Here is a 113,970-nt window from a genome sequence, read left to right on the forward strand (position 1 = left end):
ATAGTTTGCTTGACCGACATTCCCCTGTTTCCCAATTACGCTCGAAATAGAGATTATGCGTCCCTGATCAACGGTTTTGAGATCATCGTAGAACGCCTGCGTACAGTTGAACGTCCCGTGCAACGAGACATCGAGCACGCGATGCCAGTCCTCAGCCGTCATATTTTGGAACGTCCGATCGCAGGTAATTCCAGCGTTGTTGACGAGTACGTCGATCGGACCGAACGTATCGTGGACCGCCTCACGCATCGTCTCGATTTCGGCGCGATCGGTGACGTCCGCTTGGACCGGGTGGGCCGTCCCGTCGGTATCTGCTTCGGTAATTGAATCAGCAACTTCGTAGGCGGCTTCTTCCGATGATCGGTAGTTGACAACGACGGTTGCACCGTAACGCCCTAGTTCGCGGGCGATCCCGCGGCCGATCCCCTGGGAGGAACCGGTTACGAGACACGTTCGTCCTGCAAGCGGCTGACGAGAGGGAGGCTCTAGGGAAGTCGGTTGTTCGAGGAGTTGGGCTGTCATAGCTGGCCTCTCGGTACTGTTAGCTTCTTACAAGTGATCGACTTCTCTGCTGCTATCGTCGCTTTTTGTTTGCTCGTGGACATCATACCCATAGAAGGGGGCAACGATCCGAAATATAAAGATTGAGGGAGGAATGCAAACAAACATCGCGATAACTAATACCATTGAAGGAAGGTACGTTTCGTTCGGCTACTGAAGTAAGTATATTGTCATCAAGCCCACATCGTTCATAAGCGGGGCCTTCGCGCCGTACTTCCGTTCTACTTCGCTGCCAATTTCGACGGCATAACTGCCAAGCGGTGTACAGGGAACACGGACGTATACTGGTCTGAACTCCTGGAACGACTTGAGCGGCGACGATCACCAGCTACTCGCGGACGGAGGCCCGGTTACGAAGGACCACACACGATCGTCACAGTCAGTAAGAGCTGTACTGTCCGGCCAGCGGACTGTCAGAGCGTCGGCGATCGATCCACTGCTTCACGTCGTGAACGAACAGGTCAGGGCTATCCACCGGGAAGAGTCGCAGTGCCGAATTCGCTGGCGAACGGAACATGCTGATCAGTGTCCACATCATTCCCGTGGCGAGTGCGCCAACAGCGGAGAATGTCATCCCGAGCGTGAAGAACGTGAACGCGTACACGAACCCGATTACCATTGAGGGAAGACTGGTTCCCAGTGGGACGTTCGCCGTTGCATTGCGGAGCGTCGGCGCGAGAAACGCGATCGAGAGCCCACTCCCAATCGTAAAGACGAAATCTTGCCACATCATCAAAACTACTTACTCAGTCTCGAGTTAAAAGTATCTCGGTCTGCGTACTGGCCGTGATACGGTATTTCAAGGCTCGAAGCGTGAGTTTCACCGTTCTTCATTCTCGGTATAGACGTGCGACCACACCCAAACTGATTTGGAGACACATACATCCCTGCTACACCGTTACTGAGAAGTACGGCAGGGCGCCACGCCACATCATCAACTGCGCCATACACTGTCGTCCTGCCAACGTACCCCTACTCTACGGTCAGAGCTCTCCATCCGGGAGCGATAGCTCATCTGACCGACTACGTTCTCGTCCGATCAAAAACACCACCTCGGTTACTAAGAGAAACTACCTGATACCCTTGCCGTCCATGGAGGGCGTGAATCGTCCAGCTCGGTGACGCAAATACCAGTTACTGGTAGTCAGACGACGGGCCAGACCGCCGTCCTCGTCGTCACTATCACTGTCGTCCTCTTCTGGCTCTTGCCCAGGCTCCGGCCGTGGCTCTGGCGCCTCGGGTGCAGGTGCGGGTTCCTCGGATTCCCGAAGCGATTCCGCGTCCGGCGAACCGTCGCCTTCGTCGCCAGCAATCCCTGCGTTAGGTCAGGTACGACAGTCTCAACACTGCCGACTGTCACGGCTAACTGAACTTCGACCGGGATCGCCTCTTCGGAATCGACGTCGAACACGAACTGCTCAGTCTCACCCCCGAGGTCACGGTCGTCGTTCGGCACGATAGCGATCCGACACGCCTCGAGAACAGGAACCGAATCGCGGCCGTGCTCGCGGAACATCGCCTCAGGGATCACGGGCTCGTAGATATGCGTCCACTCATCGGTGAACGGGCTCTTCGCACCGTACTTCCGCTCAACATCACCGTCACGTTCGACGTTACCGTCCTCACAAACGAGTAGAGGCTCAGAATGCCGACCGCCACCCCATCTTCGACAACGGGCAGGTACGTGACGCGGTACTCCCGGAACGCGTGCAGTGTCTCGCCGAGTTGCGACTCCGACGCAAGCGACATCAGGCCCGTCGAGGCGGCCCAGCGACTATGATAGTATGGCCGGCTCCCGATCCGTCGAACGGGTCGGTCGGGAGCGAACGGACAGCGATCTATCTCAGTGTCGATGCGTGGACTCGTCTTCCAGCCTCCCACTAGTCTGATAGTGGTCGGCGGCCCACAGTTGTCGCTGGTCACGGGCCGCGGTCAACCGGGCCCGCCGACCCACGAGCGCCGAGAATCCCTCGGTACGACGCGGTGAGTCCACTGACAAGCCCCGCGCCACCGTGCGCGGGGCAGTTGACGCCGGTTTCGAATTATCTCGGTCGTAGCCGCCAGCACCCGAGGACTCATCGGATCGATCCGATCGTCCTCGAGGCCGTCGCCGAACTCGAAACCGACCGGTCAGTCGTCGTCTCTATTCAGCAGCGGACTACCCCGGAGGCACGGGATCAACACCGCCGCTACGAGCACGAGCCACCCGACAAGAAGCAGGTGGAATGGATCGATCATAGCGACCCACCTGTCCCGATCCGATCCGGCCCGTTGCCGTTCTGGAAGTCATTGACGAGTTGGGACACTGTATCGGTTCTTTCTCGACGTCCCAGTTCTTCAGTAAGCGCGGACTACCGTTCGATCTTGGAGCGGTTCGGTGTATTCGATCGAGGGCGTGAAACGCTACTAGCGTTCTCTCGTCGCCTCGTGACGGAACCGAACACGAGTTTCCGGGTAGCAACGCCTCTCGTTCGAGGGGTTTCCAAGCGATCGTTCGACACCGCCACGGTTCCACACTCCAATCGATTCGGTCGCATCAGCGAACAGGTCAATGACATACCGGGACATCCAGTACAGCGCTGTCACCGCCAGGGCGTCCCTATCGCCTCCGCCTGGATGTCGTGGCCCACCCGGAGCGTACAGTCGGTCTCGGGGGTGGCAACGCAGGCGAGGACGTACCCGTCCTCGAGGACGTCGTCTTTCAGCGCGCGAGGCGGCTCCAGGTGACGACACCTCCCTTCGAGAAGCCGGGCGGTGCAGGTCCCACAGGCGCCGTAGAGACAGCCGTAGGGGAGATCGATCCCGGCCGATTCGGCAGCGTCGACAATCGACTCTCCCGGCGGGATCTGGAGGCTGTCCACCGCCCCGTCAGCGTCGCGGAGTTCGACGACGTGGCCGGGGTCGTCACAAGCGGTCATCGCCAGACATCGCTCGTGCAGTCACCGCCGGGCCAGCGAATCTCGTGGGCACGGGCCGGACTGCCCGGCGCGTCGCCGAAGTCGACGAGGAACTCCTCGTCGAGTTCCATCCGCCCTTCATCGGGGTAGACGTCAGCCTTGAGCATTACTGACCCTTCCTCGGCGATCTCCGGGAAAAATTGGTTGTCCCACGACGAGAACAGCGACGTCGTCCAGTAGAGACGGCGGCCGTCGCGTGAAAGCTGGAGCATCTGTGGTGACCCTCGGATGTTGGTCCCCTGAACCTCCTGGCGGTCGCCGAACAGCCCGCCAGCCCAGATCGTATCGACGAGTCGGGGGTTGCCCATGTCGCTTACGTCGTACATCCGAAGGTTGCCGTGGAGCCAGTTCGAGTAGAACAGATACTGGTCATCAAGTGACAGCAGGGTATCGGTGACTAGCGACGGCACCGGCATATCCCAGTCGTCGTGTTCACGGGCTTTCTCCTCGATGACGACGTCCCAGTCCCACGTGCCGTCGTCGGTCTCGTAGAAGTGGATGATGTTCGAGGACAGGCCCGCTCCCACGTATCCCTGTGTCTCCTCGGGATTGTGGCTCATTCGGACCTCGAGGGGAATCCGTCCCTCCTCACCGAACTCGAGGGTCTGTTCGTGACGTTTCTCCGACCAGTCCCAGATGTGGATGCTGTCGCCGTAGTTGCCCGCCTCGACGTCCTCGAGGTCGAAGCCCGGATAGTAGGTGTTCGGGGCAGCCCACTCGGTGGAAACTAACACGTCGTGTCGGGGCTGATACCAGTAGTCGTAATGCATCCCCTCCCACTCGCCGGTATCGTTCTCCCACCGGCCGTCGATCGTGAAGTCCTCCTGATCGAGCTGGAGGAATCCGCCGGGGAGTTCACCGTCGGCGTTGCCGAGCATGCTGATGACGATCTTTCCGTCCGGGACGCAGTGGACGGTATGGGGCGCCGAGAGATCGTACTCGAAGACCTCCTCTGGTTCGATGACTGTCACGATCTCCGGGTCCCGGGGATCTTCGGCATCAATGATGTGAATGCGGGAGGATCGCTGCCCTGGTACCACGAGATACTGCCGGGCGAGCCCCTCCGCGTGACACGACGACGAACAGGCATTCCAGCCGAAGTGATGGAGTTCGTCGCCCTTGTTCGGCATCTCCACTGTATCGATCAACTCGCTGTACGTCTCCGACTCGGGATCGAGATCTACGACGCCGACGAAATCCTTTCCGTCGGTTTCCATGCCGACGCGAAGAGCCATCACGTAGGCCGTTTTCTCCCGTTCGGATTCGGTCCGCATCGCTGCAGGCGTCGGGTACCCGGGGCCGTCGGCGTCCTCGTGGTCGTGATCGTGGGTCGGCTGTTCGTCCTTAGAAGGTGATTGGTCTGTACTCATCCTAGACAAGTGTTATCTCTTTCCAAATACTTATAGTTCGAGGCGGCGGTGCGAAACCCCTACCACGTGGTCAGAACGCTTTGCGTTCTGGTGGGCCGTACGACAGCTCCGCTCTCCTGGACGTCGGCGGATCGCGTCCGCTGTCAACCTGCCGATGTACCCTAGCCAATTCACGCAAGTCACTTCTCAAACTGACTCAACTAGACAGTACTCCCCATCTGACTCCTAGATGAGATTCTTAGCTAAGATAGGTGTCTAAGATTGTTGTCTAAGTGAGATCTCGTTGGCTTGATCTGCCGCACTACAACAGACAACTCGCTTCCGTTAACACAGGCGGACGCGTCGTTCAACTGGAGTTCTCCGAGTACTCGCCCCGATCGAGCGGGCGACTTTCAGTCGGAGGTGGGGAATTCATTAGTCCGTTCTTTGCGAATCAGATCACGGACGAACAGCCGGATCTGACGCTCGAGTTCTTCCCGGCTTTCATCGGGTAAATGCGGGTCTCCCAGCGGTCTCGAATCGCAGCGATCGTCGCGCTGCGAACACCCGATTCGTGAGCGAAACTGACGAGCCACTGGTCTTCTGGAGGGATTTCGGTTTTCCGTGACCCCATCATCGGATTGTCATTCGGCGCAGCAATACTGATTTGGAGAGATACTTGTCCGGTATCTTTATTTTCTCGTCAACCACTGTAGCTAGCGTGGTTTACGAAACTGGCAATCGAACGATCGACGACGCAGTACGACGAGTGCTCGACGGCGAGCGCCTCGATCGGACCGACGGACTCGCGTTACTCGCCCAGCCCGTCGAGACCCTCGCTGCCGGCGCCGATCTCGTTCGTCGTAACTTCTCTGATGGGACAGTCGACGCCTGTAGTATCGTGAACGCGAAGGCGGGAAACTGCGCCGAGGATTGTGGGTTCTGCGCGCAGTCGGCCCACTTCGATACCGGTATCGACTCCTACGGCTTCCTCGAGCCGGAGGCGATACTGGAAGCCGCGAAACGAGCCGAAGCCGATGGTGCGCAACGGTTCGGTATCGTCGTCGCCGAAAAAGGCGTCTCGAAAAAGAAACGTCCCGATGAGTGGGACGACGTCATCCGGGCAGTTCGACTCGTCCGCGACGAGACCAGCGTCGAAATTGACGCCTCCCTGGGGCTGTTGACCCAGGAAGAGGCCGACGAACTCGCGGCCGAGGGCCTCAACCACTACAACCACAACATCGAGACCTCCAGGCGATACTTTCCCGAAATCATTGGGACGCACACGTTCGAGGACCGGCTGAAAACGCTTCGTCGTGCCAAGAACGCAGGTATGGACCTCTGTGCTGGCGTTATCCTTGGAATGGGTGAGTCTCCGACCGACCGAGTCGATGCAGCCGTCGAACTCCAGGAGATCGGCATTTCCTCGCTCCCGGTCAATATCCTCAATCCGATCGAAGGAACGCCACTGGGAGAACGCGATCGGGCAGCCATCTCGAAAACCGAAATCATCGAAACGATCGCTGTCTATCGGTTTCTCCACCCAGAATCGCGAGTGCGGCTGACCGGTGGCCGCGAGGTCAACCTCGCGGAGGACGAACAACACCTGCCGTTCGAGGCAGGTGCTGACGGCATCCTGACTGGTGATTATCTAACGACGGACGGGCAGACGCCCGATGATGATCTCGAGATCATCGAACGCGCCGGATTGGAGCCGAACCGGGCGGTCAACGACTTCGATCCAGCTGCAGTTGCGACCCAGCACAAAACCTCGGATCCGAAGACTGCAGCGGGAACGGCAACGAGCAATGCGACGACAAAAACCGACGATTGAGATGCACGAAATCAAATTCGCGGTTCTTGGCACCGGTGGGATCGGTCGACGGACACTCGAGTATGCGACGGCAAAAGACGGTCTGACGCCTGTGGCCGCGTGTGATCGACACGGCGTTGCAGTCGACCACGGGGGGCTCGACGTGAACGAACTGCTCGCAGCGACTGAAGGCAATATCGCGAGTGATGGGGGCGTCACGGCAGTCAAACAGTCGGGCGAGACGAGCGGCGTCGCAGCCTCGTCGCAGGCCGAGCCGACCGAAACACCGATCGCCGATATCATCGCCGAATCCGACGGTATCGACGCGGTACTCATCGCCTTACCGAACCTCGAGCACGATTTCATCCCGCGCGTCGCCGATCGGTTTGCAGAGGCCGAGTACGACGGCGTCCTCGTCGACGTTCTCAAGCGCTCTCGCGTCATCGATATGCTCGACGATCGCATCGATTCGTTCAACGACGCTGGTATTACGTTCGTCTGTGGCGCAGGCGCAACACCCGGTCTTCTGACCGGTGCAGCCGCACTCGCAGCCCAGTCGTTCGTCGATATCGAGTCGGTCGAGATCTGGTGGGGTGTCGGACTCAAATCCGGCTACGAGGACAACCGTGGCACCGTCCGCGAGGACATTGCCCACCTCGACGGCTACGATACCGAAACCGCTCGAAGCATGTCGGATGCGGAGATCGAACAGGTAATCGACGAGCACGACGGCCGTCTCGAGTTCACCGATATGGAACACGCTGACGACGTTTTGCTCGAGCGAGCAGGGATCTGCGATGCCGAGGACGTGACGGTTGGCGGAATTCTCGACGCGCGATCGGATGAGAAGCCGACGACGACGACGGTTCGCGTGACTGGGACGACCTTCGACGGTGAGCGGGGGACCAACACGTTCCAGCTCGACGATAACACAAGCATGGAGGCCAACGTCAACGGACCGGCACTCGGCTACCTACAGGCAGGCGTTCGTCGGAACCGAAACGGCGAGTACGGCGTCTTTGGGCCGGCGGAGTTGATGCCCGGATTCTGAGATGCAGCGTCACCACTCCCTCGGCTTCGATCTCGAAACGCGTCTCCGGGAGCGAGAACGGTCCGGTCTCCGGCGCGATCTCGTACCCATCGACAGCGTCGACGCTCGCGCTCGCACCGCTGCCGATCCGAAGGGGGAGCCAGCGAACTTCGGGGCGGAGCGGCTGATCTTCGCCTCGAACGATTATCTCGGACTGGCCGGTGATCCGCGGGTCGCCGAGACCGCGGTGCGTGCCGCTCGCGACGTCGGGACTGGTGCGGGGGCCTCGCGGCTCGTCGTCGGCGATACGTCAACACACCGATCGCTCGAGCGGCGTCTCGCCACAGAGAAGAACGCAGAGCGAGCGCTCACGTTCTCGTCGGGGTACGCAGCGAACGTTGGAACGATCACCGCGTTGGCGCCGGATGTGATCTTCTCCGACGCGCTCAACCACGCGAGTATTATCGACGGCGCGCGCCTCTCGGACGCGACCGTAGAGGTCTACGACCATTGTGATGCGGATGCGCTGGCACAGCGGATGGCTGAGCGCTTCTCAGACGGAGTGACAGACGAATCGTGGCTCGTCGTAACTGACTCCGTCTTCTCGATGGACGGTGACGTCGCTCCGATCGAAGCCCTCTGTGACGTAGCCGAAGAGTACGGCGCGTGGGTGATGGTAGACGAAGCCCACGCTACGGGCGTCTACGACGGCGGCATCGTCAACGAACGTGGGCTTGAAAACCGGGTGCAGGTGCAACTCGGAACGCTCTCGAAAGCGCTTGGTGCCCAAGGTGGGTTCGTGGCTGGCGATGAGACCCTCATCGAATACCTACTCAACGCTGCCCGGTCGTTCGTGTTTTCGACTGGTCTCGCGCCGCCGGCTGCAGCCGCTTCGGAACGTGCACTGGCGCTTGCACCCGATCGGCGTGACGCGCTGTGGACTAACGTCGAGCGACTGCGAACGGGGCTCGAAGCGCTCGGGTACGAGGTTCTGGGTGATACTCACATCCTTCCGGTGCTCGTCGGCAACCGCGATGAGGCAGTCGCACTGGCCGATCGAATTACCGAGGCTGGTATCGTCGCACCAGCAATACGGCCACCCACGGTACCGGAGGGGACGAGTCGTATTCGGCTCACGCCGAAAGCGACACACACCGACACCCACATCGAGCAGTGTTTGACCGCCTTCGAAACGGCCATGACGAAGGGGGGCTGCCCATGACGATCGCCATCGTCGGGACGGATACTGGTGTCGGCAAAACGGTCATCACGGCAGGGCTCGTCGCATACCTTCGGGATGAAGGGTACGACGCTCGAGCTATCAAGCCTGTACAGACCGGTTTCCCGGCGGACGACGATGCCGGATACGTCCGGCGGGTCTGTGGTAACGAATCGGCTGCCACGAGACTCCGAACCTTCGAAGAACCCCTTGCTCCGGCCGTCGCAGCACGACGGGCCGAGAGTAGACTCGAGTTCGATTCACTCGTCGATGACGTCCACAAGGCACTCAAAACGACTGGGATCGGAATTATCGAGGGAGCTGGTGGAGTTCGTGTTCCGCTTTCAAATGACCCACCACGCGAGATTATCGACCTCGTTGCTACACTCGAAACTCCGGCACTGATCGTTGCTCGCTCCGGACTTGGTACGTTGAATCACACGGCCTTGACCGTCCAAGCGCTTCGTGCACGTGACGTCCCGATTGCCGGAATCGCCTTGAATAGGTATCAGGGACACTCCGTCGCCGAACGAACAAACCCCGACGAGCTGGAGCGGATGTGTTCCTGTCAGGTTCAGCCGCTTCCGGAATTGTCGTCCGAAGACCCAGAAGCAGTCTGTCGTCTCGGCAGTCGAGTTGCCGAGCTCTGTACACAAACGAGATCGCTGGCACTGTCTCGTTGAGCCAGTTTGAGGGACGACCCCAGGAGCGAACCCGGACAACCTTGTCCCGAAATCCGCTGTCTTCACGCAACCTCGTGGCCGGTACCGTTCCGAAATCCGAATCGATGGTGGATAGCTCACGGTTCTGAGGACGGTACGCACGACCCACTGGTCGAGTTCCTCGATAACCCTCTCTCACCCTCGGCCGGCACTCGTGAGCGGATACTCAACCCGAACTGGCTTCGTCTCGAGAACGCGTCGCTCACCGATTCCCTGTTCCTCGAGATCGGTTAGCGACTCGGAAAGCACCTTTCCCGAGATGCCGTCGATCCGCTCTTTGAGGTTGCCAAACCTTGCGGTCCGGCGTTCAGCAATTGGTGGACGATTGTCGGACGCCACTTCCGTCCGAGGACGGCCGACGCTACGATCAACGGGTTGTCCGTCAGTGCTCACCAGTTCTCGAGACCGCTCTTCTGCTGTCGACATCGCTGGTAATTACCCCCGGATCCGTATGTCGTAACAGGGGTAGCGATACCGACCAAAATGAGATTCTAGAAGGATTTACTGGGCGGTATCATCGTCAGTCCGGGTTCGTCGGGTGTTTCGTCATCCTCACCGTTCACGCCAGAATCGTGCTCGGGGTCGTCGTCCTCGGCATCGTCGACCGGTTCTTCGAGGTCAATTTCATCGTCTTCAATCTCGTCATCCGGATCCTCCCCGACCGCTTCCTCCGGCGGTTCGACGTCGGCGCCGATGAAGAGTTGTTCGATACACTCGTTCTGGTCCGGGTTGAGCCGCTCGTCGAAACCGGCGATGAACGTCGTCCTCTCACTGACTTTTAAGTATAGCAAGAATATAACGGTAGTATACCAAATGAAGCCCTCCGGCTGGGTCGTTAATGCCGCTACACCTCCACATATTCATGTCTACGAGTAGGGATCGAAATCGTACGAAAGAACGTCCTGGGGAGCCCATAGTGGAAGATGACCACACGTCTCTTGGCTCGGTCGTCGACTCTCTACTGAAAGAGCGCGAAAACTGATGACGGATATCGGTAATCGGGTTATCGACAACAACGCCGGACTGTTAGCTGAACATAAAGAAGGGAGTGTCCGTGACGTATTTGAGCACTACCTTACCAAGGCGATCGAGGAAGATCGGGACAATAGCTTCCGACTGGACGTCGGGACTGGATTCCTTTTCTTTTCCGGATTCGAAGCGATCGCTGACAGGTTCGAGGAACTAATTGAGACCGGCTCCGTCAGTCGAATCGAAGATCCGGAGTGGGGAACGGAAGCACCCATTCGGGTAGTCATGGGTCCGGAAACCTCGAACCGAACCAAATCTATCCTGCTCTCTTTGGTCACTGATCAGGTTATCGAGTACGATGACGAAGCTATCGACATCCTTCGACGGTTCGTCGAGAAGGGGGTTGTCGATTTCCGGGTTATTACGGAACGTAACTTCCACCCGAAGTTCTACAGCTTTTATCTTCGCTCCGAGGTTCCGGACGACATCTGGGCTGGATCGGCTAACTTCAGCAAAGGCGGGCTTCAGAGTAATATCGAACTCTCGGTGCAGATGCAGGCGGGAAATCAGGATCGAGAGCTGTTCCGTGAGTGGTTCGACAAGCTTTGGGAACAGGGTGAAGAAGATCTTGACGTACTAGAGGTCATTGAGAACGTCCAACAGAGTGACTACGTCTACCAGCCTCCATCCGTCTTCTTTGCCAAACTCATCCGGTATCTCGACCGTGACTACTTACTGGACAGCAGCGTCTCGACCAGTGGGTCACCGCTACTGGAGTATCAGAATCTAACGTACAACATCGTGATGGAGCGGCTCCAGCGCTTTGGCGGATACATCCTCTCAAACAGTGTCGGTACAGGCAAAACGTATGTCGCCGCACAGACCGCTGCGACCTACCAACGACGGTTTCCCGATAACGAAATTCTGGTCGTTGCCCCCTCTAATGTGACCGAAGAGTGGGAAGACGTATTTGACGAATTCAACGTCGCCTCCGAAACAGAATTCCTGTCGATGGGGATGTTACAGAAACAGCCACTCGAAGAGGCGACTGCAGGCGACCGAGTCTTCGATTATCGGGAGTATACTGATCGATTTAGTTTACTAATAGTTGATGAGGCACACAACTACCGGAACGACAGTAACCGACGTAACAATCTGGAAGATATCATCCGGCAGAACGGCGATTCTGACGTTCTCCTCACAACTGCGACGCCGATCAACATCAGTCCTGAAGACCTGTTCTCTTTAATTGACCTGTTCTACCGAGCGGGGAGAGTCCACCAGTTCGAGACGGCCGGGTTGAAGTCACACTACGAGAACACCCGACAGCGATTGAAGAAATTGAACAAGTATGACGACCTTAGCAGTAGTCTTATTCGAGACATCAAAACGATCGAGAACGAGTTATCTATCAAGATCACATGGCGTATTATTCAGGAGGAGTTCCAAGAGGACCTCCGTGAGCTGGCGGGAGATGACGTCGAGTATGACGATCCCGAAATCACAGAGGAGGAGTACGATTATCCCACCCGGTATCAAAGCGAGGTCTTCGAAGAAATCGTTCCCTTCCTCGATCAGCTCAATTACGAACCCTCGAAGCTGTGGGATGGGCAGGGGTACCAGAATTTCGACAACCTGATCTTCAGGCAGAAGTGGCGGTTGTACAAGCGCCTGGAAAGTAGTCTCAAAGCCTTCCACGACAGCATCGACAATCTCCACAAGCGGTTCATCCTGTACTACGAGGCCATTACGAGAGACACAGCGATTGAGGAAGGCGATGTCTCCTCACACGTCACCAGTATTGACCCACAGGAAGCAGCTACTGCAACTGATTTCGAACGACTGGAAACCGTTGTCACCACCTACCGTTCCCTTGATTCGGACCTTCAGGAGACAGTCCTCACGAACCTTCGGTCTGACATCGACCTTATCGAGCAGATGGGGGACCGAATCGAGTCCTCGTTCGGTACCACCGAAACCGTCCCCTATCCCGGAGACAACAAGGTTGCAAAGCTACAGTCGATCGTTGCGGACAAACTGGGCGAGGAGAAACCGGTCGTCATCTTCTCCCAATACAGTGATACGGTAGAATACCTCTATCAGAGCCTTTCCGACGAGCACACCGGTGTCAGACGTATCCACGGTGGACTCTCTGAAGATAAAGAGGCGTTCGTATCGTCTTTCAACCGGGGCGAGTTTGACGTAATAATCACAACGGACATGTTGGCAGAAGGTGTGAACCTTCCTCGCGCGGACGCCATCGTGAACTTCGACTTGCCGTACAATCCGATCACTCTAATCCAGCGGACCGGTCGGGCGTTGCGCATCACGAATCCGAAACAAGTCGAGGTCCATAACTTTCGCCCAACAGATTCCATCGATCGAGAGCTCGAACTGTATGAAAAGTTAGACGCTCGACTGGACACGATTCTTGACATCGTCGGTCTTGACTTCATTGTCTGGCTAATGGATAAGAAAAAGATCGAACAGTTACACGAGGAAGAGCGGGAGGAGTACCTTGAAAGCCTCGATGAATACAATGAGACGATGGCCTCTTCGAACCCGAGTGACATTGCTCCGGAACAGGCGCCCCCAGAGGAGACACGAACGGATCGGATCCTTCGGCGGGCGATCGATACCTACAACCTCAGTTCCGATGATGTGCTTGCAGTCTCACCGTCGATACGACGCCCGATCTACACCGTTGTGGAATCCTCGGATTACCAAGATCAAGAAACCGAAGCTCACGACGCGACAGTTCGAGACACTCCCCTGTCGAACTTCGCTGTCCTTGGTGAGACGGGCGGTGATCCGTCGATCTGGACACCGTTACACCGCAGTGTAAAGGCCGGATCCGATGCTGCAGGCCTGACGGAAAGTGACAAACAAACGATTGAGAAGATTCGCGAGGAACGCCAGGAACAGTACAACCGGGAGCGGGTTACAGCAGGGCAGTTAGGGCGTGCTGCTTCACAGCTGGTTGATCAGGTAGAGGAGGTAATGGACCTGGTTTCTGACCCGGAGATGAGAGGGACGTTGGATGCCGTTCGTGAGCGACTGGAAGCGGACACATACACAGTACCTCAACGCAATGCTCTGGCGGACAGCCTGTCGTCAATTCAGGAAGAAGTCTACGGCTGGATGGCTAATCCGGATACGGAGATTCGTAACGCACCAGAATGGCAAACAGTTATCCACATGTCCGAGAAAGGGAGGGCCGAGTCCGGAGAAAGCGAACTGAAGGCAGTCATAAAATACCAGAACAATGATTAATGTGACGAACTCCCCGAGTCTACTGGACGCGACACCGGAACGCGGCGATACCGGTGATTACGGATACGATTTTTTAGTCGATGCTGGATATTTCGAAGCGCCGACGTCGGACACGGTAACCTACGATACCGACTGCGAGGTTACGTATCGCTTTAGCATCGAGGGATCCGTGCGGATTGCGTACTTCGAGTTCCCGATGGCGGCTGTGCCACAGGATACCCCGAAGAAGATCACACAGGAGCTGAAGCGGAGAACTCGGCTACAGTATTTTTGGTTTTTCGACCCGGAGACGAACCGGGTTCAGGTATTCCGAGCGTCACGAGGGAACTTCCAGTTTATCTACAACCCCGACCTCCATAAGGGAACCACAGCGGGAAGCAAGCTGGACAAGCTAGAGCAGGTTCCCGAAGACATCAACGTCCTTTTCGACTACAAGGACGTTGTTGACCGCTTCTACCGAGAGCTGTGGGACCACCGATCCGACCTCGCGGGCTCGCTCACGACTAACGGCGACTACACGCTGAGCAAACAGGAGGAACTCCTCTCTGCACAGCGGATTATTGACCGTCTGATTTTCCTCTACTTTCTCGTCGAACGGGGTGTCATCACCCCGGTGAACGATTCCAAGGAGATGGTTCCGGGGAAAACGGATCGTGTATTCAGTACGCTCGTCGATGAACACGATGACTTCTGGGTCTTCCTTCGAACTGTCTTCTTTGACCGACTAAACTCTCACAACACCGATGCTATCAAATTTACCGGATCGTACTGGCTCCATGTCCCGTATCTGAACGGAGGACTCTTCCAGCCCGAGGAGCTTGCTACCACGGACGGCACTACCATCTCAGAGGACGATGAGTTGATCGTCGAGGACTTCGACTGGGACGCTCTCATTAGTGAGCTCAACGAGTACAATTGGCTCTTGGATGGTCTCGAAGGCACGGACGACGACGCAGCTGAGACAGTCGGAAATCTCACTCCGGCCGTCCTCGGATACATCTACGAAAAGTTCGTCATTTCAGTGAGTAAGATCGGCGACGATGTCCGTCTGAGCGATTTGGGCGCGTCCGAGCGAAACGACCTCCTGTCCGAGGGTAACAGTGAGGTCGGCGCGTACTACACCGGTGAGGACATAACCGATTTCAAGGCTCGTCGTGCGTTGTGGGAGGGTGTACTGGAGAAGGTCGATCAGGACCTCGCCGAAGGAACAGCCCCTGTTGAGCTTCGTTCCGACGACCTCTACCGACCCGGAGAAGACCGATCTGCGGAAATCGAGTCGACTCAGAAAGGCGGGTTTGATATCCTCTATGAGAAGTACAGGAGCTCTCCAGAAGTACTGCAGTATTTGGATTCAAAACTAACGGAGTTGAGGGTGTGTGACCCTGCTGTCGGAAGTGGCTCGTTCGCTCTTGCGGTGGCGAACACACTGTTCGAGTGGCGGTCGATGTGCCGACCCGATACGGACGAGTACGTTCTCCGGCGGCAGATCATCGCACAGAACATCTTCGGCGTGGACGTCCTCGAAGGGGCGACAGAAATCTGTAAGCTGCGTCTGTGGCTGTGGCTTATCAGCGCAACTCCAGTAGACACGACCGAGGGGACGGCCGTCGACGAACGTGACGAGATTCCACCCCTGCCGGACATCACCTTCAACATCCGAACCGGAAACAGCCTCCTCGGATTTACCGAAACCGCTGCTGTAGCCGGTCAACAGCACACTCTTGGCTCCACGACGATGGAGGACCGATTACGGAAGTACGGACAAGACGTTCGTAACTACAGGGAATCCGCTGACCCCGAGAGAGAGACGAAGCGAACGCTCGAACGCCGACACGACGAGCTAAAGAAAGACCTGGACGAGTGGTACGCAGGGGCTCAGAGTGACTCAAACAATAACCGCCTCACGATCGCTGACCACGTTGATGATGTTGGAGCCGCGTGGAATAGCCTGAATGCGGCTCCCCAGTCCTCCACGACGCTCAGCATCACCGTTCCGGACGGGATACCCGAAGCGATCGATGAGTACCTGGGGGAGCGGGGATTTACGACGTACAAATACAAGGCACGGTTAGACAGTCCGACACTCGAGAAACGGGGTGTCGAGACGATCTTCCACCGGTTCCGACAGCACTTCTCCGATCCTGAGGAGTGGAGCGTCCTCGTCGAACGTGAGTACGCTGAACAGGACTTTCGACGGGACAAGTTGAACGCGTGTCACTGGCCGCTCGAATTTCCGCTCGTATTCATAGAGAACGGAGGATTCGACGTCGTCATCAGCAATCCTCCCTATGGAGCTTCACTCAGCCCCGAAGAAGAGCCGTTGCTGAAAAACGAGGCTAATTACGAGTGTCAGGGGACGAACGACTCTTGTGAGTGGTTCTACGAACGGGCACTCGACCTCGCTCACGATCACGGTGTCATCTCCTACATCGTCAACAAAAGTATCGCCTTCTACAGTTCGTGGTCCGACATCCGCGAGAAACTACTGGAGGAGACCGAGTTCAAGCATGTTTTCGACGTCGGACTCGGGTTCGTCGGAGTAAACCTCGAAACCATCGCGATAGTCAATACTATGGGGGGTGACGGTCAGTCACGTATTCCTACTGTACACCGGAGCAGGGATCTTCGGAGTACAACTGCGAACCAGCCGGTCCACCTTGGATGGGTTGAGCAGGAATTCATGATGGATTCGAAAACCATCATTTTCCGACCCATAACGGACGAGCAGAGCGATGTCCTGGAAAGCCTGCGTTCCCACGACCGGCGTCTTGGTGACGTAATGTCTACCGAAGACACGACGAGGCAGTTGTACATTCCAGACAGCAAAAAGAAGAGACTCGATGAGGGGGACGATCACTACATCAACAAGAACCCGTGGGTACAGGAGTTCTACGTGGAAGACATTTGGCACAAGGATCTCAGTGACTACCGCGACTCCGTCGACGAATACGCCGTTCCGCGTGTCATGTTAAAGGTGCTCCGTGGAACTCGGCTCCGGGCCTGGATCGACGAAGGTGGAGACGTTGTAGGCACGGAGAAGCTCGTAAACGTCCCACTTGAGGAGAGTACCCCGGAAGAGATCGCGTTCGTATACGCTGCGTTAAACCACCCGTGTGCATCCTACTACCTCCAGAAGGCGATCTTCTCGGAAACCACCGAGAGCGCACGGGTGATGGACGGTCAGTACTCGAAACCGATTCCGATCCCGGAAGCGTCCACAGAAACTGAAATCACCGTCGCCCAGCTCGCGTGGGCGCTGACGTTGGCGAGACAACTGGACCACGACTCTACCCGTGACCTTTCGGAACGAGTGACGACCCTTCAGTCGGGACTCAATGCAATCCTCACTGGTCTTTACCTGAATGCGCAGCCGGAAACGATCACGCACTGGTGTGGTGCTGCCAACAGCGCCGGAACGGAGAGTGAACGCGTCCACGAGGTTTTCAGAGAGTTTTACAGCAAGCGGTTCGCTACGCGGAACGGGAACCCAGAGCAGTGTTGGGACGAGATTGAGGCAGTAGTGGATTCGACCGTAGATATGGTTTCGGAGTGGGAGACGGACCAACTCTTGGGATCACACGAAATGGCGGTAGTCGAGGACGTCCTGTAGAGGGTGGAAAAGGCGGCTACCGAAGCGTCCGGGGATCGCTACTGCTTTCTCGGTTGATTCGCCGGAACCAGTCGCTAAACGCGTCCCAGCTCATACCGCCTTCGGATTCCGGGATCGGGCGGGTTTCGATCGGAGTAGCATCGGAGTCATCGAACGCGGCGTCGAGGTCGATGTCGGTGACCTGCAGTACGTGGGCGCCCTTGCCCTTTGCAATGTAGTAGTACACCTTCTCCTCCGCATCGGTTCCAGGAGGAATTCGAACGTAAGGCTGCGGGAGACAGTTGTCCGGAACACCGTCTTCTGTTTCGGCCTCTTTGACGGAGTAATTCACGAGAAAGAGCACGCCGCCAAGCTCTTGGGTCAACTGCCAGAGTGAGACGAATTTCCGCCCGTTTCGGTGCCAGTAGTTGTTCGGATGGCTCTCGTCGATGGCTAATATCTCGCGCCACTTGTACGGCGGATCAGTAAAGGGACCCCCCAGTTTCAGGAATTCGAACACGACCCATCCCATCTCCGGATGGTTCACCAGTCGTTCCACGTTCACGCCGAAGGTAGGATCATCACCCAGCGCCTCCTTCACGAACAGAACCTCCGTCGCGTCTTCCTTGGCGAGTTTCTTACTAGGCATTCTCTGAACGATGCGGGCAAGCCAACATAATACTAGGCGTTGATATGAGTAGATAGACAATAGGAATTTACTAATTACATTCTTCTTTGTTGATTGGAAGGGCTGATACTCTTGCCACAGCTGTTCACTCTCCCCGACACAGTATGGGAGGTGAGCTCGCCCACGAACTGCCACAAACGAACTCGATGTTCACGGGGATCGCTGGCTTCGCTGCGCTCCAAGACGTCCATTGGACGCTGGACAGAATTCCGGGTGGCTGCAGCCTGGCGAAATCGAGTTTACCCGGAGCAGTTCTCCACTACTAGCTCCGTGAAGTACCACGGGCGCGGTGGCCCGTAGCCTCGTCGTTTGGCCTCTCCCCGAAACGGGAGCGTAACGGCAGCAGACGAACGTAATTCCCGCTGTACTTGCGGAGCAATCGAAACGAGCCGCGACCTGCAAAACGTACTCCGTTCGAGCACTACCACGGACTGAGGGGAGTCAACTGCCTAGTACTGGTCCTGGAAGTGGTTGACCGCGTCGAAGAACTCCTCACGCTTGCGCTCGAGGAACATGAAGTGTGTTCCACCGGCGATCTCGGCGTACTGCTTCCGGTCGTCTTCGGCGCCGACGGCATCGTATAGATTCAGCGCACCCGCTCGGGAAATGGTTTCGTCGCTCGAGGGACGTACGACGAACGTCGGGTCGGTAATCTGTTCGGGGTGGTACTCCCTGTCCTGGACCACCAGCGGATTGATGATCGTCTCCGGCTCGTCCTCGATCGCCTGGTTGCTCTCGACGATCGCTTTCCAGACCGCGTCGAGTACCTCGTCGGCGGTGTACTCGTCGCCGCCGATCCACCGGTCAAGGTCGGCGTCGGTGGGAATTTCACCGGTCCACGCCTCGACGAACTCCTCGCGGGTGTGGGGCAGGTATGCCGGCCCGTCCGGGTCCGTGCCGACTTCGAGCGTGTCGAACGAACCCCCAGCAAGCGTAACCGTCGCGTAGTCCGGTTCGCCGAGCGCGTATACCGCGCGACCACGCCACGTGCCGCCCGAGAGGCCGACGTAGTGGATGCGATCGAAACCGCAGTCCTCACGAAGCCACCGGGTCACCTCGAGGAGATCCAGGGCTTCGCGTTCGAACGACAGCGGCGGCGCGTTCGCCTCCGGCTGGGACCGGAACTCGGCTGGGAGTTCCGTATCGCCGTACCCGCGCATGTCGGGCGCGAACGCTGCCAGTCCCTGGTCGGCCGCGTACCGCAGCCAGCCGAAGTCCTCGGCAACCGGTGGATCGAACATCGGGAGCGCACCGTAGGTCATTCCGTGGACGAAGATGACCGCCTCGTCGGGATCTGCAGCGGTCGTCCGCTCCCAGACTCGAAGCCGGTGGCAGTCGTCCATCGTCAGATCGTGGGCGGTTGGCTTCCACGAAGCTATCTCGCGGTCCTGCCTGCCGGCCCGTCGTTTGTCGTTCGTTCGCTCTGCCTCGTTTCGGTGGTCGTCCGCGCCCGTTGCCGCGCCAGCTGTCCCAAGAACCGCCGTCCCGGCCGTTCCGGCGAGGAACGCTCGTCTAGGGGTCGTTGTCCGGTCACTGTTGTCCGTCATGTCTCGGGAAAATGACTGTTTGAGAATACAATCATAGTACCTGTGTATTTCACGAACTGAGAAACTCCCGAACAGTGGTGAGCAACCCATCCGATCCCGATTCGGAGACCCCATTGGGGTCGACCGTGTCCTTCGTCTGTCGACCGCTTGCTGTACTGGCTGACGCGACGGGCGCTACCCGAATCTGGTTCTCGATTAGTGGGAGATACGCACCTGAAGAGGTGTACCTGTTGAACGATAACAGGGAGGCGTGATCCGTACGGACTGTTCGATTACCTTGTGATTTATCCTCATAGTAATCGCTTTCGAGGTTCTTGCCGCAACAAGACGGCAATACGATATCGAACAGTGCTGTCTGGAACCGTCTTCTCTGTGAAAAATTGCGTTCCCGGCGACGCCGTACATGCACGAAGTTGCTATCGAAAGTTGCGCAGATCCGGATTTCCCGTCCCGATGGCTCCAGTTCGTTGGTCGTAGAACGGTTATCGATCCCAAACCGGAAGCGGCGAAACGTGGCTTTGGGGGAGACACCCGTCGGCGGTTCCGTTCCAACACCTCTCCGAGACTATTTCACTCAAGTTTGCAATCATTATTTGTGTCTGCCCCACCAAGGGTGAGGCATGCCCCACGATCAGGATGTCGAGGGAGATACGTCCGACATTAGCTCCGAGTACGAGTGTCTCCAATGTGGGAAAATCGTTCGGGCCGAAACCAGTCCGGGAGAGTGCGCCGAGTGCGGGGGTGAGTTCCAAAACCGTGCGAAATCGCTCGAGTAGGAGTCCGACATCGAGCGCTCCCTGACGAGCATCCCGGTCCGCTGTTACTCGGAGAGTGTTACGTGAACGTCGCCAGTACCCGAGACGACGACGTCATATCCTGCATACTCGAAGGAGATCGATTGCAGACCGGACTCTCGATCGCAGTCGATCAGTTCGTTCAGCGCTTCCGGATTGATCGCCTCGTGGAGGGGCGGCAACTCGAGTGGATCCGTTCCAGCAGCGTCGGCAACTGCAACAACGACAGCAACAACTGGCGTCATCCCCTGATTCGGTACCGACGGAGCGTTCGTGGTCTGAACGGACGCGTTTGACATAGCACGGACTGCCACATACCTGTATAAACTACTTTCCAAACAGCTTTCCGGTTTCTAACCCTCGTTCGTTCGGCGTTCGTTGACCCGAAACCGTGGGCTTTCGCCTGTAACGCGACGGATGAACGCCACGGTCACCCGTTTCGATCACACCCCATCCGATTCGGTCATCCCCTTTGGCGGGGCGACGGTGAGTGTGTTTCTGACGAGGTTGTCCGTCGCACGACGCAGCCGCTGGGAGACGGAGTTCGTCGAAACCCCCAGCTCCGTCGCAAGCTCCTCGATCTGGGTCTCGCGGGGGACGTCGAAGTAACCCATCTCCTGGGCGACCGTGAGCACCTCCCGCTGGCTTGGAGTGAGGTCGTACCGCCGCTCTTTCGGCCCGATTCCTCGGTGTAGACGCTGGAGCTCGAACATGTAGTCTCGTTTCTGGAAGTGAGCCTGGAACTCCTCGAGGACGGTCTGGTCGACGAACTTCAACTTGAGATACCAGCGACCGTCCTTCGCTTCGGCCTCCTGCATGATCCCGCGCTGGTCGACGATTTCGTCGATCAGCTGCTGGATTTCCTCGCTCCAGTGGACGTTGAAGTACCCGGTTCCGTCGGCGAGGTTGAGCGTTCGGACCGTCTCGATATCGGGATCGTTCTCGAGGACGCTCCCGACGTCCTCGATGTCGTCGCTTGTCACCCACAGGAACGGCATCACCCACTCGCGGCTGTGGGTCGCGAGCCGTTCGATTTCGACGGTCGCGTCGGGCACGGCCTCGAGGGTGTGGTCCAGTGCGAAGGCGTCGGCGGGAATCGTGAACTCGGCAACGACGCTCATACGCGTGTTCTCCGCTCGAGGAACTGAAAACCGTCACCTGCCACTGCAACAGACACGCGACGGCCCGAGCGACACACGACTGTCGGTGCTGGCGGTGTGGTGGCTCAGTCCGCTCGTCTGTACGCTTGCATCTTCTGTAGCGCCGATTCGGCTTCGGATCGATTCTGCTCGAGCCGACTCACCACCGACTCGGGGTGATCGAGCGTCTCGGCCAGCAGGATCAGTCGATCGAGCAGCGTGATTTCGATCCGTTCGTTGATCGTGCCGATCCCGATCGCGTCGAGATCGCGTAGCTCGTCGCTTTCGACCTCACTGACGAACTCGTCTTTCTCCGCGAGCAATCCCTCCATGATCGGACTGCCTCGCTCCTCGAGGGGAAGGTCGGTCAGTTCGAAGATCTCCTCGATTCGTGTGATCTGTGCGACCGTATCCTCCCTGTGGCCGGCGAACAGCTCCTGGATCTCCTCGCTGGCGGCCGCCTCGGAGAGGTCGCCGTTCAGATCGAGGATCTCCAGCTCCGCGTGGTACAGCTTCTGTAGCTCCCGCTCGAACATGTCCGCTTCAGTTCTGATACTCATAGGTTCTCCGTGATCGGTCGTACCGCGCTGCCCTCCATCCCAATCGGTCACTCCGCATCGACGACCAGCTCCCTGAGACAGTCTCGTGCGGCGTCGGTGTCGACGGCCTCGCTTTCCAGCAGGAGACACAGCTCCGCGGGCGACACCTCGTTTCCCGCCTTCAACTCCGCCACGATCGACGCGATCGGCGCGCGGGTCGCGTCGATCGAAATCGCGACGTCCTCGATGAGGATCTCGTCGCGCTTCCCGGCCGCGTCCACGGCCTCCCGCAGGAGCCGTTCCGCAGTCGACTCGGTTCCGTGCGAGCACTCTTCGAGCATCGTCTCCGTGATCCCCGCGTTGTACAGGATGAAAGCGAGCCCGTCACGGAGTCCCGCTTCGAACTCATCGTCCGACTCATCGTCCTCGAGACACTCGAAGAGCTTCTCCCGTTCGGCGTCCTCGAGGTGCTCGAAGAGGATCGTGAAATCGAGAATCGTGTTGTGGACCCGCTTGCGGATATCGCGCCGGCGCTGGTAGCGTTGCTGTTTGGCGTGCTCACCTTCGTAGGACTTCTCTCCGGTGAGCCACCGACGATCCTCGGTCGTCAACATCGCGTTCTTTCGGTCCGTCATGGTTGCGTCGTGTTCGTTCGGCCACGGTCCTCCGGCATCGGTACTATATTCATCACATCCTATAAATAGGAATATATTTACCCAACCATCGTGACGTTATCCCATGCGTCGAGATGACGCCCCGATCGGTATGAAGATTGTGCTATTCACGAACGTGAGGCGACCGACCGCCGGCGATCGATCGACCGTCGGGAGCGATGGCTGACACGACGTCCGACGCGGCGAAAACGGAGTATCGCGGCCGTGCCACCCCCGCCAAACTCCTTGAGATCGCCAGGTACTTTCTCTTTATCGGCATCGTCGGCTTCGGCGGCCCGATGGTCCACATCGCAATGATGGAGGACGACCTCGTCGGCGAGGACGACACGGAGTGGACCGACCAGTCGGTGTTCATGGAGGGGCTCGCGATCTGTAATATGCTCCCGGGTCCGGCCTCGACCCAGCTGGGGATCTTCATGGGGTGGATCTACGCCGGAACCAAGGGGGCACTCGTCGCCGGCTTCTGTTTCATGCTGCCGACGTTCGTCCTCGTCGTCTTCTTGTCGTGGCTCTACTTCGCCTACCAGCAGGTGCCCGCGGTCGAGGCGGTGTTCTACAGAGATACAGCGAGAGTGCCTCGGGGCTTGTCCCCGAGGTACTTCACGGTGGCGGGCTCGTACTGATCCGTTCATCGAGACCGTGGTCAGCGAGTTCGGCTGGATGACCGGGCGTGAGTTCGTCGATGTCCACGAGAGCATCGCGATCGGCCAGCTCTCTCCGGCCCGGTCGTGATGACGACGGCCTTCGTCGGCTACAAGCTCCTGCTTGACGTCTCGGGCGGAATCGTCGTCGTCACCGTGATCGGCGCGCTCGTGGCAACGATCGGCGCCTTCGGCCCCTCGTTTGCGTTCATCATCGGCTTCTTTCCCTACTTCGCGAAGGTCCGGAAGAACGCCCTCGTCCAGACTGCCCTGGTCGCCGTCAACGCCGCCGTGATCGGGGCGATTCTCGGCGCGACGGTCATCCTCGCCGAGGAGTCGTTCCTCGTCGAGCAGCCGACCGTCCCGGTTCCGGTCGCCGGAGCGGTCCTCGATCTGTTCGTCGTGTTGCTGGCGCTTGTCACCTACTGGCTGTTCGTTCGCGGCGTCCACGCCGCGTACCTCATCGCTGCCGGCGCGCGGTCGGCGTCGGGGCGTTCTTCTTCCTGTAGCACCCACCGCCCCGAGTACGATCGAAGAATCACGAGTGAGGTATAGCAAAATGTATTTACCCGGCTATCAAATGCGACTGCTAGATGAGCACGGAACGTGAATCCGTCGATCTCTTCGGACCGTTTCGGCAGTTCTTCTCGCTCCAGCGGGACGTCCTGGTGCTCTCGCTGGCGATGTTCGCGTTCAGTCTCGGGTTCCAGATGACAAACCGGTTCCTTCCGGATTATCTGGTCTACCTGGGCGCGGGCGGGTTCGTCGTCGGGCTGTTCGCCACGCTGGGCAACGTGATCGGCGCGGTCTACCCCTACTACGGCGGGGTCGTCTCCGACCGCGTCGGGTCGCGGTACGCCCTAACTGTCTTTGGCTTTCTCTCGACCTTTGGCTTCGCGATCTGGCTGGGATCTGCATATATCCCGGCGATCGACCTCGGCGTCATCGTCCTCGAGCCGTGGGTGTGGGTGTTCGTCGGCCTCCTGCTGGCCCAGTGCTGGAAATCGTTCGGCATCGGTGGTCACTACGCGATCGTCAAACAGGCAACCGAGCCCAGCCGACTGGCGCAGGGCTTTGCCAGCACGGAGACGTTTCGGCGGACGGCGTTCCTGATCGCCCCGCTGATCGTCGCCGTCCTCGTCGCCGACGAGCTAATGCCCGGCTTTCTCTGGGTGCTCGTGATCGCGATCGTCTTCGCCGTCCTCGGAACGATCGCCCAACACCTGCTGTACGACCCCGACGCCGACTCGGTCGGCAAGGAGTTCGAGGGCGTCGGCCAGATCGTTGACGATCTGCGGGCGCTCCCGGATCCGTTGCGGCCGCTGCTGGTCGCCGACACGTTCGTCCGGTTTGCCAACGGGATGGTCTACGCCTTCTTTATCCTCGTCGTTACCCAGCTGCTCGAGATCGGACTGACCACGACCCTTCCCGTCGTCGGTACGATCGATCTCTCGCCTGCGGCCTTCTTCGGCGTCCTCCTGGGTGTCGAGATGCTGGTCGCGTTGCTGACGATGGCTCCGGCAGCGAAGATCGCCGAGTACGTCGGGCTCAAACCGGTCGTCGGGCTCGGATTCTTCGTCTATGCGATCTTCCCGGTACTGCTGATCTTCGGCCCCCAGTACGTCGGTGGACTTGACGAAACGTGGCTCCTGATCGCGCTCTTTGCCTTCTCCGGGCTGCGATTTGCCGGCCTGCCCGCTCACAAGGCGCTCGTGGTCGGCCCCGCTGAGAAGGGGGCTGGCGGCCGCGTGACGGGATCGTACTACCTGATCCGCGGCGCGATCGTGATCCCCAGCGGCGCGCTTGGCGGGTTCCTCTGGCAGTTCGTCGATCCCGAACTCTCCTTTACGATCGCGACGATCATCGGCATGATCGGCGTCGTCTACTTCGCGATCTTCGGCCAGGAGTTCGAGGCTTACCGGTAGCCCGCCGTCCGCATCGTCGCCGACCGCGGGTGGGCGCTCTCGCTTCTCACCCCTCTACATGCAGCTCCGACCACGGTCGCACCTCGCCGTCGTGCTCGTCCGCGAACGCCGACGCCTCCTCTCGATCCGAGAACGGCAGGAACTCCTCACCCATCGCTCCCTCGACTCCGCTGTCGACGACGTATGACAGCTCCGTCGCGTCGGCAAACGCCGACGCCTCGGCGTGGGTAGAGATATATCGCGTCCCCTCCCGCTCTTCGAGGCGGTAGTCGACGCTCGAGTAGTCGGTCGCGAAGGCCGCACGGAGCTCGTCACCCCGAGCGCGGCGTTCCTCGTGGACGGCGACGAGTTCGCGGAGACTGTCGAATTTTGCGGGACCGTCGTCCTCGCTCGCGTAGAAGAGCTGTCCGGCGGGACCGTGGTGGTCCGCGATCACCATCCCGCAGGCGTCACACGTCGCTCCGTCGTCGAGGGTGATCGGCTCGACCGACTCGTCGACGGCCGTCCCGTCGTCCCCGAGACAGCCGGACAGGCCGATCGTCGCTGCCGTCGCGAGCGTTCCGGCGCCGACGAGAACGCGGCGTCGCGGACACGTCATAGCCGTCGCCTCCGTATCGCGAGTGCCGCGAGGACAGTCGGAACGACGATCCAGGCGACGAGCGCTCCCATGAGCACCCCCGTCGAGAGGCCGGACTCGGCCAGCACCGTGGCGAAACCGGCGTCGCCGGCTGCGCCCAGCGTCCCGAGGACGAGCGCACGGAAGATTCCCGTCGGGTTCGCGAGCAACATCGCCGAGACGGCGGTCCCCGAGAGGTCGAAGGCGGCGACGATCCCGAGCCCGAGCAGGTCGTGGACGAGGACGAACCACGCCCAGATCAGCAGGGCAATCCCGAGCGCGTGGGTCTTCTCCCGGGCGAGCGTCGAGACGAGGACGGCGATCGCGAGGAAGACGAGCCCGAGCCCGACGGCCGCCAGCAGGAACTGGACGTAGGCGTCGAACCCGCCGAGGCCGAACTCGAGCAGCAGAAAGCTCCCGGCGATCCCGAACCCGAGGATCGTCGCGCTCGCGAGGACGACCGCCCGCCCGAGCAGGGTTCCGACGACGATCCAGGCCCGCTCGACGGGGAGCGCGAACAGGGTCCGGAGCCAGCCGCTCTCCTCGCGGCCGACGACGGCGTCGTAGCCGAACGCGAGCGCGACCAGCGGGACGAGGTAGACGGCGAGGACGGCCAGGCTCGCGACGGTCCGTTCGAACCCCTCGGGGCTGGCGTCCGAGCCGCTGAACGTCGTCAGCCCGAGCGCGAACGCGGCGAAGACGACGGTGAGCGCGATCGCCCACCGTCCGCGGACCGCGAGCCGATACTCGGTTTCGGCGACGACCAGCAGCTGTCGGTACCAGTCGCCCGACTCGCTCGTTCGACCGAGCCCGGCGTCGGCTATCGTCCCGTAGCCGCCGTCGGCTCTCGGTCGCGGCTCGTCCTCGTCGCCTTCCGTCCGTCGCCGGGCCGCCTGTGGGTCCGTCATCGCGCGTTCACCTCCGCCGTCTCGGTCGGTTCGTCGACCGCTCCGCCGTCGTTCGTCCCGGTCGTCACACTGTCGCCCTCGCTCTCGTCCTCGCCAGCCGCGAGCGCCTCGTGAAACGCCGCCTCGAGTCCCGGCTCGCGGACTTCGAAGCGATCGATCAGGTCGGACTCGAGGGCTCCCGAGAGCGCGAGGGCGTCCTCGCGCTCGCAGACGACCGCGATCTCTCCGCCGGAGTTGGTCACCTCGCCGTACTCTCCGGCGGTCTCGAGGACCCGCGTCCGATCCCGTTCGCTCGCGGGCCGGACGGTGACGGTGACGCCGTCGCCCGCCGCCCGCAGCTCGTCGACGGCGCCGACAGCGCGGAGCTCGCCGTCCTCGAGGACGGCGACCGCGTCGCAGAGCCGTTCGACCTCGCTCAGGACGTGCGATGAGAGCACGACGGTTGCGTCGGTCTCGCGGTCGAGTCGCTCGATGATCTCGTGGAAGGTGGCGACGCCGCGGGGATCGAGTCCCGCCGTCGGCTCGTCGAGGACGAGCACGGGCGGTTCGGCGAGCAGCGCCGACGCGAGCCCGAGGCGCCGTCCCATCCCGTTAGAGTAGCCCTCGACGGCCCGGTCGGCCGCGTCGGTCAGCCCGACGATTTCGAGAGTGTCGTCGATACGTTCCTTGCGAACGCCGAGCCCGCGGATGCGGGCGTGGACCGAGAGCACCTCGCGCCCGGTCATCGATGGTGGGAACCCGGCGTGCTCGGGCAGAAAGGCGACCCGCTCGCGGACGCGGTGGCCCGCCCGTTCGACGTCGATCCCGCCGACTTCGATCCGCCCGGCGTCCGGGCTGTCGTGCCCGACCAGCAGCTCGAAGAGGGTCGTCTTTCCCGCGCCGTTCGTCCCGAGGACGCCGAACGTCGATCCGGACGGGATCTCGAAGGATGGCCCGTCCAGGGCGACGACGTCGCCGTAGCGTTTGTGTAGGTCAGTGATCGTGATCTGCATAGTCGTCCCTCCGGTCGTCGTGTGGCGGTTCGGCGAGCGGTCGGTGGTCGACCACGCCGGGCGATTTGATGACGGGGAACGAGCTCTCGGCCATCCGGACCGCGTCGAACGCCGGGCTCTCGGCGAAGACGGCGGCCTGGGGCTGCTCGCGGACGAGCGTCTCGACGCTGCCCGCGGGCTGGTGGCGGGTTTCGCTGAGTCCGTCGCCGTCGAGGTCGACGGCCCGGGCGTCGGACCAGTAGTTGCCCCGGTCGGAGTCGTTCCAGGCGATCTGTGCGGTCGTCGGCGCGTACGCCGACTGGCCGTTCGCGACGAAGCTGTTGCCGACGACCAGTTCGTCGGAGCTGCCCGCGGTGAACTGGACGCCGACCTCGTTCTCGAGGACGAGGTTGTCGACGATCTCGTTGCCGTGGGCGTTGTAGACGTAGAACCCGTTGCGGTTGGCGACGACGGCGTTGTCCCGCAGCTCGGTACGGTCGACGTCCTTGACGAGGATGCCCTGGCCGCTCGGGCCGTCGTTGTTCGCCGCGACGTTGTCGACGATCGTCAGGTTCGCCGAGACCATGATCGCGAAGCCGACGTCGTTGTCGAAGGCGACGTTGCTCTCGAGGCGGTTGTCGTCGGAGTACATGTAGTGGACGCCGTAGCGCAGCTCCCACATCGTGTTCTGGGCGGCCTCGACGCCGTCGGACCACGAGAAGTAGATCCCGTCACGGACGGTCGTGATCTCGTTGGCCCGCAGCTCGGCGCCGTCGGCACGGTCGAGGTGGATCCCGTTACCCCGCTCGGACTCGGGGACGTCCTCGCGGCCGACGATCGTCGCCTCCTCGACGGTGACGTCCTCGGCTTCGCCGATCCAGACGCCGTAGGTCACATCGGTGAGTCGAACGTCAGTGAGCACCGACTCGGAGCCGTTGACGAGGACGCCGGCGTCCTCGTTTCCGCGGTCGTAGCCCGAGCCGCGGATCCACAGCTCCTCGAGGGTCACGTTCTCGGCCGCGACGTGTACGACGGTGTCCTCGTCGCCGCCGTCGATCAGCGCGCCCTCGCCCGCGGCCGCGAGCGTGATGTCGGGCGTCTCGATCGTCACGCGCTCCTCGAAGGCACCCTCGAGGACGACGGTGTCGCCGGGCTCAGCGGCGTCGACGGCGTCCCCGACGGAATCGAACTCCCGATCGTCGACGGTCGCGACGCCCGGCTCGTCGGGGGGTGTCTCCTCGCGGACGTCCGCGGCGTCGACGTCGGGCGTCCAGCGCTCGGCGACGTCCTCGCGATCGTCGGCGTCGTCGGTCGCGGCGACGGCGGCTGCTGCAAGCGAGACGACGAGCATCGCCGCGGCGGCGACGGCGAACCAGCGCTCGCGGTCAGTCATCGCGGCTCACCTCGGCATCGGGATCGGGATCGATGTCGCCCGCGGCGGTCGGCCGTGGCTCGTCGTTTCGGTCGCGTCGGTTCCGAATCCACGTTCGAGCCCGCTCGAGACGGGTCACGACGAGCGTCGGTGCGTCGCCGACGGTCGCCGCCGAGTCCCGGAACGCGTAGGCCGCGACCAGCAACGCGATCGCGACCAGCGCGAGGTAGCCGCCGGGACCGAACCAGGCGAGCCCGCTGATGTTGGCGATCTCGTAGGAGCCGAGCAGCGGCGGCGTGAATCCGTCGATGCCGCGCATCGGCGCGTTGGGATCGAGCGCGTGGCCAGCCTGGTAGAGTCGGTACTGGATCAGCGCGAACATCGTAACGAACACCGCTATCGTTCCGGCGAGCTGGGCGGTCAGGCCGAGCTTCAGCTTCCGGACCGTCGGCGCGAGCGCAACGAACACACCCGCTGCAGCGACGGCGACGAACGCGAGCGGCCCGATCGACCACTCGGGGACCGCGATCGCGTTCGGGTGGACGTCGTAGTTGGGGTCGAGATACACCGGATCGGGGTAGTAGAACCCGACGTAGTGGTTGAGCGCCTGCGTTTCCGCGACGTCGCCCTCGAGACGGGGGTACGCGTACAGCTCGACGAACAGCCCGTCAGGGTACTGGGGGGCCTCGAGCGTGATCCGCCACATCGGTACGGCGATCGCGACGAGTAACAGCGCCGCCGCTGCGAGCGGGAGCGCGCGACGGAGTTCGGATAGTTTGTTGATCTTTGACATGGCGGATAGATGGGGGTGTGGTCAGTCGGCCGGTTCGACCAGCAGCCGCGAGCGCATCTCGAGGTGGAGTGCGCTACAGAAGTACGCACAGTAGATCCAGTAGACGCCGGGCTCGTCGGCCGTGAACGTCACCTCGCGGGTCTCCTGTGGTGCCAGCTTCACGTTGACGTCGTGCTGTGGAATCGCGACCGAGTGGATGATGTCTTCCTCCTGCTCGATGTTGGTCGATCTGATGGTGACCTCGTCGCCCTCCTGGACGGTGATATCGTCGAAGCCGAAGTGGTTGCGCTGGTTGTACATCTCGATGTGGACCTGGTCCCCGTCGCGCTCGATGAAGTTCTCCTCGTCGTCGGGCGAGATGAAATCCAGCTCGAGGTCGTCGGGATCGTACACGCTGGCGGGATCGAGGCGGTCGGCCCGGACGATCGAGGCGTCGTGGGGCTCGGGGTAGGCTGGCGTGTCCTTGACGAGCTCCATCCCGGCGTCGTCGTCGCCGATGTAGAACAGCTGGTCGTTCTCGGGAAACACGGGCCCCACGGGGAGGAACCGATCCTTCGAGAGCTTGTTCAGCACGATCAGCCAGTCACCCTGCGGGTCGCCGGTGTAGGACTCGGCGGCGATCAGGTGACCCGGACTGTAGTGAACGTCGTGTTTCTCGATCACCGGGTCCTCCGACCCCATCTCGGCGTCGACGGCGGCCTCGATGTCCCACTTGACGACCTGGGAGTCGACGAACAGCGTCGTGTAGGCGTGGCCGCGGCCGTCGTAGGCCGTATGAAGCGGGCCGTTCCCGACGTTGACCCGGCCGACAACGGCGTCGTTGGGATCGTCGACTTCGTTCAGCCGATCGATCTCGATGACCGTACACGTGGGATCGAGCTTCCCGGAGGCGATCGCGTACCGTCCGTCCGGCGTGACGCTTACCCCGTGGGGGTTCGTCGGGACGTCGACGTACCGCACCAGGGGTTCGTCCCCGTCGTTGAGCGGGCTGTCCTCGGTCCCGTCGACCACCGGGACGCCGTTGATCTCCTCGTACTCGCCGGCGTCGACGGCGTCCTCGATGCGGGGGATGTTAAAGGCGACCACGTAGTCGGTGTCGGCCGCCGTCATCTCCTGTTCGGTGACGCCCTCCTCGCTGTTGTAGCTGGTCGTGAAGAACCACTCGCCCTCCTTGCCGGAGTCGCCGTTGTCGAGGTTGCAGTCGACCATCACGTCCCACTCGTGGTCGAACGGGTCCGCCGACATCGCCGAGAGCGTCGACCCGTACTCGCTCGGATCGTCGAGGTCCCGCCCGTCGTTCGGAATCGGGACGCGGAGTTCGCCGACGCCGAAGACGAGTCGCGTATCGGGCATCAGCGCGCAGGCGCCGTGGGTTCCCTGGTGGTTCGGCAGGTCGATGATCGCGTCCGTCTCGAAGTACTCGAGATCGATCCGGGCCATCCGGCCGTTGGCCTTGTCGTTGACGAACAGCCACTCGCCGTCGTAGGTGTTGTCGGTCTGACTGACTCGGGGGTGGTGGGTATCACCCCACGTGTAGCCACCCGAGTTCTGGAGCATCTCGTGGGTTTCGTCGTCGAACCCGTAGCCGCGCGCGCTCTCGACGTTGAACACCGGGATGCGCATGAGCTGGCGCATCGAGGGAACGCCGTAGACGCGAATGTCGCCGGAGTGGCCGCCCGAGAGGAACGCGTAGTAGTCGTCGTGTTCGCCGGGCGGGACCTCCGTGTCGACGTCGGCTGCCGAAGTCTGGTCGTCGCCGCTAAGCAGTCCCGTACAGCCCGCGAGCGACCCCATCATCCCGGTCGCGGCGCCCGCGACCATGAAGTCCCGCCGCGGAATCCGCGCGAAGAGGGGATCGCGTTCGTCCCCCGCTGTCGTGTCGGTCGATCGCTCGTCGCTGGTCGGTTCGGTCGCGTGTTGGTTCGTCATTGGCTTGGGTCGTGTCGCGTCGGCGTGTGGTTACTGCACCTGTACAGGTCACACTTGGATCGGGACGACGTTATGGCTGCTTCAGATTCCCGTTCAACGGTAATACGCGGGAACAGGTTCGGCCGAAACGACACGTATCGAGCCGGCGTAGCTCTCCGGAGCAAACAGACCGAGTGCGGAACTGTCGATCGACGGACTCCCCCGAAGGAGGCGAGCGCTCGCCGACCGTGTCGACCCACCGCTGCGACCGCTCGGACCGCTAGCGCATCCTCAACACCACTCCTCGTACTGGTGGACGCGCGCCGGGTTCAGCGGCTCCGGCTCCCGGTCCGTCCCGTCGTACGCCTCGCGGTGGCGCTCGTATGGGATCCCGACGTCGCCGTCGGGATCGAACTCTCGGGGCATGAGCGCCTTCGCTCGCCGTCGATTCCAGTCCGCCAGTCGCTCGAGCGTCTCTGGACGATCGATCGCGGTCGTCTCGAGCGCGTCGCTCGCCCGCTTCCAGGCGCGCCGTCCGTTTTCGGTGCGAACGATCGCCGTGGTCGTTCCGGGATCGGTGCCGACGTTACCGACGCTGAGGTCGGCCGCGGCGCCGACGAAATCCGCACATTCGTCACAGCCGCGCAGCCCCGCCGCGTCGAACGCGTCGACGTCGGCCTCGAGGACGCTCTCGCCGTCGGCGTCGAACGCGGAGAGGACGCCCTCGGAGATGTCCAGGCGCTCGATCTCGTTCGGGTCGAGGTCGTACCCCTCGAGACTCGAGCGCAGCCGATCGTACTCGAAGCTGCGGGTACACAGCAGGGCGACCGTCAGCGAGATCGGATCGGCGGGCGCGTGGTCGTACCGATCGAGTGCGGTGGCGCCCTGGATCATACACGGCGTCCCGACGAGCGCGAGCTCTGCCGTCTCTGGGTCGAGCTCGCTCGCCGCGAGCAGGTCATCGAGCTCGCCCAGTCCCATCGTCTGGTTGTAGCTGCTGCCCGCGGCCGCGAGCAGTTCCTCGCGGGAAGTCGCCAGGAACGGAACGCCCCGAAGGGGCTCGTCCTTGCTCTCGCGAGCGACCACCGCTCCGTCGAGCTCGTCCCGTTCGATCAGCTCGGCGAGCAGCGCCGTCACGACGCCCCCGTCCTGGCCGACGGCTGCCGCCTCGCCCGTCGCGCTGGCGGCGTACGTCTCCGGGGTCTCGAGCGCGCGTTCGTCCTCGAGCAGCCCGAGGACGCGCTCGTACCGGAGCCCGCTGCGGGGACAGAAGTCCCAACAGCGCGAGCAGCCGGTACACATCCGGACGAGCGTGGGACGGCGCTCCTCTTCGTCGATCCCGATCGAATCGGAGGGACAGGCCGCAACGCAGGAGGCACACTGCACGCAGCGGTCGGCCTCGATGACGGCCTCGTCGAGGTCTCGGAACCAGATCTTCCCCGGGGGTTCCGCGACGTCGTCGTTCAGTTCGCGGGGGTCGCCGCCGACGCCCTTGGGGTCGGGGACGGACGGGCGGTTGTCGGCCGCCATCTAGCTCACCTCCGTGCCGGCAGCAGGTGGTTTCGGCTCCGGCCGCTCGGCCAGTATCGTCCGCAGCTCGGCATCGGATTTGCGACGGCTCCACTCGGCGAACGACTCGTCCGCGCCGCTGTCGTCGTCGTAGGCCAGCACCGTCGCTCTGATCACGCTTGGGACGTCCTCGATCGGAACCTTTCCGACCAGCCAGTCGATGAACTCGTCGTCGGCGAGGTCGCCGCCGAGGCCGAGATCGGCCGCGCGGCCGGAGTCGAAGTCGTCGCGGTACACCTCGCCGCGCAGCCCCACGTCGCCGAGCTGGGGCTGGGCGCAGGAGGCCGAGCAGCCGGACATGTGGACGCGGATCCGCTCGTGCTCGTCCGCAATGCCGACCGCTTCGGCCCACTCGTCTAACTCGCGGGCCCACCTGATCGCCCGGTTTTTCGTCTCGATGATTCCGTAGGTACAGAACTCCCGGCCCGTGCAGGTGACGATTCCCCGGGTGAACGGGCCCGGATCTGGACCGTAGCGGTCGACGACCGCGCTGTCGAGGAAGGTCTCGAGGACGTCGTCCTCGAGGTGGGGAACGAGGACGTTCTGGTTCGGCGTGAGCCGGAGCTCGCCCTCGCTGAGCTCCGCCGCGAGTCCCGCGAGCTCGCGGAACTCGTTGCCGCCCATCCGTCCCGTGGGGACGTTCAGTCCGACGGAAGAACGGCCGTCGCTCTGGTCGTGGATCCCGACGTGGTCGTTGCGGTAGTCGGTCGTCAGCGACTCTCCCGCGGGTTCGAACTCGAAGTCGGCGTGGGACGCGAGCTCGTCGCGGAACCGCTCGACGCCCCACTCCTCGACGAGGAACCGCAGGCGGTTGACCGCGGTGTCGAGGTAGCTGCCGTGGTCCATGTAGAGGTCGGCCATCGCCTCGACGAGTTCGACGACCCGATCGGGCTCGACGAAGAGGTCGAGCTCCGAGGCGACCCGTGGCCCGTCGGAGAGTCCGCCACCGACCCGAACCGCGAACCCGTCGCGCCCGTCCTTGACCGCGGGTGTGAGCGCGAGGTCCTGGATCTGTGCGCGGGCGCAGTTCTCGTGACAGCCCGCGATACTGATCTTGAACTTCCGGGGGAGGTTGGCGTACTCGTGGTCGCCGAGGAACCGCTCGCAGATCCGCTCGACGATCGGTCGGACGTCGACGGTCTCGTTCGGGTCGATCCCCGCGGCTGGGCAGGCGACGACGTTGCGCACCGAGTTTCCGCAGGCCTGCATCGTCTCGAGACCGACGTCCTCGTACCGGGACCAGATCTCGTCGATGTCCTCGATCCGGATCCAGTGGAGCTGGATGTCCTGTCGGGTCGTGACGTCGAGGTAGCCGTCGCCGAAGACGGGGTTCTGGTCGACGCCGCCGTACGCCTCGGGCGCACGGGCGAACTCGTCGGCGACCTCGCCGATCGTCGCGGCCTGTTCGGCGGTGAGGACTCCGCCCGGGGCCCGCGTCCGGAGCATGAAGTAGCCCTCCTGTTTCTGGTGGTAGAGCCCGATCAGCTTCAGGCGATTGAGGACGTCCTCGCCCAGCTCCGCGACCATCGCGTCGAACCCGCCCGCGTCGGCGTAGGCCCGGACCTGGCGCTTGAGTTCGACGGGGTCCCACTCGGGGGCCTCGGCGCGCACCCAGTCGGTCAGGCTCCCCTCGTAGAACGCGACGTCCTCGTAGCCGAGGTCGCGGAGCACGACGTACGTGTGGCTCAGCCGCCGGGCCGTGTTACAGTAGAGGACGATCCGTTCATCGCGGCGGATCCCCTTCTTGGTGAGCAGCGCCTCGAGCTCATCGTTGGGTTTCAGCCGCCCGGTGTCGTCCTCGAGGAGGTCCTCCCACCCGAGCTGGACCGCACCCGGAACGTGAGACTGCGCGTACTCGGCGGCGCTTCGGGTGTCGACGACGACGGCGTCACCCTCGACGGCTGTCTCGACGTCCTCGCGGTCGACGAGCGGCGCGTCGGCCCGCAGCGTGGCGTCATACGCGGTCGGCTCGGGATCGGGGTCGGCCTCGCTCAGTTCGCCGTCCTCGTCGGTCCAGGCCTCGAGTCCGCCATCGAGCAGGTAGAGGCCGCCCTCGTGGCCGTAGACGGCGGCGGTAAGCAGGAACCGGGCCGCGTCGACGCCGTTCGCGTCGTCGACCGCGACGATCGGATCCTCGGAGGCGATCCCGGCCTCGCCCAGCGCCGTCCCGAAGGTCTCGGCGCCGGGCAGCTTTCCGACCGCGACGCTGCTCGGATCCCGAAACGTCTCGGTCGGTACGTTTACCGATCCCGGAACGTGGCCGAGGGTCGCGTAGTCACGCTGCGAGCGAACATCGACGACCGTTACCGACTCGCGGTGGGCCGCGAGCCAGGACGGGTCGACGACGGTCGGGGTGCTCACGGGCGACCACCCGTCTCGTGGTGGGGTGGCTGCCTCGGCGCGAGCGGTGGCGTCTCCGCGGACGCCGTCCGCCGTTCGGTTCGGTCTCCGCGCGGAACTGGATCGATCATGTCGTACCCAGGGATTGACGCGAGGGCCCCTTTCAGCTACGCGTACGGGTAACGGCTGCCGTCGCTCCGAAACGACGGCAGCCAGCCGTCGCAGACACTGACGACGACCCGTCCCGTCATACGAACCGATCTTATCTCTCGATTCGGATCCGATCTCCCGACAGCGACCTCGACGCGCCCGTTCTCTGCGGTAGGGGTTCGGTCGTCGGACCCGGCAGCGGTTTCCGGAACCTGGCTGACAGTTCGTTCGGCAGGGCTCTCCCGCTCGTGGCGCGTCGATCGACGCCTCACTGTTCCGTTTCTATACGTTGATCTCATGAACGAACGTCTACGTATACGTTCGCAAGTATGTCAGTTTCGAACTAGTAGCCGCTCAAGGGGAAACTATAGGTGGATTGTAGTCCCAGTTTCGATAGCAATCCATGGTTTCACCAGGGGAGTTCCGACTGATCGATGCGCTGCTCGAGGACGGCGCGTTCGAGCCCGACGTCGACGAGGACGGCTCGGTGAGCTACGACGCGGTCGCCCAGTTGCTCGACGACCCCGACGACGAGCCGTCGGCGGTCCTCGAGCAGTTTGCCACGCGTGGCGTCCTGAACGACGAGTTCGTCTCGAAGGTGTACGTCTGTCCCGACTGTGCGACCGAGGGACTGCAGTACACGACCGTCTGTCCGGCCTGTGGCGACCCACGGGCCGTCGAGACGGCGGTCATCGAACACGTCTGTGGCCACACCGGACCCGAGTCGGAGTTCGAATCCGAGGACGGCTATCGGTGTCCGGACTGTGAACAGGACCTCGAGTCGGTTGATATCGAGAAGAAACACCGGTACAGCTGCCGGGCGTGCCCGGAGTCGTTCGACGTACCCGACGACCGGCTCCGCTGCCGGGAGTGTGAATCGCTGTTCCCGCCCCTCGAGACGATCGAGCGAGTCCTGTACCGCTACAGCCTCACCGACGAGGGTGAGGCCTGGCTCGAGCACCAGCGGGCGGCCCGGGAGACCGCCGCAGCGGTCCTCGAAGAGCGTCGCTTCGAGACCGAGATCGACACCGTCGTCGACGAGGGGTCACGCCCAGTTCACGTCCTCGCCGAGGATCGGCTGATGGGTGATCGACGAATCGTCGCGATCTCCGAGACCCCGGAGGCCGAGACCGTCGACGCGTTCGCCGCGTTCGCGGAGTCGGTCGACGCTCACCCGGTCGTCGTTACGACCTCGGGGACCGTCCAGCGCGAGGTCGCCGAACGCGCGGAGCGATCGGAGCTGACGGTGCTCGCGTTCGACGAGAGCGGCGAGGGATCGCTCGTGCCGGAGTACGAGACGACCGACAGCGTCGGCGGCCACCGAACCGGACTGTTCCAGCGGCTCACCGCAGCCCTCGAGGTTCCGAGCCGGGGCAGCCGCCAGTAGCGCCGTCCTCGCGCGCTCTGGGATTCGAGAGCCGACGAACGCCAGATGTCGCGTCGGTGTCCGGGCACCGTCTCCGCGTTCGATCCGGAGCGACGGTGACGCGATCCTCTCCCGACCCAGTCCCGTCTCAACCCTGCCATAGCTCGTTGACATGATGGCTGTCGATCGACGGTCGGTCCCACACATCATCCTGCGGTTTCCTGTCAGATAGTGTCGTGAAAGAAACGGCACAGATTGATGATCGTGGCGCGCCTAGCGAGTAGTGACCCGGGGAGCGTCTGGAGGGGGCTGGTTCCCGCCGGCGGCGGGCCTCACGGTCCCTGGATTTCCAGCCGAATGACTACGAACACGAGAGACGGGGCTCACCCATCCATCGGCTCCGCACGCGAGGTCGCGCTGATCGACGAGCCGACGATCCGTCGGCTCGAGGACGGCGACCGGGAGCGCTCGGGCTGCCGGTTCGCGGCGGTCGCCCGCTCGCTCGAGGAGCGGTCGGTTCCGAACACGCGGTTCGATCTCCCGGTGACCCGCGTCGCCTACGTCGACGCGAGCGGCCGCTACGGAATCGAACGGGAGTACTTCGGCCACCGCGAAAACTGGCAGGGGGTTCCACGGACGGTCGTCGTCACGACGGATAGCGCACGTGTCGTCCGCGAACTCCCCGAGAAACACCGCGAGCGGTACCGACCGATTCTGGACAGTTACGAGCGCGTCCTCGAGGGTGAGGAATAACCGCGTCCCCCGGCACTGGATCGCACACCGGCTTCGGTCGCCGACGTTCACGACGATCTGACCGTCCCGATTTCCGGTAACAGGGTACTTTCCCCTCCCCGCTCCTGTATTCCGATATGCAAGGGCTGCGCTGGCTCCAGATGAGCGCTGACGAGATCGACGAGTTCCTCGGACAGGGTGGGATCGGCGTCGTCTCCTTTCCGTCAGGAGCGGAGAACCCACCGGTCTCGATACCGGTGTCGTACGGCTACAATCCGGACGAGCGGGCGTTTTACTACCGACTCTCCGTTCCGCAGGGGAGCCGAAAGGCGGATCTCATCGATCGATCCGTTTCGTTCGTCGTCCACCGGGAGACCGACGAGGGGTGGCGAAGCGTCGTCGCCGAGGGCCGGTTCGAGGAGATCGACGAAGCGCCGTTCGAGCCCGGTGACATTCACGGGATGTGGGCCGTCGAAATTCCGCTCGTCGAGATCTTCGAACGGCCCCCGAAGGAGGTGACGTTTCGCTTTTTCCGCCTCGAGCCCGAGACGCTGTCGGGACGCAAGGAGGTCCGAACGGAGTCCTGATACAGTCCGCTGGAAGTCAGTTCCGGAACGACCGGGCGTCGTCCCGCGGTCGCTCCGGGGACCTGTTCCAGCGAACCCTATGATTCGACTCGCTCACTCCAGCCGGGCGTCGACGATCCGCAGTCGCCCCCAGTCGCCGTTCCACTCCCGCTCGACCGTGAGCGCGATCGGACGTTCCATGTGGGGGCCGTCGGTGACGATCGTCTCGAACGCGCCGTCCTCGCCCAGGAGGTGGACGCCGTGCTCGCGGCCGAGCGCCTCCAGCTCGATCAGGGCGTTCCGATCGAGGCGTCGGCCGAGCCAGCGCTCGTCGAATCCGGGTGCGGATACCTCGACGATCACGATCTCGAGACCGCCGTCGATCATCTCCGTCGCGAGCGCCCGCGGCTCCGCCCGCCACAGCGGCGCGAGAAACGTACAGCCCAGTCCGTCACAGAGCGATCGCAGACGGTCGACCTGGAACTCGTTTCCGACGACGCCGGCGACGACACCGGCGAGCCCGCCGTCGAACTCGTCGTCGAGCCGTTCGAGCACCACTTCCAGCGACTCGAACTCCTCGGTACCGTCAGTTGCGGACGATCGCCCGGTCGCTCGCAGATCGGGCGGTTCGAGATCAGTTGCGGGAAGCCCTGCGTCGACTATCGGGATGCCGATGCTCCGCGCAGCCAGCCGTGTAACCGCCGTTGCGGGAGCGTGGTACGCGTGACTGCCCTCCGGGGGACGAACGATGACGAGCCGCCGAACGTCGCGACCTGCCTCTAGCGCCCGGTGTAGCGCCCACGAGGAGTCCTTGCCGCCGGAAAACAGCGCGATCCAGCCGCCCTCCGATGCGACCATGCGAGTTCCTTCGTCGCCGCCGAACAAATACGTGGTGAGCGCGACCGCTCGCGCCGGCAGGACTATCACGGAGTCGATCGTGGCGTCGCCCATGCAGATCGACGTTCGAACGAACGAGCGAGTCGATATCGTCGACGTCACCGCCGACGTCGCCGAGGCGGTCCCTGCCGATCTCGAGGACGGGCTCTGTACTGCGTCCGTTCCGCACACGACGGCCGGCGTGATCGTCAACGAACGCGAGGACCGACTTCTCTCGGATATCGAGGACGCGCTCGAACGACTCGTCCCCCGCGGGGAGACGTACGCTCACGACGCGATCGACGACAACGCGGACGCCCACCTGCGCGCGACGCTGCTTGGCGAGAGCGTTACGGTTCCCATCGTCGACGGCGAGCTCGCACTCGGGACCTGGCAGGCGATCCTGTTCGTCGACTGTGACGGGCCCAGACGGCGTCGGCTCCGAGTGACGACCGTCTCGGGGTGACGTTCCGAGACGAGCCGTCCGCAACGCCGGGTGGACGACCGATCACCGAACTCGTCGAATTCGCGGAGTTCATCGAGGAGCTGGTGGCGATCTACGAACAGGAGGGCCGGTTCCTCCAAGAAGGGGCGCGAGTCGACGAGCGTCCGCAGACGGCCGCTCACGCGACGGTCGGTCACGACGCGGCGTCGCCTGGTTCGCTGGCTGCCTCGAGACAGTATCGGTGACCGCGACGACAACCTGGCGCTTTCGGAGGCCACACAGAACGAGGAGCTCCGGCTCGAGAGCCCCGCGTTCGACGACGGCGAGCGGATTCCCGACCAGTACGGACGGATCGATGAACGGCCGCGTCGTCGCCCGGATACAGCTCACCGGTAGCGACGAACCCGAAGAGCCAGCGGCGTCTCGCTCAGTACGGCGGCCGCTGCGCTCGAACGACGCTCGCGAGCTCCTGGTGTTCGTCGGCGAGCAGTTCGTTCAGGTCGTCGACGGTGATGATGCCGTCCAGTTCGCCGTCCGCGTCCGTCACGGGAAGGCGGCGGACGCCCCGTTCGCTCATCAGTTCCGTCGCCCGGTAGAACCCAGCGTCGTGGTCGATCGTCTGGAGATCGTCCGACATCACGTCCTCGGCGCTGAGATCGCCGGGATCGGCTCGCTCGGCGAGGACGTGGACCGTCAGATCGCGGTCCGTGACGATTCCGACGGGTTCGTCACCGTCGACGACGACGACGCTCCCGACGTCCTCGTCGCGCATCGTCGTCGCGAGCTCGTGAATCGGTGCTCCGGTCGTGGCAGTGACGACGTCGCTTCGTGCGAGAGCTTCGACTGGCATCGTTGTCCCGCTTCCAGAGCGAGCGACATAGTTGCTGGTGGCTGTGTCCGTGACCGTGTGTTCTCCCTGACGGTCGCTTCCCGACGAGGACGGTGTCTGCGAGGGGCGATCGCCTACACGGGGACCGATGGGACCGCGTTGCCAGTATTACCACCCCGTGGGAACTCCGGATGGGTACTTTACTGCCGCCCTCCAAAAGGAGAACCGACTGACAATGGGTGAGTGTCCGATCCGCGGTGACTGCGGAATCGTGCACCGGACGTGTGAGACGGACGAGGTCCTTCGCGTGCTCGCCAACGCACGCCGTCGCGAGATCGTCTCCGTACTGGAGGCGCTCGACGACAACTGGATCACGGTCGACGAACTGGCTCGCGCCGTCTCCACGACGGGCGACGAGTGGCGGGGCGAACTCCATCACGTTCATCTTCCGATGCTCCGGGACCTCGGAATCGTCGACTACGACCGCCACGGGGAGACGGTTCGATACTACCGCTGCGATCTCGTCTCGAGCGTCCTCGAAGCCGTCGATGCGGAGGTCCCGACGACTCAATAACACCGTCGTCTGCCTCGACTACAAGTACTCCGCGGGCGATCCTCACCGACCGAGGACCGTGGATAGGTTTTTCCTTGCCAGTCGGTGACTACTAACGTATGTCAGTCGACGAACTGCGGGAGTACGGACTGGCCGAGATGACCGATACCGAGATCCGGGACTTCCTGTCCGCTCAGAAGGTGGGCGTCCTCGGACTCCCCGACGAGGACGTCCCCTACCTCCTCCCGCTCTCGTTCGGTTACGACGGCGACTCTCGGCTCTACTTCACCTATCTGCTCGGATCGAGCAGCCGAAAGGAGACGCTGACCGAGACCACCGAGGCAGCGAGCTTCCTGGTCTTCTCGGCGGACACAATGTACAACTGGGAGAGTGTTCTCCTGACGGGACGAATCTCCGCCGTCTCGGAGTCCTCGTGGGACGAACTCGAGGAGGTACTGGCCGACGCGTGGCGTCCGGAACTGTTCGAGTCGGCGTCACTTTCCGGAGCGGTCGCAATCTACGAGTTCCGGATCGACGAGCAGACGGGAATCAAACACCAGGGGCTCCCGCCGGCGTTCGAGGCGACCGACGAGTGACGGCCCAGTTACCGAACGACCGTCACCGGTACCGGCGCGCGCCGGACGACCAGTTCTGCCACACTTCCGAGTAGCACTCTCGACGAGCCTCGGCGTCCGTGGCTGCCGATCACTCCCTCGTCGACGCCGTTGTCCTCGACGGACGAGACGATCTCTCGAGCCGGACGTCCGACGACCGATTCAGTCATAGGGGTTCACGTCAGGGACGGCGTCCAGCTGCGCGCCGCGCCGAGCGCCGGGACGACGTACCCGCTCACCGCGTTTCTCGAGGTTACCTCCGGCGGAAATCCGGAGCTCGGGCCGGGACTGTACCGGTACAATCCGGGAACCACACGCTCGAAGCGAAGCCGGACGCGCCCGTCCACGGCGAGCTCACGGCAGCCGCGCTCCGGGGTGGGGCGCGCTTCCAGGACGATATCGACGCCGTCGTCTCCCGCGGCGGTCGCGTCGACATGGTCGCGGAAGTTCTTGACGAGGTCAGGGCCCCTATCCTGTTCATCGTCGGCGGGAACGACACACAAGTGCTCGAGCCCAACCGCGAGGGGCCCGATCGGCTCACCTGTGAGGCGGAACTGCACGTCGTCGAGGGGGTCGGCCACCGCTTCGAGAGAGCGGGCGAACTCGAGGTGGCGGCCGACTGGTTCGAACGGACGCTGAAGTAGTGGCCCCGCGGTGGTCGGTTCGGGCATTGACTCGGTCCCGGGAGAGCAGACGCGTTCGCCGCCAGTAGACTGACAGACGACTCCGACGGATCGTTACGACCGTTTCCGTCTTCAGCCTCCGGTTACGAATCGATATATACGTCACGCTAATATTTTACATAAGTACTCCAGTAAAGACTTCCGCTCGGAAAGCAGTCGTTACCGACCGCGGAACGTCGACCGTGGAGTCGGCAACAGCGAGTATACCACCGTCAGGTGGCAGTTACAGCGATCCGGAAGGGGCTAATATCGTTCGGTCGCGACCGATCTCGTGATCGGCAGCGTCGCGAAGGCGTTCGCCGAACGTCTCGACCATCGCCACGATCTTGTCGTAGCTCGCGTCGTCTATCAGGCTGGGCTCGTACACCTGGACGTCCCGATCCCCGCCGGTCTCCCACGTGAGCGAATCGAGGACGTCGGACTTCAACGCCCCCGCGGCCGCGCCGTACATTCCCCAGCCCGCGGTGATACCGACGGCCGCAGCAGGCGGGATAAGCGCCGCGGCGATCATCACGCCGACGATCGCTTCCGAGAACCCTCGCGTGAGACTCAGGACTCCGGCGATTCCGGCACCCAGCGCAACCGCCAGCGAGAGCAGGTTCGGCGAGACGCGCTCTTCCAGTTCGGCGACGGGGACGATGTCGACGCCCGCCGGTTCGAGTCCGCCCAGGCGAGCGAGTACCGCGATCCCGATCGACGCGGCGATGACGACGGCGACGCCGACGATCTGGTAGCGAAACCCCGTCCGCCGGAGCCCGTCGTCACCCGTGACGACACCGACACTGGCTGCCAGCGCGGGACCGAGCAGCGGTGCGATCACCATCGAGCCGACGACGACCGCGGACGAGTCGGAGAGCAACCCCGCAGTGGCGACGACGGCGCTCAACAGTACCATGACGACGGAGACCGAAAACGCGGGCGTAAGTCCGTCAGCTTTCGTCCGGAGCACCTGTCTCGAGGTCCGTTTACTCCTCGTTCCCCCCGGCTGTACCGGTCTAACAGCTCGTCGAACTCCGTGGAGATGACCGTCTCCACGTTGATGACGACGACCCGCGCGTCCTCGAGCCCGGCTTCGTTCAGGCTGTCGAGCACCGGCTCGACGGCGTACGACGGAAGCGGGAACCTGACGACGACGTCGTCCCCGCTCGCGCTCGCTTCGTTGCTAACGACGTACTCGACGTCTTCCGCGTCGAGGACGTCGAGGACGACCCGTCGTCGGTTCTCCGGTACCACGATCTCGAGATACCGCATGGACCGATCCGCCGACGAACGGAGGGATAACTCTACGGCGTCCCGTTCGACCGGGAAGGCGCCGGCGTCACTCGGAGAGCGCCACGCCCGACAGCTCCGCCGCCCGGAGCTCGTACCACTCGAGATCGACGTCGCCGGCCGAGACGTCGATATCTTTCGCCACGCGATAGTACCACGCCTCGAGGTCGTCGTCAACGTCGCTCTCGGAGAGCGGTTCGAACGATCCACTCAGAACCACGCTCGTCCAGTCGTGCGGTCCGTCCCACTCGTAGACGGTGAGACAGACCTCGTCGGTCGTCTCGAGGAACTCGCGTTTCTTGCTGTCGTCGGCGAACCCGAGGTCCATGATCGCTCGCTCTTCGTCCGCGTCGTACGCGAACGACATCGGGATGCCGTACGCCCGGCGGTCCTTCGAGAGACAGAGCACGCCCGTCGCCTGCTCGTTCAGGAACTCGGCGATCTCGTCCGCTGCCATCGTATGGCCGTACCACGTATCAGTCATTTCGGACACCAGCCGTCTAGATCATGGAATCGCTTATAGAAGCTACAGGAACGTATCCGCCAGTGTGAACGAACGATCGGACAAGTTCATCGGTTGCGGCGCGGTATCCCCGTCCTAATTCGGTAGGGACGTCGTACGACACCGCCCCGCCGCGCCGCTTTTTCTACTGTCATCTCGTACAGCAACCGATGGGATTGGAGACTGCGGGAACCCTCGAGGAACTGTGTCGTTCGCGCTAGCGGGATCGGAGCCTGCGGCTATGGCCGTCGCGACGGCGCTGCTCGGGTTCTACATCACCGAGGGAAGGCTGTCCTGATCGCGACGTTCGGCCGATACGCTACGCGGAGTCCCTGCCGTACCCGTTCGTCGTTCTGTTCGACAAGCTGACCCGCGTCGTCAACGGGTTCGTCGGCGCCGAGACGTCGATCGAGTCGGCCTCCCTCACTCGCAGCGAGCTCCAGGAGCTGATCGAGGCCGGAGAGCGCGCCGGAGCCATCGAGCCCGACGAACGAGACCGTCACCACGGAGGATCCGACCGAGGTGATCACCGGTGAGATCCTCGGTCCCCGCGAACCGGCCCCGATCCGCATCGTCGACGAGCGGACGGCCATCGTTCGCGGCGACGTCTCCGTCGCGTTGGTCAACGAAGCGCTCGATCTCTCCCTCCCCGTGGCCGCGACGTTCGACACCGTCGCCGGACTTGTTCCCGATCGAGCCAGATACCTCCCCGAGGACGTCGATCGGGTCGCCCGTGACGACGTCACGACCACCGTCGAGGACGTCGCCGACAGACGAATCGTCAACGTTCGGCTCACTCGACCGGCTGCCAGCGGACGGTAGCGGGGGTGGAGCGTACCGACTCGAGCCGTCGCTACTACGGTAACTTATTTGGCCGAATCGGTGGTGGGACCCCTACACCATGTACGAGACAGTTCTCGTTGCGACCGACGGCAGCGACCCGGCAAACCGTGCAGTCGACGCGGCGGTCGATATCGCGTCGACGTTCGACGCCGCGCTGTATGCCGTCTCGGTCGTCGACACCAGCCGATACGGCGACTCGATGTTGTCCGGAACGGAACGCCTCGTCGACGACCTGCGAGAGCGGGCCGACGACGTCCTCGAGGACGTCACGACGCGGGCCGACGTCGACGTGACGACCGAACTCCGGCAGGGCCGTCCGCACGAGGAGATCGGTGCGTACGCCGAGTCGATCGACGCGGATCTGGTCGTGTTCGGTAACCGCGGGCTCGGCGCCGGCGGGGAGATTGGCAGCACTGCGGAACGCGTCGTCAGGCACGTCGACCGACCGTCGCTCACGGTCTGACCGCTCCGTCGTCGACCTGTAAGCTCGCCTGGTATTAGCTATTTGGCAGCCTTCGACGTGAAGTTCCACGCCAATGTACGATACGATCCTCGTTCCGACCGACGGAAGCGATCCGGCGAACAGAGCGATCGAACACGCACTGACCCTTGCGGACAGGTACGGCGCCGATCTGCACGCGATGTACTGTGTCGAGACGCACCGGTACGGCGAACCCGCACTGAGCAGCACGGAACTCATCCTCGACAACCTCGAGGACCAGGGCGCCGCCATGCTCGAGGAGATCAGCGACCGAGCTGATAGCTCCGGAATCGACTGTCGCTGGAACGTCTGTCACGGCCGTCCGTGGGAAGCGGTTCGCAAGAAGGGGGCGGAGATCGACGCCGATCTGATCGTGATCGGTTACCAGGGACAGAGCCACACGCGAACGGATCGGATCGGCAGCGTCGCCGAGCGAATCGTTCGAACCGCGGATCGTCCGGTGTTGACCGCCTGACCGTTCCGATCGAGTGCCGACTCCTCGCCCGCGGTGGGGAGTCGAGACGCTACCCGAAGTAAACCGTCAGCGTCAGTACGAACAGGAACGCGTGCCAGACGATCGCCGCTGCCGCCCGCTCCGGCTGCGCGGTCGGCAGGGGCGGATTCCGAAACATCGCGTCGTAGACGAACGCCGTCGCGACGAGCGCGCCGAAAAACACCCCGGTGTGGAACTGGATGGTCGTCGCGAGACCGAGTACGACCCCTCCCAGAAGACTCGTTGTGATCCCGATGAGTATCGTATCGTAGTTGCTGACCATTTCGCCCCCCTCTGCCGGAGGCTAACGGCGCGACCGATGAAGAACCCCCGTCAGTTCTCGGGAACCGAGAACGTGACCGACGGGCCCTCCCACTCGTCCGAACACCCAGTGGCTACTCGTTCGAACGCGGGGTATGGGACGTCTGACTCGGACCGTCCTCGTCCCGACAGAAGGGTCGTCGCTCTCGATGAAAGCCCTCGAGACGGCGTTGACCGACTATCCGGACGCCGCCATCGTCGTCTCCCACGTCATGGACCCGATCGGATCGGGTCTTAGCCTCCTCGACGTGATGCGGCCAACGTTCGACGACGGCTCTCCGCCAGGATCGGTATCGCCGGAGTACTGGCGCGAGTGGCACGAGAAAGCGGAATCGAAGGCCCGAGCGGTCCTCGGCGACGCGCGCGCGATCGCGGCCGAACACGACCGGAGCGTCGAGACCGTCCTCGAGTTCGGCGAACCCGACGACGTCATCCTCGAGTACGCCGAGGATCACGACATCGACCGGATCGTCATGGGGAGTCACTGTCGAACCGGCGCGGAACGGTTCCTGCTGGGTAGCGTCGCGGAGACCGTCGTCAAACGGGCACCGGTCCCCGTCCTGATCGTCCGATGACGGCCGCGGCCGACGAAACGGGTGGGCCGCGGTTAGCGTCGATGCGATTCGATCTCGTCGTGGAACGATAGTTCACGCTCGGTGGGTTGCCGGCCGTTTCCGTTCCGGTCTATGAGTTTGACGGACTCACAGCGACCACACCGGAGCGGATAGACCGGTCCGTTATCCTGTGTGAGGACGACCTCGTGGTTCCACGGGTGGCGCCACCAATGACCGTACAGACGGCATTGCCATTCCATGTCATGACATACGCCGTCGCGGTACTTAACCTCCTCCCACGTTTGATAGCGTAAGATTCCGCGATGGGGATCGGCGGATTGCGCGTTTCTTCAGCGTTCGCGAGACGCGTTGCGTCTTGGTGTCAATCAGAATCTTCGACACGAATCTCAGCGTTGGACGCGGTGCAGGCGCTCCAGTTACACCGACACGTGGCATTAACCGTGGGGACGCCCCTAGAGGTTCTTCGGGACGAGCATGGTAGGGACCGTGCGATGTACGACACGATTCTCGTACCGACCGACGGAAGTCCGGTGGCAGAAGACGCTGGAACGTACGCGGTCCGACTTGCGGAGCGCTTCGACGCGATGCTCCACGTCGTCTCGGTTCTGGAGCGAGGACTCGTCGGCGGCGACGACGAAGACGAGGGCGAACAGGCCGTCGACGAACTGGCCGACCGAGCACAGGACCGTGGTCTCGAGGTGACACGCGAACGCCGCGAGGGGAACGCCGACGTTCACGAAGAGATTCTCTCATCCGCCGACGAGCGCGATGCGGACCTGATCGTGATGGGGACGACCGGTCGCAGCGGACTCGGCCGATTCTTACTGGGCAGCGTCGCCGAGCAGACGCTTCGGGAGTCGCCCGTCCCGGTTGCGACCGTCCACGAAGAGACGTCCCTCGAAGACGAGTTCGAACGCGTCCTGGTACCGACCGACGGGAGCCACAGCGCGGCGACCGCCCTTGAGCACGCCGTCGACCTCGCAGTCGAAACGGGGGCCCGGCTCCACGTCGTTCACGTCAGTGACGAGGGAGACGTCGACGGAACCGAGACGATCGACCTCTCGAGCGACGACGAACTCGGCCTCGAACCGGTCGACGACGCGCTCGAGCGACTGCGCGGGTCGCCGCTGGAGGCCGTCGACGTCTCGGTCCCCGCCGGCCGAGTCGACCAGCAGATTCTGGCGATAGCGGCCACGCACGACGCCGACTGCGTCGTGATGGGGACCCACGGCGAGACCGGCTTGCGGCGATACCTCCTCGGGAGTTCGACCGAGCGGGTCGTCCGCTTCGCCGGCGTCCCGGTGATCGGCATCAGCGCACCGCGAACCGAGGCAGTGACCGTCGAGTACCTCGACTACCGGGTCGTCGACGAACAGGGCTGGTCGATCGAGGACGACGACCTCCTCGAGCGCGCTGCGGACGCCGGTCTCGACGAGACGGCATACGGTACCTTCGAGGTGTCGCGCGACGAGTACGTCCTCGACGCGGCCGAGGCGGCCGGTCACGACTGGCCGTTTCACTGCCGGGCCGGCGGCTGCGTGAACTGTACCGCCGTGCTGCTCGAGGGGGGACTCGAGATGGACGTCCAGCGAAGTCTCTCCGAGGACGAAGTGGAGAACCACGACATGCGACTGACCTGCGTCGCGACGCCGACGAGTGACTCGATCGCGCTCGTCTACAACGCCAAGTACCTCGACCGGCTTCAGGACCGCGTCGTCTGACTGACTCGGCATAACCATGCCACCGTGGATCTCACGTCGCGCTGTCACCTACCTCGGGCTGGTAGTGGTAACGACCGCCGTCTTCACGGTCGCATACAATGTCGGGATGACAACCTGGGAGGACGAGCCCCAGCGGCTGGTCCAGTCGTTCGAGGTCGTCTTCCAGAGTTTCACGACGACCGGGTACGGGCAGGACGCACCGTGGGAAACGACGCGGATGAACCTGCTCGTCGTTGGGATGCAACTCGCCGGGATCGGACTGATCCTCGGGGCGATCGACGCCTTCGTCGTTCCCTGGTTCCAGACCGCGTTCCGAACTTCGCCGCCGAAACAGCCGGTCACGCTCGAAGATCACGTCGTGATCTGTGGTTACACGCCTCGAACCGAGTCGTTCGCGACCCAACTCGACTCCCTGGATCGGCCGTTCACCGTCGTTGAACCCGACGGAGAGACGGCGACGGAGTTACATGAGGACGGGACGACCGTCGTCCACGGTGATCCGGAATCGGTCGACGTCCTCGAGCTGGCGGCCGTCGAGACGGCAACGGCTGTCGTTATCGACGTCGCCGACGATGTCAACGCGAGTATCGTGCTGTCCGTCCAGGAACTGAACGCGAACGTCCCGATCGTGACTGTCGCCGAAGACGAAGATCGAGCGCCGTACCAGCGAATCGCGGGGGCGGACACGGTGCTGTCGCCCCGCCAGCTACTTGGCGAGAGTCTCGCGGGTCGAGTCCCGACCGCCGTGACGAGCGATGTCGACGCAAGCGTCCCGATTAGCGACGAGCTCGAACTGGTCGAGGTGTCGGTTACGGCTGGAAGCCAACTCTGCGGCCAGTCGATCGCAGAGTGTGAGCTATCGGACCAGTTTGGGGTGGTCGTCGTCGGCGCATGGTTCGACGGCGAATTCGAGAGCCCGGTCGAGATGGATCTCGAAGTGACGCCGGATACACGACTCTTGGTCGCCGGTGATCCGAAAAACGTCGACGAGCTCCGATCACAGGCACACTCGACCGTCCGCGATCTCGCACCCCAGCGCGTGTTGATCGCGGGCTACGACGAGTCGGGGGAAGCCGCTGCCAAGACCCTCGGGGGGACGACGACACAGGTAACCATCCTCGACATCGAGGACAAGCCGGGTGTCGACGTTGTCGGCGACGCCCGCGAGCCGGGAATGTTACGCGAGGCCGGCATCGAGGACGCGTCGGCGGTGATCGTCACCGTCGGAGACGACACAACCGCCATCTTCGTCACGCTCGTCGTCCAGGATCTGAACGCCGGCGTCGACGTTTTCGCCAGGGCAGATCGGGAGGAAGACGTCCAGAAACTCTACCGTGCAGGAGCTGACGATGTCCAGGCGCTGGCGACGGTCAGCGGTCGAATGATGGTCTCGACTGTTTTCGAAGACGAAGCTGCGCTCGCGTTCGACAAACGGATCAGGGTCGTGGCGACTCCGACCGGTGAACTCGGAGGGCAGACGCTCGAGACGGGCGACATCCGCGAACGGACCGGGACGACCGTCCTCGCCATCGTCAGGGACGACGACGTAATTACCGAGTTCGACCCACAGTCGTTCGAACTCGAAGACGACGACGAACTCGTGCTGGCCGGTACCGACGAGAACGTCCGCCGGTTCGAACGTGAGTTCGGATAGCAATCTGTCGCCCGTTGCTTGCTGCTGGCGTTCTCCGATTCATGACTTGAACGTCGTCGAATGTCGAGAGAGAACTTGGAATGTGTTTGCACGCGACTGTGAGGGTCGGGAACAGTTTTATATGAGTGATCGGTGTCCGTTCGGCAACGAATACGTGACACGGAGGAGTCATGACATCTGACACTAACAACGAGCTCACCCATCATCTGGGCGTAGCGATCGGCAGCATCGTCGTGGCTGTTCTGCTGTGGGGCATCGGATACCGCGGCCAGCGAGTCGTCGCTGCCGTTCCCTTCTTCATCCTGTTTGTCGTAATGGTTATCGGCCCGCTGGTCCGTATCAGGCCGTCGATCAGGCGTCGGTTTTCCGGGAACTTCCCCGTGAACTGGCGATCGGAACTGGGGATCTGGTTTGCGATCTGGTCGGTCGTCCACGTACTGTTCGTCTTCTGGGCACGCGACTGGGACGTCGTCGGCTATCTCGTCGACATGAGTCCGTGGGCGTTCGGTGCCATGGTCGCCGTCATCATCGCGATCGTGCTGGCGTTTACGTCCAACAACAGAGCCTACGACTCCCTCGGACCGAAAGCCTGGAAGTGGCACCAGAGTCACGGCACGTACGTCATCTTCTGGCTCGTTGCCGTCCACGGCTACGATCGAGCGTACCTCCGACCGTACGAAGAGATGGGGTTTCCCTCGGACGATCCGCTCCACCTGATTTACCTCGCGATGATCGTCATCGTCGTCGCCCTCCACGTGGTCGCGTTCATAGCGGTCGTCTCCGAGTACCGGAAGACCGGCGAGTATCCACCGGACCTGTAGCCCTCGCTCAGAACAACCGCCCCGAGTCGACTTCGACCCCGCGCTCGAGGAGCCCGATCATGTAGCTCGATCCGAAAGCCTCGCGAACGGGAATCGTCGACCGGTTAGTACCGGTCGAAGTACCGGTCCTGAACCTTCACGAAGACGGCCATCAGCAGGGCGAAGACGATCGCAGCGACACCGATCTGGGTCCAGTGGACGAACGCGAGCGGCTCGACGTCGAACAGGAGCTGTCCGGTCGACGTGTAGAGGACGAGCAGCTGCAGTGTTATCGCAACGCCGACGGCGAGCACGAGCCACCGATTCGAGAAGATTCCGAGACCGTACCGGAACCGAATCGCCTGAATGCGAACGATTTCGAAGACGACGAAACCGGTAAACACCATCGTCTGTGCGAGCTCGCGGCCGACGTCGTAGCCGGGACTCCAGCCCAGCAGCGCTCCGGTGACGTCGTACCCCGGGATCAGCTCGCCGTAGAAGTTCAGCGTGAACAGCGGGAGCAGACAGACCGTCATGAACAGCGCGATGCCGACGATCGAGGTCACGATCCGCTCCGTAATGACCCCTTCGTCCGGCGGTCGTGGCTCTCGCTCCATGATGTCATCGGCCGCGGGATCGACGCCCATCGTCAGCGCGGGGATACCGTCGGTGACGACGTTGATCCAGAGCACCTGGATCGGCGTAATCACGAGGCCCAGACCCGCGAGCGTCCCCGTGAAGATCATCGTTACCTCACCACCGTTGCCGGAAAGCAGGTAGTTGACGAACTTGCGGACGTTGTCGAAGATGCGTCGACCGCCCCGTACCGCGTCGCGGATCGTCGCGAAGTTGTCGTCGAGCAAGACGATGTCGGAGGCCTGCTCGGTGACGTCCGTTCCGCGGATCCCCATAGCGACGCCGACGTCGGCGTTTTTCACGGCGGGCGCGTCGTTGACGCCGTCGCCGGTCATCGCGACCGTGTGACCCTTCTCCTGAAGCGTCTGGAGAATGCGCGTCTTGTGTTCGGGCGAGGTGCGAGCGAAGATGTCGACGTCCTCGACGACTTCGGCGAGCTTCTCGTCGCTCATCTTCTCGAGCTCGGGTCCGGTGATCACGCGCGCCGATTGCAGTCCCACCTCCTTGCCGACCGCTCGTGCGGTAACGGCGTTGTCGCCAGTGATCATCACGACGTCGATGCCGGCGTCGAGACAGCCCGCGAGGGCGTCCGGTACTTCGGGCCGGGGCGGGTCAAGCATCCCCTGTAGCCCCACGAAGACCAGCTCTTCCTCGAGGTTCTCGTCCGGGTTCTCGGTCTGTGAGTCGGGGACCTCCGGCCGATAGGCAAAGCCCATAACACGCAACGCGTCCTCGCCGAACGACTCGGTCTGTGCCTCGAGCTCCCGACGGCGCTCGTCGGTCAGCTCGACGACCTCGCCGTCGACGAGCTCGCGGTTACAGCGCTCGAGGACGGTCTCGGGTGCGCCTTTCATGTAGGCGACCGTTCCGCCGTCGGGCGTCTCGTGAACGGTCGTCATCCGCTTTCGGGCGGAAGTGAAATCCACTTCGCCGATCCGGGGGTACGCCTCGTCGAGTTCGTCGTGGTCGAACCCGGCCTTCTGTGCGGCGACGAACAGCGCGATCTCGGTCGGATCACCGAGATACGTTCGCTCCTCCGCTCCGACGTCGACGGCCGCGTCCTCGTCGTCGGCTTCGTCCCGTTCGCGGGTTCCGACGTCGACGTTGTTACACAGCATCCCACAGCGCAACACCTCGGTCACGCGGTCCTCGTCGACGGGATCGCCGTCCCGGAGGAACTCGCCGTCGGTGTCGTATCCGGTGCCGGTCACCTCGTAGGTTTCGCGGTTGGTAACGATCCGCTGGACGGTCATCTCCTCTTCGGTGAGTGTCCCCGTCTTGTCGGTACAGATGACGTCGACCGAGCCCAGCGCCTCGACGATCGGGAGCCGACGGACGAGCGCGTTCTTCTCGGCCATCCGGCGGGCGCCGAGCGCCAGCGAGAGGGTGACGACCGCGGGCAGTCCCTCCGGGACTGCGGAGACGGCGATCCCCACTGCCGTCAGGAACACCTGTAGCGGCGCCGTGTCGCCGATGACGAGTTCGGTGATCGCGATGATCGAGACGATCCCGACGACGCCGACCGCGATGAGCTTGCCCAGGCTGTCCATCTCGGCCTGAAACGGCGTGTCGCGATCCTCGGCCTCCTCGAGCGCGGTCGCGATCTGGCCGATCTCGGAGGCGGGACCGGTCTCGACGACGACTGCCGTCCCCGAACCGCGTTCGACGACGGTGTCCTTGTAGAGCATGTTCTGGCGTTCGGCCAGCGAGGTCTCTCTGGCAACGTCACCGACGCCCTTCGAGACACCAACGCTCTCCCCGGTCAGCGCTGCTTCGTCGACGCTCAGGTTCGACTCCTCGACGATGCGGGCGTCGGCCGGAACGATGTCGCCCGACTCGACGAAGATCACGTCGCCAGGTACGAGTTTCGTGGCGTCGATCTCCCGCTTCTCGCCACCGCGACTGACGAGCGCGTACGTCGTCGACATCTCCTTTAGCGACTGGATGCTTTGTTCGGCCCGGTAATCCTGCAGGAAGCCAAAGAGCGTGATGAAGACGACGATGCCTGCGATGACGCCAGCGTCGATCAGATGGCCGACGCCGGCCATCACGATCGCAGCGACGATCAACACCCAGATCAGCGCCGAGGTGTACTGCTCGAGGAGGATGCGAAGTGGGGAGGTGCCCTCACTCGCTTCGATTTCGTTCGGTCCCTCTCGTTCGAGGCGAGCACGCGCTTCCTCCGGATCTAATCCATCCCGTGAGGTCTGCAGATCCGCGTAGACGTCTTCGAGCGGGCGCGAGTGCCAGTCGCCGTCGGTGTCTGACCTGGCTCGCTCGTATTGCTCTGACTGTGACACGTGTGGAGTATGATTCTCGGTAGAGTAATAATCAGTTGGGATCCCCAAGGGTTGGGAACACGATCAATCGTGGCGATCTGTCCGGGTTCCGGCGACCGATTGGTCGTTGACGAGAAGGTGACGAGCCAGCTCCAGTCTGCCCGTCGGTCGAACCGACTCCCGGGTTCGACCTCGTCTGCGTCCCGGAGCTACCCGGTGGGGAAAACGCCGTCGTCGAACGGTACGACGGCGACCGTGTACGGCGTCTCGTCGACGAGCTCGGGGGTCGAGTTCGGACGTCGTTGTTGCCGCGTCGTCGCGGTGTCCGAGAGCGATCGCTCCGCGAGCGTTCGCGTGCCGCAGTCAGGACAGCCCGACCGCGGCGGCAGGACGTTCTGGGACGGAGCGACAGTCGTCACCACCAGTATCGACGAAGAGAACGGGACCGCGACGACGAACGGCCGACTCGACGTGTCCAGCACCGGGGCGACTATTCCGATCGATGGAGGAAGACGGCGTTCTACCGATCATACGCCTGTTCTCGTCTCCCCACGATATCCGGCAGCAGTTTCCGCTGGGCCGACGCGAGATGTTCTGCGAACGTCGCCCGGTTGATCTCGAGCGCCGCGGCGACCTCGCCGGCCGTGGCGTCCCGTGGTCGCTCGAAGTACCCCATCTCGAGGGCCGTCCGGAGCACCTCGATCTGGCGGTCCGTAAGGACGTCCCGGTCGACATATAGCAGGTTCGATCCCTTCCGGCTGGTCTCCGAGCGAATGAGCCGTTCGACCGAGAGTCCCTCGTACTGTGATCGAAGCTCCGTGAGCAGGGGCCGGATCTCGTCCATCTCGGCGACGTGGAAGGTGACGAACAGCGCGTCCTCGCTCGCCTCGACGTTCGCGATCGGACAGCCGAACCGTTCGATCGAGACACAGGGGCAGTCCCGGTCGGCGTCCCGGTCGAACCGGTAGATCTCGCTCGAGGCGTCGGTAAACACCGTCTCCACCGGAAGTTCGAGGGCGTCAGCGTCCTCTCTGCTCGATTCGAGGACGAACTCCTCGACCGTCCGTCCCGTCTCCGGATCGGCAGACCAGGCGATCGATCGGCCGGTCCCGCCGGTCGCCGCGGCGACGTCCACGACCGGACACTCTGCGGGTGACTCGATCCGTAACTCGACGCGAACGCCGCTTCCCATGTGGTGTGGTATCAGAACTCAGTATAAAAGTAAGATGCATGCATCTTCATGGCCCTGATAATAGCTGCTGTAACTGACGGCCCATGACCCTCTCGCGGTCGTCCTCGCGAGACGTGCCGAGTATATAAACCACCACAGCGTTATGGGAGCGGTCGTTTGTTGCCGCGTCACGCAGTACCGGAGTATGAGCACCGATTCGCCGACCCAGGATCGGAACCCGTTTCGAGCGATCGAACTTCCCGACGGCACAGATCCGATCTCGAAGGGGATCGTCCGCTCGTTCGAGCGAACGGACGGAACGGTCACGGTCGAGGTCGCCGTCGACGGGCTCGGCGACGACCTCGCAGAACGGATCGTCGAGCAGATCCGCGGCGCCGCGCTCGCGGTGCCGGAGACCGAACGCGTCCGCGTGTTGCCGGCGCGCCACAAGGACACGGACGTCGAGCTTCCCGCCGTCGATCACGTGATCGCCGTCGCGAGCGCAAAAGGCGGCGTCGGGAAGACGACCGTCTCGGTCGCGCTCGCGCGGACGCTGTCTGCCAGGGGGTACGACGTCGGGCTCTTCGACGCGGACATCTACGGACCGAACGTTCCCCACCTCCTCGAGGACGTCGAGGGCCCGGTCCTGACGAACGACAGCGGCCAGCCGGTTCCCCTCGAGGGCGAGGACGGACTGCAGGTCCTCAGCCCCGGCGTCGTCGGTGGCGACCCGCCGACGGCCCGTCGCGGCGCGATCGCGTACGGCGCCGTCGAGAACCTGCTCGGCCAGGGCGCCTGGTCCGAGCGGGACGTGTTGATCATCGATATGCCGGCGGGATCCGACGACGTCGTCGGCGCCGTAGTCGAACACGTCCCGGTCGACGGTGCCGTCTTCGTGACGACGCCGTTCGACGCGAGCGTCGAGGACACCCGCCGGACGATCGAGCTGTTCGACGAGCGCGGCGTCGCCGCCGTCGCGGGGGTCGTCAACATGAACAGCTTCGCGTGTGAGTGTTGTGGGGAACGAAACGTCCTGTTCGAGGACGCCGTCGAACTGGACGTGCCGATCGTCCACGGTGTCCCCTTCGATCGCGAGCTCCAGCGCAACCCCGGGGGTCGCCGTGAGTACGACGCGTTCGACGAGCTCGCAGGGACGGTCGGCGAGTTCCTGGAGGAGGTCCTCGGCGCCGTCCCCGACGACGCCCTCGAGCTGCGGGGGCTGCCCCGCGAGAGCCAGGTGCGACAGTTGAGCGACGAGCTGGGTGCGACGGCGCCCGGTGACAGCGTCAGGGCCGTCGTCGAGGACCCGACGGCCGTCGACGACGCGCTTCGGGCCGACGTCGGCGGCGTTCTCGACGCGGCCGATCGCTCGCCGGTTGGGACGACCGGAGCCCTGCTCGAACTGACGCGGGGCTGATCGTCGCTCGTTGTTCGCTGTTCGTGGTCCGTCACTCGTTACTCGCGCTCGTGGTTCGTTTCCCCGCGTTTCTACCCCCGTTAAAAACGCCCATAGTGCGGTGGTTGTACGCTGTTCGGCGGGGCCGTGACACGTAGAGATATGCGCACTGATCGCACGACGACCGCGCTCGACGGCACGATCGGCGTTTCGACCCCGGTACCGACACCGATCTCCGGTGGGGTGAACCGACCCGACGTCCTCGGCCCGGGCCGGAGGTGGGACGATGGCTAGCGACGAGTTCGATCCTGCGTCGGAGACGCCCCTCGCGGACGGTCCGTCGCGTCGTTCGGTCCTCAAAGCCGGCGCTGTCGCGGCCTCGACCGCGCTCGCGGGCTGTTCGCTTCCGGGTGCCGGTGACGAGGAGGACCCGGACGAGCCGTTCAACGTCTTCGCGGAGTACCCTGACCGCGACTGGGAGGAGTTCTACCGCGACATCTGGGACGTCGACGACACGTTCATGCTGACGTGTACACCCAACGACACCCACAACTGCTACCTCGAGGCCCAGGTCACCAACGGGACGATCACGCGCCTCCAGCCCTCGATGGGGTACGGCGAGGCGACTGACCTCCAGGGGACCAGGCGTCCTCGCGCTGGGACCCCCGCGTCTGCCAGAAGGGGCTCGCGATGATCGAACGCTTCTACGGCGACCGCCGCGTTCACGCACCGATGGTCCGGGAGGGGTTCCTCGAGTGGGTCGAGGACGGCTTCCCCCGCGAGGACGACGGCTCGATGCCCGAGGAGTACGCCCAGCGCGGCGAGGACGGCTGGGAGGAGGTCTCCTTCGAGGAGGCCTACGAGCTCGCCGCCGAAACGATCCTCGAGATCGCCGACCACTACAGCGGCGAGGCCGGCCAGCAGTCGCTGCTCGAGCAGGAGTACGACGAGCGGGTCGTCGAGGAGACTGGCGGCGCCGGAATCCGGACGATGAAGTTCCGCGGCGGCATGCCGCTGCTGGGACTGATCCGCCTGATGGGGATGTACCGGGTGGCGAACCAGATGGCGCTGGTCGACCACCACGTTCGTGACGTCGACGAGGATGAGGCGCTCGGCGGCGTCGGCCTGGACAACTACTCCTGGCATACGGACCTGCCGCCGGGACACACCATGGTCACCGGCCAGCAGACCGTCGATTTCGATCTGTCGAACGTCGAGTACGCCGACAACATCGTCCTGATGGGGATGAACTGGATCTGTACGAAGATGGCCGACTCCCACTGGCTGACCGAGGCCCGGATGAAGGGAGCGGACGTCACCGGCGTCTTCACCGACTACGCCGCGACGGCGACGAAGTGCGACGAGGTGATCACCGTCAGGAACGGAACCGACACGGCGTTGTTACTCGGCGCCGCTCGGGAGATCATCGAGGAAGAGATGTACGACGCCGAGTTCGTCCGCCAGCACACCGACCTGCCGCTGTTGGTGCGGATGGACGAGGGTCGACTGCTGCGCGCGAGCGACGTGATCGAGGGCTACGAGCCCGCGGAACTGGAAAAGACCGTGGTCGTCGAGGACGACGCGGAGCGTCCGAGCGAGGGCGTGACCGACGTCTGGGAGAACGTCCTCACCGAGGACCTGCGGATCGACTGGGGCGACTTCGTCGTTCGCGACGAGGAGACCGAAGAGTACGTGGCGGTCAGCCGCGACGAAGTCGGCGAGGACTTCGATGTCCCCGCGAGCCTGGAGGGTCCCTTCGAGGTCGAGACCGCCGCCGGCGAGACGATCGAGGTCCGGACCGTCTTCGATCTGATCGCCGAACACCTCGCCGACACGTGGGACGCCGAGACCGTCGCGGAGATCACCGGCACGGATCCCGACGCGGTCGAGAGTCTGGCCGAGGCGTTCGGGACGAGCCACGAGTCGGCGCTGCTGTTGACCGGGATGGGACCGAACCACTACACCAACCAGGACCTGTTCGGCCGCGCCTCGTTCCTGCTGACGTCGCTGACGCGCAACGTCGGCCACTTCGGCGGCAACGTCGGCAGCTACGCCGGGAACTACCGCGGCGCGTACTTCAACGGGCGGAGCCAGTGGATCAACGAGGACCCGTTCGATCCCGAACTCGATCCCGACGAGCCCGCCCCCGAGGACGGCCGCCGGACCTCGCAGTCGACCCACTGGTACTCCCACGGTGATCGGCCGCTGAAGTTCAACGACGAAGGCGAGTACGACCCGGAGGACGGCGAGTACTACATGGGTGACTCGCACATGTTTACGCCGACGAAGTTCCTCTGGACGGCCGGCTCGAACTCGATTCTGGGCAACGCAAAAGGTGCCTACGATATCATCCAGAACATGCTGCGGACGGGAGCTATCGAGGCCGTCTTCACCAACGAGTGGTGGTGGACGAAGACCTGCGAATACTCCGATATCGTCTTCCCGGTCGACTCGTGGGCCGAGCACCACGTCCACGACATTACGGCCTCGGTGACGAACCCGTTCGTGATGACGATGCCCGAGACGGGCCTCGAGGAGCGCATCTACAACACCCGGAACGACGCCCAGATCTACGCGGGCGTCGCGGCGGCGCTGGCCGAGTCCACCGGTGACGACCGGTTCGAGGACTACTGGGCGTTCATCGACGAGGACGACCACCAGGCACGCCCGTACCTCCAGCGGATCATCGACAACTCGAACACCGTCGCCGGCTACGACGTCGACGAGATGCTCGAGGAGGCCGAGGACGGCGTTCCGAAACTCATCATGACCGGAACCTACCCCAAGTTCAAGGGCGGACGCCAGATCCAGGAGGACGACCCCTGGTACACGAAGACCGGTCGCCTCGAGTTCTTCCGCGAGGAGGGACGCTTTACAGACGCCGGCGAGAACATCCCGGTCTTCCGGGAGGTGATGGACGGGACGCCGAACGAACCGAACGTCCTCGTCGACGACGGGGATCACCCGCTGATCGACCCGGAGACCCCCGAGGACCGCGGCTGGGATCCCGACCAGCGCGACGGCGACCTCCGTCAGGTGCGCAACGTGGTGATGGAGACCGAGGAGTTCCTCGAGTCCGAGCATCCGCTGACGGAGCTAGACGAGGGGTACCGCTACAACTACATGACGCCGAAGTACCGCCACGGCGCCCACACGTTCGCCAACGCCCTGCCGAACATCGCGGTCTGGTGGGGAAACTTCGGCGACTTCGACCGCGAGGACGACCGCCGTCCGTACATCGGCGAGGGGTACGTCGAGATGAATCCCGCCGACGCCCAGGAGGAGGGCCTCGAAGACGGCGACTACGTCTGGGTCGACGCCGACCCCGCCGACAGGCCGTACCGCGGGTGGGACGAGGACGACGACGATTACCAGGTGGCACGGGCCATGATGCGCGTGCGCTACCAGCCGGCGCTGCCCACGGGGATCGTCAAGAGCTGGATGAACCTCAACGAGGCCACTCACGGCAGCGTCGAAGGGCACGAGGAGCGCGAGGACGGTGAGGCGCGCAACGAGGAGACGGACTACGTCTCGCTGTACCGGTACGGCGGTCACCAGAGCGCGACCCGGACGTGGTTCCGGCCAACGCTGCTGACCGACGATATGGCACGGAAGAACTACGGCGGGCAGAACATCGAGACCGGCTACGCCGGGGACATCCACTGCGCCAACGGTGCTCCGAAGGAAGCGTTCGTCAGGGTCGAGCACGCCGAGGACGGCGGCCTGGAGGGCGAAGGACTCTGGCGGGTCGCCGAGATGGGGCTGCGACCCGGCTACGAGGACGACGCGATGGAGCAGTACCTGGACGGCGACTTTATCGACACCGGAGGTGAGTGATCATGCCACAAGTAGACAACTGGCAGCTGAACCGCGAGGTCGAGTTCCCCTACGAGGAGGCCCGCCCCGAGCGACAGTGGGCGGCCATGTTCGACCTGAACAAGTGTATCGAGTGTCAAACCTGCACCCTGGCCTGCAAGACGACCTGGACACACGAGGAGGGCCAGGAGCACATGTTCTGGAACAACGTCGAAACCAAACCCTACGGCGGCCACCCCGTCGGCTGGGACAAGCGGAACCTCGAGGATATGGGTGCGATGGAGTGGGACGGCGACACCTACGAGGGAGACACCATCTTCGAGACCGAGGACGTCGACTGGGACGATCCCGACAACCATCCGACAGAGGAAAACATCAACGAGGACGTCGCCGGGTTCATGCCGGACATCCAGGACGACTGGCGCTACCCCAACCTCGGCGAGGACGAGAGCGCGGGCGAGGGGATGGAACCGGATATGCACTTCGACGAGGACACGCACCCGATCTGGTTCTTCTACCTCCCTCGGATCTGCAACCACTGCACGTACGCCGGCTGCGCCGGCGGCTGTCCGGTCCAGGCGATCTACAAGCGCCCCGAGGACGGCGTCGTCCTCATCGACCGCGAGGAGTGTGAGGCGCGGCTGGTCTGCAACGAAACCTGCCCGTACAAGAAGGCCCAGTTCAACCCGGCCGAGAACATCTCCCAGAAGTGCGTCGGCTGCTACCCGAAGACCGAGGACGGACGGGCGCCGCAGTGTTTCGAGACCTGTCTCGGGAAGATCCGGCTCCACGGCTACATCAACACGCCCGAAGAGGCCGACGACAGCGATCCGATGGAGGAGCCGACGAACCCGATGGACTTCCTCGTCCACCAGAAGGAGATCGCCCTCCCGCTGTACCCGCAGTTCGGCCTCGAGCCCAACGTCTACTACATCCCGCCGACGACGGCACCGGTCGACTACCTCGAGCAGCTGTTCGGCCCCGGCGTCGAGGACGCCTTCGAGACGTACCGCGCGATCGGCGACGGCGACGAACCGGCCCTCGAGGGGCTGTTGAACCTGATGGGCAGCACCGAGTGGTCGATCACGAGCTTCGAGGTCGACGGCGACGAGGCGGTCGGCTACTACGAGGACGACGAGGTCGGTCGGGTCCCGATCACGGAGCCACAGGCCGAGCGCGACCGCGTCGAAGAGGTCGACGGACAGGAGGTCTACCGACTGGACATCACCTGATCATGAGCGAGTTTACCATTCTCGGCGGCCCGCCGAGCGAACGATCGAACCGCACGGACGACCACGATGCGGAGCCGGAACCGACCCGGGAGCTGCCTCCGGGCGACCCCGAGACGGCGACCGCCCGCGGGCAGCTGTACTCGCTTCTCGCGCTCGGGTTCGCGCGTCCCGACGACGAGTTCCGGCACGTCCTCGACGGCGGGGAGTACACCGCGGGGCTCGTCGACGCCGCGGCGGGAATCGACGGCGCCGTCGCTGACGCGGCGACGGCCGTCGAACCCCCGACGGACACCGATCAGGTCACCCGGCAGTGGGCGTCGCTGTTCGGCGTCGAGGAGGGACAATCGGTCTCGCCGTACGAACTGACCTACCTCCCGGGGCCGTTACTGACCTCCGTTCGCCAGCTCGCCGACATCAGGGGGTTTTACGACGCCTTCGGGCTCGATGTTGGCGAGGCGATGCCGTACCGCGCCGACCACGTCTGTTACCTGACGGAGTTTCTCGGCCACTGCTGTCTCCGGGAGGCACGGCTGCGGCGGCGCGGCGACGACGAGGGGGTCGCGACCGTCGTCGACGCCCGCGGTTCGTTCCTCGAGGACCATCTCGGGCGGTGGTTCTGGCGGTTCGCGGACGAGGTGAGCGCGCGCGACGACGGGTTCTACGCCGCGCTGGCCGACCTGCTCGCGGCGCTCGTCGAGGACGAACTCGAGACCCTCTCGCTGGAGCCGGAGTGGGTCCCCGACGATCCCGAGGTGACGGAGTGGAACGAGGACGTCTTCGGCGACGCGGGACGGGACTGTGGTGGCTGCGGCGCCGACGCTGCGGGACTCGACGAGCCGACCCCGGGGTCGCAGCCGAACGCATCAAGCGGTGACGCGTCGCTCGAGTAGCGACGGCCCCCTCGGGCACGAATATCGGGAGCGCTGATCCGCCAACAACGCCGCCATCGGAGGACGTTCCCCATCGTACTGTGGTTTCGAAAATATGCGTTCCGTTACCATAGATACGTCCGAAAGCATGGGCTCCGACAGAACCCGGTACGAGTTCGAGTGTTCACACTGCAGCGAGCAGACCGTGGTCGACGCGCCGGTCCAGGACCAGCTGCTCGGAAGGGGCTGTATCTTCTGTGGACGGGACGTCTCGGAACGGGACTTCGTCCGCGAGCAGTGACCTCCGTCGTGATCGGACGGATCCTGACTCAGCTCGCGAACCGTCCGCCCACGAGGTAGAGATAGCCGAGCGCACCGGCCAGCGAGAGCGCGACTCCGACGGTTCGGACGGTTCCGCACTGGCCGACGACGCCCACTCCCTGAACCGCCACGCCGTCGACCAGGAGGGCGAGGAGGAATGCGACGAGCGCGAGCCCCCCAACCAGGAGAAATCGCTGTGTCCAGTTTCAAAGTCCGTCAGCAGTTCCCGCCATCTCGTTGTCGGTCGATTTCGGGGCTCGCTCAAGAAGCTTCGCCGGAACATCTCCGAGTTCTCGCACGGCTGGAACGCGGGCTACGTTCTTGGGTGGTCCCGCCCACCCGTCGCGGATGACCAGCGCCCACGACCACGCCGACGAGAACGCCGAACCCGTTGCCGACGACGTCCACGAGAACTCCTGGTCCGCAAACCTCGAGCTCCCCGAACACGCCGACGATCGCGACCTGCTCGTCGAGGAGGCGATCACGGCTGTCGAACGGACGGCCTCCGGCTACCACGTCAATCTCGTCACCCACGAGGCCCACGGCCATCCGTCCGACTCCCTCTATGACGAACTCGAGGCCGCCTTCGAGGACGTCGAGTACGAGCACGTCGACCAGTGTGGCTGTGGCGGCCACGTGGTCCGCGTGCAGGTGTAGTCGGGACCGCGAACAGCGAGTCGATCCGTGGCGCCGACCGCCGGCTCGGTCGCTCGGACGTCCTCGTTTGCGTCGAGACCGCGTCGGTCGCGCTCACGAACTGTGGGTGCGACCGTGCCGAAAAACGGAGCCGGAAAGGATTAGCCGGTTGCGCGGTGCTCGCGCCGCGCGGCGAGGAGGTGTCTGACCGCGCCGACGGTGAAGGCCAGGGCGCCGAGGATCATTGGCGTGTCGCCGAGGGTTCGGGCCCACAGCAGCGTCTGGACGCGATCCTGCTCGTAGAACTCGAGGCTACGAGCCGCGGCGTAGCCGTCCTGGTAGGAGGTCTGGAGCTGCAGGAAGCCAAGCGGCAGCAGCGACGCGAGGGTCATCACCGCCAGCCCGACGTTCGTCAGCCAGAACGCGCCACGGAACCAGCCGGGCTCCCACGCCGCCTCAGGGGTGACGACACGGAGGACGTAGGTGCCCAGTCCGAGCGCGAGCAGACCGAACGCGCCGAAGGTGGCCGCGTGGCCGTGGGCGACGGTCAGGTAGGTGCCGTGCTCGTAGTAGTTGATCACCGGGAGGTTGATGAAGAACCCGAGCACACCGCCGCCGACGAAGTTCCAGACGCTCGAGCCGATGATAAAGAGCAGCGGCAGGGTGTAGGGGAACGACTCGCCCTGGGCTTTCAGCGCGCTGTACTCGCCGAAGCTCTGGTAGAGGATAAAGAGTAGCGGGACGAACTCGAGCGTCGAGAACGTCGTCCCGATCGGCACCCAGATGTCGGGGAGGCCGACCCACCAGTAGTGGTGGGAGACGCCGACGATCCCCGCCCCCATGATCGCGAACACCTCGAAGAGGATCGCCTTCTCGGCGTCGCCCTTCTCGAGAAGTTCCATCGAGACCAGCGCGACCGAGACGACGGCCGTGACGAAGAACTCGAAGACGCCCTCGACCCACATGTGGACGACCCACCACCGCCAGAACTCCGTGACGGCGATGTTGGTCTCGGGCGTGTAGAGCATGCTCGCGGCGAACATCAGCGCAATCGAGCCGCCCGCGTAGGTCATGAAGTGACCGAGCCCGGTCGGGGGTTCGTCCATCCGGCGGACGCTTCGCAACACGAGCCCCGTCCAGCTGACGAAGCCGACGAGCAACAGCACCTTCCAGATCCGGCCGACCTCGAGGTACTCCAGTCCCTCGGAGCCGAGCCACCACCAGAGCTCGCTCTCGTCGGGCGAGGCGAACGCTCCCTGCGAGCTGAGCCAGACGCCCGCGAACGCGCCGACGGTCGTCGCGACGAGGACGGCCAGCAGCCCGGTCGCGGCCGCGGACTGCAGGGGCGGATCGCTGTCGGTGAACAACCCGGGGAGGAAGAGCCCACCCGCGAGCCACAGTGCGGTGATCCAGAGGATCGCGAGGTTGATGTGCCAGGCGCGACCGACCGAGAACGGCAGCACGGAGACGATGTCGATCCCCAGCGCGTCGCCGATCCCGTAGAACCCGGTGCGCTCGACGTAGTAGTGGGCCAGCAACGCGCCGACCAGCGTCTGGGCGACGAACAGCGCGCCGGCGACGGGGACGTACCACGCCGCGGCGTACTGGGTCGGCGTGATCGACACCGAGTCCGGCGAGGGGATGTCGACGACCTCGGTCGCCGGCTCGGCGAACTCGAAGGCGTGGTAGGCCCAGGCGCCCGCGCCGCCGCCGGCGATGAGCAGCACGAGGCTGATCGTGCTCCAGACGAGGACCTGCCCGGTCGGCTGGTTGCCGGTGCCCGGGACGTACGGCCAGTCGTTCGTGTAGGAGTGATCGGAGCCGGGGCGGTCGGTGTGGGCCATCCACGCCGTCCAGCACGCGAAGTCGGCGATTCGTTCGGCCTCGTCGGCCGAGTTGACGAACTCCTCCGGGACGCCCCGGTCGGGGTCGCCCTCGTAGTAGCGCTCGACATACTCCTCGCGGATGCGACGGTGGGCGTAGGCCTCCGCCGCCGAGTAGCGGGCGAACGGCCCCTCGGGCGCGTCGGTGTCGAACTCCCGCTCGGCCTGCTCGGCGACGCCCGCCCGTTCGTCGTCCTTGAGCTCCTCGAAGGAGTCGGCGCCCCGCTCGTGAGCGTAGTACTCGCGGACGTACTCGGCCTTCAGCTCCAGGGCGTCCGCGGTCAGATCGACCCCGAAATAGGAGCCGTTGCCCAGGATCGAGCCGTGGTTCATCAGGCCGTTGGCCTGGAACGCCTTCTTCCCCAGCCGGATCTGATCGGCCGTGACGATCGGCTCGCCGTCGGGGTCGCGGATCTCCTCGGGGATCGGCGGCGCCTTCTCCCGGGAGAGCCACGCCCCGATGCTCATTGCGACGAGATTGGCGACGAACAGCGCAACCAACGCCTTCGCTCCTGTCGACCGCGAGCGAAGCGACGCGAGGTCGATACTGCCGGCGTCGGCGGTCGTCAGCGAACTCGAGAACAGCTCGAGGAGTCGCCACCCGAGGACGCCGTCGCCGAACCCGTCGCCGCTCGTTCCCACCGAGGCCAGCATCGGCAGCAGCTGGGCCAGCGTCTGCCCGTCTCCGAGATCGTCAGACAGCAGCGTCGTCGCCGCCAGCGCCGCCGCGGTCGCCACCGACACGGAGCCCGCGGTTGCGTCCGGGTCGACGCCGTCGAAACCCGACGTGAGACTCGGCTGCGGCGAGACAGCGGGCTCGGCACCCGCGTCCCGTCGTTCGGCCGTCTGCTCCGATTCCGCCCGTGGGTTCTCGACCTCGGCCGGAAACGCCCCGAGCGCCGCCTCGATCGCCTGGGCGACCTCGACGGTGTCTCGCTCCAGGACGTCCTCGAGGACGTGACCGGACGACCGATCCGTCTCGAGATCCAGTGCCGCGCAGAACGTCCCGTAGGCGTCCTCGGACGCGTCGGCGACGGCAGCTTCGGGGTCGGTCTGCTCCGCTCCCGAGTTCGACGCCGACGCGGACGGCTCCGCGTCGGCGAGGCGCTCGAGCAGCTCCTCGGGGTCGAGGTCGGCCTCGGGCGCGACCCGATCGCGGATCGCCGCCAGCGTCTCGTCGTCGAGCCGCGTCGCGTCGAGTCGGTACCGACGCAGGAACGCCTCGAGCGCCCGATCGAGAGTCGCGTCGCGGTCCGTCTCCGCCCGTTCACGGAGCTCCTCTGCGGAGCGACCGACGACGCGGCTGCACGCCTCGTCGGCGACGCGCTCGAGGACGCAGTCGCGAAGCCCCTCGCTGGAATCGGAGCGACCGTGAAGTTCGTCAGCACCCCGGTCGACGGCGGCCGCGGCCTGCTCTCCGGCGGCTCGCCGAACCTGCGCCGAGGCGGCGGCGACGGCGTCCGTTCCGTCCTCGAGGCGATCGGCCACCGACTCCAGTCGATCGATCCCTCTCGTCCCGCTCAGTAGCGCGTTCGCGAGTTCCATGTGTTATGTGACCATCCGTCAGCGTTGTCGTGTTCGAGCCAGTTGTATATTTGTGCGGCTGTCACTCGCTGATCTCGGTCGAAAGCGACCCGTCAGGATCCGGATTCGCGCTCGGACGGATCGCTATCGGAGTGTCGGGCGCGCCCGACGGATCGGGGACGTACCCGGGAATCGGACAGTATCCCGTGTCAGCAGCTCTCGAGCGCCTGCTCGGCCTTCGGAAAGAGAACGTTGTTCTCCTTGTGGACGTGTCGGTGCATATCCTCCTCGAGAAGCTGCAAGCGATCGAGCGCGTTCCGGTAGCTCGTGCAGGCGTCCGACGGGACGGCATACTCGTCGCTCAGGGTCCGTATCTCCTCGAGGCGGGCGGCCGCGGCGTCGTGTTCCGACTCGAGGTGGTCGATCGCCTCGCGGATCCGCGCTTCCTCCGTGGCGGTCAGTGGCGCGCCGTCCTCGAGGTTCCGGATTTCGGGGAAGACGTTCTCCTCCTCGTCGGCGATGTGGTGGGTGACCTCCTCCTGAAGCTCGAGAAACGTCGCCTCGATCGACTCGAGTTCGGGGTGGGTGTCGCCGTGGACGCGGGCAACCTTCCGGACGATCCGCTCGAGGGAAGGGAGTTCGGCGCGCAGGTAGTCGTGGTGCGTTTCGACGACGTCGTCGATGAGCTCCGTGATCGACGCCTCTGCCGGTGCGACGTCGTCGGTCGAGTCCGTCGTTGCCAGTCGTTCGAGGACGGCCTCGACCTCGAGGCCGTTCTCATCGCAAGCCCGTCGCAGCGAGGTGTCGCCGCCACAGCAGTAGTCGATGCCGAGCGATTCGAAGACGGCCGCGAACTCCGGGTAGTCGCCGACGAGCCGTCCGAGCGAGGCTTCGGGGTCGATCGTTGTAGTCGTGGTCATAGTGATGGGATCCGTTCGTCCGCGCTGTACGTGGAACGTCCGTCCGTTCGTCGAAGCCGTTTCTCCCGAATACGTTCGCCCGGGTTGTGATCGAATCATCGGCCTCGAACCTCGTTCGACCGGTATCGTTCTTTGGGTCGAATCCCAGCGACTGAGGCTGATCAACCCTTATTATGCCGATCGCCGACGTACGGTCGTGTATGACCGAACGCATCCTCCTTCCGTACGATGGCTCGGAACCGTCCGAACAGGCACTCGAGTACGCCCTCGAGACGTTCCCGGACGCCGAAATCACCGCGCTGTACGTCGTTCCGGCGCCGCGAGGCTACTGGGGCTCGTTCGAGGACCCGGAAGCCAGGATTCCCGACGCCGAGAGGGCCAAAGAGCGCGGCCGTGAGTTCCTCGAGGAGGCAGTGGCGACGGCTGCGGACCGGGATCGAGAGCTCGAGACCGAACTCGAGATCGGCGAGCCCGACCACGTTATCGTCGGCCGAGCCACCGACGGCGAGTACGACTCGATCGTCCTCGGAAGCCACGGCCGCGAGGGCGTCTCGCGGATCCTGCTCGGCAGCGTGGCCGAAAACGTCGTCCGTCGGTCGCCGACGCCGGTGGTCGTCGTTCGCTAGCGCAGTGACGGTTCGGCTCCGAATCGGCGTTTTCCGCGGTTCACGATCGTTTTCGATCGGTCACGGTACATTTTCTGTTAGAGCGTGTCATAGAACGGTTCGTATGCCTCCCTTCAACTACCCGAGATACGTACAGGTGAAAGTGGAACACTGTAGGCCAAAATCCATTCAAATCCTGTCAAGACAATATATGGATCACAGGAGGATTTATTTGCTGAGACTTGTACTCGTGTCGCCAAGGAAAAATGAGCGTAACCGGTAGCTGAGTTCGTCGATCACTAATACTGCCAGAAATACGATTGCAAGCAGCACAATCACCCTATCGTATTGCAGGAAGTCGAGGTATCCCATGATGTAGTAGCCGATGCCGCCTGCGCCAACGATTCCGATTGCGGCGGCATGCCGCACATTATACTCGAACATGAACATTGTTTGACTGATCAGTGAGTTAATTGCTTGGGGGAGCACTACAAAGCGGAGTATCTGAAGCCGAGTTGCGCCTAAGGAAGAGACAGCTTCTATAGGCTCGTTATCGAGCCCTTCGAACGCCTCGTATTCAAGCTTGCCTATAAATCCAATCGTATAGAGTGTAATCGCAAACACGCCTGCTGCTGGTCCCGTCCCGATGAGGATGACGAAAATTACTGCCCACAGGATGCTCGGGAGGACGCGAAGCACCGCCAGAAACCACCGTGCAGGGAGGGTGAGATACCACGGGAAGAGGTTTCGGCTCGCGACTAAACTCACTGGCAAGCTCAGAAGAACCCCAAACAGTGTCCCCACGTATGCGATATACAGTGTCTCAAGAAGCCCTCGGAGCCCGACCTCCAGCACGCTCATTTCCGGCGGGATCGCAGCCCCATACAGGAACGTCAGGCCATCAGCGCCGCCCGAGAAGTCGGTCTGATGGAGTTCCAATATCCAGATGCTCCAGACCGCCAGGACGAAGACAAGGATGAAGAGCAGGGGTCTACCGAACGTTTTGAGGCGAGTTCGCAACGCCGCGGCGGAGATCGTCCGATCTACATTACTCATGGCTCTGTTGTGTTACCGGCTCGCGTGTACTCACAGATTCTATTCGATCTTCGATTCCTCCGGCTCCCAACCTGAGAACTGTATCCGAGATGTCCTTCGCCACGTCAAGGTTGTGCTCAACGATGACCACAGACATTCCCGTCTCCTGCTGGAGTGTGACAAGACAGTCTACAATTGACTGAGCGGTCTCTCCATCGAGTTCAGAGAGCATCTCGTCGGCCAGCAACACGCGAGGTTCTTGGACAAAGGCACGAGCGATGGCCACGCGTCGCCGTTGCCCACCCGACAGCTCTTTTACTCGGCTCTGTTCGTACCCATCGAGGCCGACCCGTTCGATCGCTTCTCGTGCTTCGGTTTTGGCATCTGCCGGGAAGCGTCCGAGCAGGCTTCGCATCCTCCCGAGATCTGAGAGCCTTCCATGAAGGACGTTCGTGAGGACCGTTTCGTGCATCACAAGTCCCAGGCTTTGTGGGATGTATCCTAACTCACCAGGCGGCGGGGACTGCGGCAGACTGGTGCTGAGGACGGTGGCTTCACCGTCGAGCGGGTCGAGAATCCCGGCGAGAGTCTTGAGCAGCGTCGTCTTGCCACAGCCGCTCCGGCCAACGAGCGCTACTGTAGAGCCGTTCCCGACCGTGAACGAGAGGTCTTCGAGGACGGGGTCCTCGTCGTATCCGACGGAGAGTCCTCGACAGCGGATCGGTGGTGATGATCGAGTCACAGTAATTTCACGGCAGCGTTGTGGTTTTACGGGTCGGTACCGATGTCATTGCTCTATTCAATCAGGTGATCTTCAATGCCGGGCAGGTTCGAGATCAGTTCGCCGTACGGGCCGAGATGCTCTTCCGATGTCGCTTCTTGGAGTTCGTGGACATCGAAGACGTCTTCGAGGATCTCCTGACCGTCTGGGTCGTCGTTGAGCGCGAGGAGCGCATCTTCGAGCAGTTCTTTCTCCGCGTCCGTTGCCTCCAAGCTGGCCAGCACTGGATGGCTTGGCACTTGCGTGAATTCCTCGACGATCTCATATTCGTCCAGATCCAGGCACCACTCCTCCGCATCGTCGCCGTCACAGTACTCTTCTGGCGTGGTGGCTCGTCCGAACGCGATATCTGCTTGTTCCTCGGAGAGCGCCTGGAGCGCACCGACGTATCCGCCACCGACGACTGGATCGCCGAAGTACTCCTCAACGGCCTCACGAATCGCTGTCACGTCATCGCCCTCGTCGAATTCTACCAGTCCCTCTTCGGCGAGATACGCAGTCGGAACCAGCATGCCTGCACCCGTCAAATCTCCCGTGTGGGCGCTGTCAACACCTTCGGCATCGCGCATCGTTTCGACGCCGGTGTCAGAGCGGGTGTAGGCCGCCGCAACGTAATACGGCTGCCCATCCTCGTCGGCCTCAACTGCGAGCGTTCAAAACCGTGCTCGTTCCACCCGACCCATGAGGGACCTCCGCTTAGATACGACGCGTGAGCTTGTCCTGTCGCAAGCGCTCCGATAGCTGCGCTGTCGTCAGGGACTGTATCGATGCTGGTCGGGACACCAGTTTCAGACTCGATCCACTCGGCCAAGGGCTCCCAATCACGTTCGATGTCTGCTGGACCATCTTGCGCCTCGATAGCGAAGACAACCTCATCGGAGACATCAGGGTTGTCGTGGTCGTCATCGTCTCCTTGCCCTTCGGATCCGTCATTATTGCCGAGACAGCCAGCCAGCCCAGCTGCGGTGACGCCAGTAGCCGTCGTGAGCACGGCTCGACGCGAGATACCTATCGTATCCGAATCGAGAGCGGGTTGCATTGAGTATTATTTGACCTATCTAAACTAAAGCTTTGCCGATCCATTCCCTAGAGTCGATCTAATAAAGAATGATCCTTAGACGTACTCTAATGTTGGATATACGCGAGTTCTACCGAAGCGACGCGTACCGACTGAGCAACATACTCAGGCAATGAAACTGACTCACCACCCTCGACAGGTTCGAGCGTATACAGCCCGAATGGTGTAACCTTCCGAATCACGAGTTCAGTTCCAAGATCGATCCCATGTTCGGAGAGGTATTCGAGAACCTCCGGATCACGGTCACTCACCTGTTCAACAATCATCGCCTCTTCCTCAAACTCCGAGAGTACGCTTTCGACGTGCTTGTCCGGGAGTTCGAGCGTCGAATTGGGGATCGGAGCACCGTGGGGGTCCGTCTCCGGATCGTTGAGTGTCGCGGCTACCCGGGCAGCGAGCTCATCACTGATGTGGTGCTCGAGTCGATCTGCTTCGTCGTGGACGTCAGCCCATGAGTAATCAAGGTGTTCAGTCAGATATGATTCAAGTAGCCGATGATTCCGGATAACTTCGAGAGCGACCTGTTCGCCATCTAGCGTCAATGAGACACCCTTATACTTCTCGCGGTTGATCAGTTCCTGATCTTCGAGTTTGTCGAGCATATTCGACACGGTGGGCGCTGTCACGTCAAGATGGTCGGCGATCTCCGAGGTGCGTACCTCGTCGTCAGTTTCTTGCTGAAGATGGTAAATTGCCTTGGAGTAATCTTCCATGACGGCGCTGGGCCTCAGTGTCTGTATTAGATGAGGCTAATCTATAGTTATTCTTCATCAAACTAAGAAGGCTCCGTAGAGAGCACCTGTAGTTGTTAGAGATTTTGCTGTAAATCCGTATCCTGTATCCAGCACGGCATTTTGAATATCTCTCAGTCTTGGTAGGATGTTCGCGTTCAATAAGCATCCCTACGTAACGGCTGGTTCCCCGAAATGAGAGTGAAAATAATCCCACGAGAGTAGTTCTACGACGCGCTCTTTCTGTTGGGCTAGATTAATCCGAACGGCCGTACAGAAGCCGCTATGGAGCTCGAATCGTTCTTCCACGTCGCGATCAAGGTCGAGGATCCGGAACCAGCCGCGGAGTTCTACCGCGAGCACTTGGATGCCGAGGTCCTCGAACGCCGCCGAGCCGCGGAGTCGGACGACCAGTTCGCCGTCGACGCGGTCGTCCTCGGGATCGCCGACAAGCGCGTCTACCTCTTCGATCAGGCCCCCTACGAGGCCGCAGGGCTCGTCGAGGAACAACCGCCCGGATTCCTCCACTTCGGCTACGTCGTCGAGGACGGCATCGAGGACACCTTCGCGAGACTGGCCAACGACGGCGTCGAGATCGTCATGGAGCCCGCGGTCTACGGCGACAAGCGGATCGCCTTCTTCGTCGCCCCCGGCGATATTCGGATCGAACTCATCGAATACCTCGAGGACGACTCGAGCGAATAGGCCGATCCCTTTTGACCCAGTCGCGTGAACACGGCCGCATGGACGTCGATGATTTCGATCACGACTCGCACATGCACAGTGCGCTCGACCTCGCCCGCGAAGCCGCCGACCGCGGCGACCGACCGTTCGGCAGCGTCCTCGTCCGCGACGACGAGGTCGTCGCGTCAGCGTCGAACCGAGTGGTGACTGCAAACGACGTTCGCCGTCACCCCGAGCTCCACCTCGCCTACCGCGCGTGCCGGGAATTCGAACCCGAAGAGCGAGCCGAGACGGTGATGTACACCAGCACGGAGCCGTGTCCGATGTGTGCCGGCGGCATGATTCGGGCAGGGTTCGATCGGGTCGTCTACAGCGTCGGCGGCGACGAGATCGGTGCCGTCACCGGCCACGAGCCACCGGTCCGCGCAGCGACGATTCTCGAGGACGTCACCGACGTCCTCGGGCCCGTGTTGAACGAAGAAGGCCGACGGGTCCACGAGGAGTTCAACTGGTCGGCGACAGAAGACTGACCGCTCTCTTCGGTCGCGCTTCCGATCGTATCGGTCTCTCGTTATCTGTAACTCTACCAGTATTCACCGTCTCGCTGGCCTCGAAACTACTCTAAGATTCTAATCTTAGATAGAAATCTGAGAATCTGTTATTAGAACCTGATACGATCGGTAAGACGGGGTTTGTCTCTCGTCGTGCTGAATTCGAGACGTTCTGAGCGTTGCGTAGGTGTGCATACCACTCACGACAACTCAGTATAACTAACGAAAGTATATGACGACGTTTTGAAAAATAGGTATGTAACACACCATCCAAGAATCACTCTAACTAACGTCAGAATTGGAATTGGTATCACGATCAGATGAATCCTCCTTCTGATCAGTACTGTTGAGAGTCTCATGCGGTCTCTTCACTCGAATTACAGAAATACTATGAATATCCGTTCTGCCCGGAGCGAGATCAACACTCTCCATGGCCCCTATTCATCCATCAGTGCCAATAACCGCTCACTACGTCGAAGTAGAAGATCGCCACACTTCCTGCAATTATTCCTTCCTTGGAGATATAATATAACTATTTAAAACGTGCCGGATATACCCTATATGTAATATGGGAAACCAATATACTGGGTCTCGTTGACATCCAATTCGGAATGAAAGACCCTCACCAAACCCCTTCTACGGGGTGGGAAGCGTTTACTGCTGCTGTGAACCAGTATCGGGATATGAGCAATACATACATTCAAACACAACAAGCATTCATCGATGGGTTAAAAGCGAGCGCCGACGCTGTGGAACACTATTCTCACGCCTACGAACTCTGGCTCAACGGGTGGGAGCAAACGTTTCGGACGGATCCGAAGTTAGCAGATCCGGAGAAGGAAACCCAGTCTCCGACCCCCAGATCATTGGTAGAACCGTCAAATCGGTTCCCCAGGGACCGTGACAGTTCAGCCCGTCAGTCTCATGCTCCATCAAAGACCAGATCCGATGCCGTCCTCCGTGAGCGGATTGCAACACTTGAGCAGCGTCAGCAGGCGCTTGAAGAGACGCTCAACGAAATTCATAGGGAAGTTGTTGAGTAGGTGATCTGTACGTTCCGTTCGTCGGGTAGTCGAAGAGAGGTATGAGGACCGTTCTATACCACCCTCACGAACAAGCCGCCTCCGAGAGGTTGTATAGATCCGCTATCTCCAATACGACTTTTTTACATATTTCTGCGTATTGGTTTATTCTTCACCACCTGACTAGGTTGTAAATAACGGGCGGATACGACGCTTGAGTTCGCCGGCGCGGTCGCGGCCCCGATCACGGCGGCGGTCGGAACAGGCAAGTCGCTTCCGGTCGCCAGTTCGGACCGTGCCAGCCACAGTCGTCACCGGATCGTCCAGAGGTATCGGGAAGGCGACCGCGCTTCGGTTCGCCGAAGACGGCTACGACGTCGCCGTGAACTACCGCTCGAGCGAGGACGCCGCCGACCGAGTCGCCGAGGCGATCCGCGCTCGCGGACAGGAAGCGGTCGCCGTCGGAGCCGACGTCTCGGATCCCGACGCGGCCGCTCGACTGGTCGAGACCGCAGCGGAGGCGTTCGGCGGGCTCGACCACGTCGTCAACAACGCGGGGATCGATCAGCACGTCCGCACCGAGGACCTCGCCCCCGCCGACTTCGATCGGATCATGGACGTCAACGTCAACTCGGCGTTCAACGTCACGAAGGCGGCGCTGCCCCACCTTCGGCGATCGACCGACGACCCCTCGGTGACGAACGTCGCCTCGATTCTGGCCCACACCGGCGCGGCGATCGAGTGTCACTACGCGTCCTCGAAGGGGGCGTTGCTCTCGCTGACCCGGAGCCACGCGTCGGATTTCGCGCCCGACGTTCGGGTGAACGCGGTCGCGCCGGGCCACGTCGAGACCGACATGACGGCCGATCGGACTCCCGAGGAGCAACGCGAGGAGCTGGCGGCGATTCCGGTCGATCGGTACGGCCAGCCCGAGGACATCGCCGACGCGATCGCTTACCTCCGGGACGCGACGTTCGTCACGGGCGAGACGCTGAACGTGAACGGCGGGGAGCGAATGGGCTAGTACGTCCGCAGTCCGTCCTCGAGCCGATCGAGTCCGTCCTCGAGGCGGTCGACGGAGTTCGCGAACGACAGCCGCAGCCGCCCCGGCGCCGTCTCGCCGAACCCGCTCCCGGGCGCGAGGACGACGCCGTGTTCTTGCAGCAGGTGTTTCGCGATCGAGAGGCTGTCGTCGTCGATACCGGGGTCGAGAAACGCGTAGAACGCGCCCTCCGGGCGCGGACACGAGAGGCCGTCGATCTCGCCGATCCGATCGACGACGAGGTCGCGACGGCGACGGAAGGCGCCGCGCATCTCCTCGAACGGCTCCTGGGGGCCCGTGAGCGCGGCGATCGCGGCGTGCTGGGCGACGCTTGAGGCACAGGCTGTCGTCGACTCGCGGATCTTGACGACCTCGTCGATCAGGTGGGAGTCGCCCGCGAGCCAGCCCAGCCGCCAGCCCGTCATCGCGTACGCCTTCGAGCAGGAGCCGACCGTGAGGACGTGGTCGGGATGATCCGTGTAGGCGGCGATCCCCTCGGGCTCGCGGTCGTAGGTCAGCCCCAGATAGACCTCGTCGGCGATCACGTAGGCGTCGTGGTCAGCGGCGGCCTCGACGACCGCGCGACACTCGTCGGGATCGAAGACGCGACCGGTCGGGTTCGAGGGTGTCGTGAGCACGACCGCGGCGGTGTCGTCGCTCATCGCCTCGAGGACGCGGTCGGCCTCGAGGTCGAACCCCGACTCGGCGGGCATCGGGACCTCGCGGAAGGTACCGTCGGCGAGCGACGCCTGGGTCTCGTAGTTGGGCCAGGTCGGGCCGGGAACCAGCAGCTCCTCGCTGGGCGAGACCGTCGCCATCGTTGCCAGGTGCAGCGCCTCCATTCCGCCGGTGGTGACGACGATCTCGTCGGGATCGTGGACGACGTCGAACCCCTCGGCGAGCGTGTCGCTGATCGCGCGTCGACACGCGGGCAACCCCGCGTTCGACGTGTAGTGGGTCTCGCCGTCGCGGGCGGCGCTCGCGGCGGCGTCGACGACATGTGCAGGTGTGTCGAAGTCGGGTTCGCCGACCTCGAGACGGACGAGGTCGCCGTCGTGGCGTTCCGCGAGGTCGAACATAACGCGGATGCTCGAGCGCTCGGTCCGACGAACCCGTGCTGTTGGCGTCGGCATACCCTAGCCACGGCGATCGCGGGCAAAAGGGATCGGATGCCGGAAATCACGTTCCCGTCGATAGCGAGCTAGCCGCAACAAATTCTATGTTGGTTGGTAGCATACAACAATATGGTGAGCTCCGATGGGTACGTCCGATCCCGACGGCGCGGAACCGACACTCGAGACCAGCTTCGGGGAGCGGTTCGTTCTGGACGAGACCGACGGCGAGTCGCTGCGAATCGAGACGACCCTCGATCCCGGCGTGAGACGACCGCTCCACAGCCACCCGAAACAGGACGAGCGGTTCCTCGTCCACGAGGGACGACTGGGGCTGGCGGTCGGAAGCGAGGAGTTCGTACTCGAGCCCGGCGAGGAGGAGGGCGTCGCCGCCGGCACGCCCCACACCTTCTGGAACGCCAGCGACGGCGTCCTCCGGATGACGACCGAGCACCTCCCGGCGCTGCGGTTCGCGGACTTCCTCCGGGCGATGGTCGCGCTCGACCGCGAGGACGGACTCGACGCCGACGGGATGCCCGCCAACCCGCTGGTGGGTGCGGCGTTGCTCCACGAGTACCGGGACGAGATGCGTCCGGCGGACATCCCGGCTCCGGTCCGTCGCGTGGTCGTTCCGGTACTCGCGACGGTAGGGAACGCGTTCGGCTACGGAGTGCCCGACGGTTCGAGGTCGGACGCCGACGGCGTCGCCTCGAGCACCTCCCGGTGAGCTGCGTTTCCGTCCTCGGTTCGCGATTACTTTCACAGCCCGCGAACATACAATTCGATGCGGGAAAGATGTCAAATACTTATTCGTTGAATTCGACGATGGGATGGACGACCTTACCGGCTTCCAGCGGGACCTGCTGTACGTGATCGCGGGCGCCGACAAACCGTCGGGCCAGGATATCAAGGCCGAGATCGAGAGCTACTACAGCTCCGAGATTAACCACGGACGGTTGTATCCGAACCTCGACACGCTCGTCAACAAGGAGCTGGTCGAGAAAGGTGAACTCGATCGGCGAACGAACTACTACGCCATCACCGAGGACGGCGAGCAAGCGATTCGGGATCGACGGGACTGGGAGCAACAGTACGCCGACACGTAACTCCCGACCCGCGGCTCCGACCAGTCGCCGGCGCCTTCACCGAGGCGTATCGCAGCCGAACGCGATCGCGTTCGGCGAGCACCGCCAGGAAGCGGCGTTCCGAGACGAGGGGTGACCGCCTCCCCCGCCGGCAGTACAGCCAAGTTTCCGGCGCGGTAAGTGAGCGCTATGTCCACGGATCCAGACCACGACTCCGAGACGGCGGACACGCTCGACCTCGAGCGCCCAGAGGAGATCCAGTTCGGCGTTACGCGCGGCGAACACGACCTCGAGATCGGTCCGCCGCGGGACTATCCCGACCGAGCGGACGTGTCGGTCCACACGGCCGAGGACGGCGTCATCTTGAGCGTCGACGCGATGGCGGGCGATCACGGAACGGGCCACGTCGACGCGAGCTTGACGGCCGACGAGGCCCGCGAACTCTCCGAACGACTAGCGGCGGCAGCTCGGACCGAGGACTGAGGTCCTGCCACGACTGACGTCGTGGGCCGTCGCGCTCTGTCTCTGTAGCACCCCACTGGACGTCCCCGTCCTCGGTATGCAGCCGTTTGCGTTGCGGTACCGACAACTCGGTACTGCTATCGAACTAGTGGAACGACTGTCTCTCCCGGGAATCCACACGGAACGGACGGTTCGATGCGGCCGAAACCGTCTCACGGGTGCCTAACGATCGGAGTACGGCGCCGTTTCCGAACGCACGAAGCATTGTGCCGGGTGTACGGTACGTCCTCGATCCGAGATGACGTCGTCGGTACTGTCTCGATTCCAGGTAACCGAATACGCACGCAGTATCGACTCGCCCAGAGTGTTCATTCCAGCTAACAGTACATAAGACACACATAACGAACTACTCACCTGTACGATCACACGTACTATGGACGATATCGCGGGGGAGCTGCTGGACGTGATCGTGGATCCGACAACTCGTCGAGCCAGAGGATCGAGACGAAACTCGAGAGCGACTCCAACACCGGGATCAGCTACGGATGGCTGTACCCGAACCTCGACACGCTCGCCAACAAGGGACTGGCCGAAAACGAGAACCTCGATGGCTGGGCGAACTACGGTGCTACCAGAAAGCGGGCGATCGGGAGACGACGGAAGTGGATCACCCGGTCCGCCGACAAATAATTAGCCAAAAGTATTTACGAAATCATATAGTTCCGAAGAACGATGACTGAAACCCTGACGGAAACGGCTGAGGACGTCCACGAACGGATCGTCGTCGGCGTGGCCACGCTCGAAGACGTCGATCCGATGGCGCTGCCGCCGCTGTTCGACGCGGTCGATCCAGACGCGCTCGAGGCGATCTTTGCCGACCCCGAGCGGAACACGGTACGGATCGGGACTATCGAGTTTCCCTACGCCGGGCACACGATCCGTATCGAGTGTGGCGACGAGCCCGTCGTCAGGATCGACTGAGATCGGGTCGTCGCCAGGGACGTCGATCAGTCGTAGCTCAGACTGTTTAAGGTGTAGCTGTCGGCCGTGTGGGTTCGGTCGACGAGAAGTACCGCTCCGTTCGCCGCCTGCTGAAGCTCACACCGGAGGTTCCCGAGGTTGCCCGGATTGAGCGACGCCGGCGGATCGTCGAGCGTGAAGTTGAGCGTGCCGGTGTTCCCGCGTACTCGCTCGGGTTTCCGTGCGGCCGCGTGGATCCGATTGCCGTTCTGTTTCACGTCGATCGTCCCGGTAAACTCCCAGGTATCGCCGTTGTACCTGACCTGCTCGCCCTCGAGCTCCGGGAGGTGCGCTTCGACCATGGCTGTCAATGACGCGCATGGACTATAATGGTTTGGTGTCGACGGTGGTCGGTTTCGCCGACACAAAGGATATACTACCGTGCCAGCAATCGACGCGCCATGCATTCGAGGACGTTCTCGACGTTTCTGTCCACGACGCTGCTGTTCTCGATGGTCGCGGTTACGATCGCGGCGATCGTCTCGCCGCCCGATCCGTTCACACTGGTTCTGTACGCGCTCCCGTTGTCGGTCGTTGGGGCGGTGGCTGCCTACCTCCTGACGTACCGGACCGGCGACGTTTCGTCGCGGGACAGAGCGTGATACGGTCGAAGCGGTTCGACCGACGCTCCGATCGGCCGGACCATCGCAAGGAAACGATCCGAGAGCGACCAAACGCAACCCGTATGTAGAAACCACCGTTCGTTCCAACATGGACCAGATCGATCTGACGAACAGCCAGCGGACGACGCTTACTGCACTCGTCAACGAGTATCAGGCGACCGACGCGGCCGTCAGCGCGAGGGTTGTCGCCGAGGAGACCGGGCGAAACGCCGGAACGATCCGCAACCAGATGCAGACGCTGTCCGCGCTCGGCCTGGTCGAGAGCGTCGCCGGACCTGCAGGCGGCTACGAGCCGACCGACGCTGCCTACAGCGTTCTCGATCGACAGCAGCTGGACGACGCCGAGACGGTCACCCTCGCTCGCGACTACGACCGCGTCGACGCGACGGTCGACGGGATCGACTTCACGAACGTCCACCACCCCGATCTGTGTCGGGCCCAGCTGCACTTCCAGCAGTCCGTTCGTGACCTCGAGAACGGGGATCCGATCGTGGTCGGTCCCTCCCCAGTCGCGGCGCTCGTCGTCGGCGGACGGGTCGTCACTACCGACGAAACGGACAACGTGGTAATCGTCGACGTCGAACAGCTGCAAGCGCCGATCCGAAAGGACGACTCGTAGCTCTCGGACGCGGTCGCCGCTCTGTGAAGCGACTCGGGACGTCCGTCCGCTCGCCCGCCCGGGGTCGAGCTACACGTTCTCGAAGAATCGACCATGAAAGCCGAACGGCTCGGCGTGAGGGAGCGCCACCCGCGCCCGGAGCGTCAGCGTCGCCGCGTCGAAGACGAGCAACAGCGTTCGCTCGGCGTTCGTCTCTAGCGTGGTCGCCAGGACGACCCCGTCGTCCTCGGCGTCGCCGCCGGGACGCCGGACGGGAACCGGCTCCTCGACGTAGCACCCCTGCTTCCACCACTCCCTGGCAGTGCCAGTTTCACAGTCGACCTTGACGAGCCCGCTGGCTCCGCCGCGACCGGTCGCCTGGCCGTACGCATAGCGGTGGTGGCGACCGACGACGGACCGAGCGACGCGGGGCATCTCCACGCTGCCGTCGTACCGGGGCGTCCGTTCGACCGCGTTCGCGCGGAGATCGATTCGGTACCGTACCAGGCGGGCGTCGGAGACGGCCGGAAACCCCTCGTCATCGCCGTCGAGCTCCGACAGCGACATCGATCCGACGATATCGCCGTCGGGATACTCCACCAGATCCAGGACGACCGTTTCGCCGTCGACGTAGGCGTTGACGTGGTGGAAGGTGAAGACCGGATCGAGCGTCGGGTCGGCCACGAGCTCGCCGGTGTCGCGGTCGACGACGAGGACGCGGGTGCCGCGTTCGGGCTGCCACTCGAGCATGTCGATCGGGCCGTCGGCGAACGGATCGAGCGCTCGGAGCGCCGAGAGGACGAGCGGCGATTCGACGATGACGACGTGGGTAGCAGTGACGCTACAGTCGTGGACGTACGCCGGGCCGTTCGCGTCGACGGCGGCGATGCGTTCGCGCGTTCGACTCCCATAGGGAAGCCGGTAGAGGTGATACCGGGGCTGCAGCCCGAACTGCGTGGTGAACCCGACCAGTTCGTCGCGAACGGGGTCGTCGACGAGGTGGGCGGCCGCGACGTGTTCGGGGAGGTCGTCGTCGAACTCGAAGCGGCCGCGGGTCTCCAGAGTTTCGGGGTCGAAGGCCACCCGGGAGGGAGCCTCGGTAAGAGCGACGTACTCGCCGTCGATCCGGGCGACGTGGACGCTCGCGTTGTCGGTCGGCTCGGGTGGTCCCGGTGAAATCGCCGCCCCGAGAAGGTCCCGCCATCCTCGCGTGTCCGTCCCGAACTGCCCGGACAGCTGCCCCTGTATCGCCGCTCCGTACGCGCCGGTGCGGAGAAACCGGTTCGAGTAGCGAACCTGTCCGTCCTCGAAGGCGTACCGACGCAACATCGCGAGCCCGTCGAACCAGTGGTTGACGCGGCGGTTGCCGACATCGAACCGACCGGGGCCGTTGCGGATCAGCGTCCCGGAGAGCCAGTCGGGAACCGTCCCCTCGACCGGCAGGCGGTGGTCACGGAGCTCGGTCGTCAGCGAGTGGAATCCGAGCGTCGGTGTCGTCACGACTCCGCTTCAGTGCCGACCGTAATGAACGCTCGGGCGAATCGTCACGTTCGTCCGTCGTCTACGAGCCGAACGATGCGAGTGGCTTGGGGCCGGCTCGGTTCCCCAGCTGACTACATGGAAAACGGGAGAAAGTCTACGACTTCAGTCGTGGGAGGCAGTCAGGGAACGTCGTACTCGAGACTGTCGTACTCCGCGACCTCGGTCGAGCCACAGGACGGACAGTCCCACTCACCTCCCTCGAGTACCGTTCCGCAGTTTCGACACTCGAAGATCGTCTCTTCATCGTCGGAGAAATATTTTCTTACTGCTGAGAAGATCGGCATATCTTCCCATGCTCGGAGGAGCACTAACCGCTGTGGCTTTCAGCTGCCGGGTCAGGCGGGTGCGGCCGGTATCGAGGACGCTGGTTGGAATCAGTCCTGATCCTCCGGTGGCCCGGTCGCGGCGGGCGATCGGTCGTCGGGGTGTGGCTCAGCTCCGTGATCTGCGTCGGGCTCGACGACGCTGTCGGTCCAGGTTCCCCGGAGGAAGTGAAGTCCGGCCAGGACGACGACGAGAACGTTCGTCAGCGCGTCGCCGACGAACACGCCCGTCGCACCCAGTCCGAGCGGTTCGGCCAGCCCGTAGGCCAGCAGCGGTCGGAGAACGATGAAGCCGACGATCGCGAACCCCATCGCGGTTCGCGTGCTGCCGCTGCCCCGGAACGCGCCCTGGACGATGTAGAAGGTGCCCAGGAAGACGAACGACAGCGAGACGATACGCAGGTACTCGGCGCCGACGGCCACCACCGCGGCCGCGCCCGACCCCGTGATGAAGATCCCGACGATCGGATCGGCGAGGACGTAGACGACGCCGCTGAAAAGCAGGAAGGCGCCGGCGACGAGTCCCGCCGCGGCGTACACGCCGCGCTCGGCGCGCTCGACCTGTCCCGCGCCGAGGTTCTGTCCGACGACCGTCTCGACGCCGCGGGCGAGCCCCAGCGCCGGCAACACGACCATCGACGTCACCCGCGTGCCGATCCCGTAGCCGGCGACCGCCGTGGGGCCGGCCAGCGCGACCAGCGCGGTCAGGATCGTCACACTGAACGCCTTCGTGCTCACCTCGACGCTTGCGGGCGCGCCGATCGTCACGAGCTGTTTGACGGTCTCGAGTTCGGGCCGGAAGTCGCCCCTCGAGAGCTCGATGCCGACCCGTCCCGAGAGCAACAGCCAGACTCCGATCGCCGCGGCGAGTCCTCGCGAGAGGATCGTCGCGAACGCCGCCCCCTGGACGGCCCAGCCATCGAACCCCGTCAGCGTGAACAGCTGTGCTTCGAGCGCCTCGAGCCCGAACCACGCGAAGAGGACGTTGTCCTGAAAGCCGAGGATGAAAAACGGGTCGATGGCGACGTTGAGCGCGACGCTGAAGCTCATGAGATACAGCGGCGTCCGCGTGTCCCCCCACCCCTGCAGCAGCGACTGGAAGACGAAAAACGCGAAGATGAACGGCATCCCGGCGAACTCCGTGCGAGTGTACGCCAGCGCGTACTCGTACTCGAGGGTTCCGGGCTCGGCGCCGACGAACCGCAGCATCGTCGGCGCGAGGACGACGCCGACGACGGCGACGAGCACGGAGAGCCCGAAGATGACCGAAATCGTCTGTCCGGCGACCCGGGCGATCCGGTCGAGGTTGCCGGCACCCTTGTTCTGGGCGACGAGGACGGTCCCCGCGACGTTGAAGCCGATCCCGAAGCTGATCACCAGGAAGATGATCGCCCAGGAAAACGACAGCGCGGAGACGCCAGCCTGGCCGAGCCGGCCGACCCAGTAGGTGTCGGCGAGGTTGTACCCGACCATCAGCAGATTGGTGACGACGATCGGTACCGAGAGGACGATCAGGGGCCACACCAGCCCGCCGTCAACGACGTCGACCGATCGATCCCGACTGTTTCGGCTCACTGTAGGGGCTCCGGAGCAGTCTCGGTGGCCAGCGGTGGAAACGCTTTCTCCTTCGGCCCGCGAGATCTCGGAACGGGATCACTCCGTCGTGACGACGCCCCGCTGGGCCTCGAAGGCCCCGCGGGCGTCCTCGGGGTCGTCGAACGCCGAGAGCGCCAGTCCGAGTTTGATGCGAGCCTTCCAGGGTGGGAGGTCGCCCGCCGGAATCGTGCCGTGTTCCCGAACGGTGCGGCTGCCGCCGGGCCCGCCGTACCGGGCGCCGACGGCGCCGTCGTAACACCGCGTCGCGACGACGACGGGAACGCCCGCCTCGACTGCCTCCGCGACGCCGTCTCCGAGCGCCGGCGTCGTGTTTCCGATGCCGCTCGCGGCGAGGACCAGGCCATCGACGCCGTCCTCGAGGGCTCGCTCGAGCTGGCGGGCGTCGACGTCGAGCCCGCTGGGCAGCATCTCGACGCGCGCGGTCATCTCGGTCGCGGGCAGGGAGACCGACTCGCTGCCGGGCTCGCGGCGCAGCGAGAGCCCGTCTGCTGTGAGCTCCGCGACCGGTCCCGCGTCGGGCGAGGCGTACGCCTCCGGCCGTCCAGCCCGCGCCTTCGTCACCCATCTGGCGGCGTGGACGAGGTTCCCGAACGCGACGTACGCGCCGTCCTCGAAGCGGTCGTCGGCCGCGGTCCGGACCGCCTGCAGCAGGTTCGCCGGCCCGTCGGCTCCCGCCCAGTCGGCGGGTCGCTGCGCCCCGGTGAACACGACCGGCACGTCGGCGTCGGTCGCCATGTCGACGTAGTACGACGACTCCTCCATCGTGTCGGTACCGTGGGTCACGACGACGCCGTCGACGCCGTCCTCGTCGGCCCGTTCGACCGCCTCGACGAGCGCGGCGACGTCCGAAACCGAGAGGTGGAAGCTGAGTTCGTCACAGACCGACTCGACGTCGATCGTCGCGACGTCCTCGAGACCGGGAACCGCTGCGACGAGGTCGTCGCCGTCTTTCGAGGGGGTCGCCCCGTCCGCCCCATCCGTCGACGCGATCGTTCCACCGGTGCTCAACACGCGTACGTGTGGCATGTACTGGCGTCTCGGGCGGAACTACTTAGTTCGAGAGGCCACCCTCACCGGGGCACTCCGTCCTCCCGGTCGTCGAAGATCGTGCGTTCCCGAACGACCGCTGTGCTCCGAAGGCAGGACCTGGTCGAACACGAGTGGTTTTCCGGCGAGAGAATCCATCGTCGGCAGCACTCAACTGCTCGAGGGAGCCGTGTTCCCCACCGTTTTCGACGAGCAGGGTCAGTAACTTTTTGTGACTTGTCTGTCCTCCTATAGTCGTGCCAATCCGACGAGCGAAAGATCTGGACACTCTCTACACCGAGGTCGACGACTACGACCTCGTTATCGTCCCCGACGCACCGTTCGCGAGTGCGCTCAACCGCCGCCTCGACAGCCCACAGTTCGGAAGCTTCGCCATCACGCCCCGGCGCCTCGCTGCTGGCCGGCGCGAACGGGCCGAAGACCGGCTCGCCTTTCTCGAGGTCGTCGACCGAACCGATCACGACTGGCAGGCAGTCGCCTACGCGGTCGGGAACGTCATCCAGTGCTGGGAACAGCAGGGACGGCTCGACGCCATCCTCGAGTACGATGCCTACGTCGATACGACTACCCGCGAAGTCGTCGATATCATGGCTGACCTGCGAACGACCTCCAAACAGCTCACCGAGTATACGGTCGACGACGAGCAGTCGGTCGCCGTCGTCGGCTCCGACCAGTTGACGACGCTCGAACGCAGTATTCTCCCGGACGAGTTCGACCGGATCGACCCGTTCACCGCGGAGTCGTTCGACTATCCCGAGTTCCACGTCTTCGAGTCGGCAACCGACATCGTCACCGCACTCGTTGACACTATCACCGCAGCGGACGCCGAACACGTCGCGGTCGTCCTCGACAGCGGGAGTGAGTACTCGTCGCTGGTCGAATCAGCGCTCGAGGCAGCCGACGTCCCCTTCTACGGCGGTCCTGGATTCGTCGACGATCCGCACCACAGAGCCTTCGTCCGACTCCTTCGACTCGGATTTCGCGGCCCCGAAACGACCGTCGGCGACCTCCGCCCAGTGCTCTCCCAGCTGGGAATCGACGTTCCGATCGACCACAACGAAAAACGACTCGAGTCGGTCGACGCCGACGGCATCGACTGGGTACGGGAGTTCTGTGCCTCGCTCGACGAGCGAACGTTTGCCGACGTCCTCGGTGCGTACGCAACGAAAGCGGGAATCGAGCTCTCGCGCTTCGATGACGAACTGCGGGAGCTCGGAATCGGCGATAACCGCGTAACCAGCGACGGCGTCGATCGACTGGCCTACTACCTGCAGACGTACGACATCCCGGTCGACAGAACGAACGAGGGTGTCCTTCTGGTCGATGCGAAATCCTCTGCCTACGTCGACCGACCGGTCGTCTTCCATCTCGGGATGGGGAAGGACTGGACTCACTCGGCCCCGAAACGTCCCTGGGTCGATTCCCAGACCCAGTTCGAGCGCTACATCGGCAACTTTCAGCGACTACTCCAGAGCGGCGACGACCAGTACTACCTCGTCCAGGACACCGTTGGAGGCGAGCCAGTGACACCGTGTCTCTACTTTAGCGACCTTCTCGAGGACGACTTCGGACGCTTCAGCGACCTCGAGACAGTCGACCATCGCCGGCGACCACGTTCCGGTGGCAGCGGCTTCGACCGCGAGCCGATCGACGTCAATCGGGAGACGGTCGAGACGATCAGCCAGTCGAGCCTGAACAGTTACGTCAACAGCCCACGGGAGTACTTCTTCAGCCGCCTCGTCGACTCGCCGGATCGGGAACGGTTCGTCGAGGGGACCCTCTTTCACGATTTCGCCGAGTTCTACGTCAACCATCCCGACGTCGTCGCTACAGCCGACCGCTCGGATCTCGTCGACGTCATGCTCGAGGACGTCGATCCGTTCATCACGGCTGCCGACGAGCCGCTTCGACGACGCAAGTACCGGATCGGACTGGAGACGATCGTAGCGTATCTGGACGAATACGGTCCCGAATCGGACGAGACCGACTTCCTCACGCCGACCACCGGCCGGGGAGAGAACTGCTTTGCGGCGTACTTCGGCGAGCCGATCGACTCCCCGCTGACGGAACGGTGGTTCGAGGACGAGTCGCTCGGCCTGAAGGGCAAGATCGATCTCGTCCGGACACCGGATCAGTTGCTCGATTACAAAAGCGGGAGCAAGAAACGGGCCGCCACGATCGTGAAGCGTGCGGCGGTCGACCCACCCGCGGACACGCCGAATTTCCAGGCGGCGCTGTATCTCACCTACTACCGGGCGATCCGTCCCGACGAACCGCTCGAGATCACGTTTTTCCACTTCCTGGAGACTATCGACGACGTCATCACTGGCGAAGCGGAGCTCGACGAGACACTGACGACCGTCACGTACTACCCGTTCACGTTCGACGAGTACGTCGGCTCCCGTGACGCCTACGAGACGCTGCTCGATGGCTACAACGACTGCCAGGAGACGTTCGAGGACTTCGGCTATTCGGCCTACAGTGACCTCATGAGCCAACTGACGTTCCCAGATACGACCGAGAAGGCAGCGTTGCGCGCATCCGAGTTCGCCGAGGAGTTCACGGCTGCCGTCGACGTGGGCACCTCCGAGGACGTCGACGCCGAGAAGGGAGCGGATCAGGCGATTCGAGCGCTGAACGGCGTTCGCAAGCGGACGTTCTTCTGCGAGGACCTCGATGCGTTCGAAGCGTTCGTCGAGGAACGGCTCGAGGAACTCAACCGTCGGCGAGTCGGCGAGGAACGGTTCCCCGTAGATGGCCCTGCCGGAGAGCCGAACTACCGGCGGATAGACAACCGCGATCTCCTCCTGGAAGGTGAGAGCGATGACTGAGCTGACACCCAACGAGAAACAGCGGGAACTCATCGAGAACACGGACGGACTCTATCACGTCGACGCTGGCCCTGGAACGGGGAAGACGTTCGCGATCACTCGCCGGTACGGGGCGATCGTCGACCAGCCTGACATCGAACCGGACGATATCTTGCTGGCGACGTTTACCCGGAGCGGCGCCGCCGAGATGAAAGAACGGATCGGCGAGCACAGTACCTACGCTCTCCGCGAGTTGGCCGACGCCCCGATCCAGACGTTCCATTCACACTGTCACGACCTGCTCGACGAACACGGCTACGCGGCCCCGACCCATCTCGGTCTCGAGGAACGAATTACGGGATCGACGCGAGTTATCGACGACGAGCTCATCGAAGCCGAGCTGTTCCGCGAGTTCTTCGACCAGTTCCGGAGCGCTCACCCCGAGTATATCGACTTCTACCGGATCCTGTCGGCACCAGACGAGTTGCTCGACGTCGTCACCGAACTCGCGTCGAAGGGGGTGTTCCCGACGGCCGACGGCTGGTATCGCGACGGCGAATCGCACCTCGACGGTGACTTCGAGACGTTCAAAGCGCAGTTCGACGACGTGAACGAGCCACGCAACGATGGGCGGAAGCAGTCCGAACTACGTGACGACCTGAGTCGCTTCGGGCGGAACAAGACCTACCTGCCCGATGCACCCTCGAAATCGGAACTCCGTGGGGGACGCGGAACCAAACAACTGGATGACGAGGTCGCAGCCGAGGTGTTCCACGAGGATCGCACTGATCTCAAGGCGTTCGTCCACGACGTTTACTTCGAGTACCTGCAATTCGCGCTGCGTCGGAACTACCTCAATTTCGGATTCCTCCAGCTGTTCGCGTTCGTCCTGCTCTGTGAAGATCCACAGGTTCGGCAAAGAGCCCGCTTCGAGTACGTGATGATCGACGAGTTCCAGGACACCAGCGAGATCCAGTTCAAGCTCGCGTTGCTCCTTGCGGGAACGGACAACCTCTGTGTCGTCGGTGACTGGAAACAGAGCATCTACTCGTTCCAGTACGCGGACGTCCGGAACATCCGCGCTTTCGAGGAGCGTCTCGAGGCGTTCAGTGCGGATCTCAACGGTGACACCGATCGGGTATCCTTCGAGACGGACGATCTCACCCGAATCGAACTGAAGGAGAACTACCGATCGACCGAATCCGTCATCGAACTCTCCGAGGAGGCAATAATGACGCCAGCTTCGAGCGGCGAGGACGTCGATACCACGCACGAGGACATCGTCGAACTCGCCGCGAACGCGTCCGTTGACAACACCGTCGTCGAGGGCGTTCGACACGACGACGAACACGAAGCGGTGCTCTCGAAGGTTCAGGAGATCGTCGGCAACGACGACTACGCCGTCGAAGCAGAAGACGGTGAACTCCGCCCGCCGGAGTACCGGGACGTCGCCGTGTTCACCCGGAAACGCGACTACGGTCGCGAGCTGCTCGAGGTCGCCGACGAGTACGACTTTCCCGTCGCCTACGACGGCGGAATCGAACTCTTCCGGACCGATCAGGCGAAGCTACTGCTTGCCTGGCTCCGCGTCCTCGAATCGGACGCTGATCGCGGCTGGGCGGTCGTGTTGGAGCGTGTCGGGTACACGCTCGACGAAATCGACCACGTGCTGGGGACGGAGGGGTATCCCACGGAGCTGACCACGTTCCGGGACGAACTCCGGGAGTTGGAGTCGGTCGGTGCAGTCGCGCGACGGCTCTTCGATCGCTATGGCTTTACGGGCGAGACGGCGGATACCCTTCTCGATACGATTCAGTCGGTGTACGACTCGACCACCCTCACTCACGGCGAACTGATTCAGTTTATCGAACGGGGGATCGAGAACGGCAGTATCGTCGACGTCCACGCCAATTCGGGAGACAACTCGGTGACGGTTCAGACGATCCACGCTGCGAAGGGACTCGAGTATCCGATCGTCATCCTGGCGAACATGAATAGCGGCAGTTTCCCGCCCCGTTCGGGCGGTTCGAGCGTGATACAGTATCAGGAACCAGTCGGTCTTCGTCAACGGAAGCGCTACTCCGAGGACCGAGCACATCCACACGTCTACGATAGCTGGCAACACGACGTCCGTCGTCGATGTCTCCCCACCGAGTACGACGAAGAGCGACGGCTACTGTACGTGGCAGTCACACGAGCCGAACAGCACGTCGTCTTCACGGGCGGCGAGAATCCCAATACGTTCCTCGAGGCGTTGCCAGTTACGGTCGGCGAGGCCGAGATCGATATCGACCCGCTCGGTCGGGACGACCGGGCTGTGGCGGAACTGCCGTTCACCGTGACGACTCCCGATGGCCCGCTCGCCCATACCCCGCATTCGCTGATGGACGAGAGTGTCTTCGAACGAACCGGAGCACGGATGGAATCGAGTCCCGATCCTGCGTCGGAAACGCGGGGAAGGGATTTCGGCTCTCGTGTACACGAGTTCGCCGAGGCGTACGCCCTCGGTGACGACGTAACGCCGTTGAACGCCCACGAGCAACGGGTGAAAGCGTTCATCGACGACCTTCCGGGCGAGTTGTACGTCGAAGAACAAGTCACGCTCCCGCTCGAGGTCGATGACCGACGGGTCACGATCTCCGGTATCGCTGACCTCGTCCACGAAACGGAGACGCAGGTCCAGGTTATCGACTACAAGACCGACAGTACGCGACGAGCGCAGTCGGAGTACCGAAAGCAACTCAGCGTCTACTACCACGTCCTCTCCGAGTGGTTTGAAGCCAAAGAAGTCACAGCGAGCCTGTTCTATACGGCTGACGGGACTCGCGAACGGATCGAGCCGCTTTCGCGTGACGAAATCCGTGGTGTTGTTCGACAGCATGGAACCCACGGCAACCGGTGAATCGGCCAGCAAAGCAGTTGTGACGGTTCGAGGAGCACTCGGAAGCCCCACCTCACTCCGTCGAATCTAAACAGCGCCTTACTGAACGAGTTCGATGTGCAGAATAGCACCACCGGTCGTCTCTCGATACCTGGCGTCGGAGTTCGGGGTCCGGTGAAACCCCTCCGGTGCAGGATGATTCCCTTTACTGTCAGGCGTTTCTGGCATCAGTATGTACGACCCATCATCCTGGCGTGGACCTTCACCATAAACCCGGTAATACTCTTCGCTACCATTCAATTCTTCGAGAGTTACTTTCCGAATCTCCATCGTCCGTCCATCGCTCCAGGACGTGTTCGTGGTAACTGTGATACGGTCGCCCGGACGAAGTCGATAAAGGAAATTGACGATTTTGCTCGGCTCGCGATCGAGCTCTGACTCTCGTGCCATATTTCATAGAACCTTTCACCCTACGTATAGATACTGGCTCTACAGAGATACAGCGAGAGTGCCTCGGGGCTTGTCCCCGAGGTACTTCACAGATCGCTGCACTGAATTCGTACTCTCCTCTCTCGCTCGGGCGGTCTCACGCCGGATCGAGTGGCCAATACCGTGAGTTATAATACAGAACAGAGATATTACTCGGACGAGTACACGATGACAGGATCCGACGACCGAATCCGGACGACTCACATCGGGAGTCTCCCGCGACCACCTGCGTTGCTCGAGCTGCTGACGGCCCGCCAGAACGACGAGGACGTCGACGAAGCCGAGTGGGACGCAACCGTCGCCGAGGCCACCCAGGACGTCGTCCAGCGCCAGGCCGCGATCGGGCTCGATAGCATCAACAACGGCGAGCAGTCCCGGGTCTCGTTCAACTGGTACGTCGCCGACCGCCTCAGCGGAATCGAGGGGAAACGCGAACAGGAGCTGTGGGCGGACCTCCAGGAGTTTCCCGACTACGCCGACGAGACGTTCAAGACGGACGTCCTCGACCTCTCGATGCACCCCGTCGTTACCGGTCCCGTCGAGTACACGGGCCACGACGAGGCCGAGGCCGAACTCGAAACCTTCGAGGCGGCACTCGAAGACGTCGGTTCCGATATCGAGGAGACGTTCGTGACCGCAGCCTCGCCCAGCATCGTCACGGCCACGCACGTCAACGACCACTACGACTCCTACGACGAGTTCCTCTTCGCCGCCGCCGAGGCGATGGCCGAGGAGTACGAGCTTGTCGCCGACACCGGCGCGACGATCCAGATCGACGCGCCCGAGCTCCTTACTACCGGTCACACGGCGGCCTTCGCCGACGCACCCCTCGAGGAGGTCAAGGAGGTCACCCGGCTCCACGTCGAGGCGCTCAACGAGGCGCTGTCGAACGTTCCCGCAGAGCAGGTCCGACTCCACACCTGCTGGGGGAGCTACGAGGGGCCCCACCACCTCGATACGGACCTCGTCGAGATGCTCCCGGAGATCTACGAGGCCGACATCACGGGACTGAGCGTCGAGCAGGCAAACCCCCGCCACCAGCACGAGTACCGCGCGTTCGCCGAGCAGCCGCTCCCGGACGGCTGGACGTTGCTTCCGGGCGTCGTCGACGTGAAGACGAACGTCATCGACCACCCCGAGACGATCGCGGATCGGCTCGAGCGCGTCGCCGAGGCCGTCGACGACTCGACGCCGCTGGTCGCCGCCCCCGACTGCGGTTTCGACACACAGGCCGACATCGGGATGGTCGACCCCGAGATCGCGTGGGCGAAACTCGAGGCGCTGGTCGAGGGTGCCGAGATCGCGACCGAACGACGTTCCTGACGCGGCCGAAACGCTATCCTCTTCCGTCGCTCCGCGGTAGTCTCGTTCATGACTGCACTCGAGGACGAGACGGTGATCGTAACCGGAGCGAGTCGGGGCCTCGGCGCGTCGATGGCGACCCGGTTCGCCGAGGAGGGTGCGAACGTCGTGTTGACCGCCCGTAGCCGATCCGACCTGGAGGACGTCAGCGACGGTATCGACGGCGAGACGCTCGTCGTGCCTGCCGACGTCACCGACGAGGACGCGGTGCGTGCGGTCGTCGACGCGACCCTCGAGCAGTACGGCGAGCTGACCGGGCTCGTGAACAACGCGGCTATCGGGCTGCTCACGCTGCACGACGAACGCAGCGTCCTCCACGACGTCGCCACCGAGGACTTCCGACAGATCCTGGACGTCAACGTCACCGGCGTCTTCCTGTTCTCGAAGTACGCCGTCCCCGCGATGATCGAGTCCGGCGGGGGCAACGTCCTCAACGTCTCGTCGGGACTGGGTCGTCGGGGCTCGGCGACCTGGGGACCCTACGTCGCCTCGAAGTGGGCCCTCGAGGGGATGACCCGGACCCAGGCCGAGGAGCTCGCGGAGTACGGAATCAACGTCAACGCAGTCGATCCAGGCGGTCGGGTCGCGACGAAGTTCTGGGATCACCTCCCGGACGACGAGCGATCTGAGATCCTCGAGCCCGACGTGATGGACGACGCCGCGACGCGGCTGCTCGCACAGGGGCCGGACGGCGTGACCGCGGAATCGATGCCCGCCGACGAGTGGGAACAGCAACTGGACGACCGCACCCAGTGAGAATCGGCTCCCGATCGCGTTCATCCGAGTCGGACCTCGAACTACACGTCGATCTCGCCGATCACGAGCGGGCGTTCGGTACGACAGACCGATTGAGCGTATCTTTATGAGTGCCGTTGTAATAACGGGCGTATGACAGATTCGAACGTGGCGATCGTGACGGCAGCGGGAAGCGGGATCGGAGCCGCCTGTGCGCGGCGGCTGAACGAGGACGGGTACACGCCAGTTCTGCTGTCGCGATCGGGCAGTGCCGTCGAGGTCGCAAACGAACTCGGCGGGGACGGGTTCGAGGGGTCGGTGACCGATCCCGACGCCCTGGCGGCTCTCGTCGAGACGACGTACGAACGCTACGGACGGATCGACGCGGTGGTGAACAACACGGGTCACCCGCCATCGGGAGACCTCCTCGAGATCTCCGACGAGGAGTGGCACGAGGGACTCGATCTCGTTCTGTTGAACGCCGTTCGTATGGCGCGTCTCGTCGCGCCGATCATGGAAGACCAGAACGGCGGATCGATCGTCAACATCTCCACGTTCTCGGCGTTCGAACCGTCGGGCGAGTTTCCGGTGTCGTCGGTGCTCCGGGCCGGGCTCGGAAGCTTCACCAAGCTTTTCGCCGACCAGTATGCCCCGAAGGGAATCCGCATGAATACGGTACAGCCCGGCTTCACCGATAGTTACGAGGTCGACGAGGAGACGCTGGAGCGGATTCCGATGGGACGATCGGCACGGACCGAAGAGATCGCCGACGCGGTCGCGTACCTGCTCTCACCCACCTCGAGCTACATCACCGGCCAGAACGTTCGGGTCGACGGCGGGCTTACACGATCCGTGTGACATCCTCGCCCGCCGTAAACAGTAGTTGAGATGTGTGGCACTGTCTAGCTGAGCCAGTGTGAGAAGTGAGCAGGTCATTGAGTGAATTGGCTAGAATGCTTGCAGACCTGCTCACCGAGAGCTACGACGCGGATTTAGAAGAATCTTGGGAGAACGAGCGGACGGCGAGCGCCCTGACGGGCGTCGCCGTCCGTCTCCATCAGGCCGGTTGTTCCCTTCGGGAGACAACAACGATTCTCGCTAATTAGGCGCTGAGCGATCTCACGGAGCGGTCCGGAATAGGGTACATCGACTGGCTGACAGCGGACGCGGCCCGTCGACGTCCACGAGTGCTTCGCTCTCCTGCGGCCCATCAGAACGCGAAGCGTTCTGAGGACGGCGACGCCGTCGGCGGGTCGCTGTCGACGAAACCGCTGTCAAGATTAACGGTGAATGGTCTTGGTTGTACGCTGCAATAGACATCGAGACAAAATTGATTCTCGACGTCGCGTTGTTTGGTCGGCATGGCACTGATCCGGCAGCTGCATTTCTGCATGGACTCCGTGAGAAACACGATCTTTCCGAGGCTGAGTTTCTCATCGATCAATTCGGCTATCGGACTTCCCTCTCTCGATTAGGATTGAACGATCAAGTAAACTACACCGACCGAAATCTCGTCGAAAAGTGGTTTCACACCCTTAAAATTCGAGTCGGCCGTTTTCATAACTCATGGGTGGGCAGTCGGGCGAGTGCACGCGGATGGTTGAACAGTTCGTGCAGTACGATACCCATCAAAGACCGTCTCAATCGCTTGATGGACGGACGCCAGCTGACGAGATGCTCAACTAGACAGTGCCATCTAACTAACGTCAGATGCTCCCCGGCCTTCTTCGTAACTACCTTCTGCCAGCGGCCGGTCAAAGTAGTCGTCAACCTCGATACCCGTCTGGGTCAATGAAGGATCTTGTGCCAGCTGAGTAAAGCTTTCGAGCAGGGCGACTCTTGTCGCTTCAACTTTCATATAGTAGGCTCTATCACCGACAGAATCAGTCTGTCCGGGAAGTTCGTACAGCATTCCTGCGGCATCAGTCTGTGGGCAAAGCGTGTCGAGATATGACCCCCAAAGTGTTGTATACCCGAAACGAGTTCCGGTCTCGAACGCTGACCATGGCCCAGCATATTCTTCAAGTGCCTGGGCACACAGTTCATTGAGTCGGATACCTCGATCGCTTGTTTCCTGATCAAGGAACGGATTGACGAAATCTGCTGTCGCATCCTCTTCTGGGTCACCAAACGGCGCTTCTTCAGCATACATCGGACCGTATGGTGCCATGACACTCAGTATCGTCACTTCACCCGTCTCGGGATCAAGTGGAAGTCCTTGGGAATGAATTGTCTTGGCGTAATCCGGGTCAGCATTTAAAAACGACCGTGTAATCGCCTCGACCGCAGGTGTTGCTTGCACCCCGGACTCCTCGAGGGTATGACCATCTCGTTCCATCTCCAGTACTCCAGTAGGTTCGCCGTCGTCATCAGTCTGCCACATATCTGGAGTATCATCGACTGTTGAGACAAAATCAGGTTTGATGTTGAAATCTCGGTTCGGGTCGTATCCACCTCGCTCGTCTCCTGGGAACTCTTCGACATGATAGTAAGGCCTCTGGTGGGAATGATTCGAATTCCACGATTGGATGTTCTGACGGAGTCCGAGCCGTTGTTCCTCCCCATCATCATTTTCATCCTCTGTGTACATTGCCCCATCTGGATTCGCTCTGGGGATGACTGTGAGGGAGAGATTATCGAGAATGCTGTCGACTAACCGTGAATTTCCGTCGACAAGGCGTCGAAAAATACTCATAAGCGCTTCTGTACCAAACGGTTCGTCACCGTGAATTTGGTTAATAATGTGAATGCTTGTGTCCCCGTCTCCGATTTGTACCTCCCAGATGGGGTCGCGTCTGCCGGCGGATTTCCCTATTCGTTGGAGATCCATCCGATCGTTCTTCTGTGCAAGCAATCTGAGACGCTCGGTGAGTTGTTCGTTTGTTAGGGATGGACCTGTCCCGAGATCGATGGGATCTAAGGGGTCAGCGGACTGTAGGATGTTATTTGTTTGGCTCGAGGTAGCACTGGCGCTCGAAGCAGGTACTACTGCCGCTAGACCTGCTACTTTCATGAACTTTCTTCGATTCATGGTATGGGTGTGATGGGCATTCACACACCGATAAAATTTTTGCTTTCGGACATTGTTGTTAGTTACGTTTTAGAGGTAACTGTAACTTACATCGAAGATCGGGTTCAGTGCGGTGGTATTGATAGCAAAGTTTCTGAGGTAGAGTCAAGGGACGTAGTGCTGCATTTTCACCGTGTTGGACATGCTGACATCTATTTGTCATGCGGTCCGCTTAACAATCTCGCTGAAATACAATCCGAGAGGATGTTCAGAGGGCTATTGCTCGCAGTTGGCGTAGTCCAGTGACGCGATTCACGCCCGTCCCCAGAACGCGGAGTGTTCTGGTGTGCGAACGAGACGCAAAGCGTCTCGTCAACGTCCCCGGAACTCGAAGCGTTCCGGTGTGCGCGCAAGACCACCGGTCTTGCGAACGCCGTGAACCGCGGAATTCTCTCGCTGCTTAAAGATAGTAAGACCAAAGCCGTTCAAATTCGTACGGGCGCCCCAACGCGTGTCCGCAACCGAACAGCTCATCGACTCCGGCTTCTCGCTCCTGCTGATTTTCGACGAGCCGGCGCTGTTTCTCCTCTTCGTGCTGAAAGGAGCGATCATCGGAAAGGTGTTCCCGACCTCGCTTTTCTTGCCGGGATACCTGCTCGCCATCTCGGCGTCGGTCGAACGGGTCGCTCTCAGCATCGCCGTCGCGTCGCTGGGCTACGTTACCGGACAGTTACTGATCTACTGGCTCTCAAGCACGTACGGACTCGGCGCGGTCGACTCGCTTCCAGCGGTCTCTATCTCGAACGAGCAGATCACGCGGGCCGAAGCCCTGTTTCAGCGATACAGCGGGATCGGGATCTTCATCACGAACATCGTTCCGTTCGTCGGAAGTTTCATCATGATCCCCGCGGGGATGTCCTCGTACCCGATCGCACAGGCGACGTTCTACGCGCTCTCGTCGACGCTGCTAAACTACGTCCTCATCGTGCTGGTCGTCTTCGAGTCGATCGAACTACTCGGTGTGTTATGAGGTGCGGAATTACGTCTATTTCATAGAGCCGATAGTTCAGGTAGCCAACCACGAGCGCAATGCCACCCGCAAGAAGCACCACTGCGACGAGATCGGTCCCGGTGAGCAGCGTCCCGATCACCCGAGAGCCAACGACGACGCCACTGCCGGCAAGAGCGAGCAACCACGCGCCGAGCAGGATAGCGAGGAGACGCGGCGTGTGTAATGGATTCGCCACGGCTCGTCTACGAACGGCGCAGCGAAAAGTGGAAACGGTTTCGAACGGGCCGGATCGGTGAGTGTGCCGGGCGGGGCTTGATACAGAGACACATGGACGGGTGTGGTATGACATCGCTCGAGGGCAAATCGGCCCTGATCACCGGCGCGTCACGAGGCATCGGCCGCGGGATCGCGGAAGCGTTCGGCCGCGAGGACGCTGCGGTCGCGGTCGGCTACCACTCGAACGAGGACGGCGCCGAAGAAACGGTCGCGACCATCGAAGACGACGGCGGGACCGCGATCGCCGTCCAGGCCGACGTGAGCGACGCGGACGAGGCCCGCCGTCTCGTCACGACGACCGAAGACGAGTTCGGTGGGATCGACGTCCTCGTCAACAACGCGGGCGTCCTCGAGCCGTCGACGCTCGACGAGATGGACGTCGAGACCTGGGAGCGAACGATCGGCGTCGATCTTCGCGGGACGTTTCTGGTGACGCGGTTTGCCATCGAGGGGATGCTCGATCGGGGCAGCGGTCGCGTGATCAACATCGCGTCACAGCTGGGTATCAAGGGTGCGCCGGAGCTCACCCACTACTCGGCCGCGAAGGGCGGCGTGATCGCGTTCACCCGCGCTCTCGCCCGGGAAGCTGCACCGGACGTACACGTCAACGCGATCGCACCGGGCCCCATCGAGACCGACCTGCTCGACGATACGACCGCGGAGTGGCGCGAAAACAAGGAGTCGGAGATCCCCCTCGACCGTATCGGAACCGTCGACGACGTCGTTCCGACGGCCCTCCTTCTGGCCGGGGCTGGTGGTGACTACTACACCGGCCAGACGCTCAGTCCAGACGGCGGCGACGCCATGCACTGACGGCGTTCCGTTCTCTCTCGTGTGCGATACCGGGCGTCCAGTTCCGGGAGCAGTCGAAACAGCAGCGGTCAAATGGTCGGGGTTCGTACCCTGCGAGTGAAACGGATCGATGGAAGAGGCGCTAATCGATACGGTAGTCGACGTCGGAACCGGTGTGTTCGTTCTCTCGACGATGCTCGCGATGGGACTGACCCTGTCTACCGACCAGCTCCTGGCAGCGGTCGGGAAGCGGCGACTCATGACGAAATCGCTCCTGGTGAATCTCGTCGCCGTTCCGCTACTGGCCTACCTGCTCGTCCGGATGCTCCCCCTCGAGCCCGCCTACGCCGCGGGCATTCTCCTCATTTCGGTGGCGCCCGGCGCACCCTTCGGGCCGAAGCTCGCGGAGCTCTCGAACAGCGACCTCGCCTTCGCGAGCGGTCTCATGGCCGTCCTCGGCGTCGTTTCGGTCGTAACGATACCGGTAACGCTGGCGCTGCTGCTGCCCGAAAGCGTGGTCGTCGACCCGCTCGCTATCGGGGGGATCGTCCTCGGGATCCAGCTCGTCCCGCTGCTGGTTGGACTTGCCGTCACGTCCCACTACCCGCGCCTCGCCAACTCCCTGTACCCGCCGGTACAGCGGGTTTCGGACTACTCGTTTTTCTCGTTGCTCGTCCTGCTGTTGCTCGTCTACTTCGAGGACATGATCGGTCTCTTCGGCACGGGCACACTCCTCGTTTCGATCGGTATCGTCGCCGCTTCCCTGCTGCTCGGCTACGTCCTAGGCGGCCCGGCCCGAACCAGGCGAGAGGTGCTGGCGACGACGACTGCCGCCCGGAACGCCGCGATCGCGCTGTTCATCGCCACGACCAGTTTCTCTGATCCGAACGTGTTGACGATCGTCCTCGCGTTCTCGTTTATCGGCGTCGTCGGGTCGGCGGGACTCGCCCGAATGTGGGGACGCCGCACCAGTAGATGACCGAGGCCAGCACAAGTCGAACCCGCTCGATACGAGGTGTGAGATCCACGTTGGATCGGCGGTATGACGATCCGTTCGTTAAGTGGCTCTGGTCATAAGGTGGAGCTATGACGGGAGGTCGTTCTCGCGTGGTCCACGGCACAGTTCGGTAGCGGAGCCTACACCGTATGCACAGATCGTCGACGTGTCTTCGCAGTTGCAGTGGTCACGGTCGGTGTCACCGACAGCACTCGAGGACGGAATCGGATCGATCCGATCGCCGTAGTGGGACACCGCCGAACTCGACGCTGGACGATCAATCGCCACCCCCGTTCTTCAGTAAGCGTCTGCTACCGCGTCCTCGCGAGCGGGTGGGTCTGATTCACTGACCGTGTTGAATGATCCGGCTTCCTTCGTCGTACGGTCCGTCTCGTAGAGGACCGAACGAGCTCCCCGGGTAGAACGTCTCTCGTTCGGAGAGTTTCGATTGATTGTTCGGTGCTGCTGTGATCTGTGCGCAAATTCCGTTCACTGTGTCGTCGGCCCGCAACCGCTCGACCGTTCGGAGAACTCAACCGTCCAGTGTCTCCGGAGGCCGAGTACTGGTGTGCCGTCCAAGGAATCTCCGAGGACGACGTTCCGACCGAGCCGTCCTCGAGCAGCAATCGTGGTAGTTTATCGGCGTTCCCGTGAGTGAACGACGTATGCAACCGACAGTCGCGGCGTGCCAGTTAGAACTCAAGGACCTGGCCGTCGAGACGAATTTCGAACTCGTTCGAGAGTGCGTCGACGGCCTCGACAGCGACGTCGATCTCGCCGTGTTTCCCGAACACACGCTCACCGGATTCGTTGCTGACGAGCGCATCGAAGCAGCTGCGCTCGCTCGAGACGGTGCCCCGATCGAAGCGGTGCAGTCTCTCGCGGAACGGTACGACGTCGCGCTCGTCATCGGCTTCGTCGAAGCGGCGGGTGATACTTTCTACAACACCACTGCGTACATCGGGCCTGCTGGGGAGTTCACGATCTACCGGAAGCGTCATCTCTGGGACAGCGAGAGGAAGCTCCTCACTCCCGGCGACGAGTTGGTCACGGTCGACACGCCCGTCGGCACTGCAGCGTTACAGACCTGTTACGATCTCAACTTCGTCGAGGACAGCGCAGCGCTAACTCGATCGGACGTTACGGCGCTGATCGTGCCAGGGGCGTGGCCGGACGCTTATCGCGACAACTGGCGGCTCCTGCTCCGGGCACGAGCGCTCGACGGCGTTCGATGGGCTATCGGCGCGAACCGAACGGGACGACGCGACATCCGCGACTCCCAGTTGGTGACGTATGCCGGCCACTCGCTGGTGGCGCGTCCCAACGGCGGACTCTATCGTGAACTCGATCGACAAGAAGCGACACTCGTCGTGGATCTCGACTCCGCGATCCTCGAGTCACAGCGCGATCTCGTCGGTGTGTTCGATTGCTAGCCGCTTCATCTCGGAGCTGACCGCAACAGACCAGTACGCGAGGATCGGTTCGGTTCGGGCTTTCGTCCTCGATCCGCTCGACGACCGTGCCGCGGTCGCGACCGCTCGTCGTGGACCCGGAATCTTCGACGACCACCTCCCGCGGTAGCGGCGTCATTTCCGACTCGAGTTACCGGTCAGCGACCGATTATCCGGGTAAGCCGAAGCAATCTTCCCCTCGGTAACTAGCAGACCGGTTTCCGGACCGGGAGTTGACCGCGAGGATCGCTTTTGCAACTTTTGCAACAGGTTCTCGCCGGCGCTATCACAATCCCGAGCGTTCACGTTCACACGCGACGTCATTCGAATGTGCGCTCGAGATCGGCGTTGATTTTGTCGATTGCGTCGCGAGCATGTGGGACTGCTGGTTCAACGAGCATGCTGAGGAAGCCGTGAATCGAGCCATCGTAGGAGTGGTGTTCGACGTCGACACCGGCTGCAGCCAGCCGCTCCGCGTACGCTACCCCCTCGTCTCGAAGTGGGTCAAATCCGGCCGTGATCACCGATGCCGACGGGAGTTCCTCGAGTGACCGGGCTCGCAGCGGTGAGGCGTAGGGATTCCCACCATCCAGATCGGACGGAAGGTAGAGGTCCCAGAACCACTCCATATCCGCTCTCGTAATGAAATATCCCGAAGCGTTCTCTGCATAGGAGTCGGTGTCGAACGCGTGATCCGTAACCGGATACACCAAGACCTGGTGGGAGATCGACGGGCCGTCGATATCGCGTGCACGCAGCGCAACCGCTGCGGCGAGGTTCCCACCCGCGCTATCTCCGCCGACTATGAGTCGATCCGCATCACTATCGAAGTCGTCTGCACGCGTTGCAAGATACTCGGTCGCGTCGTAACAGTCCTCCACAGGCCCAGGAAACGGTGATTCGGGCGCGAGACCGTACTCTACAGAGGCCACGACGCTTTCGGTGGCGTTCGCCAAGGCTCGGCACGTCGCATCGTGCGTGTCGAGATTCCCGAGGATCCACCCGCCGCCATGGTAGTATACGAACAGTGGGAATGGGCCCTCTCCGTGCGGGATGTATGTCCGTACGGGAATCTCTCCGTTTCGGCCGGGGACCGTTCCGTTTTCGACTGCTGCGACTGAATCCATCTCCTCATCGGAGAACGAGAACATCTCGGTGAGCAGTGCTCGTGCGTCCGCTATGGACAGCGTATTCAGTTCCGGAACCTGTTCCTCTTCGAGAGCGTTGAGGACGGTCTGCATCTCTGGATCGGGATTTGCTGACATAGGTCACAGTTCGTATCGCCGGAAGAAGGCATAAGTGTTACTCAAAAAACATGAACGGTGCGAGCCGGTTCCGTCGACTACGTGCTTCGAGCTCTCTACCGGAACCGTCCAGGCAGGGGATTACAGTGTATACTGGGGTTGCAGTCGGTACGCGGTAATACTGATGAAACCCTGATACGTGAACGCGGATTACGACGCAGTCGTCGAATTATACCTGAGTTCACGGTGTGGCGATGATACGATATCGAATCGTGTGGAGCGTGGCTTGTACGTCTGCTCGTCATGTGAGTTAGTAGCCAATGTCGGTTGTAACAGATGACAGAATATGCGACAGAAGATGTTCCGAGTCCTCACGGTGAGGGGAGGAGCAACGGCTGTGTGGTGGTTCGAGAGACCCTCGGCCTCTCGTCATACTGTAAGACCTCCGGTCTTGCATAGATCGTAAACGCGAAGCGTTTGCTCACTCACGATAGGCGTTTTGCGCCTTTCGATCGACACAGCCGTCGATACATCTGTTCGACCGCGAGAGCGGGACGTTTCAGACGAGAGCCCAGGTCATGTCGTAGACCAGCAAATATCCCAATCGCGATACGGGAAGCCGCCCCCTTCAGGGCACGGAGAATGTCACGGAGCCCTTGGCCTACTCGAAGACCACACTACCGAAATCCGCTGGGCTCTGGATACCGGTGATTCAGAGATAAAATACGCATTATTCACACGAAATGGTGCAACGCAGTCCGTTCAGGAGGCTGTGCCCGAGCGCGATGACGTACAACTGTTCGATTTAGGTGACATCGTCCGGCATGCCCAAGAACGGTCCCGCTTGATGGGAAAGAGGATAACTTGCTAGTCAGCGGAAAGTTTCCGTTCGAGCGTATCTGCGGTTTCACGTCGGGTAAACTGTCCGCTGTTGAGCGACCAGTACTGTGAACCTGCTATCAGACGACGGAGACCGCACCTACCGAGTCTCCAGTCTTCGGGGAATTGATCGGCACTCTCCCCAGATCTATCGATACTCGTAGCCACACGGTTACTGGATTTCAAGCATTTCGATCTGTTCCTGGTATCGATTGCGGATCGTAACTTCGGTGACCTGAGCGACGTCTGCGACTTCTCTCTGCGTTCGTTTCTCGTTACAAAGCAAAGCGGCGGCGTAGATCGCAGCGGCGGCGAACCCCGACGGCCCTCTACCGGAGAGCAACGGATCGGCTGTTTCGTCGATGATCTCGTTGGCTTTCGTTTCGACCTCCTGTGGCAGCTCGAGCTTCGAGGTAAAACGGGGCACGTACTGTTTGGGATCGATCGGACGGAGTTCGAGTCCGAGCTCGTTCGAAATGTATCGATAGGTACGGCTGATCTCTATCCGCTCGATACGCGATACCTCCGTAATCTCTTCGAGCGAGCGGGGTATCCCCTCCTGTCGACAGCCGGCGTACAGCGCGGCCGTGGCAACGCCCTCGATCGATCGCCCGCGAATGAGGTCTTCCTGCAGCGCTCGACGGTAGATCACGCTCGTCACTTCCCGAACTGCGCGGGGGACGCCGAGCGCACTCGCCATGCGATCGATCTCGCTGAGCGCGAACTGGAGGTTGCGCTCGCCGGCGTCTTTCGTCCGGATTCGGGTTTGCCACTTCCGGAGCCGGTTCATCTGGGAGCGCTTCTCCGAGGAAATCGAGCGCCCGTACGCATCCTCGTTCTTCCAGTCGATCTGGGTGGTGAGCCCCTTGTCGTGCATCGTCTGAGTCGTCGGCGCACCGACGCGGGACTTCTGTTGTCGCTCCTGGTGATCGAACGCGCGCCACTCCGGTCCCGAATCGATCATCGATTCCTCGAGGACGAGCCCACAGTCCTTGCAGATCCGCTCGCCCGGATCGGAGTGCTGGACGACGTTATCCGAGTCACACTCGGGACACGTAGCGGGAGCTGTCTCGTCCTCGGACTGCTCCGATTGCTCCTCGTCGTCACGGAGCCGAACAGACCAAACCATCGTTCTTCGGTCGTGGAGCTACTGAAGTATAAAGTTTGAATCTCGAGTGAGTATTTCACTCATTCCGAAGCGTTGTTTCCCCTCCCGTCTCGATCGCTCGCCCACCGACCGTCTCACGACCTTCGGTGGCTGCTATCGACTCTCCGGCCAGCGTCTGGCAAAGGTTGCGGGTTCCTTTGACCGGTCCGGATGCGATATCGTCGTCCGAGAGCGTTCGATATCCCGTTTAACGGGGAGCAAAGCTGTCTGGAGTCACAAGCAGGCCTCCAGCGTAGGTTCGATACCTACCGACTGACGAGGACGTTTACGAGACGCGTTCGTTCGTTGCGGCAGATGACCACCACCACACACGAGTACTTCAGCGGGGAGTTCCTCAAACAGATCGCTGAAGAGAACGGATACCTCGAGGGAGTCGAGCTCTCGAACGCCGCGTCGGAATCCAAGGAGTTGGCCGCCGGAGACGTGAACGGCCGGTGGAAAGACGGGAGCGAACGAGGGTCTTCGACCGTTCGTTTCGAGTGGCGTCCCGTTCGGGACGTGGCTGAGACGGAACGACGGAGCATCGGGTCGTACTGCAAGCGCGACCGCGTGCTGTTCGTCTCTACTTCCTCCGACATCGGCTCGGCCGAGGAGCTACACGGACGATCGATCGGCAGTGACGACGGGACAGTCCCGTTTCACTCGACCGCCGAACTGCTCGAGAGATCGGGACTCGACGAGACGGCAGTCGACACGGAGCGCATCGAAACTATCGAAGAGCGACTGAAAGCCGTCAAAACCGGTTCGGTCGACGCGATAGTCGTTCGTGAGCCGTACGCTACACTGGGTCGCTACGACGCGGAACTCGACGCAGTCTGGACGGACTCCCGCCGCGTCGCGCTCGTCGTCTCGCCAGCGGTCGAATCGGAGCGAGCGAACGCGTTCCGAACTGCGCTGAACCGGGCCATCAAGGAGATCGAGGACGACCGCGACCGATACCGCGAGCGGTACGTCGACCTGCTCGAAGACAGCGTTCCGGGCGGAGACTTCGAAGGCGTCGACTTCGACCGTCTCCGAGACGACATCGAGCTTCGAACCCATCTACCGATTCGTGGGCCGGACACAACCCGTCTCGGACCGACGGAGTGGATGGCGGGAGAAGGATACGTAGAGGACGGAGAGGGCATTGCGACGCTTTCCGAGGGACGAACGCCGTACTGATCACGGGGACGTCCTGGGGGCAGCGACATCAATATCGAACTGAGATTGGGGTTCGAGCTGTTTTGCGGAGAGTACATACACAACTCGATCGGAATGCGGTACAGAGCTGACGGAAGCGGCGCCGTTCGAGAAAGCTGGACGACATTTTTAATGACAGCCAATATAAAAGAACTAAGTGACAGACGGTGTATACGGCGTATGCCCCAGACCGTTACCGTCGACGGGGAAGAGATGCTGGTGGGGGACAGAACGACGGTTGCAGCGGTGCGGAAGTTCGCGGACGTCTCCGACGATGCGATCGCGTTCTATCGCGAGGACGACGTCGTACGTCTCCTCCAGAATACTGAAGTTATCGTCGAACGGGTCCCGGAAGGGACGGCGATCGAATTTTGATCGGTCCCGATCGGCTGCCGAACCGACCTCGAGACCACGGACAGCTGACCCGTCGCGTCGTGTTTCGGCGCCACCGGCAGGGGTGTGGACGGATCGGCTCCGGCGCCGAGCCGCGGTACTCGTTGGACGCACGATCGGATCCGTACACGACAGTTGAGAGCACTGGAAGAAGGATGATCACGAGAGTAGTCGACCGGATCGTGTACTGCGGCTTCCAGTCGCTTTCAGGGACGATGTCCGTCGACCACTGCATGCTCCGGACGGCACCGAGAAATATTTTCTGTATATTCTCATCCGAAGACAACACCGCTCGAATCAAAACGTTCGACGACGATCAGTCGGCTACGCGTCGTCCGTGCGACGAGCGGCGACGACGCGGTCGCTGTTCTCAGTCCGCCACCGGCAGGACAGTCGGTCTGATCGGTTGGATGACCGCCTCTTGTGCGTCGCTGTCGTCGGTCGGCTTCTCTCCGAGCAACGCCCCGGCGTCGGTCGGGGCTTCCCGTTCCGTTTCGACGTCGTACCCCTCCCCGTTGGTCGTCAGCACGACGTCGCCGTGAACGCCGGTCCAATACGTCTCGAGTCCTCGGTCGGCGTACTCCTCGAGGACGTCGTCGCTCGGATGACCGTACTGCGAGTCGTAGGCGCTCGAGATAATCGCAACCGCCGGGGTAACCCGGTCCATGAACGGCTGCGACGAGGAGGTCGACGATCCGTGGTGGCCCGCCTGGTACACGTCGACGTCCAGTCGGTCGCCGTGTTCGTCGACCATCCGCTGTTCGGCCTCGGCCTCCGCGTCGCCCGTCGTGAGATAGGCGAACTCGCCGAACTCGACGCGGAGGGTCACGCTGTTGTAGTGGAGATCCGATCCCGAGTCGCCCGACGGCGGGTTGAGCACGTCGACGTCCGCGGCGCCGAACTCGAACCGATCATCCTCGTCGACGACGAACAGGTCCACGTCGTGTTCCTCGACGGCATCGAGATACCGCTCGTAGGTCTGGCTGGTCGTCGCGACGCCGGAGTCGTAGGCCGCGCCGATCCCGTCGCGTTCGGTCTCGTAGTGGGCGATGATCTCGTCGTGGCCACCGATGTGATCGGCGTGAGCGTGCGTCGCGACGAGGTGGTCGATCCGGTCGACGTCCTGCGCCTCGAGATACTCGATCACGTCGGCGCCGGCTTGGGGCCAGTCGCCGGAGTCGACGAGCATCGTCTCGCCGGAGGGGTCGATCAACAGCGTCGCGTCGGCCTGGCCGACGTCGATGTGGTGAATCTCGAGTTCCCCGTCGACGTCGGTCGTCTCCCCGTTCTCGTCACCGGAGTCGGTCCCATTTGCCTCCGTTTCCTCGGACCCGTTCGAGTCGGATGGGGTTTCAGCTGTCTCCGGTCCGTCCTCGGTGTCCGGGTCGGCGTCCTCGAGGTCGTCGCCCGTCTCCGCCGCCGGAGTCTCGTCGGCCGTCTCGCCACCCTCGGCACATCCTGCGATCAGCAACAGTACTGCGACGAGGACGACGAGTAACGCTCGTCTCATCGAGTCCTCGATTCGATTGCCACCTACAAGGTCGTTCGGCCTAGAGATCGACGACCGTCTCGCCGGGAAATCACTCCCAGTTGTGCAACGCGTCGTGGAACACCTGGAGGGCGTCCTCCTCCGTCACCGGGCGGGGGTTACACCGCAACAGTCGCTGCTGGGTCTCGACGGTCTGTGTCGCGAGCCAGTCGATCTCGTCGGCGGAGATCCCCGCGAGCTCGGCGAGCCCGCTCGGGAGGACGTTCAGATCCTGCTGGAGCCGAACGTACTCGCGGCGTGCCTCGTCTGCAGCTTCCCGGGTGCTCATCCCCTCGACGTCCGCGCCGAGGAGGGTGGCGATCTCGGCGAACCGTTCGGGATCGCTCGCGACGTTGTAGCCGAGCGTCGACGCCGGCGTGAGCACGGCGATCGTCTCGCCGTGGGACGTGTGGTACTGGTTTCCGACCGGGTAGGCCATCGCGTGAGAGAGGCTGACTCCGGCGGTGAGCCCGCAGATCGCACCGAACAGCGAGGCCTTGAGCATCGCGGCGCGTGCCTCGACGTCCTCGCCGTTGTGGACGGCAGTCCTGATGTTGTTCGCGACGAGTTCGATCGCGCGTCGGCCGAACATCTCGGTGACGTCGGTCTGTCCGGCGTAGACCGGGCGCTGTGCCGGATCCTCCGGCCGGAGGAAGCTGTCGTGGTCGTGGGTCGTGTACCCCTCGAGGGCGTGGGCGAGCGCGTCCATCCCGGTCGCCGCGGTCACCGACGCGGGCATGGTCGTCGTCAGCGTCGGGTCGAGCACCGCGGCGTCCGCTCGCACGTGGTTGCTCGAGATCCCCTCCTTGATCTCCTTCTCTTCGACGGCGTAGATGGCCACGGGCGAGATCTCCGAGCCCGTTCCCGCGGTCGTCGGGACCAGAACCAGCGGATCGCCCGACTCCGTGAGGGTTTCGCCCGCTCCCGTCGGCTCGGCGACGTAGTCGAGCACCTCGCCGCCGTTTGCCATCACCGCGCGCGTCCCCTTCGCGACGTCGAGCGAACTGCCGCCGCCCATCCCGAGGTAGAAGTCGTACCCCTCCGCACCCTCGTTCTCGCGGACGAACTCCAGGCAGCTGTCGACGGTTTCGATCGACGGCTCCGGCTCGGCGCCGTCCCAGACGGTGACGTCGAAGCCGGCGTCCTCGAGGTGGTCCGTGACGCGGTCGACGTGCCCGGTCTGGACCATCGGCTCGTCGGTGATGATCAGTCCCGAGGCCCCGTCGTCGACCCCGAGTTCGGCGAGCTGGAAGTCGAGCTCCTCGACGGCGTTCCGACCGAACCGGATCGCCGGGAGCTGGATCTCCCAGACTGTCTCCGGCCCCAGCCCGTGGTCGGCCGCCGAGATCGTCCGGTCGTAGTTCCCCGTCACTGTCCCCACCCGCCCTCGATGCGCTCGAACTGGTCGGCGTCGTGGCCGTAGACGACCTCGGCGTCGTGGCGCCGCTCGATCTCCTTGATCCGCTGGAGGCTCTCGAACCACTCCGTCTTCCCCCACACCAGGCTTCCGCCGAGCGGGATCTCGTCCTCGTAGTTCGGGGCCTGGTACACCTGATCGCCCGTGAAGATCACCGACTCTTCCTCGAGGTGAACGACCGTCCCCATCAGCCCCGGCGTGTGTCCCGGCAGCCTGACGAACTCGACGTCGGTGAAGTGTTGCTCGCGGTCCTGGTGGACGATCTCCCAGTTGAGATCGTGGTCGAAGTCCTCGAGGATGTACGCGCCGCTTCCCTTGTCGGTCTTGGCGCTGTAGTACGCGAACTTGATCTCTTTCTCGTGGACGTACACCGGAACGTCGGTGCCGTCGAAGAACTCGAGTCCACCGGCGTGATCCAGATGGAGGTGGGTCTGGACGACGGCGTCGATCTCGTCGATCCCGTACCCCGCGTCCTCGAGGTCATCGTCGAGGCGGTGTTCGTGGGCGTCGTGTGGGTAGAACGCCTGGACGAGTCCGTCGGGCCAGTGTCCCTCGAGGGCGTCGTGGTGCGATCCCGTGTCCCAGAGGATCGTCGCCTCGGGGTGATCGATCACGAGACACCAGACCGGAATCTCCTCGTAGCTGATGTCCGGGTTCGGCTCGTCGTGAGTTCCCAGCGTCTCCCCCTGGATCATGTAGTTCTGGTCGCATTCGAGCCCGCCACGGTGGATGACATCTATTGTTGCGTTAACCATCGGAGTCCCTTATCACTGGTAAGCGATTGCGAAACATAAAACGATCACATAGATGTCACTGTGTGGAGACATATGCCTCGAGGCCCGGCAGAGAGAGACAGATCGCACATCGCGACGGATGCGGTGAGATCGGAAAGCAGTTCGAGCCCCCGATAGACACGTTCGCAGAACACCGCCGATCGGCCACACTGTCAGTGCGAGCGACAACAACTCACGGGTCGCTCCGTTCCCCGTTCGCTATTTTTCGGTCCCCGGTCACGCCGTTCGCTCTGAACCGCGTCGGCGTGTCATCGACGAGGGAGTGTCGAACGACAGCACGAAGACACGCGTTCTCGACCTGCGTATCCGTCCCCTCCGAACGGGACGGAAAGTGATCGTCACCCGGTCAGAACATCCCGTACGGGAGCAGGTAGAGGACGATCGCCAGGAACGGGAACAGGGCGAGTAACATCACGGCCGCGTACCCGAACATCTCGCGGGCCTTGATGCGCGTAATGGCCAACAGCGGGATCGCCCAGAACGGGTTCAGCAGGTTCGTGTGCGCTTCGCCGACGGCGAAAGCCATCGTCGCGTGACCGAACTCGACGCCGAGCTGGTCGGCGGCTTCGAGAATCGACGGCCCCATGACGATCCACTGGCCGCCGCCGGACGGAACGAACAGGTTGAGAAGCGCCGCCGCAAGCCACGCGAAGACGGGGAACGTCTCGGTGGTCGAGAGCCCGATAATGAGTTCGGCGAGGGCTCCGGCGAGGCCCGAATCGGCCATCATCCCCTGGATACCGGCGAAGAAGGGAAACAGCAGGATGATTCCGGCAGCGGCTGACGACGCTTCGCCGAACTTGTCCCGGTACGTGGACGGGTTCGTCCAGACCAGAATCCCGGCCATCAAGAACGCGAAGTTGATCGTGTTGAGGTCCCACACTTCGATCCCGTCGGTAACGAGTATCCAGAGGACGTACGCGACACCGGCGAGCGCAAAGAGGCCCCCCAGGACGCGGCTGTTGTTGATGCGTTCGGCGGGGACCATCTCGTCGGTCGCAGCGTCGTTGGACTCGGAAGCGGGGTCGCCGCCGTCGGTGGCGGTCTCGTACAGTTCGTCCTCCGGAATGTACTCGGTGATACCCCGCGCTCGTTCGCCCGACGGGGTGATGAGGTAGAGAACGGCAACCGCAAACAGAATCGAGAGCAGCGTGAGTGAGATCGTGTACGGATGGATGATGGTCTCCGTTACCGGAACCGGTTCGGGCACTATGGCGAAGGCCGTTCCCTCGCCGACCTCCGTCTCGTCGGTGAGCAACAGCGGTGCTGATCCGGACCATCCCCAGTGCCAGGTCAGACCCAGTCCCATGTACCCGGCGACACAGAGTAGCGGGTAGTGAACGTTGATCCCCCGTTCGTGTGCGACTTTCCCCATCTCACGGGCGAAGATCGCGCCGAGAATGAGGCTGAACCCCCAGTGAATCCAGGCGACTGCCATCGAAAACCCGGCGACGAGGACGACTGCCTGCGCCGGAGTGTTGGGAAGTTTGGCGAGACGGACGAGAAGGTTGTTGGCGGCCGGATGGTACGCAAGGACGAACCCGGTCATCAGGATAACGACCATCTGCATCGAGAAATCGAGGAATCCCCAGAAGCCGCCGAACCAGAAGTCGATCATTTCGACCGGTCCCACGGATCCGTTGCCGTTCGGCGGCTCGATCGTTCCCGTCTGGTTCAACACCAGACCAGCGATGAAAACGAGGTAGGTAAGCAGGATGGCGAACAGAAACGGGTTTGGCATCCACCGTTCGATGATCCCCGAGAGTCTGTACCCGAACCGTTCGATAACCGACCCCTCCGTGTCACTGGCAGACATACGACCTATTCGTTTGCGACGAAGGAGATAAATCCTCGGTTTAAATACTTTCAGCCCCATCTACATGTACGGTAACTAATTCGTCGAAATCGTCCATCAGAATCCTTGCTTCCAGGTGGAAGCTGGTCAGTTATTTTCTGGGTTACAGGTACGTGACACCGATGGGGGGCGTTCGTATCCGTAGTTCCCCAACACGTTCAAATTGTAGCGGGACGAACAACTATCGATGGAAGACCTGCATTCGTACGCGGTCGGCGAGACGGTACGCGACCTCCGGGGAGACGGGAACGAGTACAGAGTCGTCGAGAAAGAGACGTCCTCGGTCGGGAAGATCACCGCTATCGTCGTCGAACCGCTCGACGAGGACGGGACGAAGCGGCTTCGAATCTCGCAATCCGAGTGGGGAGAGACGTGGACGGCGTGATCGACGACCGGATCGAACGGCTACCGTGACAACATACAACAAGCTTATTACGAACTAGATGTAGTCTTTCGACGGAGGGTGGTGACATGAATACCGTAGACCCAACCGACAGGCGCGTCCTCGAACGCAACTACGATTACGCGCAAAAGAACGTTCAGGTCCTCTCGACGTGGTACGAGTGTGAGACCAAACGGATGATCGAACTGCTCGCTGAGAACGACATCGACCTCTCGGCGAACGACGAACAGCGGTTCGGACCGTACTACCGGCTCGTTCGGTGACCTCGGCCAAAGCTCACGCGAAACAGGTTCCGACGAGAACTGCGTACTCGCCGTGGCGTCGCCCCTCGTCGTGGTACTCGACGGGTGCTTCGATCTCGGCGATCAGGTCGTCGTCGACCGCCGCGGCCGTCACGATCCCGTCGATCCGGTGCTGGCCGTCCTCGCCGGCTGCCAGATCGAATCGGCGGAGCGCGTGCGTCCGCGGGTCGCGAACGCGGAAATTCTGGGCACAGGGCGCGACGATCGCGTCACCCTCGGTCGCGAGTTCGTGGACGAACCCGCGGACAGAGGCGTCCCACAGCGAGTCGCCGTCGGCGTCGAAGGCGGCGATGCGATGCTCGTTCGGATGGTGCGACGCCGTCGCCCGACCGTCGACGGGGTAGGTGTTTCCGGTGACGAAGGCGACGCGGCCGTCGTTCGCGTAGACGTGGTTCGGATACGCGTACAGCGTCTCGTCGCCGACGTCGGTCTCGATGGCGAGGTCGACGCCCCACCGTTCGGTGCCGTCCGCCTCGAGGACGTAGCCACGCTTGTCGCCGTGGCTCGCGACGGCCAGGGCGCCGTCGGCGAACGAGACGTCCCCGACGCGGCGGTCGCCGTCCGTTCCGGGGTCCCATGTCCAGTCCGGTTCACCCGTCGCCGCGTCGAGGACGACGACGCCGTCGTTGTGTCCCCCCGCACAGCGATTGTAGCCGACGGCCAGCCGATCCCGTTCGTCCGCGAGCGAGAGTGCGATCGGCGAGGCGTCGGTCTCGTACCGCCACCGAACCGCTCCGTCCGATTCGAGGGCGTAAACGACGCTGTGCCAGCGGCGCTGGTCGCCGTCGCGCTCGTAGCGCCGAGCGGCGGCGTACAGCGTTCCGGCCTCGGCGTCGACCGCGAACGCGAGGACGGAGGGAAGATCGAACAGCCGATCCGTCGCGGGTCTACCGACGTCCGTCGCGGCGTCGAGGATCCACCGTCGGTCCCCCGACGCGAGGGCGTACGCCGCGACGGTACCGTCCTCGCCACGTCCGCCGACGACCAGCGCGTCGTCGACGACCGCCAGCGAGGCGGGCCGTCCCGGATGGGTGAGTTCCCACCGCGGGGCGAGCGATCCGCGGTCGAACGCGGTAACCGTTCCGTCCCACTGCCCGACGACGACGGCGTCGTCGGTCAGCTCGACGCTCGAGCGCGCCCACAGCTGTCGGCTCCCCGCGCTCTCGATCTCGCCGAGCGGACGGCGTTCGAATCGGTCCGTGTGTTCGGCCATCTTACTCCTCGGTGGGGAAGGTCTCGTGGAGCAGGTCGTGTGCGTCGCCGAGGCCGTCGACGACGTCCTCGCCCTGTGCTCGCAGCCGGTGGACGGCTCGCTCGGCGTCGCGAACGGCCAGCAGCCGTCCTCGGGTGTAATCGTACGTCGGATCGTCGGCATCCATCGACGCGACGGTCTCCTCGAGGTCGACGAGCGCGGCGTCGAGGTGGCGTTCGATCTCCGCGAGGCTCTCCGCGTCGGCGAGCCCCTCGATGGGGCCCTCGAGGTGGCCCTCGAGTTCCTTCTCCGCGTGTTCGCGGGCGTGCTGGTCCTCGACGCCGAGGACGGTCATCAGTCCGAGTCGGAGCGCTTCGATTTCGTAACAGCTCATGTGTCCGTGTGGATCGCGGTGGTGTCGTTCATCGGTAGTTGCACGTCGGATGCGTTACAGGGTCTGATCGACGAGATCGCTGACGAGGCGCTCTCGCTCCAGGTGGTCGGAGACGATTCGGTTGGCGTCCGCCGGCTCGACGTCGCCGTACCAGATCCCGTCGGGGTAGACCGCGACCATTGGACCGTCGCCGCAGCGACCGAGACAGGACGACCGCGTGATGCGAGCGTCGCAGTGCTCCGAGTCGCGGGTCGCCTGTCGGAGTCGCTCGAGGACGGCGGGCGACCCCATGTCGGCGCAGGTCCGGTTCGTACAGACCGCGACGTGTTTTTCCGGCGCGTCGTGGCTGTGGGGCTCGTCGTCGACGTCGTCCCGATCGGCGTGTGC

At 62.8% G+C, this 113,970-nt stretch carries 106 protein-coding genes and 9 pseudogenes (2 of these 115 running past the window's edge); 61 read left to right on the forward strand and 54 right to left on the reverse strand.

What is annotated here, in order from left to right; genetic code table 11:
* The 6 genes from NATOC_RS19815 to NATOC_RS19835 form a co-directional block, all read right to left on the reverse strand.
* Positions 1 to 522 carry the 5' portion of a beta-ketoacyl-ACP reductase gene (locus NATOC_RS19815; RefSeq protein ID WP_015323279.1) on the reverse strand. 279 nt of this gene lie to the left of the window's left edge, so 522 of the gene's 801 nt are visible here — the first part of the coding sequence; it begins with the start codon at positions 520 to 522; its stop codon lies beyond the left edge, outside the window.
* Positions 523 to 940: 418 nt separating this feature from the next.
* Complete coding sequence (locus tag NATOC_RS19820) at positions 941 to 1,294, reverse strand: hypothetical protein (protein WP_015323280.1); 354 nt, start codon at positions 1,292 to 1,294, stop codon at positions 941 to 943.
* Positions 1,295 to 1,705: 411 nt separating this feature from the next.
* The gene (locus NATOC_RS19825) at positions 1,706 to 2,077 is read right to left on the reverse strand and encodes a hypothetical protein (RefSeq protein ID WP_015323281.1); all 372 of its coding nucleotides are present in this window, start codon (positions 2,075 to 2,077) and stop codon (positions 1,706 to 1,708) included.
* 11 nt (positions 2,078 to 2,088) lie between these two features.
* Positions 2,089 to 2,310 carry a CBS domain-containing protein gene (locus tag NATOC_RS23220; protein WP_342664428.1) on the reverse strand — a complete coding sequence of 74 codons (222 nt, stop codon included), beginning with the start codon at positions 2,308 to 2,310 and terminating at the stop codon, positions 2,089 to 2,091.
* An 833-nt stretch (positions 2,311 to 3,143) separates the two neighbouring features.
* Positions 3,144 to 3,479: a 2Fe-2S iron-sulfur cluster-binding protein gene (locus NATOC_RS19830; protein ID WP_015323282.1), complete on the reverse strand. Its 336-nt coding sequence runs from the start codon at positions 3,477 to 3,479 to the stop codon at positions 3,144 to 3,146.
* A complete protein-coding gene (locus tag NATOC_RS19835) occupies positions 3,476 to 4,888 on the reverse strand; it encodes a selenium-binding protein SBP56-related protein (protein ID WP_015323283.1) in 1,413 nt (470 codons plus the stop codon). Before NATOC_RS19835 ends, NATOC_RS19830 begins: the two co-directional genes overlap by 4 nt.
* Before the next feature lie 700 nt (positions 4,889 to 5,588).
* On the opposite strand from NATOC_RS19835, the gene bioB reads away from it, so the two are divergent.
* From bioB to bioD, 4 genes are read left to right on the forward strand one after another with little or no spacing between them, the layout of a single operon-like run.
* On the forward strand, positions 5,589 to 6,701 hold the full coding sequence (gene bioB, locus NATOC_RS19845; protein WP_015323285.1) for a biotin synthase BioB: 1,113 nt from the start codon (positions 5,589 to 5,591) through the stop codon (positions 6,699 to 6,701).
* Between the two features lies 1 nt (position 6,702).
* Positions 6,703 to 7,731 (forward strand): hypothetical protein, encoded by a 1,029-nt coding sequence (locus NATOC_RS19850; RefSeq protein ID WP_015323286.1) that lies wholly within the window; start codon positions 6,703 to 6,705, stop codon positions 7,729 to 7,731.
* 1 nt (position 7,732) lies between these two features.
* On the forward strand, positions 7,733 to 8,932 hold the full coding sequence (locus tag NATOC_RS19855) for an aminotransferase class I/II-fold pyridoxal phosphate-dependent enzyme (RefSeq protein WP_015323287.1): 1,200 nt from the start codon (positions 7,733 to 7,735) through the stop codon (positions 8,930 to 8,932).
* Entirely contained in the window at positions 8,929 to 9,612 is a 684-nt protein-coding gene (bioD, locus tag NATOC_RS21475; protein WP_015323288.1) for a dethiobiotin synthase, read from the forward strand. The genes NATOC_RS19855 and bioD overlap by 4 nt, the downstream gene beginning before the upstream one ends.
* Positions 9,613 to 9,786: 174 nt before the next feature.
* Here the strand turns inward: bioD and NATOC_RS21480 are convergent, their stop codons facing one another.
* On the reverse strand, positions 9,787 to 10,077 hold the full coding sequence (locus NATOC_RS21480; RefSeq protein WP_245549727.1) for a winged helix-turn-helix transcriptional regulator: 291 nt from the start codon (positions 10,075 to 10,077) through the stop codon (positions 9,787 to 9,789).
* A gap of 146 nt (positions 10,078 to 10,223) precedes the next feature.
* Here NATOC_RS21480 and NATOC_RS22095 point away from each other — a divergent pair, with 146 nt between their 5' ends.
* The 3 genes from NATOC_RS22095 (at position 10,224) to NATOC_RS19870 (ending at position 17,503) form a co-directional block, all read left to right on the forward strand.
* Positions 10,224 to 10,433, forward strand: coding sequence for a hypothetical protein (locus NATOC_RS22095; protein WP_049888987.1), 210 nt, complete (start codon positions 10,224 to 10,226; stop codon positions 10,431 to 10,433).
* A gap of 199 nt (positions 10,434 to 10,632) precedes the next feature.
* Complete coding sequence (locus NATOC_RS19865) at positions 10,633 to 13,893, forward strand: helicase-related protein (RefSeq protein ID WP_015323290.1); 3,261 nt, start codon at positions 10,633 to 10,635, stop codon at positions 13,891 to 13,893.
* Positions 13,886 to 17,503: an Eco57I restriction-modification methylase domain-containing protein gene (locus tag NATOC_RS19870; protein WP_015323291.1), complete on the forward strand. Its 3,618-nt coding sequence runs from the start codon at positions 13,886 to 13,888 to the stop codon at positions 17,501 to 17,503. The genes NATOC_RS19865 and NATOC_RS19870 overlap by 8 nt, the downstream gene beginning before the upstream one ends.
* 16 nt (positions 17,504 to 17,519) lie before the next feature.
* Here the strand turns inward: NATOC_RS19870 and NATOC_RS19875 are convergent, their stop codons facing one another.
* Positions 17,520 to 18,131, reverse strand: a complete 612-nt coding sequence (locus tag NATOC_RS19875; RefSeq protein WP_015323292.1) for a hypothetical protein — start codon at positions 18,129 to 18,131, stop codon at positions 17,520 to 17,522.
* A 488-nt stretch (positions 18,132 to 18,619) separates the two neighbouring features.
* Positions 18,620 to 19,717 carry an alpha/beta hydrolase gene (locus tag NATOC_RS19880; RefSeq protein WP_015323293.1) on the reverse strand — a complete coding sequence of 366 codons (1,098 nt, stop codon included), beginning with the start codon at positions 19,715 to 19,717 and terminating at the stop codon, positions 18,620 to 18,622.
* 620 nt (positions 19,718 to 20,337) lie between these two features.
* Here NATOC_RS19880 and NATOC_RS22100 point away from each other — a divergent pair.
* On the forward strand, positions 20,338 to 20,493 hold the full coding sequence (locus NATOC_RS22100) for a rubrerythrin-like domain-containing protein (RefSeq protein WP_015323294.1): 156 nt from the start codon (positions 20,338 to 20,340) through the stop codon (positions 20,491 to 20,493).
* Positions 20,494 to 20,537: 44 nt separating this feature from the next.
* Here the strand turns inward: NATOC_RS22100 and NATOC_RS19885 are convergent, their stop codons facing one another.
* From NATOC_RS19885 to NATOC_RS19900, 4 genes are all read right to left on the reverse strand, one after another.
* Complete coding sequence (locus NATOC_RS19885) at positions 20,538 to 20,810, reverse strand: HalOD1 output domain-containing protein (protein WP_015323295.1); 273 nt, start codon at positions 20,808 to 20,810, stop codon at positions 20,538 to 20,540.
* A 144-nt stretch (positions 20,811 to 20,954) separates the two neighbouring features.
* Positions 20,955 to 21,632: a helix-turn-helix domain-containing protein gene (locus NATOC_RS19890; RefSeq protein ID WP_015323296.1), complete on the reverse strand. Its 678-nt coding sequence runs from the start codon at positions 21,630 to 21,632 to the stop codon at positions 20,955 to 20,957.
* 104 nt (positions 21,633 to 21,736) lie between these two features.
* Positions 21,737 to 22,210: a DUF892 family protein gene (locus tag NATOC_RS19895; protein ID WP_015323297.1), complete on the reverse strand. Its 474-nt coding sequence runs from the start codon at positions 22,208 to 22,210 to the stop codon at positions 21,737 to 21,739.
* Positions 22,211 to 22,257: 47 nt separating this feature from the next.
* Positions 22,258 to 22,824, reverse strand: a complete 567-nt coding sequence (locus tag NATOC_RS19900; protein WP_015323298.1) for a hypothetical protein — start codon at positions 22,822 to 22,824, stop codon at positions 22,258 to 22,260.
* Between the two features lie 197 nt (positions 22,825 to 23,021).
* On the opposite strand from NATOC_RS19900, the pseudogene NATOC_RS23370 reads away from it, so the two are divergent.
* Both NATOC_RS23370 and NATOC_RS19915 read left to right on the forward strand, forming a co-directional pair.
* Positions 23,022 to 24,013 (forward strand): annotated as a pseudogene (locus NATOC_RS23370) (chromate transporter).
* 84 nt (positions 24,014 to 24,097) lie between these two features.
* Positions 24,098 to 25,429, forward strand: coding sequence for an MFS transporter (locus tag NATOC_RS19915; protein ID WP_015323299.1), 1,332 nt, complete (start codon positions 24,098 to 24,100; stop codon positions 25,427 to 25,429).
* A 46-nt stretch (positions 25,430 to 25,475) separates the two neighbouring features.
* Here the strand turns inward: NATOC_RS19915 and NATOC_RS19920 are convergent, their stop codons facing one another.
* The 8 genes from NATOC_RS19920 to NATOC_RS19955 form a co-directional block, all read right to left on the reverse strand.
* Complete coding sequence (locus NATOC_RS19920; RefSeq protein WP_015323300.1) at positions 25,476 to 26,027, reverse strand: nitrous oxide reductase accessory protein NosL; 552 nt, start codon at positions 26,025 to 26,027, stop codon at positions 25,476 to 25,478.
* Entirely contained in the window at positions 26,024 to 26,953 is a 930-nt protein-coding gene (locus NATOC_RS19925) for an ABC transporter permease (protein ID WP_015323301.1), read from the reverse strand. The genes NATOC_RS19920 and NATOC_RS19925 overlap by 4 nt, the downstream gene beginning before the upstream one ends.
* Entirely contained in the window at positions 26,950 to 27,945 is a 996-nt protein-coding gene (locus tag NATOC_RS19930; protein ID WP_015323302.1) for an ABC transporter ATP-binding protein, read from the reverse strand. The genes NATOC_RS19925 and NATOC_RS19930 overlap by 4 nt, the downstream gene beginning before the upstream one ends.
* Entirely contained in the window at positions 27,926 to 29,317 is a 1,392-nt protein-coding gene (gene nosD / locus NATOC_RS19935; RefSeq protein ID WP_015323303.1) for a nitrous oxide reductase family maturation protein NosD, read from the reverse strand. Before nosD ends, NATOC_RS19930 begins: the two co-directional genes overlap by 20 nt.
* Positions 29,310 to 30,089, reverse strand: coding sequence for a hypothetical protein (locus NATOC_RS19940; protein WP_015323304.1), 780 nt, complete (start codon positions 30,087 to 30,089; stop codon positions 29,310 to 29,312). The genes nosD and NATOC_RS19940 overlap by 8 nt, the downstream gene beginning before the upstream one ends.
* A 21-nt stretch (positions 30,090 to 30,110) precedes the next feature.
* A complete protein-coding gene (gene nosZ, locus NATOC_RS19945; protein WP_015323305.1) occupies positions 30,111 to 32,018 on the reverse strand; it encodes a TAT-dependent nitrous-oxide reductase in 1,908 nt (635 codons plus the stop codon).
* Positions 32,019 to 32,288: 270 nt separating this feature from the next.
* The gene (locus tag NATOC_RS19950; protein ID WP_015323306.1) at positions 32,289 to 33,527 is read right to left on the reverse strand and encodes a Coenzyme F420 hydrogenase/dehydrogenase, beta subunit C-terminal domain; all 1,239 of its coding nucleotides are present in this window, start codon (positions 33,525 to 33,527) and stop codon (positions 32,289 to 32,291) included.
* Positions 33,528 to 35,927, reverse strand: coding sequence for a rhodanese-like domain-containing protein (locus tag NATOC_RS19955; RefSeq protein ID WP_015323307.1), 2,400 nt, complete (start codon positions 35,925 to 35,927; stop codon positions 33,528 to 33,530).
* A 532-nt stretch (positions 35,928 to 36,459) separates the two neighbouring features.
* Between NATOC_RS19955 and NATOC_RS19960 the strand changes: the two genes are divergently transcribed.
* The 3 genes from NATOC_RS19960 (at position 36,460) to NATOC_RS19970 (ending at position 38,741) form a co-directional block, all read left to right on the forward strand.
* Positions 36,460 to 37,443, forward strand: a complete 984-nt coding sequence (locus NATOC_RS19960) for a TackOD1 domain-containing metal-binding protein (protein ID WP_015323308.1) — start codon at positions 36,460 to 36,462, stop codon at positions 37,441 to 37,443.
* 336 nt (positions 37,444 to 37,779) lie between these two features.
* The gene (locus NATOC_RS19965; RefSeq protein WP_015323309.1) at positions 37,780 to 38,175 is read left to right on the forward strand and encodes a hypothetical protein; all 396 of its coding nucleotides are present in this window, start codon (positions 37,780 to 37,782) and stop codon (positions 38,173 to 38,175) included.
* 116 nt (positions 38,176 to 38,291) lie between these two features.
* On the forward strand, positions 38,292 to 38,741 hold the full coding sequence (locus NATOC_RS19970; protein WP_015323310.1) for a pyridoxamine 5'-phosphate oxidase family protein: 450 nt from the start codon (positions 38,292 to 38,294) through the stop codon (positions 38,739 to 38,741).
* A gap of 93 nt (positions 38,742 to 38,834) precedes the next feature.
* On the opposite strand, the gene NATOC_RS19975 is transcribed toward NATOC_RS19970, so the two are convergent.
* The gene (locus tag NATOC_RS19975; protein ID WP_015323311.1) at positions 38,835 to 39,578 is read right to left on the reverse strand and encodes a Dph6-related ATP pyrophosphatase; all 744 of its coding nucleotides are present in this window, start codon (positions 39,576 to 39,578) and stop codon (positions 38,835 to 38,837) included.
* A 91-nt stretch (positions 39,579 to 39,669) separates the two neighbouring features.
* Here NATOC_RS19975 and NATOC_RS19980 point away from each other — a divergent pair, with 91 nt between their 5' ends.
* Both NATOC_RS19980 and NATOC_RS19985 read left to right on the forward strand, forming a co-directional pair.
* Positions 39,670 to 40,062, forward strand: a complete 393-nt coding sequence (locus tag NATOC_RS19980) for a secondary thiamine-phosphate synthase enzyme YjbQ (RefSeq protein WP_015323312.1) — start codon at positions 39,670 to 39,672, stop codon at positions 40,060 to 40,062.
* The gene (locus NATOC_RS19985; RefSeq protein WP_015323313.1) at positions 40,059 to 40,286 is read left to right on the forward strand and encodes a DUF7557 family protein; all 228 of its coding nucleotides are present in this window, start codon (positions 40,059 to 40,061) and stop codon (positions 40,284 to 40,286) included. Before NATOC_RS19980 ends, NATOC_RS19985 begins: the two co-directional genes overlap by 4 nt.
* Positions 40,287 to 40,468: 182 nt before the next feature.
* On the opposite strand, the gene NATOC_RS19990 is transcribed toward NATOC_RS19985, so the two are convergent.
* Positions 40,469 to 40,891 carry a CBS domain-containing protein gene (locus tag NATOC_RS19990; RefSeq protein ID WP_015323314.1) on the reverse strand — a complete coding sequence of 141 codons (423 nt, stop codon included), beginning with the start codon at positions 40,889 to 40,891 and terminating at the stop codon, positions 40,469 to 40,471.
* Positions 40,892 to 41,141: 250 nt separating this feature from the next.
* On the opposite strand from NATOC_RS19990, the gene NATOC_RS19995 reads away from it, so the two are divergent.
* Entirely contained in the window at positions 41,142 to 41,444 is a 303-nt protein-coding gene (locus tag NATOC_RS19995; protein ID WP_245549728.1) for a winged helix-turn-helix domain-containing protein, read from the forward strand.
* A 98-nt stretch (positions 41,445 to 41,542) separates the two neighbouring features.
* Positions 41,543 to 42,019 (forward strand): pyridoxamine 5'-phosphate oxidase family protein, encoded by a 477-nt coding sequence (locus NATOC_RS20000; RefSeq protein WP_015323316.1) that lies wholly within the window; start codon positions 41,543 to 41,545, stop codon positions 42,017 to 42,019.
* An 8-nt stretch (positions 42,020 to 42,027) separates the two neighbouring features.
* Here the strand turns inward: NATOC_RS20000 and NATOC_RS20005 are convergent.
* Positions 42,028 to 42,204, reverse strand: a pseudogene (locus NATOC_RS20005) (universal stress protein); the annotation flags it as partial.
* 192 nt (positions 42,205 to 42,396) lie between these two features.
* Here NATOC_RS20005 and NATOC_RS20010 point away from each other — a divergent pair.
* A pseudogene (locus NATOC_RS20010) lies at positions 42,397 to 42,681 on the forward strand (alpha/beta hydrolase); the annotation flags it as partial.
* Between the two features lie 463 nt (positions 42,682 to 43,144).
* Here NATOC_RS20010 and NATOC_RS20015 read toward each other — a convergent pair.
* Both NATOC_RS20015 and NATOC_RS20020 read right to left on the reverse strand, forming a co-directional pair.
* Positions 43,145 to 43,971, reverse strand: a pseudogene (locus tag NATOC_RS20015) (TIGR00341 family protein); the annotation flags it as partial.
* A 67-nt stretch (positions 43,972 to 44,038) separates the two neighbouring features.
* Entirely contained in the window at positions 44,039 to 44,473 is a 435-nt protein-coding gene (locus tag NATOC_RS20020) for a pyridoxamine 5'-phosphate oxidase family protein (protein WP_015323317.1), read from the reverse strand.
* Positions 44,474 to 44,856: 383 nt separating this feature from the next.
* Here NATOC_RS20020 and NATOC_RS23330 point away from each other — a divergent pair, with 383 nt between their 5' ends.
* The 4 genes from NATOC_RS23330 to NATOC_RS20040 all read left to right on the forward strand — a co-directional run bounded on the left by NATOC_RS23330 (position 44,857) and on the right by NATOC_RS20040 (position 46,290).
* Positions 44,857 to 45,027 carry a hypothetical protein gene (locus NATOC_RS23330; protein ID WP_394296453.1) on the forward strand — a complete coding sequence of 57 codons (171 nt, stop codon included), beginning with the start codon at positions 44,857 to 44,859 and terminating at the stop codon, positions 45,025 to 45,027.
* Positions 45,014 to 45,313, forward strand: a complete 300-nt coding sequence (locus tag NATOC_RS20030; RefSeq protein WP_049888995.1) for a transporter associated domain-containing protein — start codon at positions 45,014 to 45,016, stop codon at positions 45,311 to 45,313. The genes NATOC_RS23330 and NATOC_RS20030 overlap by 14 nt, the downstream gene beginning before the upstream one ends.
* A gap of 79 nt (positions 45,314 to 45,392) precedes the next feature.
* Positions 45,393 to 45,797, forward strand: a complete 405-nt coding sequence (locus NATOC_RS20035; protein WP_015323318.1) for a universal stress protein — start codon at positions 45,393 to 45,395, stop codon at positions 45,795 to 45,797.
* Between the two features lie 73 nt (positions 45,798 to 45,870).
* Complete coding sequence (locus NATOC_RS20040; RefSeq protein WP_015323319.1) at positions 45,871 to 46,290, forward strand: universal stress protein; 420 nt, start codon at positions 45,871 to 45,873, stop codon at positions 46,288 to 46,290.
* A 49-nt stretch (positions 46,291 to 46,339) separates the two neighbouring features.
* On the opposite strand, the gene NATOC_RS20045 is transcribed toward NATOC_RS20040, so the two are convergent.
* The gene (locus NATOC_RS20045; protein ID WP_015323320.1) at positions 46,340 to 46,591 is read right to left on the reverse strand and encodes a hypothetical protein; all 252 of its coding nucleotides are present in this window, start codon (positions 46,589 to 46,591) and stop codon (positions 46,340 to 46,342) included.
* 133 nt (positions 46,592 to 46,724) lie between these two features.
* On the opposite strand from NATOC_RS20045, the gene NATOC_RS20050 reads away from it, so the two are divergent.
* From NATOC_RS20050 to NATOC_RS20065, 4 genes are all read left to right on the forward strand, one after another.
* Positions 46,725 to 47,204, forward strand: a complete 480-nt coding sequence (locus tag NATOC_RS20050; protein WP_015323321.1) for a universal stress protein — start codon at positions 46,725 to 46,727, stop codon at positions 47,202 to 47,204.
* Positions 47,205 to 47,695: 491 nt separating this feature from the next.
* Complete coding sequence (fer, locus tag NATOC_RS23120; RefSeq protein ID WP_015323323.1) at positions 47,696 to 48,925, forward strand: ferredoxin Fer; 1,230 nt, start codon at positions 47,696 to 47,698, stop codon at positions 48,923 to 48,925.
* 16 nt (positions 48,926 to 48,941) lie between these two features.
* Positions 48,942 to 50,579, forward strand: a complete 1,638-nt coding sequence (locus tag NATOC_RS20060) for a potassium channel family protein (RefSeq protein ID WP_015323324.1) — start codon at positions 48,942 to 48,944, stop codon at positions 50,577 to 50,579.
* Positions 50,580 to 50,749: 170 nt separating this feature from the next.
* On the forward strand, positions 50,750 to 51,400 hold the full coding sequence (locus NATOC_RS20065) for a cytochrome b family protein (RefSeq protein ID WP_015323325.1): 651 nt from the start codon (positions 50,750 to 50,752) through the stop codon (positions 51,398 to 51,400).
* 104 nt (positions 51,401 to 51,504) lie between these two features.
* Here the strand turns inward: NATOC_RS20065 and NATOC_RS20070 are convergent, their stop codons facing one another.
* From NATOC_RS20070 to NATOC_RS20080, 3 genes are all read right to left on the reverse strand, one after another.
* Positions 51,505 to 54,315 carry a cation-translocating P-type ATPase gene (locus NATOC_RS20070; protein WP_015323326.1) on the reverse strand — a complete coding sequence of 937 codons (2,811 nt, stop codon included), beginning with the start codon at positions 54,313 to 54,315 and terminating at the stop codon, positions 51,505 to 51,507.
* Between the two features lie 188 nt (positions 54,316 to 54,503).
* Complete coding sequence (locus tag NATOC_RS20075) at positions 54,504 to 54,713, reverse strand: hypothetical protein (protein ID WP_157224716.1); 210 nt, start codon at positions 54,711 to 54,713, stop codon at positions 54,504 to 54,506.
* Between the two features lie 101 nt (positions 54,714 to 54,814).
* Complete coding sequence (locus tag NATOC_RS20080; protein WP_015323327.1) at positions 54,815 to 55,486, reverse strand: helix-turn-helix domain-containing protein; 672 nt, start codon at positions 55,484 to 55,486, stop codon at positions 54,815 to 54,817.
* A gap of 184 nt (positions 55,487 to 55,670) precedes the next feature.
* On the opposite strand from NATOC_RS20080, the gene NATOC_RS20085 reads away from it, so the two are divergent.
* The 6 genes and pseudogenes from NATOC_RS20085 (at position 55,671) to NATOC_RS21500 (ending at position 63,079) form a co-directional block, all read left to right on the forward strand.
* The gene (locus tag NATOC_RS20085; RefSeq protein ID WP_015323328.1) at positions 55,671 to 56,882 is read left to right on the forward strand and encodes a P-loop NTPase; all 1,212 of its coding nucleotides are present in this window, start codon (positions 55,671 to 55,673) and stop codon (positions 56,880 to 56,882) included.
* A 141-nt stretch (positions 56,883 to 57,023) separates the two neighbouring features.
* The gene (locus tag NATOC_RS23125) at positions 57,024 to 57,155 is read left to right on the forward strand and encodes a hypothetical protein (protein ID WP_281170500.1); all 132 of its coding nucleotides are present in this window, start codon (positions 57,024 to 57,026) and stop codon (positions 57,153 to 57,155) included.
* Positions 57,148 to 60,698 (forward strand): annotated as a pseudogene (locus NATOC_RS20090) (molybdopterin-dependent oxidoreductase). Before NATOC_RS23125 ends, NATOC_RS20090 begins: the two are co-directional and overlap by 8 nt.
* 2 nt (positions 60,699 to 60,700) lie before the next feature.
* Positions 60,701 to 61,909, forward strand: coding sequence for a 4Fe-4S dicluster domain-containing protein (locus NATOC_RS20095; RefSeq protein ID WP_015323329.1), 1,209 nt, complete (start codon positions 60,701 to 60,703; stop codon positions 61,907 to 61,909).
* Positions 61,910 to 61,911: 2 nt separating this feature from the next.
* The gene (locus NATOC_RS20100; protein ID WP_015323330.1) at positions 61,912 to 62,799 is read left to right on the forward strand and encodes a TorD/DmsD family molecular chaperone; all 888 of its coding nucleotides are present in this window, start codon (positions 61,912 to 61,914) and stop codon (positions 62,797 to 62,799) included.
* Between the two features lie 127 nt (positions 62,800 to 62,926).
* A complete protein-coding gene (locus tag NATOC_RS21500; RefSeq protein ID WP_157224717.1) occupies positions 62,927 to 63,079 on the forward strand; it encodes a DUF7560 family zinc ribbon protein in 153 nt (50 codons plus the stop codon).
* A 28-nt stretch (positions 63,080 to 63,107) separates the two neighbouring features.
* Here NATOC_RS21500 and NATOC_RS23130 read toward each other — a convergent pair whose 3' ends face one another.
* Positions 63,108 to 63,230 (reverse strand): hypothetical protein, encoded by a 123-nt coding sequence (locus NATOC_RS23130; protein WP_281170501.1) that lies wholly within the window; start codon positions 63,228 to 63,230, stop codon positions 63,108 to 63,110.
* 217 nt (positions 63,231 to 63,447) lie between these two features.
* On the opposite strand from NATOC_RS23130, the gene NATOC_RS20105 reads away from it, so the two are divergent.
* Complete coding sequence (locus tag NATOC_RS20105; RefSeq protein WP_015323332.1) at positions 63,448 to 63,756, forward strand: CGCGG family putative rSAM-modified RiPP protein; 309 nt, start codon at positions 63,448 to 63,450, stop codon at positions 63,754 to 63,756.
* A gap of 140 nt (positions 63,757 to 63,896) precedes the next feature.
* On the opposite strand, the gene NATOC_RS20110 is transcribed toward NATOC_RS20105, so the two are convergent.
* Both NATOC_RS20110 and ric read right to left on the reverse strand, forming a co-directional pair.
* Positions 63,897 to 67,163, reverse strand: coding sequence for a nitric-oxide reductase large subunit (locus NATOC_RS20110; protein ID WP_015323333.1), 3,267 nt, complete (start codon positions 67,161 to 67,163; stop codon positions 63,897 to 63,899).
* A gap of 188 nt (positions 67,164 to 67,351) precedes the next feature.
* A complete protein-coding gene (ric, locus tag NATOC_RS20115) occupies positions 67,352 to 68,062 on the reverse strand; it encodes an iron-sulfur cluster repair di-iron protein (protein WP_015323334.1) in 711 nt (236 codons plus the stop codon).
* Between the two features lie 200 nt (positions 68,063 to 68,262).
* Between ric and NATOC_RS20120 the strand changes: the two genes are divergently transcribed.
* Positions 68,263 to 68,688, forward strand: a complete 426-nt coding sequence (locus NATOC_RS20120; RefSeq protein ID WP_015323335.1) for a universal stress protein — start codon at positions 68,263 to 68,265, stop codon at positions 68,686 to 68,688.
* A gap of 207 nt (positions 68,689 to 68,895) precedes the next feature.
* Here the strand turns inward: NATOC_RS20120 and phnE are convergent, their stop codons facing one another.
* The 5 genes and pseudogenes from phnE to NATOC_RS20145 all read right to left on the reverse strand — a co-directional run bounded on the left by phnE (position 68,896) and on the right by NATOC_RS20145 (position 72,274).
* Positions 68,896 to 69,723 (reverse strand): phosphonate ABC transporter, permease protein PhnE, encoded by an 828-nt coding sequence (gene phnE, locus NATOC_RS20125; RefSeq protein ID WP_015323336.1) that lies wholly within the window; start codon positions 69,721 to 69,723, stop codon positions 68,896 to 68,898.
* Positions 69,716 to 70,444 carry a phosphonate ABC transporter ATP-binding protein gene (locus NATOC_RS20130; protein WP_015323337.1) on the reverse strand — a complete coding sequence of 243 codons (729 nt, stop codon included), beginning with the start codon at positions 70,442 to 70,444 and terminating at the stop codon, positions 69,716 to 69,718. Before NATOC_RS20130 ends, phnE begins: the two co-directional genes overlap by 8 nt.
* A 53-nt stretch (positions 70,445 to 70,497) precedes the next feature.
* Positions 70,498 to 71,073, reverse strand: a pseudogene (locus NATOC_RS23135) (PhnD/SsuA/transferrin family substrate-binding protein); the annotation flags it as partial.
* The gene (locus NATOC_RS23335; RefSeq protein WP_083866658.1) at positions 71,007 to 71,522 is read right to left on the reverse strand and encodes a PhnD/SsuA/transferrin family substrate-binding protein; all 516 of its coding nucleotides are present in this window, start codon (positions 71,520 to 71,522) and stop codon (positions 71,007 to 71,009) included. The pseudogene NATOC_RS23135 and the gene NATOC_RS23335, both read right to left, overlap by 67 nt.
* A gap of 86 nt (positions 71,523 to 71,608) precedes the next feature.
* Positions 71,609 to 72,274, reverse strand: a complete 666-nt coding sequence (locus tag NATOC_RS20145) for a metal-dependent transcriptional regulator (RefSeq protein ID WP_015323338.1) — start codon at positions 72,272 to 72,274, stop codon at positions 71,609 to 71,611.
* 303 nt (positions 72,275 to 72,577) lie between these two features.
* Here NATOC_RS20145 and NATOC_RS20150 point away from each other — a divergent pair, with 303 nt between their 5' ends.
* The 4 genes from NATOC_RS20150 to NATOC_RS20160 all read left to right on the forward strand — a co-directional run bounded on the left by NATOC_RS20150 (position 72,578) and on the right by NATOC_RS20160 (position 75,573).
* Positions 72,578 to 72,997: a VOC family protein gene (locus NATOC_RS20150; RefSeq protein ID WP_015323339.1), complete on the forward strand. Its 420-nt coding sequence runs from the start codon at positions 72,578 to 72,580 to the stop codon at positions 72,995 to 72,997.
* 38 nt (positions 72,998 to 73,035) lie between these two features.
* The gene (locus NATOC_RS20155) at positions 73,036 to 73,506 is read left to right on the forward strand and encodes a nucleoside deaminase (RefSeq protein ID WP_015323340.1); all 471 of its coding nucleotides are present in this window, start codon (positions 73,036 to 73,038) and stop codon (positions 73,504 to 73,506) included.
* Positions 73,507 to 74,210: 704 nt separating this feature from the next.
* Positions 74,211 to 74,570 (forward strand): hypothetical protein, encoded by a 360-nt coding sequence (locus NATOC_RS22105; protein WP_157224718.1) that lies wholly within the window; start codon positions 74,211 to 74,213, stop codon positions 74,568 to 74,570.
* A gap of 274 nt (positions 74,571 to 74,844) precedes the next feature.
* On the forward strand, positions 74,845 to 75,573 hold the full coding sequence (locus NATOC_RS20160) for an SDR family NAD(P)-dependent oxidoreductase (RefSeq protein WP_015323342.1): 729 nt from the start codon (positions 74,845 to 74,847) through the stop codon (positions 75,571 to 75,573).
* Here the strand turns inward: NATOC_RS20160 and NATOC_RS20165 are convergent.
* Positions 75,570 to 76,724 (reverse strand): pyridoxal phosphate-dependent aminotransferase, encoded by a 1,155-nt coding sequence (locus NATOC_RS20165; protein WP_015323343.1) that lies wholly within the window; start codon positions 76,722 to 76,724, stop codon positions 75,570 to 75,572. The genes NATOC_RS20160 and NATOC_RS20165 overlap by 4 nt on opposite strands.
* A gap of 124 nt (positions 76,725 to 76,848) precedes the next feature.
* Here NATOC_RS20165 and NATOC_RS20170 point away from each other — a divergent pair, with 124 nt between their 5' ends.
* The 4 genes from NATOC_RS20170 to NATOC_RS20185 all read left to right on the forward strand — a co-directional run bounded on the left by NATOC_RS20170 (position 76,849) and on the right by NATOC_RS20185 (position 79,231).
* Positions 76,849 to 77,430 (forward strand): cupin domain-containing protein, encoded by a 582-nt coding sequence (locus NATOC_RS20170; RefSeq protein WP_015323344.1) that lies wholly within the window; start codon positions 76,849 to 76,851, stop codon positions 77,428 to 77,430.
* 103 nt (positions 77,431 to 77,533) lie between these two features.
* Positions 77,534 to 77,809, forward strand: coding sequence for a PadR family transcriptional regulator (locus NATOC_RS20175; protein ID WP_015323345.1), 276 nt, complete (start codon positions 77,534 to 77,536; stop codon positions 77,807 to 77,809).
* A 168-nt stretch (positions 77,810 to 77,977) separates the two neighbouring features.
* Positions 77,978 to 78,271: a hypothetical protein gene (locus NATOC_RS20180; RefSeq protein ID WP_015323346.1), complete on the forward strand. Its 294-nt coding sequence runs from the start codon at positions 77,978 to 77,980 to the stop codon at positions 78,269 to 78,271.
* 711 nt (positions 78,272 to 78,982) lie between these two features.
* A complete protein-coding gene (locus NATOC_RS20185; RefSeq protein WP_015323347.1) occupies positions 78,983 to 79,231 on the forward strand; it encodes a HalOD1 output domain-containing protein in 249 nt (82 codons plus the stop codon).
* A gap of 26 nt (positions 79,232 to 79,257) precedes the next feature.
* On the opposite strand, the gene NATOC_RS20190 is transcribed toward NATOC_RS20185, so the two are convergent.
* Positions 79,258 to 79,572 (reverse strand): hypothetical protein, encoded by a 315-nt coding sequence (locus tag NATOC_RS20190; protein WP_015323348.1) that lies wholly within the window; start codon positions 79,570 to 79,572, stop codon positions 79,258 to 79,260.
* A 99-nt stretch (positions 79,573 to 79,671) separates the two neighbouring features.
* On the opposite strand from NATOC_RS20190, the gene NATOC_RS20195 reads away from it, so the two are divergent.
* Positions 79,672 to 79,872 (forward strand): DUF7534 family protein, encoded by a 201-nt coding sequence (locus NATOC_RS20195; protein ID WP_015323349.1) that lies wholly within the window; start codon positions 79,672 to 79,674, stop codon positions 79,870 to 79,872.
* Between the two features lie 109 nt (positions 79,873 to 79,981).
* Positions 79,982 to 80,512, forward strand: coding sequence for an HTH domain-containing protein (locus tag NATOC_RS20200; protein ID WP_015323350.1), 531 nt, complete (start codon positions 79,982 to 79,984; stop codon positions 80,510 to 80,512).
* Between the two features lie 69 nt (positions 80,513 to 80,581).
* Here the strand turns inward: NATOC_RS20200 and NATOC_RS20205 are convergent, their stop codons facing one another.
* From NATOC_RS20205 to NATOC_RS20215, 4 genes are all read right to left on the reverse strand, one after another.
* Entirely contained in the window at positions 80,582 to 81,991 is a 1,410-nt protein-coding gene (locus tag NATOC_RS20205; protein ID WP_015323351.1) for a carotenoid oxygenase family protein, read from the reverse strand.
* Positions 81,992 to 82,152: 161 nt separating this feature from the next.
* Positions 82,153 to 82,317, reverse strand: a complete 165-nt coding sequence (locus NATOC_RS22580; RefSeq protein WP_015323352.1) for a hypothetical protein — start codon at positions 82,315 to 82,317, stop codon at positions 82,153 to 82,155.
* A 90-nt stretch (positions 82,318 to 82,407) separates the two neighbouring features.
* A complete protein-coding gene (locus NATOC_RS20210) occupies positions 82,408 to 83,931 on the reverse strand; it encodes an MATE family efflux transporter (protein WP_049888999.1) in 1,524 nt (507 codons plus the stop codon).
* A gap of 78 nt (positions 83,932 to 84,009) precedes the next feature.
* Positions 84,010 to 84,999: an asparaginase gene (locus NATOC_RS20215; protein ID WP_015323354.1), complete on the reverse strand. Its 990-nt coding sequence runs from the start codon at positions 84,997 to 84,999 to the stop codon at positions 84,010 to 84,012.
* 257 nt (positions 85,000 to 85,256) lie between these two features.
* On the opposite strand from NATOC_RS20215, the gene NATOC_RS20220 reads away from it, so the two are divergent.
* The 6 genes and pseudogenes from NATOC_RS20220 (at position 85,257) to NATOC_RS21515 (ending at position 94,983) form a co-directional block, all read left to right on the forward strand.
* Positions 85,257 to 87,851, forward strand: a complete 2,595-nt coding sequence (locus NATOC_RS20220; protein WP_015323355.1) for a PD-(D/E)XK nuclease family protein — start codon at positions 85,257 to 85,259, stop codon at positions 87,849 to 87,851.
* On the forward strand, positions 87,844 to 90,732 hold the full coding sequence (locus NATOC_RS20225; protein WP_015323356.1) for a UvrD-helicase domain-containing protein: 2,889 nt from the start codon (positions 87,844 to 87,846) through the stop codon (positions 90,730 to 90,732). The genes NATOC_RS20220 and NATOC_RS20225 overlap by 8 nt, the downstream gene beginning before the upstream one ends.
* 636 nt (positions 90,733 to 91,368) lie before the next feature.
* Complete coding sequence (locus tag NATOC_RS20230) at positions 91,369 to 92,523, forward strand: methionine synthase II (cobalamin-independent) (RefSeq protein ID WP_015323357.1); 1,155 nt, start codon at positions 91,369 to 91,371, stop codon at positions 92,521 to 92,523.
* 48 nt (positions 92,524 to 92,571) lie between these two features.
* Positions 92,572 to 93,318 (forward strand): SDR family NAD(P)-dependent oxidoreductase, encoded by a 747-nt coding sequence (locus NATOC_RS20235; RefSeq protein WP_015323358.1) that lies wholly within the window; start codon positions 92,572 to 92,574, stop codon positions 93,316 to 93,318.
* A 132-nt stretch (positions 93,319 to 93,450) separates the two neighbouring features.
* A complete protein-coding gene (locus NATOC_RS20240; protein WP_015323359.1) occupies positions 93,451 to 94,155 on the forward strand; it encodes an SDR family oxidoreductase in 705 nt (234 codons plus the stop codon).
* Between the two features lie 95 nt (positions 94,156 to 94,250).
* Positions 94,251 to 94,983, forward strand: a pseudogene (locus NATOC_RS21515) (IS6 family transposase).
* 10 nt (positions 94,984 to 94,993) lie between these two features.
* Here NATOC_RS21515 and NATOC_RS21520 read toward each other — a convergent pair.
* Entirely contained in the window at positions 94,994 to 96,328 is a 1,335-nt protein-coding gene (locus NATOC_RS21520; protein WP_015323361.1) for a M14 family zinc carboxypeptidase, read from the reverse strand.
* Between the two features lie 490 nt (positions 96,329 to 96,818).
* Between NATOC_RS21520 and NATOC_RS20255 the strand changes: the two genes are divergently transcribed.
* From NATOC_RS20255 to NATOC_RS20275, 5 genes are all read left to right on the forward strand, one after another.
* Positions 96,819 to 97,337: a DedA family protein gene (locus tag NATOC_RS20255; protein ID WP_015323362.1), complete on the forward strand. Its 519-nt coding sequence runs from the start codon at positions 96,819 to 96,821 to the stop codon at positions 97,335 to 97,337.
* A gap of 1 nt (position 97,338) precedes the next feature.
* Positions 97,339 to 97,542 (forward strand): hypothetical protein, encoded by a 204-nt coding sequence (locus tag NATOC_RS22585; RefSeq protein WP_049889002.1) that lies wholly within the window; start codon positions 97,339 to 97,341, stop codon positions 97,540 to 97,542.
* A gap of 119 nt (positions 97,543 to 97,661) precedes the next feature.
* Positions 97,662 to 98,408, forward strand: a complete 747-nt coding sequence (locus NATOC_RS20265; protein ID WP_049889018.1) for a 3-oxoacyl-ACP reductase family protein — start codon at positions 97,662 to 97,664, stop codon at positions 98,406 to 98,408.
* 109 nt (positions 98,409 to 98,517) lie between these two features.
* A complete protein-coding gene (locus NATOC_RS20270) occupies positions 98,518 to 99,366 on the forward strand; it encodes a bile acid:sodium symporter family protein (RefSeq protein WP_015323364.1) in 849 nt (282 codons plus the stop codon).
* 683 nt (positions 99,367 to 100,049) lie between these two features.
* Positions 100,050 to 100,817 (forward strand): carbon-nitrogen hydrolase family protein, encoded by a 768-nt coding sequence (locus NATOC_RS20275; protein WP_015323365.1) that lies wholly within the window; start codon positions 100,050 to 100,052, stop codon positions 100,815 to 100,817.
* Positions 100,818 to 101,155: 338 nt separating this feature from the next.
* Here the strand turns inward: NATOC_RS20275 and NATOC_RS20280 are convergent, their stop codons facing one another.
* A complete protein-coding gene (locus NATOC_RS20280; RefSeq protein WP_015323366.1) occupies positions 101,156 to 102,100 on the reverse strand; it encodes an alpha/beta hydrolase in 945 nt (314 codons plus the stop codon).
* 220 nt (positions 102,101 to 102,320) lie between these two features.
* Here NATOC_RS20280 and NATOC_RS23000 point away from each other — a divergent pair.
* Positions 102,321 to 102,538: pseudogene (locus NATOC_RS23000) on the forward strand (hypothetical protein); the annotation flags it as partial.
* A gap of 178 nt (positions 102,539 to 102,716) precedes the next feature.
* Positions 102,717 to 102,950 (forward strand): annotated as a pseudogene (locus tag NATOC_RS23005) (hypothetical protein); the annotation flags it as partial.
* A gap of 180 nt (positions 102,951 to 103,130) precedes the next feature.
* Here the strand turns inward: NATOC_RS23005 and NATOC_RS20285 are convergent.
* Positions 103,131 to 104,087, reverse strand: coding sequence for a transcription initiation factor IIB (locus NATOC_RS20285; protein ID WP_015323367.1), 957 nt, complete (start codon positions 104,085 to 104,087; stop codon positions 103,131 to 103,133).
* A 189-nt stretch (positions 104,088 to 104,276) separates the two neighbouring features.
* On the opposite strand from NATOC_RS20285, the gene NATOC_RS20290 reads away from it, so the two are divergent.
* Positions 104,277 to 105,287 (forward strand): ABC transporter substrate-binding protein, encoded by a 1,011-nt coding sequence (locus tag NATOC_RS20290; protein ID WP_157224719.1) that lies wholly within the window; start codon positions 104,277 to 104,279, stop codon positions 105,285 to 105,287.
* Positions 105,288 to 105,485: 198 nt separating this feature from the next.
* The gene (locus tag NATOC_RS20295) at positions 105,486 to 105,680 is read left to right on the forward strand and encodes a hypothetical protein (RefSeq protein ID WP_015323369.1); all 195 of its coding nucleotides are present in this window, start codon (positions 105,486 to 105,488) and stop codon (positions 105,678 to 105,680) included.
* Between the two features lie 388 nt (positions 105,681 to 106,068).
* On the opposite strand, the gene NATOC_RS20300 is transcribed toward NATOC_RS20295, so the two are convergent.
* The 4 genes from NATOC_RS20300 to NATOC_RS20315 form a co-directional block, all read right to left on the reverse strand.
* A complete protein-coding gene (locus NATOC_RS20300) occupies positions 106,069 to 107,208 on the reverse strand; it encodes a ComEC/Rec2 family competence protein (RefSeq protein WP_015323370.1) in 1,140 nt (379 codons plus the stop codon).
* Positions 107,209 to 107,278: 70 nt separating this feature from the next.
* Positions 107,279 to 108,598: a hydroxyacid-oxoacid transhydrogenase gene (locus NATOC_RS20305; RefSeq protein WP_015323371.1), complete on the reverse strand. Its 1,320-nt coding sequence runs from the start codon at positions 108,596 to 108,598 to the stop codon at positions 107,279 to 107,281.
* Positions 108,595 to 109,398, reverse strand: a complete 804-nt coding sequence (locus NATOC_RS20310) for an N-acyl homoserine lactonase family protein (RefSeq protein ID WP_015323372.1) — start codon at positions 109,396 to 109,398, stop codon at positions 108,595 to 108,597. Before NATOC_RS20310 ends, NATOC_RS20305 begins: the two co-directional genes overlap by 4 nt.
* 385 nt (positions 109,399 to 109,783) lie before the next feature.
* Positions 109,784 to 111,253: a short-chain fatty acid transporter gene (locus NATOC_RS20315; protein ID WP_015323373.1), complete on the reverse strand. Its 1,470-nt coding sequence runs from the start codon at positions 111,251 to 111,253 to the stop codon at positions 109,784 to 109,786.
* Between the two features lie 226 nt (positions 111,254 to 111,479).
* On the opposite strand from NATOC_RS20315, the gene NATOC_RS20320 reads away from it, so the two are divergent.
* Together NATOC_RS20320 and NATOC_RS20325 are read left to right on the forward strand one after the other, a co-directional pair.
* A complete protein-coding gene (locus tag NATOC_RS20320; RefSeq protein WP_015323374.1) occupies positions 111,480 to 111,677 on the forward strand; it encodes a hypothetical protein in 198 nt (65 codons plus the stop codon).
* An 86-nt stretch (positions 111,678 to 111,763) separates the two neighbouring features.
* Positions 111,764 to 111,958 (forward strand): hypothetical protein, encoded by a 195-nt coding sequence (locus NATOC_RS20325; RefSeq protein WP_015323375.1) that lies wholly within the window; start codon positions 111,764 to 111,766, stop codon positions 111,956 to 111,958.
* Between the two features lie 13 nt (positions 111,959 to 111,971).
* Here the strand turns inward: NATOC_RS20325 and NATOC_RS20330 are convergent, their stop codons facing one another.
* The 3 genes in view from NATOC_RS20330 to NATOC_RS20340 are tightly spaced (at most 54 nt apart) and all read right to left on the reverse strand, a layout consistent with a single transcriptional unit that may run on beyond the window.
* On the reverse strand, positions 111,972 to 113,210 hold the full coding sequence (locus NATOC_RS20330) for an outer membrane protein assembly factor BamB family protein (RefSeq protein ID WP_015323376.1): 1,239 nt from the start codon (positions 113,208 to 113,210) through the stop codon (positions 111,972 to 111,974).
* 1 nt (position 113,211) lies between these two features.
* The gene (locus tag NATOC_RS20335; RefSeq protein WP_015323377.1) at positions 113,212 to 113,583 is read right to left on the reverse strand and encodes a DUF3209 family protein; all 372 of its coding nucleotides are present in this window, start codon (positions 113,581 to 113,583) and stop codon (positions 113,212 to 113,214) included.
* 54 nt (positions 113,584 to 113,637) lie between these two features.
* Positions 113,638 to 113,970, reverse strand: partial view of a CbiX/SirB N-terminal domain-containing protein gene (locus NATOC_RS20340; RefSeq protein WP_015323378.1) — the final stretch only. It continues 894 nt past the right edge of the window; only the last 333 of its 1,227 coding nucleotides appear in the window; its start codon lies beyond the right edge, outside the window; it ends in the stop codon at positions 113,638 to 113,640.

This window comes from Natronococcus occultus SP4 (assembly GCF_000328685.1).
GTDB classification, from domain to species: domain Archaea; phylum Halobacteriota; class Halobacteria; order Halobacteriales; family Natrialbaceae; genus Natronococcus; species Natronococcus occultus.

Coding starts and splice junctions, on each gene's coding strand:
- NATOC_RS19930 (WP_015323302.1), bottom strand. CDS start 27,945: ATGCAGATCACGATCACTGACCTACACAAACGCTACGGCGACGTCGTC.
- NATOC_RS20270 (WP_015323364.1), top strand. CDS start 98,518: ATGGAAGAGGCGCTAATCGATACGGTAGTCGACGTCGGAACCGGTGTG.
- NATOC_RS19850 (WP_015323286.1), top strand. CDS start 6,703: ATGCACGAAATCAAATTCGCGGTTCTTGGCACCGGTGGGATCGGTCGA.
- NATOC_RS20230 (WP_015323357.1), top strand. CDS start 91,369: ATGACAGGATCCGACGACCGAATCCGGACGACTCACATCGGGAGTCTC.
- NATOC_RS19920 (WP_015323300.1), bottom strand. CDS start 26,027: ATGACGTGTCCGCGACGCCGCGTTCTCGTCGGCGCCGGAACGCTCGCG.
- nosD (WP_015323303.1), bottom strand. CDS start 29,317: ATGACTGACCGCGAGCGCTGGTTCGCCGTCGCCGCCGCGGCGATGCTC.
- NATOC_RS20120 (WP_015323335.1), top strand. CDS start 68,263: ATGACCGAACGCATCCTCCTTCCGTACGATGGCTCGGAACCGTCCGAA.
- NATOC_RS20020 (WP_015323317.1), bottom strand. CDS start 44,473: ATGACTGATACGTGGTACGGCCATACGATGGCAGCGGACGAGATCGCC.
- NATOC_RS20095 (WP_015323329.1), top strand. CDS start 60,701: ATGCCACAAGTAGACAACTGGCAGCTGAACCGCGAGGTCGAGTTCCCC.
- NATOC_RS20100 (WP_015323330.1), top strand. CDS start 61,912: ATGAGCGAGTTTACCATTCTCGGCGGCCCGCCGAGCGAACGATCGAAC.
- NATOC_RS20105 (WP_015323332.1), top strand. CDS start 63,448: ATGACCAGCGCCCACGACCACGCCGACGAGAACGCCGAACCCGTTGCC.
- NATOC_RS19865 (WP_015323290.1), top strand. CDS start 10,633: ATGACGGATATCGGTAATCGGGTTATCGACAACAACGCCGGACTGTTA.
- NATOC_RS19885 (WP_015323295.1), bottom strand. CDS start 20,810: ATGTCAAACGCGTCCGTTCAGACCACGAACGCTCCGTCGGTACCGAAT.
- NATOC_RS20150 (WP_015323339.1), top strand. CDS start 72,578: ATGGAGCTCGAATCGTTCTTCCACGTCGCGATCAAGGTCGAGGATCCG.
- NATOC_RS19965 (WP_015323309.1), top strand. CDS start 37,780: ATGACTACGAACACGAGAGACGGGGCTCACCCATCCATCGGCTCCGCA.
- NATOC_RS20170 (WP_015323344.1), top strand. CDS start 76,849: ATGGGTACGTCCGATCCCGACGGCGCGGAACCGACACTCGAGACCAGC.
- NATOC_RS19915 (WP_015323299.1), top strand. CDS start 24,098: ATGAGCACGGAACGTGAATCCGTCGATCTCTTCGGACCGTTTCGGCAG.
- NATOC_RS19990 (WP_015323314.1), bottom strand. CDS start 40,891: ATGCCAGTCGAAGCTCTCGCACGAAGCGACGTCGTCACTGCCACGACC.
- NATOC_RS20330 (WP_015323376.1), bottom strand. CDS start 113,210: ATGGCCGAACACACGGACCGATTCGAACGCCGTCCGCTCGGCGAGATC.
- NATOC_RS19835 (WP_015323283.1), bottom strand. CDS start 4,888: ATGAGTACAGACCAATCACCTTCTAAGGACGAACAGCCGACCCACGAT.
- NATOC_RS19875 (WP_015323292.1), bottom strand. CDS start 18,131: ATGCCTAGTAAGAAACTCGCCAAGGAAGACGCGACGGAGGTTCTGTTC.
- phnE (WP_015323336.1), bottom strand. CDS start 69,723: ATGAGTAATGTAGATCGGACGATCTCCGCCGCGGCGTTGCGAACTCGC.
- NATOC_RS19950 (WP_015323306.1), bottom strand. CDS start 33,527: ATGGCGGCCGACAACCGCCCGTCCGTCCCCGACCCCAAGGGCGTCGGC.
- fer (WP_015323323.1), top strand. CDS start 47,696: ATGTACGACACGATTCTCGTACCGACCGACGGAAGTCCGGTGGCAGAA.
- NATOC_RS21480 (WP_245549727.1), bottom strand. CDS start 10,077: ATGTCGACAGCAGAAGAGCGGTCTCGAGAACTGGTGAGCACTGACGGA.
- NATOC_RS20175 (WP_015323345.1), top strand. CDS start 77,534: ATGGACGACCTTACCGGCTTCCAGCGGGACCTGCTGTACGTGATCGCG.
- NATOC_RS20290 (WP_157224719.1), top strand. CDS start 104,277: ATGCGATATCGTCGTCCGAGAGCGTTCGATATCCCGTTTAACGGGGAG.
- NATOC_RS20225 (WP_015323356.1), top strand. CDS start 87,844: ATGACTGAGCTGACACCCAACGAGAAACAGCGGGAACTCATCGAGAAC.
- NATOC_RS19970 (WP_015323310.1), top strand. CDS start 38,292: ATGCAAGGGCTGCGCTGGCTCCAGATGAGCGCTGACGAGATCGACGAG.
- NATOC_RS20265 (WP_049889018.1), top strand. CDS start 97,662: ATGACATCGCTCGAGGGCAAATCGGCCCTGATCACCGGCGCGTCACGA.
- NATOC_RS20325 (WP_015323375.1), top strand. CDS start 111,764: ATGAATACCGTAGACCCAACCGACAGGCGCGTCCTCGAACGCAACTAC.
- NATOC_RS20215 (WP_015323354.1), bottom strand. CDS start 84,999: ATGCCACACGTACGCGTGTTGAGCACCGGTGGAACGATCGCGTCGACG.
- NATOC_RS22100 (WP_015323294.1), top strand. CDS start 20,338: ATGCCCCACGATCAGGATGTCGAGGGAGATACGTCCGACATTAGCTCC.
- bioD (WP_015323288.1), top strand. CDS start 8,929: ATGACGATCGCCATCGTCGGGACGGATACTGGTGTCGGCAAAACGGTC.
- NATOC_RS19980 (WP_015323312.1), top strand. CDS start 39,670: ATGCAGATCGACGTTCGAACGAACGAGCGAGTCGATATCGTCGACGTC.
- nosZ (WP_015323305.1), bottom strand. CDS start 32,018: ATGACGAACCAACACGCGACCGAACCGACCAGCGACGAGCGATCGACC.
- NATOC_RS23125 (WP_281170500.1), top strand. CDS start 57,024: ATGCGCACTGATCGCACGACGACCGCGCTCGACGGCACGATCGGCGTT.
- NATOC_RS20110 (WP_015323333.1), bottom strand. CDS start 67,163: ATGGAACTCGCGAACGCGCTACTGAGCGGGACGAGAGGGATCGATCGA.
- NATOC_RS20315 (WP_015323373.1), bottom strand. CDS start 111,253: ATGTCTGCCAGTGACACGGAGGGGTCGGTTATCGAACGGTTCGGGTAC.
- NATOC_RS20145 (WP_015323338.1), bottom strand. CDS start 72,274: ATGGAAGATTACTCCAAGGCAATTTACCATCTTCAGCAAGAAACTGAC.
- NATOC_RS20060 (WP_015323324.1), top strand. CDS start 48,942: ATGCCACCGTGGATCTCACGTCGCGCTGTCACCTACCTCGGGCTGGTA.
- NATOC_RS19975 (WP_015323311.1), bottom strand. CDS start 39,578: ATGGTCGCATCGGAGGGCGGCTGGATCGCGCTGTTTTCCGGCGGCAAG.
- NATOC_RS19925 (WP_015323301.1), bottom strand. CDS start 26,953: ATGACGGACCCACAGGCGGCCCGGCGACGGACGGAAGGCGACGAGGAC.
- NATOC_RS20085 (WP_015323328.1), top strand. CDS start 55,671: ATGAGCACCGATTCGCCGACCCAGGATCGGAACCCGTTTCGAGCGATC.
- NATOC_RS19960 (WP_015323308.1), top strand. CDS start 36,460: ATGGTTTCACCAGGGGAGTTCCGACTGATCGATGCGCTGCTCGAGGAC.
- NATOC_RS20035 (WP_015323318.1), top strand. CDS start 45,393: ATGTACGAGACAGTTCTCGTTGCGACCGACGGCAGCGACCCGGCAAAC.
- NATOC_RS20045 (WP_015323320.1), bottom strand. CDS start 46,591: ATGGTCAGCAACTACGATACGATACTCATCGGGATCACAACGAGTCTT.
- NATOC_RS20200 (WP_015323350.1), top strand. CDS start 79,982: ATGGACCAGATCGATCTGACGAACAGCCAGCGGACGACGCTTACTGCA.
- NATOC_RS20065 (WP_015323325.1), top strand. CDS start 50,750: ATGACATCTGACACTAACAACGAGCTCACCCATCATCTGGGCGTAGCG.
- NATOC_RS23335 (WP_083866658.1), bottom strand. CDS start 71,522: ATGCAACCCGCTCTCGATTCGGATACGATAGGTATCTCGCGTCGAGCC.
- NATOC_RS19940 (WP_015323304.1), bottom strand. CDS start 30,089: ATGTCAAAGATCAACAAACTATCCGAACTCCGTCGCGCGCTCCCGCTC.
- NATOC_RS20275 (WP_015323365.1), top strand. CDS start 100,050: ATGCAACCGACAGTCGCGGCGTGCCAGTTAGAACTCAAGGACCTGGCC.
- NATOC_RS20165 (WP_015323343.1), bottom strand. CDS start 76,724: ATGCCGACGCCAACAGCACGGGTTCGTCGGACCGAGCGCTCGAGCATC.
- NATOC_RS20285 (WP_015323367.1), bottom strand. CDS start 104,087: ATGGTTTGGTCTGTTCGGCTCCGTGACGACGAGGAGCAATCGGAGCAG.
- NATOC_RS20235 (WP_015323358.1), top strand. CDS start 92,572: ATGACTGCACTCGAGGACGAGACGGTGATCGTAACCGGAGCGAGTCGG.
- NATOC_RS20155 (WP_015323340.1), top strand. CDS start 73,036: ATGGACGTCGATGATTTCGATCACGACTCGCACATGCACAGTGCGCTC.
- NATOC_RS19895 (WP_015323297.1), bottom strand. CDS start 22,210: ATGAGTATCAGAACTGAAGCGGACATGTTCGAGCGGGAGCTACAGAAG.
- NATOC_RS22580 (WP_015323352.1), bottom strand. CDS start 82,317: ATGCCGATCTTCTCAGCAGTAAGAAAATATTTCTCCGACGATGAAGAG.
- NATOC_RS19890 (WP_015323296.1), bottom strand. CDS start 21,632: ATGAGCGTCGTTGCCGAGTTCACGATTCCCGCCGACGCCTTCGCACTG.
- NATOC_RS20300 (WP_015323370.1), bottom strand. CDS start 107,208: ATGAGACGAGCGTTACTCGTCGTCCTCGTCGCAGTACTGTTGCTGATC.
- NATOC_RS20310 (WP_015323372.1), bottom strand. CDS start 109,398: ATGGTTAACGCAACAATAGATGTCATCCACCGTGGCGGGCTCGAATGC.
- NATOC_RS19880 (WP_015323293.1), bottom strand. CDS start 19,717: ATGACGGACAACAGTGACCGGACAACGACCCCTAGACGAGCGTTCCTC.
- NATOC_RS19870 (WP_015323291.1), top strand. CDS start 13,886: ATGATTAATGTGACGAACTCCCCGAGTCTACTGGACGCGACACCGGAA.
- NATOC_RS19830 (WP_015323282.1), bottom strand. CDS start 3,479: ATGACCGCTTGTGACGACCCCGGCCACGTCGTCGAACTCCGCGACGCT.
- NATOC_RS20320 (WP_015323374.1), top strand. CDS start 111,480: ATGGAAGACCTGCATTCGTACGCGGTCGGCGAGACGGTACGCGACCTC.
- NATOC_RS20190 (WP_015323348.1), bottom strand. CDS start 79,572: ATGGTCGAAGCGCACCTCCCGGAGCTCGAGGGCGAGCAGGTCAGGTAC.
- NATOC_RS20080 (WP_015323327.1), bottom strand. CDS start 55,486: ATGGGAAGCGGCGTTCGCGTCGAGTTACGGATCGAGTCACCCGCAGAG.
- NATOC_RS20040 (WP_015323319.1), top strand. CDS start 45,871: ATGTACGATACGATCCTCGTTCCGACCGACGGAAGCGATCCGGCGAAC.
- NATOC_RS22105 (WP_157224718.1), top strand. CDS start 74,211: ATGAGCAATACATACATTCAAACACAACAAGCATTCATCGATGGGTTA.
- NATOC_RS19825 (WP_015323281.1), bottom strand. CDS start 2,077: ATGTTCCGCGAGCACGGCCGCGATTCGGTTCCTGTTCTCGAGGCGTGT.
- NATOC_RS20195 (WP_015323349.1), top strand. CDS start 79,672: ATGCATTCGAGGACGTTCTCGACGTTTCTGTCCACGACGCTGCTGTTC.
- NATOC_RS19900 (WP_015323298.1), bottom strand. CDS start 22,824: ATGACGGACCGAAAGAACGCGATGTTGACGACCGAGGATCGTCGGTGG.
- NATOC_RS21520 (WP_015323361.1), bottom strand. CDS start 96,328: ATGAATCGAAGAAAGTTCATGAAAGTAGCAGGTCTAGCGGCAGTAGTA.
- ric (WP_015323334.1), bottom strand. CDS start 68,062: ATGACCACGACTACAACGATCGACCCCGAAGCCTCGCTCGGACGGCTC.
- NATOC_RS20295 (WP_015323369.1), top strand. CDS start 105,486: ATGCCCCAGACCGTTACCGTCGACGGGGAAGAGATGCTGGTGGGGGAC.
- NATOC_RS23220 (WP_342664428.1), bottom strand. CDS start 2,310: ATGTCGCTTGCGTCGGAGTCGCAACTCGGCGAGACACTGCACGCGTTC.
- NATOC_RS20050 (WP_015323321.1), top strand. CDS start 46,725: ATGGGACGTCTGACTCGGACCGTCCTCGTCCCGACAGAAGGGTCGTCG.
- NATOC_RS20335 (WP_015323377.1), bottom strand. CDS start 113,583: ATGAGCTGTTACGAAATCGAAGCGCTCCGACTCGGACTGATGACCGTC.
- NATOC_RS21500 (WP_157224717.1), top strand. CDS start 62,927: ATGGGCTCCGACAGAACCCGGTACGAGTTCGAGTGTTCACACTGCAGC.
- NATOC_RS20185 (WP_015323347.1), top strand. CDS start 78,983: ATGACTGAAACCCTGACGGAAACGGCTGAGGACGTCCACGAACGGATC.
- NATOC_RS19820 (WP_015323280.1), bottom strand. CDS start 1,294: ATGATGTGGCAAGATTTCGTCTTTACGATTGGGAGTGGGCTCTCGATC.
- NATOC_RS19855 (WP_015323287.1), top strand. CDS start 7,733: ATGCAGCGTCACCACTCCCTCGGCTTCGATCTCGAAACGCGTCTCCGG.
- NATOC_RS20000 (WP_015323316.1), top strand. CDS start 41,543: ATGTCAGTCGACGAACTGCGGGAGTACGGACTGGCCGAGATGACCGAT.
- NATOC_RS20180 (WP_015323346.1), top strand. CDS start 77,978: ATGTCCACGGATCCAGACCACGACTCCGAGACGGCGGACACGCTCGAC.
- NATOC_RS20280 (WP_015323366.1), bottom strand. CDS start 102,100: ATGTCAGCAAATCCCGATCCAGAGATGCAGACCGTCCTCAACGCTCTC.
- NATOC_RS20240 (WP_015323359.1), top strand. CDS start 93,451: ATGACAGATTCGAACGTGGCGATCGTGACGGCAGCGGGAAGCGGGATC.